The organism is Kribbella antiqua (assembly GCF_004345665.1).
GTDB lineage: Bacteria > Actinomycetota > Actinomycetes > Propionibacteriales > Kribbellaceae > Kribbella > Kribbella antiqua.
The window spans coordinates 633,461-748,803 of sequence record NZ_SLWR01000002.1; the positions used below are offsets into that span (position 1 = coordinate 633,461).

Annotated in this window: 104 protein-coding genes (2 of these 104 running past the window's edge); 32 read left to right on the forward strand and 72 right to left on the reverse strand. The window is 68.2% G+C overall.

Translation table 11 applies throughout. From position 1 onward, the window contains the following. Positions 1–216, reverse strand: partial view of an ABC transporter permease gene (locus EV646_RS08865; protein ID WP_241995592.1) — the 5' portion only. It extends 858 nt beyond the left edge of the window; 216 of the gene's 1,074 nt are visible here — the first part of the coding sequence; it begins with the start codon at positions 214–216; the stop codon falls past the left edge of the window. 17 nt (positions 217–233) lie between these two features. Next, positions 234–2,093 (reverse strand): ABC transporter substrate-binding protein, encoded by a 1,860-nt coding sequence (locus EV646_RS08870; protein ID WP_241995594.1) that lies wholly within the window; start codon positions 2,091–2,093, stop codon positions 234–236. 296 nt (positions 2,094–2,389) lie between these two features. On the opposite strand from EV646_RS08870, the gene EV646_RS08875 reads away from it, so the two are divergent. Both EV646_RS08875 and EV646_RS08880 read left to right on the forward strand, forming a co-directional pair. After that, entirely contained in the window at positions 2,390–3,205 is an 816-nt protein-coding gene (locus EV646_RS08875) for a class I SAM-dependent methyltransferase (protein WP_132145859.1), read from the forward strand. A 119-nt stretch (positions 3,206–3,324) separates the two neighbouring features. Next, complete coding sequence (locus EV646_RS08880; protein WP_132145861.1) at positions 3,325–5,115, forward strand: BTAD domain-containing putative transcriptional regulator; 1,791 nt, start codon at positions 3,325–3,327, stop codon at positions 5,113–5,115. Here EV646_RS08880 and EV646_RS08885 read toward each other — a convergent pair. Together EV646_RS08885 and EV646_RS39930 are read right to left on the reverse strand one after the other, a co-directional pair. Further along, positions 5,112–8,069, reverse strand: coding sequence for a sacsin N-terminal ATP-binding-like domain-containing protein (locus EV646_RS08885; protein ID WP_241995596.1), 2,958 nt, complete (start codon positions 8,067–8,069; stop codon positions 5,112–5,114). The genes EV646_RS08880 and EV646_RS08885 overlap by 4 nt on opposite strands. Positions 8,070–8,091: 22 nt before the next feature. Next, positions 8,092–8,997 carry a DUF4383 domain-containing protein gene (locus EV646_RS39930; RefSeq protein ID WP_241995600.1) on the reverse strand — a complete coding sequence of 302 codons (906 nt, stop codon included), beginning with the start codon at positions 8,995–8,997 and terminating at the stop codon, positions 8,092–8,094. Positions 8,998–9,025: 28 nt separating this feature from the next. Here EV646_RS39930 and EV646_RS08900 point away from each other — a divergent pair, with 28 nt between their 5' ends. Beyond that, entirely contained in the window at positions 9,026–9,805 is a 780-nt protein-coding gene (locus tag EV646_RS08900) for an SGNH/GDSL hydrolase family protein (RefSeq protein WP_199236878.1), read from the forward strand. 9 nt (positions 9,806–9,814) lie between these two features. Next, entirely contained in the window at positions 9,815–10,396 is a 582-nt protein-coding gene (locus EV646_RS08905) for a GNAT family N-acetyltransferase (RefSeq protein ID WP_132145869.1), read from the forward strand. Positions 10,397–10,474: 78 nt separating this feature from the next. Here the strand turns inward: EV646_RS08905 and EV646_RS08910 are convergent, their stop codons facing one another. From EV646_RS08910 to EV646_RS08925, 4 genes are all read right to left on the reverse strand, one after another. Beyond that, complete coding sequence (locus EV646_RS08910) at positions 10,475–12,319, reverse strand: rhamnogalacturonan lyase (RefSeq protein ID WP_132145871.1); 1,845 nt, start codon at positions 12,317–12,319, stop codon at positions 10,475–10,477. A gap of 1,050 nt (positions 12,320–13,369) precedes the next feature. Next, positions 13,370–14,158: a GNAT family N-acetyltransferase gene (locus tag EV646_RS08915; RefSeq protein WP_132145873.1), complete on the reverse strand. Its 789-nt coding sequence runs from the start codon at positions 14,156–14,158 to the stop codon at positions 13,370–13,372. A gap of 109 nt (positions 14,159–14,267) precedes the next feature. Then, positions 14,268–14,450 (reverse strand): hypothetical protein, encoded by a 183-nt coding sequence (locus EV646_RS08920; RefSeq protein WP_132145875.1) that lies wholly within the window; start codon positions 14,448–14,450, stop codon positions 14,268–14,270. A 96-nt stretch (positions 14,451–14,546) separates the two neighbouring features. After that, positions 14,547–15,041: a MarR family winged helix-turn-helix transcriptional regulator gene (locus tag EV646_RS08925; RefSeq protein ID WP_241995601.1), complete on the reverse strand. Its 495-nt coding sequence runs from the start codon at positions 15,039–15,041 to the stop codon at positions 14,547–14,549. A gap of 98 nt (positions 15,042–15,139) precedes the next feature. Between EV646_RS08925 and EV646_RS08930 the strand changes: the two genes are divergently transcribed. Further along, on the forward strand, positions 15,140–16,039 hold the full coding sequence (locus EV646_RS08930; protein ID WP_132145877.1) for a hypothetical protein: 900 nt from the start codon (positions 15,140–15,142) through the stop codon (positions 16,037–16,039). A gap of 1,539 nt (positions 16,040–17,578) precedes the next feature. Here the strand turns inward: EV646_RS08930 and EV646_RS40565 are convergent. Both EV646_RS40565 and EV646_RS08940 read right to left on the reverse strand, forming a co-directional pair. Then, entirely contained in the window at positions 17,579–19,453 is a 1,875-nt protein-coding gene (locus tag EV646_RS40565) for an HNH endonuclease signature motif containing protein (RefSeq protein WP_277875091.1), read from the reverse strand. Positions 19,454–19,629: 176 nt separating this feature from the next. Continuing rightward, positions 19,630–20,352 carry a YqjF family protein gene (locus tag EV646_RS08940; RefSeq protein WP_132145879.1) on the reverse strand — a complete coding sequence of 241 codons (723 nt, stop codon included), beginning with the start codon at positions 20,350–20,352 and terminating at the stop codon, positions 19,630–19,632. A gap of 52 nt (positions 20,353–20,404) precedes the next feature. On the opposite strand from EV646_RS08940, the gene EV646_RS08945 reads away from it, so the two are divergent. Next, the gene (locus tag EV646_RS08945) at positions 20,405–21,472 is read left to right on the forward strand and encodes an epoxide hydrolase family protein (RefSeq protein WP_132145881.1); all 1,068 of its coding nucleotides are present in this window, start codon (positions 20,405–20,407) and stop codon (positions 21,470–21,472) included. Here the strand turns inward: EV646_RS08945 and EV646_RS08950 are convergent. From EV646_RS08950 to EV646_RS08990, 9 genes are all read right to left on the reverse strand, one after another. Then, the gene (locus EV646_RS08950; RefSeq protein WP_132145883.1) at positions 21,469–22,470 is read right to left on the reverse strand and encodes a sugar phosphate isomerase/epimerase family protein; all 1,002 of its coding nucleotides are present in this window, start codon (positions 22,468–22,470) and stop codon (positions 21,469–21,471) included. The genes EV646_RS08945 and EV646_RS08950 overlap by 4 nt on opposite strands. 62 nt (positions 22,471–22,532) lie before the next feature. After that, a complete protein-coding gene (gene xylA, locus EV646_RS08955; protein ID WP_132145885.1) occupies positions 22,533–23,693 on the reverse strand; it encodes a xylose isomerase in 1,161 nt (386 codons plus the stop codon). Then, the gene (locus EV646_RS08960) at positions 23,690–24,853 is read right to left on the reverse strand and encodes a Gfo/Idh/MocA family protein (protein ID WP_132145887.1); all 1,164 of its coding nucleotides are present in this window, start codon (positions 24,851–24,853) and stop codon (positions 23,690–23,692) included. The genes xylA and EV646_RS08960 overlap by 4 nt, the downstream gene beginning before the upstream one ends. An 8-nt stretch (positions 24,854–24,861) precedes the next feature. Beyond that, positions 24,862–25,908 carry a substrate-binding domain-containing protein gene (locus EV646_RS08965; protein WP_132145889.1) on the reverse strand — a complete coding sequence of 349 codons (1,047 nt, stop codon included), beginning with the start codon at positions 25,906–25,908 and terminating at the stop codon, positions 24,862–24,864. A 13-nt stretch (positions 25,909–25,921) separates the two neighbouring features. Then, complete coding sequence (locus tag EV646_RS08970; RefSeq protein WP_132145891.1) at positions 25,922–26,953, reverse strand: ABC transporter permease; 1,032 nt, start codon at positions 26,951–26,953, stop codon at positions 25,922–25,924. Then, on the reverse strand, positions 26,950–28,452 hold the full coding sequence (locus EV646_RS08975; RefSeq protein WP_199236879.1) for a sugar ABC transporter ATP-binding protein: 1,503 nt from the start codon (positions 28,450–28,452) through the stop codon (positions 26,950–26,952). Before EV646_RS08975 ends, EV646_RS08970 begins: the two co-directional genes overlap by 4 nt. Beyond that, positions 28,449–29,720, reverse strand: a complete 1,272-nt coding sequence (locus tag EV646_RS08980; RefSeq protein ID WP_132145893.1) for an ROK family transcriptional regulator — start codon at positions 29,718–29,720, stop codon at positions 28,449–28,451. The genes EV646_RS08975 and EV646_RS08980 overlap by 4 nt, the downstream gene beginning before the upstream one ends. 107 nt (positions 29,721–29,827) lie before the next feature. After that, entirely contained in the window at positions 29,828–30,520 is a 693-nt protein-coding gene (locus EV646_RS08985) for a hypothetical protein (RefSeq protein ID WP_132145895.1), read from the reverse strand. A 239-nt stretch (positions 30,521–30,759) separates the two neighbouring features. Then, entirely contained in the window at positions 30,760–31,569 is an 810-nt protein-coding gene (locus tag EV646_RS08990; RefSeq protein ID WP_132145897.1) for a dienelactone hydrolase family protein, read from the reverse strand. 129 nt (positions 31,570–31,698) lie between these two features. Between EV646_RS08990 and EV646_RS08995 the strand changes: the two genes are divergently transcribed. After that, positions 31,699–34,563, forward strand: a complete 2,865-nt coding sequence (locus EV646_RS08995) for a S8 family serine peptidase (RefSeq protein ID WP_199236880.1) — start codon at positions 31,699–31,701, stop codon at positions 34,561–34,563. 49 nt (positions 34,564–34,612) lie between these two features. On the opposite strand, the gene EV646_RS39940 is transcribed toward EV646_RS08995, so the two are convergent. The 3 genes from EV646_RS39940 to EV646_RS09005 form a co-directional block, all read right to left on the reverse strand. Beyond that, a complete protein-coding gene (locus EV646_RS39940; protein ID WP_241995665.1) occupies positions 34,613–35,101 on the reverse strand; it encodes an amidohydrolase family protein in 489 nt (162 codons plus the stop codon). Then, positions 35,065–35,574 carry an amidohydrolase family protein gene (locus tag EV646_RS39945; protein ID WP_241995619.1) on the reverse strand — a complete coding sequence of 170 codons (510 nt, stop codon included), beginning with the start codon at positions 35,572–35,574 and terminating at the stop codon, positions 35,065–35,067. The genes EV646_RS39940 and EV646_RS39945 overlap by 37 nt, the downstream gene beginning before the upstream one ends. Before the next feature lie 152 nt (positions 35,575–35,726). Beyond that, positions 35,727–36,392 (reverse strand): hypothetical protein, encoded by a 666-nt coding sequence (locus EV646_RS09005; protein WP_132145899.1) that lies wholly within the window; start codon positions 36,390–36,392, stop codon positions 35,727–35,729. 88 nt (positions 36,393–36,480) lie between these two features. On the opposite strand from EV646_RS09005, the gene EV646_RS09010 reads away from it, so the two are divergent. Continuing rightward, positions 36,481–37,125: an alpha-ketoglutarate-dependent dioxygenase AlkB gene (locus tag EV646_RS09010; protein ID WP_132145901.1), complete on the forward strand. Its 645-nt coding sequence runs from the start codon at positions 36,481–36,483 to the stop codon at positions 37,123–37,125. A gap of 1 nt (position 37,126) precedes the next feature. On the opposite strand, the gene EV646_RS09015 is transcribed toward EV646_RS09010, so the two are convergent. Continuing rightward, positions 37,127–37,579, reverse strand: a complete 453-nt coding sequence (locus EV646_RS09015; protein WP_132145903.1) for a hypothetical protein — start codon at positions 37,577–37,579, stop codon at positions 37,127–37,129. Between the two features lie 155 nt (positions 37,580–37,734). On the opposite strand from EV646_RS09015, the gene EV646_RS09020 reads away from it, so the two are divergent. From EV646_RS09020 to EV646_RS09030, 3 genes are all read left to right on the forward strand, one after another. Continuing rightward, positions 37,735–38,979, forward strand: a complete 1,245-nt coding sequence (locus EV646_RS09020; protein ID WP_132145905.1) for an MFS transporter — start codon at positions 37,735–37,737, stop codon at positions 38,977–38,979. Positions 38,980–38,995: 16 nt separating this feature from the next. Next, on the forward strand, positions 38,996–39,634 hold the full coding sequence (locus EV646_RS09025; protein WP_132145907.1) for an MSMEG_1061 family FMN-dependent PPOX-type flavoprotein: 639 nt from the start codon (positions 38,996–38,998) through the stop codon (positions 39,632–39,634). 77 nt (positions 39,635–39,711) lie between these two features. After that, complete coding sequence (locus EV646_RS09030) at positions 39,712–40,851, forward strand: sensor histidine kinase (RefSeq protein WP_241995621.1); 1,140 nt, start codon at positions 39,712–39,714, stop codon at positions 40,849–40,851. On the opposite strand, the gene EV646_RS09035 is transcribed toward EV646_RS09030, so the two are convergent. After that, a complete protein-coding gene (locus EV646_RS09035; protein WP_132145909.1) occupies positions 40,848–42,059 on the reverse strand; it encodes an alpha-hydroxy acid oxidase in 1,212 nt (403 codons plus the stop codon). The two genes, EV646_RS09030 and EV646_RS09035, sit on opposite strands and share 4 nt — an antisense overlap. 95 nt (positions 42,060–42,154) lie before the next feature. Between EV646_RS09035 and EV646_RS09040 the strand changes: the two genes are divergently transcribed. The 6 genes from EV646_RS09040 (at position 42,155) to EV646_RS09065 (ending at position 47,841) form a co-directional block, all read left to right on the forward strand. Beyond that, positions 42,155–42,844 (forward strand): FadR/GntR family transcriptional regulator, encoded by a 690-nt coding sequence (locus EV646_RS09040; RefSeq protein ID WP_132145911.1) that lies wholly within the window; start codon positions 42,155–42,157, stop codon positions 42,842–42,844. Positions 42,845–42,927: 83 nt separating this feature from the next. Further along, positions 42,928–44,070, forward strand: a complete 1,143-nt coding sequence (locus tag EV646_RS09045; protein ID WP_199236881.1) for a sensor histidine kinase — start codon at positions 42,928–42,930, stop codon at positions 44,068–44,070. A gap of 76 nt (positions 44,071–44,146) precedes the next feature. Beyond that, entirely contained in the window at positions 44,147–44,794 is a 648-nt protein-coding gene (locus EV646_RS09050; RefSeq protein WP_132145913.1) for a response regulator, read from the forward strand. A gap of 10 nt (positions 44,795–44,804) precedes the next feature. Further along, positions 44,805–45,470, forward strand: a complete 666-nt coding sequence (locus tag EV646_RS09055) for a response regulator (RefSeq protein ID WP_132145915.1) — start codon at positions 44,805–44,807, stop codon at positions 45,468–45,470. Between the two features lie 639 nt (positions 45,471–46,109). Next, positions 46,110–47,006: an ABC transporter ATP-binding protein gene (locus EV646_RS09060; protein WP_132145917.1), complete on the forward strand. Its 897-nt coding sequence runs from the start codon at positions 46,110–46,112 to the stop codon at positions 47,004–47,006. Next, positions 46,996–47,841, forward strand: a complete 846-nt coding sequence (locus EV646_RS09065) for an ABC transporter permease (protein WP_132145919.1) — start codon at positions 46,996–46,998, stop codon at positions 47,839–47,841. Before EV646_RS09060 ends, EV646_RS09065 begins: the two co-directional genes overlap by 11 nt. Here EV646_RS09065 and EV646_RS09070 read toward each other — a convergent pair. Genes EV646_RS09070 through EV646_RS09085 form a run of 4 tightly spaced genes read right to left on the reverse strand, consistent with a single transcriptional unit; the run spans position 47,834 to position 53,147 of the window. Further along, positions 47,834–49,102, reverse strand: a complete 1,269-nt coding sequence (locus EV646_RS09070; RefSeq protein WP_132145921.1) for a glycoside hydrolase family 125 protein — start codon at positions 49,100–49,102, stop codon at positions 47,834–47,836. The two genes, EV646_RS09065 and EV646_RS09070, sit on opposite strands and share 8 nt — an antisense overlap. 7 nt (positions 49,103–49,109) lie before the next feature. Beyond that, positions 49,110–50,345 carry an ROK family transcriptional regulator gene (locus tag EV646_RS09075; RefSeq protein ID WP_132145923.1) on the reverse strand — a complete coding sequence of 412 codons (1,236 nt, stop codon included), beginning with the start codon at positions 50,343–50,345 and terminating at the stop codon, positions 49,110–49,112. A 14-nt stretch (positions 50,346–50,359) separates the two neighbouring features. Next, positions 50,360–51,907, reverse strand: a complete 1,548-nt coding sequence (locus EV646_RS09080) for an alpha-amylase family protein (RefSeq protein WP_132145925.1) — start codon at positions 51,905–51,907, stop codon at positions 50,360–50,362. 37 nt (positions 51,908–51,944) lie between these two features. Next, a complete protein-coding gene (locus EV646_RS09085; protein WP_132145927.1) occupies positions 51,945–53,147 on the reverse strand; it encodes a cysteine desulfurase-like protein in 1,203 nt (400 codons plus the stop codon). A gap of 109 nt (positions 53,148–53,256) precedes the next feature. On the opposite strand from EV646_RS09085, the gene EV646_RS09090 reads away from it, so the two are divergent. Continuing rightward, positions 53,257–54,216, forward strand: a complete 960-nt coding sequence (locus EV646_RS09090; RefSeq protein WP_199236883.1) for a DMT family transporter — start codon at positions 53,257–53,259, stop codon at positions 54,214–54,216. Here EV646_RS09090 and EV646_RS09095 read toward each other — a convergent pair. The 4 genes from EV646_RS09095 to def are packed head-to-tail and all read right to left on the reverse strand — an operon-like array spanning position 54,205 to position 58,014. Continuing rightward, a complete protein-coding gene (locus EV646_RS09095) occupies positions 54,205–55,164 on the reverse strand; it encodes a DMT family transporter (protein ID WP_241995623.1) in 960 nt (319 codons plus the stop codon). The genes EV646_RS09090 and EV646_RS09095 overlap by 12 nt on opposite strands. Further along, a complete protein-coding gene (locus EV646_RS09100) occupies positions 55,164–56,540 on the reverse strand; it encodes an RsmB/NOP family class I SAM-dependent RNA methyltransferase (RefSeq protein WP_132145931.1) in 1,377 nt (458 codons plus the stop codon). The genes EV646_RS09095 and EV646_RS09100 overlap by 1 nt, the downstream gene beginning before the upstream one ends. Continuing rightward, the gene (fmt, locus tag EV646_RS09105) at positions 56,537–57,469 is read right to left on the reverse strand and encodes a methionyl-tRNA formyltransferase (RefSeq protein WP_132145933.1); all 933 of its coding nucleotides are present in this window, start codon (positions 57,467–57,469) and stop codon (positions 56,537–56,539) included. Before fmt ends, EV646_RS09100 begins: the two co-directional genes overlap by 4 nt. Continuing rightward, positions 57,466–58,014, reverse strand: a complete 549-nt coding sequence (gene def / locus EV646_RS09110) for a peptide deformylase (RefSeq protein WP_132145935.1) — start codon at positions 58,012–58,014, stop codon at positions 57,466–57,468. The genes fmt and def overlap by 4 nt, the downstream gene beginning before the upstream one ends. Positions 58,015–58,174: 160 nt before the next feature. Between def and EV646_RS09115 the strand changes: the two genes are divergently transcribed. Both EV646_RS09115 and EV646_RS09120 read left to right on the forward strand, forming a co-directional pair. Continuing rightward, complete coding sequence (locus EV646_RS09115; RefSeq protein ID WP_132145937.1) at positions 58,175–59,440, forward strand: C39 family peptidase; 1,266 nt, start codon at positions 58,175–58,177, stop codon at positions 59,438–59,440. Positions 59,441–59,444: 4 nt separating this feature from the next. Beyond that, positions 59,445–60,569, forward strand: coding sequence for a hypothetical protein (locus EV646_RS09120; protein ID WP_241995625.1), 1,125 nt, complete (start codon positions 59,445–59,447; stop codon positions 60,567–60,569). On the opposite strand, the gene EV646_RS09125 is transcribed toward EV646_RS09120, so the two are convergent. Both EV646_RS09125 and EV646_RS09130 read right to left on the reverse strand, forming a co-directional pair. Next, on the reverse strand, positions 60,566–61,183 hold the full coding sequence (locus EV646_RS09125) for an HAD family hydrolase (RefSeq protein ID WP_132145939.1): 618 nt from the start codon (positions 61,181–61,183) through the stop codon (positions 60,566–60,568). The genes EV646_RS09120 and EV646_RS09125 overlap by 4 nt on opposite strands. 10 nt (positions 61,184–61,193) lie before the next feature. Then, positions 61,194–62,144, reverse strand: coding sequence for an Lrp/AsnC family transcriptional regulator (locus tag EV646_RS09130; protein WP_132145941.1), 951 nt, complete (start codon positions 62,142–62,144; stop codon positions 61,194–61,196). Positions 62,145–62,242: 98 nt separating this feature from the next. Here EV646_RS09130 and EV646_RS09135 point away from each other — a divergent pair, with 98 nt between their 5' ends. Next, on the forward strand, positions 62,243–63,403 hold the full coding sequence (locus tag EV646_RS09135; protein ID WP_132145943.1) for an MFS transporter: 1,161 nt from the start codon (positions 62,243–62,245) through the stop codon (positions 63,401–63,403). Here EV646_RS09135 and EV646_RS09140 read toward each other — a convergent pair. Next, positions 63,336–64,547 (reverse strand): MDR family MFS transporter, encoded by a 1,212-nt coding sequence (locus EV646_RS09140; protein WP_132145945.1) that lies wholly within the window; start codon positions 64,545–64,547, stop codon positions 63,336–63,338. The genes EV646_RS09135 and EV646_RS09140 overlap by 68 nt on opposite strands. Positions 64,548–64,619: 72 nt before the next feature. Between EV646_RS09140 and EV646_RS09145 the strand changes: the two genes are divergently transcribed. Then, complete coding sequence (locus EV646_RS09145) at positions 64,620–65,600, forward strand: ArsR/SmtB family transcription factor (protein ID WP_132145947.1); 981 nt, start codon at positions 64,620–64,622, stop codon at positions 65,598–65,600. Here the strand turns inward: EV646_RS09145 and EV646_RS09150 are convergent. The 10 genes from EV646_RS09150 to EV646_RS09195 form a co-directional block, all read right to left on the reverse strand. Beyond that, the gene (locus EV646_RS09150; RefSeq protein WP_132145949.1) at positions 65,597–67,618 is read right to left on the reverse strand and encodes a primosomal protein N'; all 2,022 of its coding nucleotides are present in this window, start codon (positions 67,616–67,618) and stop codon (positions 65,597–65,599) included. The genes EV646_RS09145 and EV646_RS09150 overlap by 4 nt on opposite strands. Positions 67,619–67,686: 68 nt before the next feature. Next, positions 67,687–68,880, reverse strand: a complete 1,194-nt coding sequence (gene metK / locus EV646_RS09155) for a methionine adenosyltransferase (RefSeq protein ID WP_132145951.1) — start codon at positions 68,878–68,880, stop codon at positions 67,687–67,689. Between the two features lie 220 nt (positions 68,881–69,100). Next, positions 69,101–70,213 (reverse strand): winged helix DNA-binding domain-containing protein, encoded by a 1,113-nt coding sequence (locus EV646_RS09160; protein WP_132145953.1) that lies wholly within the window; start codon positions 70,211–70,213, stop codon positions 69,101–69,103. 40 nt (positions 70,214–70,253) lie between these two features. After that, on the reverse strand, positions 70,254–71,546 hold the full coding sequence (gene coaBC / locus EV646_RS09165) for a bifunctional phosphopantothenoylcysteine decarboxylase/phosphopantothenate--cysteine ligase CoaBC (RefSeq protein WP_241995641.1): 1,293 nt from the start codon (positions 71,544–71,546) through the stop codon (positions 70,254–70,256). 36 nt (positions 71,547–71,582) lie between these two features. Further along, a complete protein-coding gene (rpoZ, locus tag EV646_RS09170; protein WP_132145955.1) occupies positions 71,583–71,885 on the reverse strand; it encodes a DNA-directed RNA polymerase subunit omega in 303 nt (100 codons plus the stop codon). A gap of 2 nt (positions 71,886–71,887) precedes the next feature. Continuing rightward, complete coding sequence (gene gmk / locus EV646_RS09175; protein WP_241995667.1) at positions 71,888–72,499, reverse strand: guanylate kinase; 612 nt, start codon at positions 72,497–72,499, stop codon at positions 71,888–71,890. Positions 72,500–72,581: 82 nt separating this feature from the next. Then, a complete protein-coding gene (gene mihF, locus EV646_RS09180; protein WP_132145957.1) occupies positions 72,582–72,896 on the reverse strand; it encodes an integration host factor, actinobacterial type in 315 nt (104 codons plus the stop codon). Between the two features lie 116 nt (positions 72,897–73,012). Beyond that, entirely contained in the window at positions 73,013–73,396 is a 384-nt protein-coding gene (locus EV646_RS09185; protein WP_241995642.1) for a hypothetical protein, read from the reverse strand. Positions 73,397–73,502: 106 nt separating this feature from the next. After that, entirely contained in the window at positions 73,503–73,871 is a 369-nt protein-coding gene (locus EV646_RS09190) for a hypothetical protein (protein ID WP_132145959.1), read from the reverse strand. Between the two features lie 8 nt (positions 73,872–73,879). Beyond that, positions 73,880–74,929: an EamA family transporter gene (locus EV646_RS09195; protein WP_199236884.1), complete on the reverse strand. Its 1,050-nt coding sequence runs from the start codon at positions 74,927–74,929 to the stop codon at positions 73,880–73,882. A gap of 68 nt (positions 74,930–74,997) precedes the next feature. Between EV646_RS09195 and EV646_RS09200 the strand changes: the two genes are divergently transcribed. After that, positions 74,998–75,894, forward strand: coding sequence for a LysR family transcriptional regulator (locus EV646_RS09200; protein WP_132145961.1), 897 nt, complete (start codon positions 74,998–75,000; stop codon positions 75,892–75,894). On the opposite strand, the gene EV646_RS09205 is transcribed toward EV646_RS09200, so the two are convergent. The 9 genes from EV646_RS09205 to pyrR form a co-directional block, all read right to left on the reverse strand. Continuing rightward, positions 75,827–76,642 carry a DUF4037 domain-containing protein gene (locus EV646_RS09205; RefSeq protein WP_199236885.1) on the reverse strand — a complete coding sequence of 272 codons (816 nt, stop codon included), beginning with the start codon at positions 76,640–76,642 and terminating at the stop codon, positions 75,827–75,829. The two genes, EV646_RS09200 and EV646_RS09205, sit on opposite strands and share 68 nt — an antisense overlap. A 305-nt stretch (positions 76,643–76,947) precedes the next feature. Further along, positions 76,948–77,784: an orotidine-5'-phosphate decarboxylase gene (gene pyrF, locus EV646_RS09210; protein ID WP_132145963.1), complete on the reverse strand. Its 837-nt coding sequence runs from the start codon at positions 77,782–77,784 to the stop codon at positions 76,948–76,950. Then, complete coding sequence (locus EV646_RS09215) at positions 77,781–78,821, reverse strand: quinone-dependent dihydroorotate dehydrogenase (RefSeq protein ID WP_199236886.1); 1,041 nt, start codon at positions 78,819–78,821, stop codon at positions 77,781–77,783. The genes pyrF and EV646_RS09215 overlap by 4 nt, the downstream gene beginning before the upstream one ends. Continuing rightward, positions 78,805–82,116 (reverse strand): carbamoyl-phosphate synthase large subunit, encoded by a 3,312-nt coding sequence (gene carB / locus EV646_RS09220; RefSeq protein ID WP_132145965.1) that lies wholly within the window; start codon positions 82,114–82,116, stop codon positions 78,805–78,807. The genes EV646_RS09215 and carB overlap by 17 nt, the downstream gene beginning before the upstream one ends. Beyond that, positions 82,116–83,237: a glutamine-hydrolyzing carbamoyl-phosphate synthase small subunit gene (carA, locus tag EV646_RS09225; protein WP_132145967.1), complete on the reverse strand. Its 1,122-nt coding sequence runs from the start codon at positions 83,235–83,237 to the stop codon at positions 82,116–82,118. Before carA ends, carB begins: the two co-directional genes overlap by 1 nt. After that, a complete protein-coding gene (locus tag EV646_RS09230; RefSeq protein WP_132145969.1) occupies positions 83,234–83,728 on the reverse strand; it encodes a PH-like domain-containing protein in 495 nt (164 codons plus the stop codon). Before EV646_RS09230 ends, carA begins: the two co-directional genes overlap by 4 nt. Next, on the reverse strand, positions 83,725–85,020 hold the full coding sequence (locus EV646_RS09235) for a dihydroorotase (RefSeq protein ID WP_132145971.1): 1,296 nt from the start codon (positions 85,018–85,020) through the stop codon (positions 83,725–83,727). Before EV646_RS09235 ends, EV646_RS09230 begins: the two co-directional genes overlap by 4 nt. Continuing rightward, complete coding sequence (locus tag EV646_RS09240; RefSeq protein WP_199236887.1) at positions 85,017–85,958, reverse strand: aspartate carbamoyltransferase catalytic subunit; 942 nt, start codon at positions 85,956–85,958, stop codon at positions 85,017–85,019. The genes EV646_RS09235 and EV646_RS09240 overlap by 4 nt, the downstream gene beginning before the upstream one ends. Beyond that, entirely contained in the window at positions 85,958–86,557 is a 600-nt protein-coding gene (gene pyrR / locus EV646_RS09245; RefSeq protein WP_132145975.1) for a bifunctional pyr operon transcriptional regulator/uracil phosphoribosyltransferase PyrR, read from the reverse strand. The genes EV646_RS09240 and pyrR overlap by 1 nt, the downstream gene beginning before the upstream one ends. Positions 86,558–86,762: 205 nt before the next feature. Here pyrR and bldD point away from each other — a divergent pair, with 205 nt between their 5' ends. After that, complete coding sequence (gene bldD, locus EV646_RS09250) at positions 86,763–87,275, forward strand: transcriptional regulator BldD (RefSeq protein WP_026163359.1); 513 nt, start codon at positions 86,763–86,765, stop codon at positions 87,273–87,275. Positions 87,276–87,502: 227 nt separating this feature from the next. On the opposite strand, the gene nusB is transcribed toward bldD, so the two are convergent. Both nusB and efp read right to left on the reverse strand, forming a co-directional pair. Continuing rightward, positions 87,503–87,913 carry a transcription antitermination factor NusB gene (gene nusB / locus EV646_RS09255; RefSeq protein WP_132145977.1) on the reverse strand — a complete coding sequence of 137 codons (411 nt, stop codon included), beginning with the start codon at positions 87,911–87,913 and terminating at the stop codon, positions 87,503–87,505. Between the two features lie 24 nt (positions 87,914–87,937). Further along, positions 87,938–88,501: an elongation factor P gene (gene efp / locus EV646_RS09260; RefSeq protein ID WP_132145979.1), complete on the reverse strand. Its 564-nt coding sequence runs from the start codon at positions 88,499–88,501 to the stop codon at positions 87,938–87,940. A gap of 109 nt (positions 88,502–88,610) precedes the next feature. Between efp and EV646_RS09265 the strand changes: the two genes are divergently transcribed. After that, positions 88,611–89,351, forward strand: coding sequence for a hypothetical protein (locus EV646_RS09265; protein ID WP_132145981.1), 741 nt, complete (start codon positions 88,611–88,613; stop codon positions 89,349–89,351). On the opposite strand, the gene fxlM is transcribed toward EV646_RS09265, so the two are convergent. Together fxlM and EV646_RS09275 are read right to left on the reverse strand one after the other, a co-directional pair. Further along, a complete protein-coding gene (gene fxlM, locus EV646_RS09270; protein WP_132145983.1) occupies positions 89,314–90,501 on the reverse strand; it encodes a methyltransferase, FxLD system in 1,188 nt (395 codons plus the stop codon). The genes EV646_RS09265 and fxlM overlap by 38 nt on opposite strands. A gap of 4 nt (positions 90,502–90,505) precedes the next feature. Then, entirely contained in the window at positions 90,506–91,003 is a 498-nt protein-coding gene (locus tag EV646_RS09275; RefSeq protein ID WP_132145985.1) for a MarR family winged helix-turn-helix transcriptional regulator, read from the reverse strand. A 72-nt stretch (positions 91,004–91,075) separates the two neighbouring features. On the opposite strand from EV646_RS09275, the gene EV646_RS09280 reads away from it, so the two are divergent. The 4 genes from EV646_RS09280 (at position 91,076) to EV646_RS09290 (ending at position 93,898) form a co-directional block, all read left to right on the forward strand. Next, positions 91,076–91,993, forward strand: coding sequence for an EamA family transporter (locus EV646_RS09280; protein ID WP_132145987.1), 918 nt, complete (start codon positions 91,076–91,078; stop codon positions 91,991–91,993). Position 91,994: 1 nt separating this feature from the next. Further along, entirely contained in the window at positions 91,995–92,324 is a 330-nt protein-coding gene (locus EV646_RS39700) for an NAD(P)-dependent oxidoreductase (protein ID WP_206752037.1), read from the forward strand. Then, positions 92,321–92,503, forward strand: coding sequence for an NAD(P)-dependent oxidoreductase (locus EV646_RS39705; protein ID WP_206752038.1), 183 nt, complete (start codon positions 92,321–92,323; stop codon positions 92,501–92,503). The genes EV646_RS39700 and EV646_RS39705 overlap by 4 nt, the downstream gene beginning before the upstream one ends. Positions 92,504–92,650: 147 nt before the next feature. After that, positions 92,651–93,898: a COG1470 family protein gene (locus EV646_RS09290; RefSeq protein ID WP_132145989.1), complete on the forward strand. Its 1,248-nt coding sequence runs from the start codon at positions 92,651–92,653 to the stop codon at positions 93,896–93,898. Between the two features lie 42 nt (positions 93,899–93,940). Here EV646_RS09290 and EV646_RS09295 read toward each other — a convergent pair whose 3' ends face one another. The 7 genes from EV646_RS09295 to EV646_RS38800 are packed head-to-tail and all read right to left on the reverse strand — an operon-like array spanning position 93,941 to position 100,594. After that, positions 93,941–94,957: a zinc ribbon domain-containing protein gene (locus tag EV646_RS09295; protein WP_132145991.1), complete on the reverse strand. Its 1,017-nt coding sequence runs from the start codon at positions 94,955–94,957 to the stop codon at positions 93,941–93,943. Beyond that, positions 94,941–95,486 (reverse strand): phage tail protein, encoded by a 546-nt coding sequence (locus EV646_RS09300; protein WP_132145993.1) that lies wholly within the window; start codon positions 95,484–95,486, stop codon positions 94,941–94,943. Before EV646_RS09300 ends, EV646_RS09295 begins: the two co-directional genes overlap by 17 nt. A gap of 4 nt (positions 95,487–95,490) precedes the next feature. Continuing rightward, complete coding sequence (locus EV646_RS09305; RefSeq protein ID WP_132145996.1) at positions 95,491–97,437, reverse strand: putative baseplate assembly protein; 1,947 nt, start codon at positions 97,435–97,437, stop codon at positions 95,491–95,493. After that, a complete protein-coding gene (locus EV646_RS09310; RefSeq protein ID WP_132145998.1) occupies positions 97,434–97,838 on the reverse strand; it encodes a GPW/gp25 family protein in 405 nt (134 codons plus the stop codon). Before EV646_RS09310 ends, EV646_RS09305 begins: the two co-directional genes overlap by 4 nt. Before the next feature lies 1 nt (position 97,839). Then, a complete protein-coding gene (locus tag EV646_RS09315; RefSeq protein WP_132146000.1) occupies positions 97,840–98,115 on the reverse strand; it encodes a PAAR domain-containing protein in 276 nt (91 codons plus the stop codon). Positions 98,116–98,124: 9 nt separating this feature from the next. Then, the gene (locus tag EV646_RS09320; protein WP_158290920.1) at positions 98,125–99,888 is read right to left on the reverse strand and encodes a VgrG-related protein; all 1,764 of its coding nucleotides are present in this window, start codon (positions 99,886–99,888) and stop codon (positions 98,125–98,127) included. Position 99,889: 1 nt separating this feature from the next. Continuing rightward, the gene (locus tag EV646_RS38800; RefSeq protein WP_158290921.1) at positions 99,890–100,594 is read right to left on the reverse strand and encodes a CIS tube protein; all 705 of its coding nucleotides are present in this window, start codon (positions 100,592–100,594) and stop codon (positions 99,890–99,892) included. 162 nt (positions 100,595–100,756) lie between these two features. On the opposite strand from EV646_RS38800, the gene EV646_RS09325 reads away from it, so the two are divergent. Both EV646_RS09325 and EV646_RS09330 read left to right on the forward strand, forming a co-directional pair. Then, on the forward strand, positions 100,757–103,528 hold the full coding sequence (locus EV646_RS09325; protein ID WP_132146005.1) for an ATP-binding protein: 2,772 nt from the start codon (positions 100,757–100,759) through the stop codon (positions 103,526–103,528). A gap of 122 nt (positions 103,529–103,650) precedes the next feature. After that, the gene (locus EV646_RS09330; RefSeq protein ID WP_132146007.1) at positions 103,651–105,804 is read left to right on the forward strand and encodes a DUF222 domain-containing protein; all 2,154 of its coding nucleotides are present in this window, start codon (positions 103,651–103,653) and stop codon (positions 105,802–105,804) included. 77 nt (positions 105,805–105,881) lie between these two features. On the opposite strand, the gene EV646_RS09335 is transcribed toward EV646_RS09330, so the two are convergent. The 7 genes from EV646_RS09335 to EV646_RS09365 form a co-directional block, all read right to left on the reverse strand. Then, positions 105,882–106,319 carry a phage tail protein gene (locus EV646_RS09335; RefSeq protein ID WP_132146009.1) on the reverse strand — a complete coding sequence of 146 codons (438 nt, stop codon included), beginning with the start codon at positions 106,317–106,319 and terminating at the stop codon, positions 105,882–105,884. A gap of 2,176 nt (positions 106,320–108,495) precedes the next feature. Beyond that, the gene (locus tag EV646_RS09340) at positions 108,496–108,714 is read right to left on the reverse strand and encodes a DUF6760 family protein (protein WP_132146011.1); all 219 of its coding nucleotides are present in this window, start codon (positions 108,712–108,714) and stop codon (positions 108,496–108,498) included. Beyond that, a complete protein-coding gene (locus tag EV646_RS09345) occupies positions 108,651–109,100 on the reverse strand; it encodes a hypothetical protein (protein WP_132146013.1) in 450 nt (149 codons plus the stop codon). Before EV646_RS09345 ends, EV646_RS09340 begins: the two co-directional genes overlap by 64 nt. Further along, the gene (locus EV646_RS09350; RefSeq protein WP_132146015.1) at positions 109,100–109,549 is read right to left on the reverse strand and encodes a phage tail protein; all 450 of its coding nucleotides are present in this window, start codon (positions 109,547–109,549) and stop codon (positions 109,100–109,102) included. The genes EV646_RS09345 and EV646_RS09350 overlap by 1 nt, the downstream gene beginning before the upstream one ends. 27 nt (positions 109,550–109,576) lie before the next feature. Beyond that, positions 109,577–111,115: a phage tail sheath family protein gene (locus tag EV646_RS09355; RefSeq protein ID WP_132146017.1), complete on the reverse strand. Its 1,539-nt coding sequence runs from the start codon at positions 111,113–111,115 to the stop codon at positions 109,577–109,579. A 102-nt stretch (positions 111,116–111,217) separates the two neighbouring features. Further along, the gene (locus EV646_RS09360) at positions 111,218–113,218 is read right to left on the reverse strand and encodes an AAA family ATPase (RefSeq protein ID WP_132146019.1); all 2,001 of its coding nucleotides are present in this window, start codon (positions 113,216–113,218) and stop codon (positions 111,218–111,220) included. Then, positions 113,215–113,778, reverse strand: a complete 564-nt coding sequence (locus tag EV646_RS09365; RefSeq protein ID WP_132146021.1) for a Pvc16 family protein — start codon at positions 113,776–113,778, stop codon at positions 113,215–113,217. Before EV646_RS09365 ends, EV646_RS09360 begins: the two co-directional genes overlap by 4 nt. Positions 113,779–113,903: 125 nt before the next feature. Here EV646_RS09365 and EV646_RS09370 point away from each other — a divergent pair, with 125 nt between their 5' ends. Then, positions 113,904–115,343, forward strand: partial view of a choice-of-anchor D domain-containing protein gene (locus EV646_RS09370; RefSeq protein WP_132146023.1) — the 5' end (the start) only. It continues 4,200 nt past the right edge of the window; the window shows 1,440 of its 5,640 coding nt (coding positions 1–1,440); its start codon is at positions 113,904–113,906; its stop codon lies beyond the right edge, outside the window.

Sequence of the window (115,343 nt, forward strand, 5' to 3'; positions counted from 1 at the left end):
GTAGACGTAGTTCTGCTGCAGCGTCTGCAGCAGTGTCCGGATCGGATCGCCCGGGATGAGCCGGAAGAAGAAGAACGCGATGGTGAGCGCGCCCCACAGCTCCACCAGGTAGAGACCGAACCGCCGGATCGCGTACGCCGCCAGCGGATGCCTCGACAGCCACGCCCGGACCCCAGTCACGGGCGTGGTCCGCGAGGATTCCTCGACGGTCGTCACCGGCGGAGCCTCCGCCGTCACGCCGGTCCCTTCTGTCCCGTCGCCTTCAGTCTGCCCAGTACGAAGATGAAGTGCGGCCACCAGTTCAACGGCACTTGGTACAAGTCGTCGTCGGTCGGCCACCCGGTCCAGAACGTGGTGTTGAAGAACGACGGATAGCCGGTCTGGATCACCGGGATCAGCGGGAGCTTCTGGAAGTAGATCTCCAGCGCCTGGTCCAGCAGCGGCTTGGCTTCCGCGCTGGTCGGGTCCATCTGCGCCAGCTTCGCCGACAGTTGGTCGAGCTGCGGGTCCCGGAACCGCATCTTGTTCTTGTCCACCGCGTTCGTACCGACCGGCTTGGCCTTGCTGCTCTCCCAGTCCATGTAGAGCTGCTCGGGGTCGAACGAGAACCCGGCCCAGAACGAGTCGATGTCGTACTCGCCGCGCTGGAACTTCTCGTCGTGCACCGACCCGCTCAGGCTGCGCAACGTGGCCGGTACCCCGGCCTTGATCAGCTCGGCCTTGAGCAGGTTCCCGATCGCGTACTCACCACCGTTGACGTCCGACGGGGTGATGATCTCGAGGTTGATCTCCTTGCCCTTGTACGCGCGTTTGCCGTTCGAACCCTTGGGCGCGATCTCGTCGAGCAGCTGGACGGCCTTGTCCGGGCTGAACTCGAACTTGTACTTCTCCGCGAGCTGGTCGTTCTTCCACTTGTCGTTGCTCGGGTAGTCCGCCCACGGGTAGATCGCCGGCGGCACCTTGACCTGCCAGACCGAGTCGCCGATCTTCTGCCGGTCGATCAGGTAGTTGATCGCCCAGTGCATCTTCGGCTCCGCCATCACCCCGCGGGCCGGGTCGTTGTTCAGCCACAAGACCCGCGGGTTCGGGTCGTGGAACTGGGTGGTGACAAGGTTCGGGTAGCCCTGGTTGGTCAGCTGCTTGGCGTGTTCGGCGTCGATCGAGCCGACGTCGAACTCGGCCTTCTCGAACGCCAGCGACGCCTGGTCGGCCTGCTTCGACGTGCTTTGGAAGATCGCGTACTGCGGCGCCGGGTCCAGCTTGTCCTTGGCCCAGTAGTCCGGGTTCTTCTTCCAGACGAACATCTTCAGGTTCCGGATCGGCTTGTCCAGCACGTACGGCCCGGTCCGGATCGGCGGGTTGGACTTGAACTTGGTCGGGTCCTGGCCGCGCCAGATGTGTTCGGGCAGGATCTCGTACGGCGGCGCGGCGATCGCGGCGACGAATCCGTAGTGCAGCCGTGGGGTCGGCTTGTTCATCTTGATGACCGCGGTGTTGGCGTCCGGCGTTTCGACCGTCTGGACGAAGTCGGTCAGGTCGCCGCCGCCACCGAGCAGATCCTTGCGGTCCCGCAGCAGTTCGACGGTGAACTTGAAGTCCTTCGAGGTGAACGGCTGACCGTCGCTCCACTTCGCCTTCGGGTCGAACTTGAAAGTGAGCTCGGTGTGGTTGTCGTTGTACTTGTACTCGGTCGCCAGCCACGGCTTCAGCTCGCCGGTGGCGAGGTTCAGGTAGAACAGCGCCTCCATCGCCAGCGACTCCAGGCCGGCGCTGGAGGGGGCGCCGTTCGGGATCAGCCGGTTCCAGCTGTCGAACACGGTGTAGTCGACCTGGGCGATGATGACCGTCTGATCCCGTGGGGTCGGGATGTTCGCCTTGCCGATCTGGACCGACTTGCTGGCGGCGGGCTTGTTGTTGGCGGGCTTGTCCGAGTACGAGCCTCCGTTGCCGGAGCAGGCGGCGAGGAGTCCAGTTAAGGCCGCGGCCGCACCTCCTCCGACCAGGCTCCGCCGGCTCAGTTGGTAGCGGACGACCTCCGCGACGTCTTCGAACTGCGGGCGCGGCCCTTCATTCATGTCGGACACAGCGTTCATGACGACCTCCAATGTCGTTTGCGCGGACCACGGCGTTACCGATCGGAAGGTGTCACGGACTATAAGTAGTCATGACAACGTTGGCAAGATGTCGGCTCTAACGTTGCAATCAGCGCAATAGCCGCGCTGCTCAGTGGATATACCAACCTGTGACAACGTTGGTTCGCTCTGCGTGATCGACCCCCGCGCGAGGCACCGGGTGAGCCGTCACACGCCACGTCACACGGTGACCGCCTTCCCTGGGTACGTCGGCCGCATCGGGTGGCCGCGGAACACCTCTCAGGGGGAGACGACAGATGACGACTACGGCCATTGATTTCGAGGCCATCAAGGACAAGCAGCGGGCCGGGTGGGAGACCGGGGACTACACACGAGTCGGCAACACGCTGCAGATCATGGCCGAGTTGCTGGTCGAGGCCGCCGACGTACGAGCTGGGCAACAGGTGCTGGACGTCGCTTCGGGTCAGGGCAACGCGGCGATGGCCGCGGCGCGGCGGTTCGCCGAGGCGACCGGCGTGGACTACGCGGTCAACCTGCTGGAGCAGGGTCGTGAACGTGCGGCGGCGGAACACCTTCCGGTCACCTTCATCGAGGGCGACGCGGAGAAACTGCCGGTGCCGGACCAGGCGTTCGATCTGGTCGTGAGCACAGTCGGCGTGATGTTCGCGCCCGACCACCAGAAGGCCGCGGACGAGCTGGTCCGGGTGACCAAGCCGGGCGGCAAGATCGGACTGGCGTGCTGGACGCCGACCGGCATGGTCGGCCAGCTCTTCAAGACGGTCGCGAAGTGGGCGCCACCGCCCGCGGGCGTGCGTTCGCCGACCCTGTGGGGTACGCCGGAGCACTTGACCGAGCTGTTCGGCGACCGGGTCGAGTGGACCAGCCTGACCAAGCGCGAGTACGTGTTCCGGTACTACACGCCGCAGCACTTCTCCGAGTGGTTCCGGCAGTTCTACGGGCCGATCACGCGGCTGGCCGGCACTCTGTCCGGCGAGGAGCTGCGAGAGTTCGCAGCCGATCTCGCGGAGGTCGCGCGTACCTTCAACCAGGCCGACGACGGGACGGTGGCCGCACCGTCCGAGTACCTCGAAGCAGTGGGAATCCGCCGCTGAGGGGGCGACACTGAAACTCACGGGTCAACCCACCTGCTTGTGGGTTGCGGACCCAGATTCTGGTTGCGCAACCCACCACGTGAGGGGCTGACCTATCAGATCCGGAGGGGGCGAACGGGATGGTGACGATCCGGTTGCTGGGGCCGCCGGCGATCGAGCGCGGCGTGGAGCCGGGTCGTCAGCCGCGGGGACGCAAGGCGTGGGCGCTGGTCGGCTATCTGCTGCTGGCCGAGCGGCCGCCCAGTCGCCGGCGTTTGGCCGAGCTGTTCTTCGCGGACGCAGACGATCCACTGGGTGCATTGCGTTGGACCTTGGCCGAGCTTCGGCGGACCATCGGCGTACCGGATCTGCTGAGGGGGGATCCGGTGGTGACGTCGCTTGGCGATACGACGGTGGACGCGTTGCTGCTCACCCAGCCGTCGGCCGCGCCGGAGTCGTTGCTGGCGTACGGCGGTTCGCTGCTGGAGGGGATGGAGCTGGAGTCGTGTCCTGAGTTCGAGTCGTGGTTGCTGGTGGAGCGACGCCGGCTCGCGGGGGTCATCGAGGCACGGCTTCGGCAGAACGCCATCGCCTTGGTTGCGGCTGGGCGTGCCGCGGAGGCGATTCCCTTTGCTGCAAAGGCTGTCTCATTGAATTCGCTTGAACAAGGCAACCATGAACTGCTGATCAGGAGCATGGCCGCTTCCGGCGATCGTACGAGCGCCCTGCGGCAAATCGCGCTCTGCGAGGACTTGTTCCGGCGTGAGCTCGGCATCGAAGTGACTTCCGCACTGCGCGAAGCGGCGTCGGTCGGACCGGGCCGGCCGTCGGCTCCACCGTTGAGCGGACGGGCTGCCGCGATGAGTCAACTGCAGGCCGGGCGAGCGGCGATTTTGGCCGGTGCCGTCGATGCGGGTCTGCAGTGCTTGCGACAGGCTTCCGAACTGGCCGTGCAATGCCACGACAAGTCGCTGGAGGCACGCGCCCTCGCGGCTCTCGGCAGTGCGCTCGTCCACGCGATCCGTGGGCATGACGAGGAGGGCGCGATCATCTTGCAGGAGGCATTGATGGTCGCCTCCGAGGCCGGGGAACGGGCAACGGCCGTGGTTGCCCAGCGTGAACTGGGTTTCGTCGAGGTCCAGGCCGGGCGGCGCAAGACCGGTGACGAATGGCTGGCCAAGGCTCAGGCGCTGGCCGAGACCGATGAGGAGAACGCCGCGATCCTCGGCGTACGCGGGATGAACTCCTCCGACCGGTCCGACTACGCGGCCGCGTTCGAGCAGTTGGGTGAGTCTGTCGAGCTCGCTGCACGCTGCGGTGATCATCGGCAGCAAGCCTGGTCGCTGTCACTGGTGGGCCGGGCGCATCTACTGCGGTCGGAGTACAGCCAGGCCGCGGCGTCGGTGGCCGAGTCGCTGGAGTTGGTCCGTCGGCAACGCTGGATCGCCTTCCTGCCTTGGCCGCAGGCGCTCGCCGCCGAGCTCGACCTGTACGCCGGTAAGTTCGACACGTCCGCCGAGGGATTCGAGGAGGCGTGGACGCTGGGCTGCCAGCTCCACGACCCGTGCTGGGAAGGGATGGCGGGGCGCGGGCTGGCACTGGTCAACGCCAACCGGGGCGACTATCCCGCCGCTCAGGAATGGCTCGACCAGGCGTTGGCTCGGTCGAGCCACGAGCCGGATCGCTATCAGTGGGTTCACGCGTATGTGCTGGATGCGGCGGTCGCTACGGCCATTGCGCACGATGACCATGAGCGGGCGACCGGGCTCGCGAACAGGATGTCGTCGCTCGCCGCACGTTGCGACATGCGCGAGATGCAGGTCCGCGCCCAACTGCATCTCGGCCATCTCGGCGACCGCCGCGCCGCAGCCTCCGCCCGATCCCTCAGCACCGACATCGACAACCCCGCGTTAGCCGACCTGCTCGCTTAGTCGAAGGCGGCGTCGACCAAAAGCTCAGAGCTGCGGTCCGGTTCGTTCAGTACGGCGCGGATGACGTGCCGCTGGTCCCAGCGGCCGCCGGCCCACGCGAGCGCCTTCGCCAGTCCGTCGAACGTCGCCGCGTGCGGAGCGCCGTCGTCGTCCACCCACCACGACACCTCGACCCCGTCGACGGTGAGCTCCTCGTGCTCCCACCACGTCTGCGGAACCTCCGACACCAGCTCACGAACGATCGGCGGCACGTCCGCCGCCAGCCCCTCACCATCAACCTTGCCCTGGGCAACTTCTTGCGCCATCGGTACGTCGAACAGGTCGCTCAACCCGTCGGCCGCCGCACCAGAGGCGACGACGAAACCGCCCAGATCCTCACGCTGCAACCACATCGGAGCATCCACGACCACCGCCTCGCTGATGTCGATGACCCGCGTCCTGCCGTCGTCCGTGAGTACCCGCAACTCCTCCGGCGGTTCGGCCGGGAAGAGAGCCAAGGGACCGAGTTGACTCCACAGCCGCAGGATCGCGCTCTCGTCGACCTCGCGCTCGGGATCGGCGAGCCGGCCGAGGACCAGACTGATGCCGTCGGCATCGAGATCGCCGACCTCCCGGACGAGGCCGACCGCCGTACGCACCTCGGGATCGAGTCGGGCCGTCCAGGCCGGCGCCTCGTCGAGGAATTGCGCGAGGACGGGATCGGCCTCCGGATCGGCCCGCCCGGCAAGGGGTTCGCCATCCTCGAGCAGCACGCGTTCCCGGATCCACCACGCCGCGTACGACGGCACGCCGAGCGGACGGTCGTCCGGTCCGACGACGCGTACCTGGGTGACGAGGGCGCGCCTCAGGTCGGGTGATGAGCCGAGGAGTTCGAGTACGCGCGGCCAGGCGTCGTCCGTGATCCAGTCGAGGTCGCGGATCGCGGTGAGCTCCCCGATCGTTGCGCCGTACCGCGATCCGTCCGGCGCCACGTCGTACGCCCAGTCCTCGATGCCGTCCAGGTCCTTGAGGGACTCGGGCAACTCGTCGAGTGCGACGTCGGAGGCGGTCACGGCTCCGAGGGTCGCGAGTACGCCGACGGCCTCGAGTGCGGGGAGGCCGTAGCGGTCGAGGGCGGCGCGGTCGATCGGCGCGACCTCTTCGTCGTCGAGCACTTCCTCGGCTTCGGAGCCTGGGATCACCAGCGCGTTCGCCGGGACGAGGTCGCCGTCCGCGTCGCGCAGTACGAGGTCCGACAACCACCACAGGCCTTCGGCTTGGGACGGATCGGCCGCGACCAGGCTGAGTACGGCGTGCGCGATCGCGTCCGGGTCGTCGGCCTCGGCGGAGTGCTCGACGGCCGTGCGTACGGCGCCGTCCTCCAGCAGCGTGCGCGGTGTCGCGGGCAGCGCGCCGAGACGCTCGAGGGCTGGGTCGGCGGCGTCGGGGTGGACGACGCGTACGCCGTACTCGCCGAAGGCTGCGAGGACGTCGAGGGGGAGTTCTGGCGCGGGGAGCAATAGTCCGCGTACGCCGCGCACCAGTCGGCCGTCGGCGAGTGGGACGGGAAGTGTGCCGAGCGATTCCCGGAGCAGCGGGTCGGTGACCATGCCGGAGAGGGACGAGTAGAGCGCCCGCCACCACTCGGGGTCTTCGCTGGCCCCGAGCTGATCCACGACCTCGGCAAGCTCGAGCCGGCGGACTTGGAGTGCGTCGAGCGCGGCGCGGAATTGGAGCGACGACCGGATCAGGCCGCGAACGATCGGGGCGAGCACAGTCGTGAACGCTTCATCGGCGCCTTCGACAACGACCGCGTCGCGGGGCCGCAGCAACGTTCCATCCTCAACCGACCTCACCATCGGCGTATCGGGGAGCAGGGCAACGATCTCTTCCCGCAAGGCCCGATCCAGCGCACCCGCAGCCAACCCAGTCGGAACGAACTGCAGTACGTCGTCCCCGTCTTCGGCCCGCTCACGCAGCAACTCCGCATAGGCCTTCGCGGCTTCGGTCACAAGCCGATCCGTCAACGGGCCCTGGGCAACATGCCGCCGAGTCGGATCCAACGGAAAGGACGCCAACAGCAAGGCAGGCAACGACAACGCCTCATCAGTAGGCGTCGGCGCCTGCACCACCCCAGGCAACTCGGCGTCAGTGCGGGGAATTGCCCAGAGGACCGACCAGTTGGGGCGGGAGCGTTCTTCTGTTGGGCGGTCGGCGAGGAGTTGCTCTCGCTCGTGTTCGTCGAAGACGCCGGCGGCGCGGTGGACCCACCAGCGGGACTCCGCGTCTTCCAGGACGCGGTGCTCGTCGTCGGTTTCGATCTCGACTTGGGCGAGGCCCGGAAGAGCCAGCAGCAGCGGATCGCCGGCTTCGGCGAGGAGGCGGCGGACGAGGGTGACGGCAGCTTCGTCGCGGAGCGGCAGGATGACCGCTGTGTCGTAACCCTCCGGCGGCTCCCCCTCGGCTTCGAACGGCAGACGTAGTACCGGCACGTGACCGTCGCGACGCCGTACCTCCGTATCCAGACCGGGCGACTCGAGGGCAGCGATCACGGCAGCTGTGTCAGCACGGGAGAACCGCACGCCGCCGGTGCGCGACAGGATCACCGGCTCGTCCGTCACCGCGAGTACGGCGGAGAAGCCGACGCCGAAGCGACCGACCGACGGCTCGTCCCGCTTCGCCGAAGCCCTCAGCGTGGCGAGCGACTCGACGCCCTCGGCAGACAACGGCGTACCTGTGTTGGCGACGACCAGCGTTTCCCCACGCAACGAGAAATGCACCCGCCCGGGCACACCGGCGCGCGCGGCCGCGTCCGCCGCGTTCTGCGCTAGCTCGATGACGACCCGATCGGCGTACCCCCCAAGCGCGAGATCCTCCTCGGCGTTCGCGTCCTCCCGGAACCGAACCGGCGCGGCCGCCCAACCGGCCAGGACTCGCTCGCGGACAGCCGCCGTACCGAAGAGATCGTCACTCACCCGGTGCAGTATGCCCGGTTACTCAGGTGTGGGTGACCTCAGTACCTTTCGTCGCGGCCCGGCCCAGCAGGAGACCAACCGCGATCATCCCGACTGCCAGGATCAGGTGCAGCCAGTTGTCCGCGGTGTTCACCGGCACGAAGTTCGCCGAGCTCGCCTGGTCGATCAGCAGGCCGTAGAGCCACAGCACGGCGTACACCACCCCGCCACCGATCAGGAACGCCCGCGCACCCGAGACCGTCCGCGCCAGCAGCAACCCGGCAACCCCGAACAGCAGATGTGCGACGTTGTGCAGCACCGACACCTGGAAGACGCCCAGCAGCATCGCCTCGGAGTGGTGCCCACCGAACGACATCGTGTCGTAGTCCGTGGTGATCCCCGGAACGAACCCGAGGACGCCGACGAGCAGGAACACCACGCCCACCGCCGCCGCAACCTTCTGGATCACCGTTATCCGGCCGCCGTCGACCTCAGCCATCGCGACCAGCTCCTTCCCCGTTCCCCCGCCCCACCGGAACCTCTCCGATGCCCCCTCCCGGTACCCGCTCCGGGGCGGATTGCACGCTTGGGCAACGAGGTTTGCACCTTTATTGGAACGGGCAGCCGGGGTTGGGGGCGTCTTCGGAGAGCGGGCTGCCGGCCGGGTTGACGTAGAGGACCTCGAGGACGAGGGCTTGAGGTTGCCGCCGACGTGGACGCTGGTAGGGCCGCTGGGTTCGGTGAAGGAGGCGCCGGCCTGGTAAACGCCGTCGGTCGCGCAGGTGTGCTCCGTGTGGGTGAGCGTGCCCTGCTTGACGAAGGCGTACAACGTGCCGTCGTGGTAGTGCCAACCCGTCGTACCACCGAGGGAAATGGTGATCTCGCGCAGGATGTAGTCCGTCCCGCCGATCGTGGTCTGCGCCCGGATCTTCCCGCTGACTCCGGACATGGTGGCAGGTCGCGGCTATGGTGTTCCGGTGATCCCACCCGGCAGCCGGTACGTCGCCCTCGGTAGCTCGTTCGCCGCGGGCCCAGGAATCAGCCCGATCGTGCACAAGCCGGCGGGCCGATCAGGCAGCAACTATCCGCACCTGGTCGCCGCCGAACTCGGCCTCGACCTGGTCGACGTCACCTACTCCGGCGCGACGACCGCGCACCTCCTGACCGACTCACAGGACGGCGCACCACCACAGCTCGATGCCGTCGGCCCCGAAACCGCCCTGGTCACGATCACTGCCGGAGGCAACGATCTCGAGTACGTCGGGACGTTCATCCGCGGCAGCATGCTGAACACCCTCGCCAAACCGGCCACCGTGCTCGGCCGCCGGGTCGCGAACCGGATCCGGGCGCGCGTGAGCTACCTCAAGGACGATGCTGACTATCAGACCGTGACGGACTCCCTGGTCGCGGTCGTCTCAGGAGTCCGTGAACGGGCGCCTCAGGCTCGCGTGATCCTCGTCGACTACCTGGCTCTGGTCGGCCCGAGTACGCGGCCGCGTCTCGACGTACCGCTGAACGAGGAACAGCTGCCCAGCGTCGCCATGATGGCCGACGGCCTGGCCGCTGCCTTCGCCAAGGCGGCGGCGACATCTGGCGCCGACCTGGTCGCCGCGTCTGCCGCGAGCCTGCAGCACGCCATCGGATCCGCCGAGCCGTGGACGACCGGGTTCAGCCTGCTGCGCGGTGTCTCGTACCACCCGAACGCCGCCGGCATGCGTGCCGTCGCCGATCTCGTGCTGGAAACCCTCCGGTCGTAGGCTCCCGCTATGGGGATCCGGTTGGCAACGACCGCCGACGTCGAGGCGGCGGTGCAGACGCTCGCCCGCGCGTTCGAGGACTATCCGATGACGCGGGTGGGCCTCGACCCGCACGACTACCTCGACCGATTGACGCAGTACCACCGCCTCTTCATTACCGAGATCGGACTACCGCACGGCCGGGTCTGGATCGCCGAGGACGCGAGCGCCGTCGCCGTCTGGACGACGCCGTCCACGCCCCCGGACGTGTTCAGGTCACACGCCGACGCCTTCCGCGACCTCGCCGGCTCCCGCGCGGAGCTCGCCGCGGAATACGAAGAGGCCATGGGCATCTTCCGCCCCCGCGAGCCAAGCTGGTTCCTGACCCTTGTCGGCGTCGATCCCGATCGGCAGCGCCAAGGCCTCGGCCGGGCCGTCATCACCCCCGGCCTCGCTGCCGCCGATGCCGACCACTCGCCCGCGTTCGTCGAAACCCAGGAACCTACCAACCTGCACTTCTACGAATCCCTCGGCTTCACCGTGATCGCCGAACTGGAACTCCCCCACCGAGGCCCGATCCACTACGCGATGTACCGCCCGGCTACGAACTGAATCGCTCGAGCACAGGTCACTTACAAACGAGTGCCGGCGGGGCGCCGTCTTGATGCCGCCCCACCGGGTCTGCAGGTCTTACGGGTTCAGGAAGCTTGCATGGGGTGGCTGGTTGTAGCCGGTGTTCTGCCAGGCGACCGCGAGGCGGTACTGGCGGTCCTGCATCAGCGACACATGCGAGACGCTGGTCGAGTCGGTCGTCGAATAGATCCGCAGAGCGGTGTCGTCCGACGTCGGCCAGATCACCTCCTCACGCCAGTCGCCAAGGATGTCGGCTTGCAACGCCGGCGTCGCCTTGGTCCCGTTGTTGGAATGTACGCCGCTTGCCGTCAGCAACCGGATGTCGGAACTCGTGCCGTACTTGTCGATGTGCGTACCGTCCAGCAGTTCGCGCTGCCGGTCGCCGTCCCACCAGATCACGAAGTTCGTCGACCCCGGCTTGCGGCTGGCGACCTGCGCACCATTGGTTGCCGAGCGCAACCCGGCGACTGCCGACGACCACACCTCAGCGCCCGCGTTGCCGGACCAGATGTCGTCCGCCACACCACGGCCGTTGTCACAGCCACACGACGCGGCTCGCCAAAGCGTCACGCCCGTACGAGCGTCTGCCACCCAGTCTGCGGGCGACGACGAGTTCTCGGATGGCTTGTAGACCTCCAGTCCGGAGCGGCTCGGGACGAGATCGCCGACGTGGTAGGCGTCGCCGTGGCCGGTGCCGTTCGTCCACAAACCGTTGCCATTGTCATCGATCGCCATCGATCCGTACATGATCTCGTCCCGCCCGTCGCTGTCGACATCGGCGATGGACAACTGGTGATTGCCTTGCCCTGTCCAGGCCGACCCGTTCGTGGAACTGTTGCTGTCGAAGGTCCAGCGCCGAGTGAGTGTGCGGTTGGAGTAGTCCCACGCGGAGATGACGGACCTGGTGTAGTAGCCGCGGGCTTCGATGATGCTCGGTCGCGATGTTCCTGCGACGTACGCCGTACCGGCCAGGAATCTGTCGACTCGGTTGCCGTACGAGTCGCCCCACGACGAAACGGTGCCGCGGGGCGGGACGTAGTCGGCGGTCGCCAGCACCTCACCAGTGGTGCCGCTGAACACGGTCAAGAACTCGGGGCCAGTCAGGACATAGCCCGACGAGTTTCGGTAGTCGGCTCCTACGTTGCCGATCACCTGGCCGGTGCCGGATCGGGTGCCGTCGGCGGTCTTGACCACGACCTCGGCTCGGCTGTCGCCGTCGTAGTCGAAGACCTGGAACTGCGTGTAGTGCGCGCCGGCACGGATGTTGCGACCGAGGTCGATCCGCCATTTGCGGGTGCCGTTCAGCTCGTACGCGTCCAGGTAGACGTTGCCGGTGTAGCCGGATTGGGAGTTGTCCTTGGCGTTGGTCGGGTCCCACTTGAGCACGATCTCGTAGGCACCGTCGGCGTCGAGATCGGCGACCGAGGCGTCGTTGGCCGTGTAGGTGTAGGCGACTCCGTCGGGCGTCGTACCGCCGGCCGGCTTCTGAATCGGCACGTCCTGACTGGTCGCCAGGGTGGACACTTCACCGTCCGAGTTTTCGGCTTGTGCGTTGGCTTCGGCTTCTTTGCTGACCGGGCGCACGCTGTAGCGGGCGTCCGGCGGGGCGCCGACGTCGAGGTAGTTGGTGACTTTCGTGGTCGCGATCCTGGTGGAACCGCGGTAGACGGCGTACTCGATGCCTTGCGGATCGTCGTACAACAACCGCCAGGAAAGGAAGTTCCCTTTCCCCGTCCGCAGACTGACCAGCCCACGACCAAGGTTGGCCGTGTCGGTGGGGACTGTCGAGGCAGGAACTGTGGTCGGGGCGGCCGGCGAGGCCTGAGCGTGGACCGCAGTCAAACCGGCACCAAAGCTGGTGACAGCAACAACGACAGCAAGCAACGGACTGACACGTTTCATTGAAACCGTCCAGCGTCGGGCGCGGGAGCGCAATGGGTGGGGCGGGCCCATGTTCCGCGAACTCCCGTCCAGCCGACTGGCGACACAAACGGGAGCCAAACACTTACCCGTACACGGAAAGCGTTTCCCGAAATGTACGGTCCACCGCACAACGTGTCAATAGTGCGCTACACCCAGTAATCCCACGGCCACGCCCTTATGCCGGCCCCAAACTCCATGTCGACGTCCACCCGCGACAACTTCCCGAAGCCCCTCACGCCAGAACCACCCGACGCAGCCGCCACCCCGGACAGCCCTCAATGCAGCTACCTGACCGAGGCTCGGCCGCCCGCCAGCCGAGCAGCCTGATCACCTGCCCGAGCGCCGTGGCCTGTGAACGCCGCGCCTGAGCCAGCGAGGTGAGCAGCCCCATGGGCAGACAGAGGCGCGGCAGCCACCGGCCGGTCGAGACACCGCCGGCCAACCACCCGCCCGCGCGAGCACCGTGGAACGTGGACACCGCACCCGAGCCGGCGATGTGAGCTGCCCCGCGGGGCAGCCAGAGGCGCGGCAGCCACCGGCCGGTCGAGACACCCCCGGCCCGACCTCCCAAGCACCCAAGCACCCAAGCACCCAAGCACCCAAGCACCCAAGCAGTGTGGACGCCGCGGCCCGAGCCAGCGAGGCGAGCAGCCCCACGGCGCAGATCTAGGCACGGCTGGCCGTCGGCCAGGCGAGCCGCCCGGGCCCGACCACCCGCGTGAGCACCGTGACATGTGGACGCCGCGCCGAGCCAGCGAGGTGAGCAGCTCCTCGGGCAGATAGGGCGCGACTGGCCGCCAGCCAGGCGAGACACCCCCGCCCGACTCCCCGCCCACCCGAGCACCGCGGAGGCCGCGTGTGAGCCAGCGAGGTGAGCAGCCTCCGCGGGGCAGATAGAGGCGTGGCTGACCGCCGGCCGGGACACCCTGGCCGACCACCCGCCCGGCCGCCCGGCCGCCCGGCACACCGTGGAGGTGGGACGCCGGGCCTGAGCCAGCGGTCTCGCGAGGTGGATGTGTGGCAGGAGGTTTAGGCCGGGGTGTACACGTACGGCGTCGTGGTGGTGACGGGGATGAAGCCGAGGCGCTGGAGGATGGGCGAACTGTCGTCGGAAGCGTCGACCTGCAGGTACTTGTGCCCGAGCTCGAGCGCCCGCGCGGCCCGCACGGCGACCAGCGCCTTGTAGATCCCTTTCCCCCGCCAGTCAGCCAGCGTCGACCCACCCCACAACCCGGTGAAGTCGGTCCCCTTCTTGTGAACCGCCCAAGCCGCCGACACGACCTGCCCATTCGCCTCCGCGAGGTAGATGTCGGTGTCCCCGGCCGCCTGCCGCCGTACCAGATCATCAGCCAGCCAGGACCAGTCCTCGCCCCACACGGTCGACTCCATCGCCGCGATCTTCGCAAAGTCGCCCGGCTCGCTCGTCAGCCGCAGTACGACGCCATGGACCGACTCGCGCCCACGCAGCCGCTCGACAATGTCCGCACTCTCAGCGATGAGCACCGTCTCCTGCTCCTCGGGCTCAAACCCAGCCGCCCGCAACCTGTCCGGCAGATCCGCCGGCAGGTCGTGCCCGCGCAACTTCCACTCGACCGACTGCCGCTTGGCCGCGAAGAAGTCCCGCTGCCGCGCGATCAACGCATCCAGCTCCGCACCGTCGAGCCCCTCGAGCGTCCGGTAACTCACAAACCCCCGCTGCGGGTACTCGACCCGGATCACCGGCCCGTCCGTACTCGTCGGCACATCCCCGCTCTCGCTAGCCCCCCGCAGCTGCTCGTCGTACGCCGCCAACAACTGCCCACTCAACGCATCAGTCACGACAGGACTCTGACACGGCAACGGCCCACTCCGCTTCCTCTTTTCCCGGGTTGCCCAGCCTCGCCGGCCGCGCAGCCAACAACCGGGCGCGAGACACCACTCCGACTTGCTACCGGGCGCTGACAGTCCGCAGCCAGTGCAGCGCGCGATGAGCGGTGCCAGTCCGCAGGACACGCTCGGCACTGGATGCAGTCGCGGTCCGGCGGGCACGGCGCGCACGCTTGATGTCGGCGCGATTGCGCTCGTCGCTCCCGTAGAAGCTCAGCGACACCATCAGATTCAGCGGTTCCATTGGTCGGTCCTCCAGGTCCGGCGCCTCCCGAGTGGGTGGCTTTACCGGGACGTCGGAGGCAGCCGGTGCTTCTTGTCATCCGTCGTGCAGCGAATTTCAGCCTGACTTCTCGGTTGCTGCCACCAGGCGGCGGAGGAGGGACTCCAGGCGGATGCGGTCGCTGGAGGAGAGTTCGTGGATCAGGTCCTGTTCGACGCGCAGGATCTCGCCGATTCCCCGCTCCCAGACGTCGAGCCCCGCCGGAGTCAGCGTCGCGAAGATCTTCCGCCGATCGTCGCGATCATGCGACCGCTCGACGTACCCGCGCCGCTCGAGCGCGTCCAGCCGGCTGGTCAGCGCCGCCGCCGACATCCCGAGTTGCTTGGCGAGCTCGCCCGGCGTCGCGCGGTACGGCGCACCTCCGCGCCGCAGCATGTGCAATGTCTTGAACTCCCACCATTGCAGCTCGAACTCCGCGAGTACGGCGTCCCGATGGCGGTCCAGATACTTCGTCAGCACCTGCAGCCGAACCACGATCCCCTCCACCCGCGGATCCAGCCCGGGCAGCTCTCCTGACCAGACGTCGACATGGTCATCCACCGAATCCTTCACCGAACTGATTTTTCAGCGACTGAAAGTTAGTTGTCAAATATTTCGACGTCGAAATACTCTGCGGACATCACCTACCAGTGAACCAGGAGGTCTCGCCCATGGCCGAGGTATCCGCCGCCGAACTCACCACCGCTGCCACCCAACTGATGCGCGGCGGCAATTGGACCGTCGCCATGAATCTCCTCGGCGCGGTCGCGACCCACGACCGCGCCGAACAGCGCGCGCTGAAACACACCCTCGCCGAAATCGCCGTGGACCAGGACTTCTGGCAGCGGACGGACCACGCATCCCAAGCACTGCATGAGCTGGAAACCGCGATCGAAAGGTTGCCCGATGCAACCACCAGCAACGGAGTCGATGAGGACGCCGCGGGCCGCGACGTCGACGTACCGGCACGCCCTGCGACATCACGACCGGTGACGGAGACTGACTTGGTCGCCGAGGGCGATCGCTACCGCTGGGATCTGGGGATGCTGCGTCTCCGGAAGGACTATGCGACCGAGCTGAGCGCCGACATCGGCCCGGGCGGGCGGGACGCGACGACCACTCGCACACTGGCTCAACGCGTCGCCGATCTCCGCGCGCAGGCGCCCGACGACGCGCGGCGCGGACAGGCAGCGTTCTACGCGGGCGTCATCTCCGACAACCTCTTGGACGACAGCGAAACCGCAATCAGCCACTACACCGCCGCGCTGGAACTTGGCGAACGCGCCGGCGACGAACTCCTGATCTCGTACGCCGTCCGTCACCTCGGCTACCACGCGTACGCCACCGGCGACCTCAAACTCGCCCGGGAGCAGTGGGAACGGTCAACCGAACTCCGCCAGAAGGCCGGCCACGTCCCCGGCGCCCTCGCCCAGCAGGCGCTCATCGTCACCCTCATCCGCGCCGAAGGCGACACCGCCGGCACCCAGACCCTCACCACCGAAATCAACCGCTGGTCCCGCCAACTGAACATCCCCTTCCTCATCCAGGAAACCACCACACCCGCGAACTAGCCGGGCCGATGAGCAGCCCCAACCCGACGATCCGCTCCACGCCAGCAAGCCAAACCACCTCGACAAGCTGAGCCACCGCGAACCGATCCAACTCGACCAGCTGAGCCTGGGGCGACAAGCCCGGCCGGCGAACGAACGACCCCACCGAGCTGAAGCAGCGCGGCGAGACGAGGCGGGGCGGCGGCACGAGTGTCCCGCAGCGCGAGACGAGGCGAACGGCGCAGCGGCACGAGTGTCCCGCAGCGCGAGGCGAACGGAGCGGCGCCCCGGCACCGGGTGTTGCCGGGCGCAAAGCGAAGGCGGCGGACAGGACAGGTGTCTCGGGGACGAGGTGGAGAGGATGGGGCAACGGCCCCGGCCGTGTCGGGAGTGAGCGAAGCCAGCGGGCAGCGGGGCAGCGGCGCAGGCGTCTCCGAGGCGAAGCGAATGCGGCGGCGCGGGGGGGTCTCGACGGCGAGGCGGAGGGGGTGGGGTGGCGGGGTTGGTGGTTGCGGTGGACAACGATGCTGGTGGATGGAGGGCTTCGGTACTGATGTCGGCCAGGCCGGCTGGACGATGCGGGCCGCCGACGGACGCTACGGCGCGGTTGATGACAGGTGCTTCAGCGGAGAATGGGTGAGGTCGCACGACTCCCCCGCACCCGCCGGACGCAACCCGCCTGGAGATCGGGTATGGGCTTGGCGGAGCGACGATGGCAGGAGCAGGCAGCAGGCTACGGCCCCCGGTCGATGACAGGTGCTCAGCGGAGAATGGGTGAGGTCGCACGACTCCCCCGCACCCGCCGGACGCAACCCGCCTGGGGATCAGGTATGGGCCTGGCGGAGCGACGATGGCAGGAGCAGGCAGCAGGCTACGGCCCCCGGTCGATGACAGGTGCTCAGCGGAGAATGGGTGAGGTCGCACGACTCCCCCGCACCCGCCGGACGCAACCCGCCTGGGGATCAGGTATGGGCCTGGCGGAGCGACGATGGCAGGAGCAGGCAGCAGGCTACGGCCCCCGGTCGATGACAGGTGCTCAGCGGAGAATGGGAGAGGGACCACGACTCCCCCGCGCTGGCTGGACGCTGCTCAATGCTCGGCTGCCGTGGCGTACCGGCACGTGCCGCAACCCCATACTCCCGTGCCGACGGATGCTGCCGGTCGGAGGATCGGGTTGGGCTTGGCGAGGGTCGGCGGACGCTACTACGCGCGGTTGATGCCAGGTGCTGAGGGCTGGCTGGGTGAGGTGCAAGGACTCCGCGGCACGGGTCGGATGGCGCCGACCCACGGACCGTGTTCGGCTGCTGCGGCGTATCGGCACGTCAGCGCCACCACTACACCTCCGCGCACACTCGGCCGGATCCTGCCCAGCTAGGACCGCGTCGACCACCGGCCGCATCGGCTCATTGCCGCCAGCGGATGCCGCGCGCGCCGGTCGGACGGGGACGGCGCCGACAACGTCGCGTGCCGGGATGCCGCCGCAAGCCGGCGTCGGACGGGTGATGTTCGGGTCAGGATCGGGGGTGGGCTTGGCGGGGCGACGATGGGTGCGCGCGGGGGCTACGGGGTGGTTGGTGACAGGTGGTCGGTGGTGGATGGGTGAGGTGCGACCGCGTCGTCCCAGGGATCGGGGGGATTCGTGGGACTTGAGGGGGTGGGGTGGTTGGGTGGACGCGAGGAGGTTGAGGAGTGTTTCGTTGAGCTGTCGCCCCAGACTGCGAAGCGGGCTGCGTCGGCGAGCATTGCCTCGTCGGCCGTCCACTTGGAGCGTGACGGTTGAGCCGGTTGACTCGGGCTCACGGGATCACCCCACGGATCCGGGCGATCGGTCTCGTGCGTGGCGGCTCCTTCCGTTGCGGGTCCTTCCGCGGCAGATTCCGCCAGGACGTTGGGGCGCTGGTGGGCAGGGGTGTGCTGCGGGGCGGGCGTTCTCTTGCGTGAGTGGGGTGTTCGGGTTGGTGTCGGGTCGGCCCAGGTGGGGCGGGCGACGTGGACGGTGCCGTTGGTGATCTGGATTGTCCAGTGGCCTTGGTGGAGGTCGACGTGGTGGCGACGGCAGAGGAGAACGAGGTTGTCGATGCGGGTTTCGCCGCCGTCGATCCAATGGGTCAGGTGGTGGGCGTCGCAGTAGATGGGCGGGGCGCCGCAGACGACGCAGCCTTTGTCGCGGGCGTTCAGGGCGCGGCGCATGGCCCGGTTGACCAGGCGTTCGGAGCGTCCGACGTCCAGTGGTTCGGAGTTGGAGCCTAGGACGAGGGGGAGGATGTTGGCGTCGCAGGCGAGGCGGCGGATGGCTGCGGCGGAGAGGTTGTCGCCGTACACGAGTTGTCCGGTGGCGTTGGCGGTGGCGGCTTTGAGGTCGTTGAAGTCGATGGTGATGGTGATGTTCGCCTTCGCCCCGAACCCAGGCACCCATCCAGCCGCACCGCCGCTTGCGGGCGGTGTCTCACCGGCGCTGACGTCTTGGGAGCCGGTGGAGATGTTGCTCGGGGCACTCGTCTCACCGGAGCCGACGGCGGGGGGGCGGGTGGTGGCGCTCGTTTCGCCGAGACCCGTGGATTCAGCCGTGCTGCGACCGGTGTGCCCTGTGACGCGGGAGTCGGCGGAGGCGTCGCCGGTGGATGCGGTGTCGGCGGTGGGGGTGGTGCTAGGGCGGGTGGAGAGGCCGGTGTCGGTGGCTGCGGCGGCGATCGACAACGCTGAGGTGAGTGCGTCGGCGTTGCGTTTGTCGCGGGGCCTGGGGTCGAACTCGCCGGTGACGGTTTTGCGGGGTTTGGCGGCGGCGTTGAGCCAGGTGCGGAGGAGTTCGGCGTTCTCGTTGGCCAGGTAGCCGTTGAACTTGACGCCGTTGTCGGCGGTGGACAGTTTCAGGGACTCGCGGTCGTAGGCGCTGTTTTCCTCGGGCACAGGACCGTCGGTGTCGACGAGGTTGCAGAGTTCTTTGGCGCTGGTCCGTAACTCGTCCGGGGTGAGGTGGGCGGCAAGGCCGACCAGTTGTTCTTCGATCATGTCGCGGTCCTCGACAGGGATGCGTTTGGCGTGGCGCTCGAGGGTGGACACGATCGCGTCGGCCTGGGCCGGGTGGAGTGTCCAGCCGGTGCTACTCGTCGGGTCTTCACCGGCGCCGAGGTCGGGGCCGTCATTGTTGCGGTTGGGCTCGGCGAGGGCGTGCGAGACGGAGCGGTATCGCGGCAACGCGCGAGCTACCTGGACGTCGCGGCGGGCGTCGCGGGGATTGAGGCGGTAGCGGAAGGACAGCAGTTCGATTGTGTCGCGGGCGCCGAGTTGTTCGGCGTACCCGATCTCGTCGACGCGGGCGATGAAGTGCAGGCAGCGGGTCTCGAGGCGGGCGATCTCAGCCTTCATCGTGTCGAGAGTGGACAGCAGTTCGCCGCCGCTCATCGACCACACCGGCCGCTCGTCCAAGAGTTCCATACCGTCAACGATAGACAGGCCCACCGACAGTTTCCAAGCCGGATTCGCCTTGTTTTCAAGGCAATTCGGCCAATCGCACTTATCCACAACGGCGATACCTGTGGACAACCTTCAACATAGTTGCTCTCGGCAATCGATGGGCCAGGCGACGATGACTGGCTGGGTGCGCGACTTCCTCAGGTGAGGAAGGGCAGGCCGAATGACGCAGGGACTCCTGGGCTGTACATCACATGCTCGGGAGGCCTGTCGAGCTCGCCCAGGCCCACGGACGCCAGCAGGCCTGTGTCGACGTACCTGACCAAGGACCCGGTGTCGAGCGTCCAAGGCGGATGGTGGTTGGGGAGATACCAGGTGCGGCCGGCTCGGCAAACATGAAGGCCCCAGCGGGCGGTGAGGAAGTGTTCCAGAGGGCCTGGGTCGAGCTGGTTACCCACTCGTACGGCGACCTCCAAGCCCGCTTGCACGCGGCCCCAACGCAAAGTCGAGGTGTAGGTATGGAGATCGCCGGCAACGGAATGGCTCATGCGGGCCCAGCGATACGGAAGGCCGAACACACTCCGAGCCGCCGCGACGATTGCCAGGCGGTCGGCGTCCAGACTCAAGAACACGACACCGCGGCGGCCTGTGGTGTCGATCGAGTACAACCGGATGTTCGTCTCCAGAAACGTCCCGAGATAGGGAACGCCCGGACCACGCGCAAAGCCGGTGTCGATCATTCTGAAAGGGACGAGTCCGACGTACGTGCGTCCGTGGAACACATCCGGCCGGGTGCCGCGTGGGAAGAAGCCGGAGACGACAGACGGGTCGACGGCCCAGTGCAGGAAGGTCAGGTCGCGCCAGCCCTGTCGCAGGATTCGCGGCCGTTTCAGGGGCGGCGCCGCCGGCCACCTGTCATCCATGACGAAAGCCTAGAGGACATTCGCTGTCCGCTACTCCTCCTACGGTCGAACCATGAGAGAGTTCCAGGCAGAGGTTCCACAAGCTGAGCTCGACGAGCTGCAGAGGCGGCTCGAGTCGGCCAGGTGGCCTGATCAGTTGCCCGACGTCGAGTGGTCGTACGGCCTCGAGCGCGGCCGGCTGAAGCAACTGGCGGAGTACTGGCGTACGTCGTACGACTGGAGGCGGTTCGAGAAGCGGCTCAACGCGCACCCGCAGTACGTGACCGAGATCGACGGCCAGCGAGTGCACTTCATCCACACGAAGTCAAAAGGCACCCCGCTACTGCTGTTGCACGGCTGGCCTGGAGCCGCGAGCGACTTCCTCGAGCTGATCGAGCCGCTGACAGAGAGCGGATTCAACCTGGTCATCCCGACCATGCCAGGCTTCGGCTTCTCCGGCCCGACGACCGCGACCGGCTGGGGAGTCGAGCGGATCGCCAAAGCGTGGGCGACGTTGATGGAGCAGCTCGGATACGAGCAGTACGGCGTCCACGGCTACGACTGGGGCGCACGTATCGGCCCGGCCCTCGCGCGCCACGCACCCAAGAAGGTGATCGGCCTGCACCTCGACGGCTTCCTGGCATTCCCGACCGGCGACGAGGAGTTGACGGATGCCGAACGCCAGCGGCTGAGCGGGCTGGAGAGATGGAACAGCGAACGGTCCGGGTATGCACAAATCCAGGCCACTCGCCCGCAGACGCTCGCCTACGCCCTGATCGACTCCCCCGTCGGTCAGCTGGCCTGGAACCTCGAGTGGTACGACGACTACGGTCACCGAGTAGGTGTCATCGGCAACGATCAGATCCTCGACAGCGTCACGCTCACCTGGCTGACCGGCACGGCCGGATCACAAGCACGGATCTACCGCGAGGCCCAGTCGTCCTGGACCACCCTAACAACTCGCTGCGACGTGCCAACCGGGCTTGCGGTCTTCCCGAGCGACAGCACGGTCCGCAGGCTGGCCGAACGGGAGCTGAACGTCGTCCACTACACAGAGTTCGACCGTGGCGGACACTTCGCCGCCCTGGAGGTCCCCGAGCTCGTGATCGAGGACCTCCAAGCGTTCTTCAGAAACCTCTAAGAAGAGAACGCCGCGTCGAACGACGCAGAAGGCGGGTCGAAAGCAAGCGAACGGACGAACTGGACCGCCTCGGCGGCACCGACGAGGCGGTCCATCCCGGCGTCTTCCCACTCGACCGAGATCGGCCCGTCGTACCCGATCGTGTTCAGCATCCGGAAGCAGGCTTCCCACGGTACGTCGCCATGCCCGGTCGACACGAAGTCCCAGCCGCGCCGGGGGTCGCCCCAGGCCAGGTGCGAACCCATCCGGCCGTTGCGGCCATTGCCGACCTGGCGCTTCGCGTCCTTGCAGTCGACGTGGTAGATCCGGTCCTTGAAGTCCCACAGGAAGCCGACCGGGTCGAGGTCCTGCCAGACGAAGTGCGACGGGTCCCAGTTGAGCCCGAAGGCCTCACGGTGCCCGATCGCCTCCAGAGTCGCGGTCGTCGACCAGTAGTCGTACGCGATCTCCGACGGGTGCACCTCGTGTGCGAACCGTACGCCGACCTCGTCGAACACATCGAGAATCGGATTCCACCGATCCGCGAAGTCCTGGTACCCGGCCTCGATCATCGAAGCAGGGACCGGCGGGAACATCGCGACCGTCTTCCAGATCGACGACCCGGTGAACCCGACCACCACGTCGACACCCAAAGCCCGGGCTGCCCGGGCCGTCGTCTTCATCTCCTCGGCGGCCCGCTGCCGGACACCCTCGGGGTCGCCGTCGCCCCAGATGTGCTTGGGCAGGATCGCCTGGTGGCGCTGGTCGATCGGATCGTCGCAGACCGCCTGCCCGAGCAGGTGGTTGGAGATCGTCCACAGCTTGAGGTTGTACTTCTCCAGGATGTCCAGCCGGTCGCGGACGTACGTGTCGTCCTCGGCGGCACGCCGTACGTCGAGATGGTCGCCCCAGCAGGCGATCTCCAGCCCGTCGTACCCCCACGAGGACGCCAGCCGGGCCACCTCCTCGAACGGCAGGTCGGCCCACTGGCCGGTGAACAGCGTGATCGGTCGAGCCATACGAGCTTCCCTTCAGTGAGTACGGCGCCCCCGCAGAGGACGGAGGCGCCGTCACAGCGTGATTAGCGGACGCCGAGCAGGTGCTCCATCGCCAGCTGGTCGAGGCGCTCGAAGCCGAGACCGCGCTCGGCCACCGCGTCCCGGTCGAACTTCTCGTTGCGCAGGTCCTCGAGCGTCTCGCCCTCGCCGAGCGTCGGCTCGGACAGCTCGGCGACGCGGGCGGCGGCCACGGCCTCCTGCACCTCCGGGTCGGCCCGGAACGCCTTCACCTTGTCCCGCAGGATCAGGTAGTTCCGCATCGACGCCCGAGCGGTCTCCCACACGCCGGCCTCGTCCTCGGTCCGCGGCGGCTTGTAGTCGAAGTGGACGTAGCCGTCGTACCCGGGCCGGCCCTCGGACCCCTGCAGTACGTCGACCGTCCAGAACGCACCGCGCAGGTTCCCGGCCCCGAACCGCAGGTCCTGGTCGAACCGCGGACCGTGCTGCCCGTTGAGGTCGATGTGGTACAGCTTCCCGTGCCACAGCGCCTGCGCGATGCCGTGCGCGTAGTTCAGCCCGGCCATCTCCTCGTGCCCGACCTCGGGGTTGAGCCCGACCAGCTCGGGGTCCTCGAGATCGTTGATGAAGGCAATGGCATGACCGATCGACGGCAGCAGGATGTCGCCGCGCGGCTCGTTCGGCTTCGGCTCGAGCGCGAACCGGATGTTGTAGCCCTTCTCCCGGACGTACGCCGTGAGCAGGTCCATCGACTCCTTGTAGCGATCCAGCGCGGCGCGGACGTCCTTCGAACCGCCCGACTCCGCACCTTCGCGACCGCCCCAGAGCACGTACGTCGACGCGCCCAGCTCTGCCGCGAGGTCGAGGTTGCGCAGCAGCTTCGACAGCGCGTACCGGCGTACGGAGCGATTGTTGGCGGTCAGGCCGCCGTCCTTGAAGACCGGGTGGGCGAACAGGTTCGTGGTCGCCATCTCCACCACGATGCCGGTGTCGGCCAGCGCCTTGGTGAACCGCTCGAGCACCTGCTGCCGGGTGTTGTCGTCGGGCACCAGGTCGTCGTCGTGGAACGAGATCGCGGAGGCGCCCAGCTCCGCGAGCTTCTCCACCGCGTGGATCGGGTCCATCGGCGGGCGGACGGCCGTACCGAAGACGTCGACGCCTTGCCAGCCGATCGTCCACAGACCGAAGGAGAACTTGTCGTCCTTGGTCGGGGTAAACGCGTTCATTCAGGAATCTCCTGCCATTGACGTGAAGTCGAACTGGCCTCGATCGCGGCCAGCACTCGCTGGACGCGCAGCCCGTCGGCGAACGACGGGGTCGGATCGGCGCCTTCGGCGATCGCGGTGACCAGGTCGACGGCTTGATGGGTGAACCCGTGCTCGTAACCGAGCAGGTGGCCGGGCGGCCACCACGCTCCGACGTACGGGTGGGCGGACTCGGTGGCGAGGATGCGGCGGAAGCCGGCGGTGCGTGCGTCCTCGGTCGCGTCGTAGAAGTGCAGCAGGTTCATGTCCTCGAAGTCGAACGCGAGGCTGCCCAGGCTGCCGTTGATCTCGATCCGGATCGCGTTCTTCCGGCCGGTCGCGAACCGGGTCGCCTCGAACACACCGAGCGCGCCGGAGCCGAACCTGGCCAGGAACACCGCCGCGTCGTCGACCGTCACCGGTCCGCGTTCGGTGCCCGCAGTACCAGCCAGACCCGAGTGTTCGGCGGCGACCGGGCGCTCCTTGACGAACGTCTCCAGCTGACCGCTCACTTCGGCGATGTTGTCACCGGTGATGTACTGCGTCAGATCGATGATGTGCGCGCCGATGTCGCCGAGCGCACCCGAGCCGGCCTTCTCCTTGTCCAGCCGCCAGGACAGCGGGGCCTCCGGGTCGGCGATCCAGTCCTGCAGGTACTGCGCCCGGACGTGCCGGACGGTGCCGATCTTGCCCTCGGCAACCAGCTGGCGAGCCAGCCCGATCGCCGGCACCCGGCGGTAGGTGAACCCGACCATCGACCGGACGCCCTTGGCCTTGGCCGCCTCGGCCGCCGCGGTCATCTGCTCGGCTTCCTCGACCGTGTTCGCCAGCGGCTTCTCGCACAGGACGTGCTTGCCCGCCTCGAGTGCGGCGATCGCGATCTCGGCGTGGCTGTCCCCCGGCGTACAGATGTCGATCAGCTGGATGTCGTCGCGGCCGAGCAGCTTGCGCCAGTCGGTCTCGGTCTCCTTCCAGCCGAGCTTGGTCGCGGCGGCCTCGACAGCCTCGGCGTTCCGGCCGCAGAGGACGCTCATGTCCGGCTGCAGCGGCAGGTCGAAGAAGCGCGGCGCGCTCCGCCAGGCCTGCGAGTGGGCCGCGCCCATGAACGCGTAGCCGATCAGGCCGATGCCCAGGTTCGTCATAACTCTCCTTAGCTTTCGAAGGCAGTGGGCAGGTACTGGTCCACGTTGTCCTTGCTGACGACCGGCGCGAACAGCTGGATGGTGCGCGGGACCTCGACCTCCACCAGGTCGCCGAGGGCCTTCTTCTGCACCAGCAGCCGGGCCAGCCGGACGCCGTCCGCACCCTGCGTGGACGGGTAGATGACGGTTGCTCGCAGCAAGCTGTTGCCGGACTTGATGTCCCGCATCACGTTCGCCGAACCGGCGCCGCCGACGACGAAGAACTCCTTACGGCCCGAGTTCTTGATCGCCGCCATCACGCCGACACCCTGGTCGTCGTCGTGGTTCCAGATCGCGTCGATCTTCGGCGCCGCCTGCAACAGGTTCGCCGCGGCCTCCTCACCGGACTCGACGGTGAACTTGGCCGCCACCCGGTTGCTCACCTTCAGCCCGCAGTCGGCCAGCGCCTCCTTGAAGCCCTTGCTGCGGTCCTGAGTGAGCGGCAGCGAGTCGATCCCGGCGATCTCGGCGACCACCGCGTCCGTCTTGCCCTTCAACTGCTGGCAGACATAGGTGCCGGCCGAGACGCCCATGCCGTAGTTGTCGCCGAGGATCGTCGTACGCGCGGCGAACGGGCTGTCGAACTCGCGGTCGACGTTGACCACGGTGATCCCGGCCTCCATCGCCTTCGTCGCGACCGGCGTGAGCGCGGCGCCGTCGAACGGCAGCAACACGATCGCGTCCACCTTCTGGTTGATGAAGGTCTCCACCTGGCTGATCTGCAGGTTCACGTCGTTGGTGCCCTCGGCCACGATCAGCTCGATGTCGGAGTACTTCTTCGCCTCCGCCTGGGTCGCCTTGGTGATGGCGCCCATCCAGCCGTGGTCGGCGGCCGGCGCGGAGAACCCGATCCGCACCTTCTTGCCCGGCTCGTCGTTCTTGCCTTTGGCGACGGCCTGAGTGGCGGGCGCGTTCTTCTCGGCCTCGGGTGTGTTGCTGGTACAGCCGACCAGAGCGAGCACACTCAGACCGGCAATGGCTGTGCTGAATAAGGAGCGGGCGGCACGTGCGGACATCATTGTCCCCCTTCTATGGGCGGGTGGTGCGAGCGGCCAGACGCTGCTGGAGAAGGACGGCGATCACGATGATCAGGCCCTTGGCCACTGACTGAGCGGAGATGCTCAGGTTGTTCAAGGTGAAGACGTTGTTGAGCGTCGTGAAGATCAGTACGCCGAACACGGTGCCGACGATTGTCCCTCGGCCGCCGGACAACAGCGTGCCGCCGATGACGACCGCGGCGATCGCGTCCAGCTCGTACAACTGGCCGTGCGTCGCGCTGCCGGTCGTCGTACGGGCCATCAGCATCACGGCGGCGATCCCGCAGCACAGGCCGAGCAGGATGTAGAGGGCGACGGTGTGCCGCTGGACCTTGATGCCGGCCAGCCGGGCCGCTTCGGCGTTGCCGCCGACGGCGAACGTACGGCGGCCGAACGTCGTCCGGTTGAGCAGCACCCAACCGGCCGCGGCGACCAGCAGGAAGATCCACACCAGCACCGGTACGCCGATGAGCGAACCACCGAAGAAGTCGACGAACGGGTTGACCGTGATGATCTGCGTCCGGCGGTCGGAGATGATCTCGGCCAGACCACGCGCGGCGGCCAGCATCGCCAGTGTCGCGACGAACGGCACGATCTTGCCGTAGGCAACGAGTAGCCCATTGACCAGACCGCACGCGGCGCCGACGAGAAGCGCCGTACTGACCATCATGATCCAGTGGAAGTCCGCGGCCAGCTGCTGCGTGGCGAGTGTGGTCGCCCAGACCGAGGCGAGCGCGACCATCGCGCCGACGGACAGGTCGATCCCGCCGCCGGTGATCACGAACGTCATCCCGATGCTCACCACGCCGATGACCGCGGCAAGCCGCAGGATCGTCAGCACGTTGGCACCGCTCGCGAACCTGTCCCCCGCAGTCACGATGCCGACGATGCAGAGCAGGACCAATGCCACCACCAGGCCGACATTGCGTCCCGCGCCACTCCTCAGCAGGTTGGGCGCCCGCGCCGCCGCAGGCTGCGTGACGGTCGCCTGCGTCGATGCGGTCTGCTCAGGGGCCTCACTCACGCGACACTCCCTTCCATCACCAGGTCGAGGACCTGGTGCTCGTCGATGTCTTGCGCGGGCCCCGTGTGGACGGCCCGCCCCTCCCGCAGTACGACGACTCGGTCGGCCAGACCGAGCACCTCCTCTACCTCACTGGAGACCAGCACGATCGCGACGCCATTGGCGGCCAGCTTGTGGATCAGTGCGTAGATCTCTGACCGCGCACCGACATCGACACCGCGCGTCGGCTCGTCGAGCAGCAGCACGCGGCAGTCGCGCAGCAACCAGCGCGCGAGCACGACCTTCTGCTGGTTGCCCCCGGACAGGTTGCGCACGGGATGCTCGACACCGGAAGGACGGACATCCAACGCCCTGGCCAGCTCCGCGGCCGCTTCACGCTCGGCGCGACCGTTCAGGAAGCCGGCGCTGGCGAACCGCTGCATCGTCGAAACCGTGATGTTCTTGTAGACGGCCTCATCCAGCAGGAGCGCCTGACTCTTCCGCTCCTCCGGCGCCAACCCGACTCCGGCTTTCACTGCCGACTGCACACTGCCCGAGCGCAACAGCCGGCCGTCGACCCGGACTGATCCGGTCGCTGCCCGGCGAGCGCCGTACACCGTCTCGAGTACTTCGGAACGCCCGGAGCCGACAAGCCCGGCCAGCCCGAGGATCTCGCCGGCCCGGACGGTGAAGCCGATGTCGGCGAACTCCGCCGGCCTGGTCAGGTCAGCCACCTCGAGTACGACGGGCGCCGTACCGAGGATCTCGCGTCGCGGCGGGAAGACGTACTCGATCGAACGGCCGGTCATCAGCCGGATGAGTTCCTTGGTCGGCGTCTCGCGCGCGTCGAGGCCGGTGGCGACGGTGGCGCCGTCCTTCAGCACGGTGACACGGTCGCCGATCTGGCGGATCTCCTCGAGCCGGTGCGAGATGTAGACGACCGCGACGTCGCGTTCGGTGAGGCCTCGGATCACCCGGAACAGGTTCGCGACCTCCTCGGGGTCGAGCACCGCGGACGGCTCGTCCATCACGATCAGGCGGGCGTCGCGGGACAGCGCCCGGGCCATGCTGACCACCTGCTGCCCGGCGGCCGGGAGCGATCCGACGGTCCGGTGCGGCGGGATCTCACTGTGGCCGAGGCTGCGCAGGATCTCGCGGGCGCGGCTGGTCGCCTGGTGCCTACGGCTGAAGCCGAAGCGGGCCGGCTCGTGGCCGAGAAAGATGTTCTCGGCAACGGTCAGCTCGGGCACCAGGTCGAGTTCCTGGTAGATCGCGGCGATCCCGCGCTGGATCGCGTCGGTCGGGCTGTTGAGCCGCGCCTCTTCGCCGTTGAGGTGGATCGTGCCGGCATCAGGCTGGTGTGCGCCGGTGAGCACGCGGATGAGGGTGGACTTGCCGGCGCCGTTCTGGCCGAGCAGGCAGTGCACTTCACCTCGTCGTACGTCGAGATCCACGCCGTCAAGCGCGCGTACGCCGGGGAACTCCTTGACGATGCCGGTCATCGTGAGCAGGTCGTTCATTGCGCCACCCCGGCTTCCTCGCGGCCGATCAGGGTTGGATCGACGAAGACCTGGTCGAGCGAGATCTGCGCGCCGCCGCGGACCGCCGCGGTGAAGCCGAGCTCGGAGCGGACCACCCGGCAGCCGCCGCCGTCCGGGGCGATCACCCGGTCGCGGATCGCGGCCTCGAGCGGCTCCTGCAGCCAGGGTCCGAGGACGGCGAAGTAGCCGCCGAGGACGAGGACGTCCGGGTTCAGGACGTTCACCAGGATCGCTCCGCCGATCCCCAGCCAGTTGCCGACCTCGCTGAGAGCGGTCAGCGTCCGAGGCTCGCCGGCCTCGGCCCGCGCGGTGATCTCGGCCAGTCGCTGCTCGACGTCCAGCGACGGATCGCGGACCGGGTCGTCCTCATCTGTTGCCTTGTGCAACAGTGCGGTCAGGCCGACGACCGTCTCCCAGCAACCGGTCCGGCCGCAGCCGCAGACCCTGCCGTCCGGCGCGACCGGCATGTGCCCGACCTCGCCGCTGTAGCCGTGCCCGCCGCGCAGCAGATGCCCGTTCGACACCACGCCGCCACCGACACCCACCGCACCGGTCAGCAGCACGATGTCCTGCACCGGCTCGACCTTGTGCATCTCCGAGTACGCCGCCAGTGCGGCGAGATTCGCCTCGTTGTCGACATGCAGTGGGTACGACGGATCGCCGAGCCGCCGACGCATCTCCCGGATCACCGGGACCTGGCTCCAGCCGAGGTTCGGGGCCAGCTTGAGCTCGCCGGTGTGGCCTTGGACAAGACCGGGAACGGCGAGTGTCACGCCGGCCAACTGACCATTGCGCGCATCCACTGCGGCCACTGCTTCGTGGATCAGCTCGGCCAGCCGGTCGAGCGTCGTACTCGGGTCGAGGTGGGCGACGTCGATGGGGACGCGGCGCTCGCTGACGGTGTCGCCGGCCAGGTCGAGGGCGGTGACGGCGAGGTAGTCGACGTTGATCTCGGCGCCGACGCCGCACACTCCACTGCCGTCGAGTTCGACGAGTTGTCCGGGGCGGCCGAGGGCCCGGGTGGAGTCGGCCATGCCTTCGCGGAGCAAGCCGCGCTCGACGAGTTCGGCGACGAGGCTGCTGACGGTCGCTTTGTTGAGGCCGGTGTCGGCGGCGATGCGGGCGCGCGACCGTGGCCCGAGTTCGCGGACGTGACGCAGTACGACGGAGAGATTGTTGCGGCGCAGCGACACGTGATCCGCGGCGACGACGCGGCTGCCCGGGCGACTGCCTCCGCTCAACGTCATCCGCGCCACCCCTTCGCCGCCGACGAGACTTAGTCTGTTGATCCAACAAACTAAGTACGGCGCGTGTCAGGCGTCAAGAGGTGAGGCCATGGTTCTCGGAAGAGTTCTCAGAAGAGTTCGAGGCTGTCCGAGGCGAGGGTGATGACGGCGTTCTCGAAGTAGAGCCGGCAGGCGATCGCGTGGCCGGCGCAGGTGAGCAGGGCCGGACCGGCGGCGTCGACGACGCGGTAGGCGACCGGGTGCTCGCAACGCTCGACGGCGCCTTCGTTCTCGAGGTGGCAGCCAAGGACACGGCAGCTGACGCTCTCACCGACGTTCATCAGAGTCAGGCCGTGCTCAGGGCAGACGCCCCAGCCGACGCCACAGGACTGGCCTTCGTTCGCGGCCAGGCGGACCAAGCCGCCGGCGGTCGCCTCGAGCTTCCCAGCCAGGGCCCGGAACGTGCTCGCGGCCTGGTCGAGATCCCGGCGGAAGCGGCGCAGCTCGACGGTCTCCGGCATACCGCGGGTGGCGGCCTCGAGGTTCTCCGACAGCGCCATCGCGGCGAGGGCGATCTCGTCGACGCGGACGGGCGTGTTGAACTCGCCGAACGCCGTACCGTTCACGCGGGTGTCGGACGCGACCTGAGTCGTCCAGTGCTCTTCTGGTTTCTCGGCGATAGGGTCGGCGGCCGTCTCGTCCACAGGGACCGGATCGAGGTGAGGTTCCGGCTGCGTAGCGTGACCGTTGGTTCCGTTGGCCGCCGCGGTGCCGTTCTCCTTCACCGGGAGCCGGCTTTCCTGTGCTGTCCGCCCGTTCATGCAGCCTCACTGTTCTGCGTGGCCATGGCCATGCTCCCCCTGATGTACCTCCGGTGGCCGATCGTGCCATGTCTCAGGTACCCGCGACCAGAGGAAATCACCCAGCGTCACCCACCGCTCCCCCTCACTTGCACACCGCAACGATCCGCCCCCGACTCCGGCCCAATTCCCCACTCTGCGTCCGCGTAATCACACGCTTTGCATTCCTCAACGCGGCTTTAACATTTCCGTACGCACGGTCACTGTGGCGTCGCAATGAGGTGTTCGCGAAGGAATTCGACCGTACGCGCGCGGGCCTTCAGGGCCGAGTTCGGCGGGTCCTCGCGGAGGTCCCGGGTCAGCACCGAATGAGCCGACTTGCGGTAGTGGTCCGGGTTGCCCGGACTGCTGTCGAGCTCGATCACCTCGAATGCGTCGCCGAGCTGTTCGCGCAGGGTCATGAAGCGCTCTGCCGGTGACATCCGGTCATGACTGAACCGCAGTCCCAGCACGCACAGACCGTCCGTCCGCGTCCGCTCCTTCACCACCTCGAGCTCCTGGCGCGACAACCCGGCGTCGCGCCGCAGCCGGCCACTGACCGCGAAGGGCGTCGACGGCTGGCTGAGCACCGGCGCCCTGACCACGTCCTCGACCGCCGTGGCCAACGCGAACCCGCCGGTGAAGCACATCCCGATCACGCCGACCCCGCGTCCCGGCGTACGCGCGGCCAGCTCGGTGGCGACGGCCCGCAGGTACTTCGTGATCGGCCGTTCGGCATCGGCGGCGAACGCGCGGAACTCCTTCGTGACGCACATCCGGGCGACGACGCCCATTGCATACCCGGTGGTCTCCGGGCGTCCCGGCGTACCGAACGGGGACGGGATGACGACCGTGAACCCTTCCGCGACGAGGTGATCACCGAAGCCGAGCACCTCAGGAGTCAGACCGGGGATCTCGGGGATGAGCACGACGCCCGGCCCTTCGCCCTTCTCGAAGCAGTCGTAGGTCAGCCCGGCGCCGGTGAACGGCGACCGCGTCCAGCCGGTCAGATCAGACGTCGGTGCCGTCATCGCGCCTCCAAGGGTGGTGTCCCGTGGATCGTAGTTGCAGCTATTGACATCGGGCCGGTTGGACGAAGCGATCCATACCTCTGCCATACTCCGGGCCACTGTCACTTTGAGACCCTTGGGGGGGTCCTGATGTTCCGCCCTGTTCATTTGTTGCGCCTCGCTGTGCCCGCGGCCCTCGTCGCAGGCGGGTTGGTCGTGCTGGCCAGTTCCTCCGGCTCCGCGGCTGAGCCCGGTCCGTACCGGCCGCCGGTCGCCACGAAGCGCTCCCCCGCCACACCGCAGTACGAACCGAACTCGGTAATGGTCAAGTTCAAGAAGTCCGCCTCGGCGTCCGCGCGGAAGTCTGCGGTCTCCAAGCTCCGGACCACGACCGAGGACTCGGTCTCGGCCGGTGTGGTCAAGCTGACCGGCAGCGTCTCAGCGCCGGAGCTGCTGAAGAAGGTGAAGGCCGACAAGACGGTCGAGCTTGCCTCGCTCAACTACGTCCGCCGGATCTCGGCCACGCCGAACGACGACTACTACCCCGTCTTCGACGGTGTCGGCCAGTCGCCGTACCTGAACACCGTCCGCATGCCGCAGGCCTGGGACCTGTCGAAGTCGACCGGCAGCCAGACCGTCGCCGTCCTCGACACCGGTGTCGACGCCGGTCACCCGGACCTGGCCGGCCGCCTCGTGCCCGGCTACAACGCGATCACGAATGTCGCGCAGACGCCGGTGGACGACAACGGCCACGGCACCATGACGCTCGGCATCATCGCCGCGAACACCAACAACACCATCGGTATCGCCGGCGTCGGCTGGTCCGCCAAGGCGATGCCGGTCAAGGTGCTCGACGCCGAGGGCTCCGGGTACGACGACGACATCGCCGAGGGCATCGACTGGGCCGTTGCCCACGGCGCCAAGGTGATCAACATGTCGCTCGGCGGCCCGGGTGACAACGCGGTCCTGCACGACGCGGTGAAGAACGCCGTCGCCAAGGGCGTTGTCGTGGTTGTTGCTGCAGGCAATGACGGGACCGACGTACCGCAGTTCCCGGCGTCGTACTCCGAGGTGATCGCGGTCGCGGCCGCCAACGAGGGTGGCGCGCTGACCGACTTCAGCAGCTACGGCAACTGGGTCGACGTCGCTGCTCCCGGCTGGAACATCATCAGTACCGGCGTTCGCTCGATGACCCCGGCCGGCTACGACCCCTACTGGTACTGCACCGGTACGTCGTGCTCCGCGCCGATCGTCACGGGTATCGCAGCCCTGGTGAAGAACAAGTGGCCTTCGTGGACGCCGGCGCAGATCGCGGCCCGGATCAAGACCACGGCGCGTGACGCCGGTCCGCGCGGCGCCGATCCGTACTACGGCTACGGCAACGTGGACGCGTACGCCGCTCTCGGCGGCCGCTGGACCACGGACTTCGCGGTCAACACGCCAGACGGCAACGACCAGCCGGCTCGGGCCGTGGCCCTGACGAGCGGAACCAGCTCCACCATCAACACCGAGGGCGAGGTCGACTGGTACAAGGTCAACTCGGCCGCGGCGCGGAACCTCACGGTGAAGCTGACCGGCCCGGTCTACGACTACGACGTACCGGCGAACATCGGCCCACGGGTCGACGTATACGACGCCGACCTGAAGTCCCTGGGGCATGCGGTGAACCCGTTCCCGGCCGACTACGACCCGGAGAACAAGCAGCCGCTGACCGCGACCGTGGACGTCAGCGTCCCGGCCGGTGACGCGTTCATTGCCGTACGCAACGACAATGGGTCGCGGGACAGTCGCTATTACACCTTGAGCATCACAGAGGGCGGCGCGGGCGGATCGAGCGCTGCGGTTGACTACCCGGTGCGGAACGTGGCGCCGAACGATCTCTGGCGCGGTTCTGCGGTGACGACCAAGCCGACGGTGACGTTCGCGCGTGAGGTGCTCGCTTCGTCGGTGACTGGCAGCACTGTTCGGCTGGTGAACGCCAAGGCCGGCACCGCGGTTGCGGGCAGCGTTTCCTACGACGCGGCGACCAAGCAGGCGGTGTTCACGCCGTCGGCTGCGCTGCGGGACAACACGCCGTACAAGCTCGTCGTCAGTGGTGTGCAGGACGCGGGCGGGACTGCGCTCGCGACGTTCAGCAGTGTCTTTGCGACTGCTGACAACGCTCCTCCCGCGGTGGGGTCGTTCGATGCCAGCGGTGCACCCGAGGCGGCCAACCTGTCCTGGACGGTGCCGGCGCTGAGCGACCTCGATCAGGTCATCGTCCGGCGCAACGCGAGCAACACCGTGCCGACGCTGACGACCGGAACGCAGGTGTACGCCGGCACGGGTACGTCGGTGAAGAACACCGGGCTGAAGCAGGGCGTGACGTACACCTGGGCCGCCTGGGTGAAGGACCGCAGCGGCAAGGTCAGCCCGGCCGCGGTGACCCGGCTGATCGGGATGAAGTCCAGCATCGCCACGACGTCGACCCTGATCACCAACGGCACCTCGGTCACGCTGAAGGGCAGCGTGCTGCGGATCGACAACAAGGCGTACGCCGGTCTGCCGGTCAACTTGTACGTGCGGCCGAACGGCGCGACGTCGTTCACGCGGCTGGCGACGGTCAAGGCGACGTCGACCGGCGCGCTCAGCTACGCCTACAAGCCGTCACGGTCGTCGGTGTTCACCTACGTGTTCGGCGGCAACGCGGACCTGATGAGCACCCGTACGCCGTATGTCACCGTCCAGGTGCGGCCGGCGATCACGGCGTCGTTGTCGCCGGCAACGGTCCGGCCGCATCAGCTCTCGTATTTCGCCGGGAAGGTCACCCCGTGGCACACCGGCAAGACGGTGTACCTGCAGCAGTACACGAACGGCGCCTGGAAGACGGTCACATCGACCAAGTTGACCAGCTCGGGCGGTTACACGTTCGGCCTCTTCAAGACCACGGGCAAGTACTCTTACCGGCTGCTGTGCCCGGCTGATTTCGACCACGCTCAGGCGATCTCGGCCACGAAGGTACTGACGGTCAGCTGAGGTCACGTGCGCCCCGGCCCTTGTTTCGAAGGGCTGGGGCGCACTGCTGTCAGGGGGCGTAGTGCTGGACGGCGCCGCCTTTGGACAGGTCTACGAGCGTGTGGGCCAGGTCTTTGGCGTCCGCGAGTACTTCGTCCAGGTCCATGGTGATGAGCTGGCGATCGCGTACGACGATCTCGCCGTCGACGAGGACTGTGACGACGTCCGATGCGCGGGCGGAGTAGACGAGCGCGGCTCTTGGGTCGTGGAGGGGTTGGCAGTGCGGGCCGGAGAGGTCGACCAGGGCGATGTCGGCTCGGCGGCCTACTTCGATCGCTCCGATCTCGTTGGTGAGGCCTGCTGCTGCGGCGCCGCCTCTGGTGGCGAGCCTGAGGGTGTCGGAGATCGTCATCCACTCGGCGTCTTGCTCGCGCTGCTTCTGGGTGAGGGCGACCATGCGGAGCGATTCCCAGACGTCCAGGGTGTTGTGGACGGCCGCTCCGTCGGTGCCGACGCCGATGGTTAGGCCGACGGATTGCAGTCTCTTGATCGGGGTGATCCGGTGGAGGAAAAGAAGGTGGGCGCGAGGTCCGCGCGAATGCCGGACTCGAGGGCAGCGTCGGCGATCTGGTCGGCGTGGAAGTAGTGGTCGACGAACGTGGTCACGCCGGCAAGCAACATCTCCGCACAAGCCAGCCGCGCACCGACCCGAACCCGCTCAGGCGTCAGATTCACCTCCATCGGCCAGATCCGCCGATTGAACCAGTCGTCGATCGACACATCCTCCGCCGCACCCCGCATCATCACCATCGGACTGTGCGTATGCGAATTGACCAACCCCGGCACCGCCACCAGCCCACTCCCATCAATCACCTCCACCCCCTCCCCCGCACGGCCGGCGGTGATGGTGGTTGGGGTGATGGTGGTGATGCGGCCGTTGTGGATGTGGATGTCTTGGGCTGGGTCGACTCGGCATTCGCCGGACTCGGGCACGATCAGTACGGAGACGTTGCGGATCAGCAGTCTGGTCATCCGTCCTCCTGCAGCGTGGTCGTCGTATTGCAGTCTCGTGCACAGGACGGGCCACTCCATGCCTACACAGGAGACCCACCCGTCGCCGGACCTCGCGGGGTAACCCGCCGCGACGCCGCAACCCGCGCGAGTCCCGTCCTCAGCGGGTGTGGTCAATCGGTCTCGTTGTCGGTGGGGTGTGAGGCGAGGAGGGTTAGGGCGGCGCGGTAGCCGTGGTGGGCGGGAAGGAAGACGAGGGTTGCGTATAGGAGGGCCGTTGCGGCACCTACCAGGACTGTGCCTAGACCGCCAGTTCCGGCGGTGTTTGCGAGGACTGCGCCGAGGCCGGCGGCGATGATGATGTTCACGGCGCCGGCGAAAACGAAGGCGCTGGCGAGGAAGTGGGAGAGGCCGCTGCGCTTCACGTCCATGTCGTACGTGCGCAGGATCCCGGCCGGATCATCCGTCCAGCCGGTCACCAGGTAGTCCTTGATCCCTGGGTCAATCTCGAGGTACGCGGCCCGCAGCCGGTTCATCCCGGCGACGAACATCAGGTCCTGCTGGCTCGCGTTGCGTACGCGGAGCGCCGTCAGCGTACCGGTGATCAGCACAGAGGTCCCGAGCCATACCGCGAGGATGCGGAACGAGTTGTTCACTCCGACCACCTGCAGCGTGAGCGCGAGCACGACCAGCGATGCGGACGCGAACGTGAACTGGGCGGTGATCCGGCCCATCACCTCGGACCAGGTCTGGCTGCGCGTGGCCAGCAGGCTCCAGTGCTCGGTGGCGAGGAGCTGCGCCCGGACCGCAGGGCCCGCCCCGCCCGGATCTTCGGTCATACCGCCCATCATCCGCGCGGATCCCGCCGCGCGCACGCGACCGGAAGTCGAGGGGAACAGATGTTCGAATCTCGGGTATGGTGGGGGCATGGGTGCTGATCTTCAGGGCTCGTTGCTGGATGCGTTCGAGGATCCTGCGCTGGGTTCGCTGAGCGAGGTTCGGCGGACGGAGCTCGGGCGTGGCGCATGGATCGACGTACTGCCGCGGTGGTTGACCGGGGCGGATCAGGTGTACGAGCGGCTGGCGCATGACGTGCCGTGGCAGGCGGAGCGCCGGCAGATGTACGACCGGGTGGTCGACGTGCCGCGGCTGCTCTGCTTCTACGGGGAGAACGAGGAGCTGCCGCTGCCGATCCTCGACGAGGCTCGCGACCTGCTCAGTGCGCACTACACCGAAGAGCTGGGTGAACCGTTCCGTACGGCGGGGTTGTGCTTCTACCGGGACGGACGGGACAGCGTTGCCTGGCACGGCGACCGGATCGGCCGCGGCAACCACGAGGACACCATGGTCGCGATCCTGTCCGTCGGCGAACCACGCGTGCTGGCGCTGCGACCACGGCCAGGTGGCTCCAGCGGGCCGGTGAGCTCGACGGTCCGGTATCCGCTCGGCCACGGCGACCTGATCGTGATGGGCGGCTCCTGCCAACGCACCTGGGAACACGCCATCCCCAAAGCCTCCGGCCACGTCGGCCCCCGCATCAGCATCCAATTCCGCCCCCGCGGCGTCCGCTGACTCAGGCGGCGGCATGGGTCGCCGCCAACGGCTGGTAGATGTGGTTGGCCGACGCGATGTAGAAGCCGATCAGCCGGACGCCGGCGGCATGGCAGATGTGCGTGGCGGCTTCGGCCCACTCGTTATCCAGCTCAGGCCAGAAGTCGGGGCCCGGGCGTCCGAGCGCGAGCAGGAGGGACGTGCCGGGGGCGGTGTGGACTGCGGGCATGACCGCGCCGAGGGCCGTCGAGCACAGCTCGCTCGGCCTCAGACTCGGCATCAGGTGCCTGAACTCGGAGGGCAGGTCGATGGCGACGGCGGCCTGGTAGCGGTCGTCGCTGTCGCAGATCACGACAGTGAACGTGCCGCGCTGGCGGTCGCCGAGACTCACGAGGAGGTCGACGACATCCGCGGTCAGCGCCGGGTCGGAGAGAGGTTGGTCGGACCACGTTTCGGGGAGATTTTCGAAGCTCATACCTACAAGGTGCCGTCGTTTCGACCCCGATTCCGAGTTATCCACAGACCAATTTCCGAGCTCAAAGTGGCCCATCTGAGCGGGACGAAAATGGATCTGCCCGCTGGGCCGCCACCCTCCTAGGCTCGAGTCATACCGAGCCGAGGGAGACTCCGATGAGCATCACTGCAGAGCGCGTGCAACGACCAGGCGTATTGCCTCCGAAGGGCGCGTCGCGGGACTTGGCGTTTGCGCAGCTGGCGAACTCGGTGGGTGATGGCGCGTTCATCGTCACCTCGGCGTTGTTCTTCACTCGGGTGGTCGGGCTGTCGACTGCTCAGGTCGGCCTGGGGCTGACGATCGCCTGGCTGGTCGGATTCCTGACCGGTGTCCCGCTGGGCAACCTTGCCGACCGTCGCGGCGCTCGCCAAGTCGCCGTACTGCTGGCACTCACCACAGCGGTCTCTGTCGGCTCGTTCCTGTTCGTGCGGAGCTTCCCGCTGTTTCTGCTCGCCGCGATCGCCTACGCGAGCAGCCAGACCGGTCTCACGGCCGCACGGCAGGCGCTCCTCGCCGGACTGGTAGATCCAGCCGAGCGAACCCGCATCCGCGCATTCCTGCAATCCACAGTGAACGCTGGACTCGCGGTAGGCGCCGCACTCGGCGGAATCGCGCTCCACTTCGACACAGCACCGGCGTACCTGACAGTCTTCGCTCTCGACGCCCTGAGCTTCCTGATCGCGGCCCGCCTGATCCACCGCGTCCCAGCAGTCGCGATCACCGCCAAAGCAGAGGGCGAGCCGCGTCTCGCCGTACTGCATGATCGTCCGTACGCCGTACTCGCACTGCTCAACGCCATCATGCTGCTCTTCATGCCGCTGCTGAGCCTCGTTGCTCCGCTGTGGATCGTCACCCGGACCAACGCACCGGACTGGGTCGTGGCGTCGCTGCTGATCGTCAACACCATCGGCGTCACGCTCTTTCAGGTCCGGACAGCCCGCAGCGTCAAAGACCTCCGCACCGCCACTCGCTCCATCCGGTACGCCGGAATCGCGATGCTGGCGGCCTGCGCCGTCTTCGCCTTCTCAGCAACCAACCTGAGCGCCACGGCCGCTGCCGTCGTACTGGTGCTCGCCGCCGCGCTCCTGACCCTCGGCGAGATGAAGCTGGCGTCAGGCGCGTGGGAGATCAGCTTCGGTCTCGCACCACAGAACAAGCAGGGGCAGTACCAAGGCTTCTTCGGCACCGGCCCCGCGATCGCCCGCATGATCGGCCCGGCGCTGCTCACGACCGTCGTACTCGACTGGGGTCCGATCGGCTGGATCGCTGTGGGTGCACTGTTCCTGGGTACCAGTTGCGCAACTGGTCCCGCCGTACGATGGGCAGCACGGACGAGGACCGCAACGACGCGGTCCAAGTAAAGGAGAACGCTGCCTGATGGAGATTCCTGGACTGGTCGAGATCACGACGTACGACGAGCTGCGCGAGGTGGTACCCGCACCACTGGCAGCCGCCGCGGGCAAGTCCCGCAAGGAGCTGCACGAGCTCGACAGGCAGTGGCTGGCCGCATCGCCGTTCTGCCTCATCGCCACCTCCGCCGCGGACGGCACCTGCGACGTCTCCCCCAAGGGCGACCCGGCCGGCTTCACCAAGATCTTCGACGACAGCACGATCGCCATCCCCGAACGCGCGGGCAACCGCCGCGTCGACGGCTTCACCAACATCCTCACCAACCCGCACGTCGGGCTGATCTACTTCATCCCCGGGCGCGGTGACACGCTCCGGATCAACGGCCGGGCGCGGATCGTCAAGGAAGCGCCGTTCTTCGACGACATGATCGTCAAGGGCAACCGTCCTCAACTGGCGCTGCTGGTGGAGATCGAGGAGATCTTCCACCACTGCTCGAAGTCGTTCCTGCGCTCGCAACTGTGGAAGCCTGAGACCTGGGAGCCGGAGGCGATGCCGAGCCGGGCGAAGATCTCGAAGACGCTGGAGCGGCAGAACGACGACCTGGCCGAGCTCGAGCAGTACTACGGCAAGACCTACGAAGAGGGCATCTACAAGGTCAAGTACTGAGTACCGCGTACGACGCAGGCCGAAGTACTCCCTGGCGACGATGACACCTGACCGCGTCGCCCTCTAGGTTTCGTAGTGTGACCGCGACTGAGCCGAGCGCCGTACCCACCGCCTGGGACCGGGTACGGCGGATCGCGCTGCCCGCGGTCCTCTCGGTCATCACTGTGGCCGGGTCCTTCGGGGCATCCCGAGGGGAACCGGAGCGCCGGGCCGCCGACTGGTTCATGGTGGTCCTGATCCTGACCGCGACAGTGTCGCTCTACTGGCTCCGGCAGCGGCCGGTTCCGGTGCTGTGGGCAACGGTCGTCTCGACCCTCGTCTACATGCTGATGCAGTACGCGTACGGCCCGGTCATCTTCGCCTTCGTCATCGCCGCCTTCACCGTCATCCGCGTCGGCCATCGACTCGCGGGCTGGGCAGGCATCGTCGCCCTGTACGTCGGTCACGTCGGCGGCCGGATCATCCTCGGCATCAACGAGCAAGGTGTGTACCAGATCCTCCTGGTCGGCACGTGCTTCGTCGTACTCGGAGTCATCGCCGAGCTCTTCCGCGCGCGCTATGAGCGAGTCAGCGCCGCGGCGCGGACCCGGCGCGAGGCCGAGCTGCGGAAGGCCGGCGAGGAGCGGCTGCGGATCGCGCAGGAACTCCACGACGTGGTGGCGCACCACATCTCGCTGATCAACGTCCAGGCGTCGACCGCCCTGCACCTGGTCGATCGCCAACCCGAGCAGGCCGCGCCGGCGCTCGCAGCCATCAAGGACGCGAGCAAGGAAGCGCTCGTCGAGCTGCGATCGATCGTCGGCATCCTGCGCCAAACCGATGAGTCCGCGCCCCGGCAACCCGTCGCCGGGCTCGACCGGCTGGAGCACCTCGTCAGCCGTACGTCGCGCGCCGGCCTCGAGGTCCACACGATCATCCACGGCGATCCACAACCCTTGCCGACCGGGCTGGACCGCGCCGCGTTCCGCATCATCCAGGAGTCGCTCACCAACATCGTCCGCCACGCCAAGGCAAACGAGGCGACCGTCCGGATCCAGTACGGCGAACAGGCGCTCGTACTGCAGGTGGATGACGACGGTCAGTCGCTCACCGGGCCACCGAAGGAAGGCAACGGCATCATCGGCATGCGAGAACGCGCCACCGCCCTCGGCGGCACCCTCACGGCGACCCGCACACCCACCGGAGGCATGCGGATCACCGCGCAGCTACCGCTCTAGGGGAGTCGGACGTGGGACGGGTTGAGGTCGGCGACCCGGGAGACGCCGAGGAGGGCCATGGTGCGACGTACCTCCTTGGTCAGGATCTCGGCAGCTCGGGCCACGCCACGCTGGCCGCCGGCCATCAAGCCGTAGAGGTACGCGCGGCCGACCAGGCACGCGTCGGCACCGAGAGCGATCGCGGCGACGATGTCGGCGCCCGAGAGGATGCCAGTGTCGAGGTAGATCTCGGCGTCGCTGCCCACGGCCTTTCGGACCTCCGGGAGGATGCGCAGCGGTGTAGGCGCGCGGTCCAGCTGACGGCCGCCGTGGTTGGACAGGACGATCGCATCCGCGCCGGCGTCCACCACCCGGCGCGCGTCGTCGACGGTCTGGATGCCTTTGACAATCAACGGCCCGTCCCAGATGGACCGCAGCCAGTTGAGGTCGTCGATGGTCATGGTCGGGTCGAACAGCTTGTCCAGCAGCTCGGCGACCGTGCCGTCCCAGGTCGACAGTGAGGCGAAGGTCAGCGGCCGAGTGGTGAGCAGGTTGGCCCACCAGGCGGGATGGAGCGACGCGTCCAGCACGGTCTTCGCCGTAAGCGACGGCGGGATGGTGAAGCCGTTGCGCACGTCGCGCAGCCGCGCACCGGCAACCGGTACGTCGACCGTCAGCATCAGCGCCTCGTAGCCCGCCGCAGCCGACCGCTTCACCAGGTCCTCCCCGGCGTCGCGGTCCTTCCACACGTAGAGCTGGAACCACTTGCGCGCGTCCGGAGCAGCCGCAGCAACGTCCTCGATCGACGTCGTGCCCATGGTGGACAGCGCGTACGGGATGCCGATTTCCTCGGCGACCTTGACGACCGCGCTCTCACCCTCGTGGTTCATCATCCGGGTGAAGCCGGTCGGCGCGAACGCGAACGGCAGCTCCGAGCGGCCGCCGAGAATCGACGTACCGAGATCGAGGTCGGACACGTCGCGCAGGATCGACGGCTGCAACTCCAGCTCGGCGAACAGCCGGCGGGACCGGCGCAGGCTGATCTCCGCCTCGGCCGCGCCGTCGGTGTAGTCGAACACGGACCGCGGCGTACGGCGCTTGGCGATCGCGCGCAGGTCGGGGATGGTGAGCGCCTTCTCGAGCCGGCGTTCGGTCGGATTCACCGTGATCGGCTTCGGCCGCAGCAGCGGCTTCAGCTCGGACCATTTGGGGAGCTGTCGGTCGGTCATCAGTACTCCGGGGGCCGGCTGGATCATGTGGTCGGACCACAGCCTAGCGTGTGGTCTGACCACACGGCTAGAGTTCTCCCCATGGGGAGCCGTGGGTGAAGAACTACGAGCTGGTCCTGCATCGGGTCGAGGCCGAGCTGGCGGCCGGGCGGTTGCGGATCGGTGAGCGGCTGCCCGGGGAGCGGGTGCTGGCGGAGCAGCTGGGGATCAGCCGGCCGTCGGTGCGGGAGGCGGTTCGGGTGCTCGAGGCGATGGGCGTCGTACGGACGGCAACCGGGTCCGGGCCGGAGGCGGGTGCGGTGATCGTCGCGGAGCCGGTGTCGCCGCTGACCGCCGTACTGCGGTTGCATCTGGCAACCAATCACCTGCCGATGGGCGACGTCGTCCAGACCCGCATCCTGCTGGAGTCCTGGGCCGCCCGGGAAGCCGCCGAGCAGCAGGCGAACGCCGATGAGCTCGAGATTCTGCTCGACGCCATGGATGCTCCCGGGCTCTCACCCGAGGAGTTCCATCGGCTCGATGCCGAGTTCCACGTGGCATTGTCCGGACTGGCGGGGAACGTGCTGATCGCGGCGGTGATGGCGTCGTTGCGTTCGGCGATCCACGGGTACGTGCTGGCCGCCGTACCCAACCTGCCCGACTGGGAGGCGACCACAGTCGGGCTGCGAGCCGAGCACCGCGCGATCCTGAAGGCGGTCCGCGCCGGCGAGCCCGACGACGCCGCCGACCTGATAACCGCCCACATCCGAGGCTTCTACCAGGCCGCGCGCCTCAACATGCCCTAGCAGCGACGACCTCACCCGAAGTCGGCGACTCACCGACTTTGGTCGGTGGTGGCGGACGGCGGCCGCGGCCTAGGGTCGGCGGCATGCAGGAGAGTTGCGCGCCGGTACGCCGGAATCGCTGGGCCGAGCTGATGGCGATCGCCGGGGTCGGCGGCTTGTCCGCGCTGACCATCGTCGGCCGCCACGCGGACGGTGCCGAACGGCCGTGGCTGATCCTCGACATCCTGGTCGGAATCGTTGCCACCGGCCTCATTCTCGTCCTGCCCCGCCGCCCAGTCACGGCTGCGTTCCTGCTGGCCGGACTCGCCGCCCTCTCCCCCGCCGGGACGCCGCCGTCGACGGTCGGCACCATGACCGTGGCTCGCTACCGTCCACTGCGACCCGCGACCCTCGTCGCTCTCGCGGGCATCTTGGGTCACTTGATCCAGGGACTTGTGCGGCCGATCGGCAATCTCCCTTTTCTGTGGTTCGCCGTCCTCGACGTCGCCGTTCACGCCGCGTTCCTCGGCTGGGGTCAATGGACTCAGGCCCGGCTGCAGTTGCTCGAATCGCTCCGCGAACGCGCCCGGAAGGCCGAAGCAGAACAAGGCCGCCGCGTCGCCGAGGCGCGGTCACTCGAACGGACCAAGATGGCGCGCGAGATGCACGACGTACTCGCGCATCGGTTGTCGCTGCTCGCGACATACGCCGGAGCCCTCGAATACCGGCCGGATTCGTCGCCCGAGAAGCTCGCCCAGGCGGCCGGAGTGATCCGCACCGGCGTCCATCAGGCGCTCGACGAGTTGCGCGAGGTGATCAACGTCCTCCGCGACGACGAGGTGTACGACGGCCGTCCGCAGCCGACGTTCCAGGATCTCGACGCGCTGATCGCCGAGTCCCGCGAGGCCGGTACGACGATCTCGTACGACGCCGCGGTCGCCGACTCGACGACGCTGCCTCCGGCAACCGGACGGACGGCGTACCGGGTGGTGCAGGAAGGGCTCACCAACGCCCGCAAGCACGCGGCCGGGCATCCGGTGACGCTGAAGATGACCGGGCAGCCGGGCGACGAACTGCGGATCGAGCTGACCAACGAGGGATCGAACGGCGCTTCGCTCACCCCAGGGAGCGGCACCGGGCTCGTCGGGCTGACCGAGCGCGTCGAGCTCGCCGGCGGCACGCTGGACCACGGGATCACGCCCGGTGGCGGATTCCAGTTAGTCGCCTCGCTACCGTGGCCGTCATGAGCGAGCGAAGCGAGGTCATCATCAAGCACAGCCGATTTTGTGCCTCATCCGCGCCCGGAGCGAAGCGAGGACGCGGATGAGTATCCGGGTTCTCGTGGTGGACGACGACGCTTTGGTCCGGGCGAGTCTGGAGATGATGCTCGACGGGGCGAACGGGATCGCGGTGGTCGGTCAGGCGGCCGACGGCGACGAGGTGCCGGCCGCGGTGGACGCGCACTTCCCCGACATCGTGCTGATGGATCTGCGGATGCCGCGCGTGGACGGCATCGTGGCGACTCGGCGGGTGCGGGCGCGGACCAATCCGCCCGAGGTCGTCGTGCTGACGACGTTCGACACCGATGAGAACGTGCTGCACGCGCTGCGAGCCGGAGCGAGCGGGTTCCTCTTGAAGGACACCCCGCCCGCGCAGATTGTCGAGGCAGTACGGCGAGTCGCGGCAGGCGACCCGATCCTGTCCCCGACCATCACCCGCCGGCTCATGGACCGAGCGGCGACGCAGGCCGACGCGCACACCGTGGCGCAGGAGGCGCTCAAGCGGTTGTCACCCCGCGAGTACGACGTGCTGCTCGCGGTCGCGCAGGGCAAGGCGAACGCACAGATCGCCGCCGAGCTCTACCTGAGCCTGGCGACGGTCAAGGCGCACATCTCGCACATCCTCACCAAGCTCGACCTCGGCAACCGCACTCAGATCGCCCTTCTCGCTCATGACGCGGGGCTGTCATAAGCTCCCACGCATGATTCGGGTGTTGCTGGCGGATGACCAGGCGTTGGTGCGGGCGGGGTTCCGGTCGTTGCTGAACGCCGAGGACGACATCACCGTGATCGGCGAGGTGCCCGACGGCGCGGAGGCGGTCGCGGTGGCGCGGGCCGAGAAGCCGGACGTCGTACTGATGGACATCCGGATGCCGGGCACCGACGGGCTGGAGGCGACCCGCCAGATCGGTGCCGACCCGGAGCTGGCGGACGTTCATGTGGTGATCCTGACGACGTTCGACCTGGACGAGTACGTGTTCGAGGCGCTGCGGGTGGGTGCGAGCGGGTTCCTGGTCAAGGACACCGAACCGGTCGAGCTGCTGCAGGCGGTGCGCGTGGTCGCACGCGGCGACGCGCTTCTCTCCCCCGGTGTCACCCGGCGGCTGGTTGCCGAGTTCGCGACGCGGAGCCGTCAACCGCACGCGAGCAAGGAACTCGACGTACTGACCGAACGCGAGAAGGAGATCGTCGCTCTGGTCGGCGAAGGCCTCTCCAACGACGAGATCGCCGAACGCCTCGTCCTCAGCCCGGCGACAGCGAAAACGCACGTAAGCCGCGCCATGATCAAACTAGGCGTCCGCGACCGCGCCCAGCTCGTCGTCGTCGCCTACCAAACCGGCTTGGTCCGCCCAGGCTGGCTCGGCTGACCCCAGCAGCCCGGCAGGCAGTCCGAGTGTCGGCAGCTCGATGTTCAAGGTTCTTGGGATCAGCTGGCTCGCTGCCAGGCTGGAGGGTGGCGGCAGACCACGAAAGAGCCGCAGACAAGCTGACGAGCGCTCTCGCCTCCGCTCCCGTGTCCCGAGGCAGTAAGACTGCGTCGTCGTCGCTGTGGTCGTAGGCATGCACTCGGCCGTCAGCGCCGGTGAAGGCGCTCGAGCCCGGCGTCTCCAGCCAGATCAACTGCCCGCTGGGATCCCGGACGCACACCGCATTCGAACCGACCAGCAGCCGCAGCCGCCGGGGCGCATACATCAGCGCACCACTGCTGACCACATCCCCCATGAGCGTACGCCCGGGCTCGACCACCGCCTGACCCGTGGCGGTCGAGCCCATAGCCCAGTCCGCGCTACTCACTCAGTCCCCTTCACACAGCTTCACTCCGGCAGAATAACCAGTCCTGGTCTTCGCGACGCCGAGCATGCGGCGAGCGCTTTCGTCTCCGCGTCACCACGGAGCTCGCGACCATAACCACCCCGATCCCTCAGCTGATCTACTCCGGGGGCGGTAGGTACGGTCACTCCCCCGAGACGACGCGGCAGACGACCGTTGACAGGCAGGCTCGGAATATGGATGCGCTTATTGAGGTCAGTGGGCTGACTAAACGGTATGGCGACACCTTGGCGGTTGATGGTGTTGATCTGACGGTTCTTCCTGGGGAGGTCTACGGGTTTCTGGGGCCGAACGGGGCGGGGAAGACGACGACGTTGCGGATTCTCACCGGGCTGATTGCGCCGACGAGTGGTGACGTGCGCGTGCTCGGTGGCGCGCCCGGCCGAGCCGACGTACTCGGGCGGACCGGGTCGATGATCGAGTCGCCCGCGTTGTATCCGTACCTCTCCGGCCTGGACAACCTGCGGCTGCTGGCCGAGTACGCCGAAGTGCCGCGCAAGCGGATCAACGAGGTGCTGGAGCTGGTGGATCTCACCGACCGCGCGCGGGACCGCTTCTCGACGTACTCCCTGGGGATGAAGCAACGGCTCGGGGTTGCGGCCGCGCTGCTGAAGGATCCCGAGCTGGTGATCCTGGACGAGCCGACCAACGGCCTCGACCCGGCCGGGATGCGCGACATGCGCCGGCTGATCCGCGAGCTCGGCTCCGACGGCCGGACGGTCTTGCTGTCCAGCCATCTGCTCGGCGAGGTGCAGCAGATCTGCGACCGGGTCGGGATCATCAACTCCGGCCGGATGGTTGCCGAGCACAACGTCGAGGAACTGCGCGGCGAACAGGAACTGGTCATCCGCGCCACCCCACGCAACAAGGCACACGACGTCCTCGCCGGATTCGGAACGGTCCACCAGTACGACGACACGCTGAGGGTGCAGGTGGATCCGCAGCGCGCGGCCGAGGTGAACCGGGTGCTGGTCGAAGCCGGCATCGAAGTGTCGGAGTTGCGCAGCACCGAACGAGCCCTCGAGGACGTGTTCTTCGAGCTCACGAGCGAGGAGAAGGCCGATGTTGGGTAGTTATCGCGCGGAGGTGCTGAAGCTCCGCAAGCGCTCGGCGGTCTGGGTGCTGTTCGGCGCCGGACTCGTGCTGAGCCTCATCTTCGGCTACCTGCTGCCCTATCTGGGGTACGCCACGGGCGACGAGAACCCGCAGACCGACGGGATTCCGCGCAGCGAGATCCTCCGCGGCATGCTGCCGGAACGCGTGCTGGACAACACGATCGGCGGCTACCCGATCTTCGCCGGCGCACTCGCTCTCGTGCTCGGCGCGATCGTGGTCGGCGGCGAGTACACCTGGGGCACGCTGAAGACGATCCTCACTCAGCGGCCGGGGCGCGGCGCCGTACTGGCCTCGCAGTTCCTCGCGCTGGCGACCATGATCGCGGTCTGGGTGCTGGGCATCTTCGCCGCCTGCGCGCTCTGCAGCATCGGCATCGCGGCAGCCGAGAACGGCGCGATGAACTGGCCGGCGCCCCTCGACATCCTGCAAGGTCTGGCCGGCGGCTGGCTGGTGCTGATGATGTGGTGCCTGGCCGGCACGGTCCTGGCTGTTGCCTTCCGCAACGTCGCGTTGCCGATCGGCCTCGGTGTGGTGTGGATCCTGGGGATCGAGACGTTGCTCGCCGGCGTGGTGAACAGTCTGTTGCCGGACCTGGAGTTCCTGTCCGACGTACTGCCGGGCACGAACGCAGGCTCGCTCGTCTTCAGCGTGACGGGGATGGCAACCGCCGACGCACCGCCTGGGGTTCGCGATGCGGTCGGCGGCGGGCGGGCACTCCTGACCTTGCTGGCCTACTGCGCGATCTTCGCCGTACTCGCGGCTTGGACGACGCGGCGCCGGGACGTCACCTGATCCCTGCGTGGACCAGCGCGAGCTCGCAGAACATCGCGTTGGCCCAGGAGAACCATTCGCGCGTGAACACGGTCGGGTCGTCGACATGGAAGGACTCGTGCATCTGGCCCGTGCCGCCCGTGGTGTCGCGGAGGAGCTCCAGCAACTGCTGGCGCTCCTCCGCCGACGTGCTCGTCAATCCCTGCACAGCAAGGGCAATCGGCCACACCTGGTCCGGCGGGGTGTGCGGACTGCCGATCCCGCTGGCATGCGCGCCGCTGTAGTAATAAGGATTTGTGGAGCTCAGCAGCAGCCCGCGAGTGGCGACGTACGTCGGATCGTCGGCCGACGCGTAGCCGGTCATCGGGATCGACAGCAGGCTCGGCATGTTCGCGTCATCCATCAACAGCGAGCCGCCGAAGCCGTCGACCTCATAGGCGTAGACACGACCGTGCTCCGGATGCTCGACGATTCCGTACTGCGCGATACCGTCGTCGATGTCGGCCTTCAGTTCCTTCGCCCGCGCGGCCAGCGGCTCGTCATGCAGTACCTCGGTCGCGATCTCCTGCAGGTAGCCGAGCACCACCGACGCGAACATGTTGCCGGGCACGTTGAACCCGAGCTCGGTCGCGTCGTCACTGGGCCGGAACGCACTCCACGACATCCCGGTCGGCCGGGTCAGCCGCCCGCGCCCGTCCCGGACCAGGGTGTCAGTCGGTACGTCGTCGTGTCGCTGGAACCGGTACGTCGACCGCTCCTCGTGATCCTGCTCGACAGTCCACAACTCCATGATCGCCAACGCCGCAGCCCTGAACCGCTCGTCGATCACGTCGGCCCGACCCGTGATCCGCCACAGCCGATAGGCCAGCTCGAGCGGGAAGCACAGCGAGTCGATCTCGTACTTACGCTCCCACACCCACGGCGACATCTCGGTCTCGTCGGTGACATGCCCGGCGCCGTTGGCCTCCCGGTTGAACGCGTTCGCATACGGGTCCAGTACGACGTACTCGAGCTGCCGGTGCAGTACGCCGATCAGCACGTCCTGCAGAGCTGGATCGTCAGCACACAACAGCAGGTACGGCCGGAGCTGGGCGGCCGAGTCACGCAACCACATCGCCGGGATGTCGCCGGTCAGCACGAACGTGGTCCCGTCCGGCAGTCGCTCGGCCACCGCGGGCAGGTTCTCCGCCATCGATCGCCGGAACATCTCCGCGATCACCTTGTCGCCGGTCGCCCGGCGGACCTCCTCGGTGGCGCGGGCGAGCACCTCGGCATCGATCATCAACTCATTACCTTTCCACTGCAAAAGCCGGCTCGAGTGCCGGGGAGAACGTCTGGTCGAGCACCAGGCTGGCCGCACCGATCGCGCCGACGTCCGCGCCGAGCGCCGTACCGGCGACTTCGAAGGAGTGCACCGACCGGACCAGGAAACGCTCCTCCAGCGCCGCCTGCACGGCGACGCCGAAGAACGGCGCGAGCTGCTCCCAGTGCGGACCGCCGAAGACGACGCGTTCGAGATCGAGCAGGTTCGCGATGTCCTCGACCACTTTCGCGACCCGCTCGGCCAGCTCTGTCACGATCTTCTGCGCGACCCCGGGTTCGGACGCCAGCGAACACAGCTCGGCGAAGGCAGCGTCGACAGCCCGGCGATCGTCGAGGTCGATGCCCTGGGCAAACACTCCGGCCTGCACCGCCTGCTGGACCAGGTACCGCGGCTGGCTCGTCTCGCCGACGCAACCACGCCGGCCGCAGTAACAGACCGGTCCGTCGGGGTCGACGATCACATGCCCGATCTCGCCCACGTTGCTGGACGAACCCCGGATCACCTCGTCGCCGATCACCAGCCCGGCACCGATACCGGTGCCGAGGTAGAAGAAGACAAAGCTGCCGCGGCCGTGCGGTCCCCACTTCTCCGCCAGCGCCGCCGCGGTCACGTCCTTGTCCAGCAGGACATTCAGCCCAGTCCGCTCCTTCAGTTCGTCGCGGAGCGGGACCAGGTGCCACGCGGCCAAGTTCGGTGGGTCGACGACGACGCCACGCTCGACGTCGATCGGGCCGGGCGCGGCGATCCCGACACCGACCACGCGGTCCCTCGGCGCCTCAGCATCAGCGATGACGTCCTCGATCGTCGCTGCGATTCCGTCGATCAGTACGTCGGGCTTGTCGCCGTACGGCGTCTCCGTACTCCGGCGGGCGACGACCTGACCGGTGAGGTCGAGCAGGACGACGGTGACGACGGCCGGGTCGAGGTGGACGCCGACGGCGTACTGGCCGGTGGGCTCGAGCTCCAGCAACGTGCGCGGTTTGCCGAGGCCGTTGCCTTTCTGACGGCCGGCCTCACGGACCAGTCCGGCGTCGAGCAACCGGCGCGTGATGTTCGAGATCGCCTGGCCGGACAGGCCGGTCGCATTCGCCAACTCGACTCTGCTCAGGCGATGTTCGGTACGGCGAATCGCGTCGAGCACCACGGCGTCGTTGAACCCGCCGACACGATCAAGATTCGTCCCTCGGCGTACAGTCCCCACACATCCCCCAGCTGTCACGGCGCACTCGGATCCGCACCCCACGGAAGCATCCAGTCGTAATGCACTGTCTCGGCACCGGACCGCCAACTGTTCGGCGTGGTGTTCACCAGCCAGTCCATCGGCTCGATCCCGGACGCGTCACCACCACTGAGCGCCAACCGTATACCTTCGCTCAACGCCTTATCCGTCAGGTCATTTCTCGCCGCCGGATCGATCGACACGAACAGCGCCGTACCGGAACGGGCAACCAGGTCGAGGAACCGCGCGTTCAGCTCCCACGGCGTCTGCGGCGTACACGGCACACAGTCGGCGTCGACAGTGAAGAACCTGTTGTGCTGCGGCAACCGGAACGCCAACGTGTTGACGCCCATCTTCCGCGTCCGCTCCCAGGCCCGCCCGGACGTGTCATCACCAGTCCGCTGCACATCGACCAGCCCAGCCGCGAGGTGCCCGACGGTGTTGCACCCGATCAGTACGACGTCCTCCGCAGCCGCCCGCACTTCGCGGTAGAACGCCAGGACGATCTCAGCAGTCGTACGTGTGGGGTCATGGAACTGCGATCCATTGCCGGTGAGCATCGACGATCCCCAGCGGCCGAAGACGTCGTACGTGCTGAAGTCGTGCTTGATCAGCTCGAAACCCCAGCCTTTGAACCGCTGCAGATCCGCCCGCACCAGCTCGAGGACTGGTGGGTACGTCGGGTCGAGTGCGCGGCCGCCGTCGCGACCCCAACGACTTGGCTCGCGGACCCGCAACGGGCGAAACCACAGGCCAGGGCGGGCGCCGATTTCCTTGATCGCCGCAGCCGTGCCGGCCATGTTGTCGAAGACGCCGGGAGTACCGATGTCCCACGGTCCGCCGGCCGCGATCCCACCCGGGTACCAGCCGTCGTCGACGACGCTGAATGGTTTGACCGCGTGCCCGTCGGCGAGTTCGACGATGGTCGCGGCGTCCTTGAGGACCGCCTTCTCGTCGAAGTTCTCGCCGTATGCGTAGTACCAGTTGTTCGCCCCGACCACCGGCGCGGGCTCAGGTCGCGCCGGTAGCCGGGTGCTCAGGGAGGCGACCGCTGCATGCAGGGTCAGCCATGGGGTGCCGGCGTCCTCGAACTGCCGGACGGTGGCGGCAGACAAGGTGCGCCCGTCGAGTTGCGTCGGCCCGCCGCCGTTGCGGAGGTCGAGCCACAGTGTGAACCCGTCCGCGTCGACAGTCCACGAGCAGAACGCGTTCGGCTGCACGTCCACACCGGCGCCCGTGGTACGACCGGTCCGTGGATCATGGGTGAGGAAGTACCACGGGAGCAGTCGCTCAGGTTGCTGATGCCGCCACTGCAGATCGCCGTACGAGCGTTCCCAGGCGTCACCGAGGATCAGCGCATTATCCGGGAGTCGATCGACCCAGCGGAGTGCGACGCGGGAGATTGTGTGGGCGCTGACGTCGACGGTGCCGTCGGACCAGCTCACCTCGACACCGGCGACCGACCAGACAGTGCCTTTGCGGACGGCGGTGGTCAGGGCGTCCGAGGGACCGACCTGGACGAACACCGCGATCGGCTCTCTCACCGGGCTCCCTCAGGAAGAATTACCCCACGGACTTTAGTTAGTCCTCCGGAGCGGCGTCAAGACTCTCCACCACGGCGACGAGGCGGTCCACATCCGACTGGTCGACGTACGGCGCGAGGCCGGCACGGACGGCACCCGAGGCGCCGAGCCCAAGGTGGCGCGCAGGCTCGTAGGCGTAGAAGGAACCGGCCGGAGCGTTGACTCCGGCTGCCGCGAGCCGCTCCGCGACGGCAGCCGGCGTCCATCCGTCGACGGTGAACAGCAGGGTCGGCGTACGACGCGATGCGTGGCCGTAGAGGGTGACGCCTGGGATGGCCTCGAGCCGGGTCTCGAGATCAACGCGGAGGTCGTCCTCGTACTCCTCGACCAACTGCAGCGAACTCATCAGCCGCTCGCGCCGCGTCGAGCCCGTGCCACCGAGACTCGCCAGGAAGTCGACCGCCGCCGTCGTACCGGCGAGAAGTTCATAGGGAAGCGTCCCGAGCTCGAATCGCTCCGGCACCACATCCGTTGCCGGAAGCAACTTGTCCGGCCGCAACGTCTCGAGCAGCTCCGGCGAACCCGTTAGCGCGCCGAGGTGCGGTCCGAAGAACTTGTACGGCGAGCAGACGTAGAAGTCGGCGTACGTCGCATCAATCGGCACGTGCGCGGTCAGGTGAACGCCGTCGACGTACAGCAAGGCTCCGGCTTGGTGGACGAGGTCGGCGATGCGCGTCGTGTCCGGGCGGGTGCCGATGAGGTTGGAAGCGCCGGTGACGGCCACCAGGCGGGTGCGGTCGCTGAGGAGCGGCGTGACGTCGTCGAGCTCGGACGTCTCCTTGTCGAAGCCGAGCCAGCGGACGGTCGCACCGACTGCTTCGGCGGCCTGCACCCACGGGCGGACATTCGCGTCGTGGTCGAGACGGGTGACGACGATCTCGTCGCCGGGCGCCCAGGTCTTCGCGAGCGTCCGCGAGAAGTCGTACGTCAGTTGCGTCATGCTGCGGCCGAAGACGATGCCGCGCGGGTCAGTACCGAGGAGGTCGGCCATCGCCTCGCGGGCGCCGACCACGATCTCGTCGGCCCGGCGCTCGGCGGCGGTGAGCTGGCCGCGGTTGGCCAGCGCCGAGGTCATCGTCCTCGCGACGGCATCGGCGACGACCTGCGGAGTCTGTGAACCGCCGGGACCGTCGAAGTGCGCGGCCCCTTCGTCGAGAGCGGGGAACTGCTTGCGGACGGCGATGACGTCGAAGACACCCATGCCGGCCATCCTCCCCGAAGGTCACCGTGAGTGCCATCGGCTGTCCACAGCTGCCCGGTCGCGGGCAAATATGTACGAAATGTCCCCGGCGTAGTGCAGGATGTCAGGAGTGAGCACCCTGACTACTACTGACAAGGCGCCGGTGCGGGCCTGGCTTCCGACCATGCTGGCCCTGGCGGCGATCTGGGGTTGCAGCTTCCTGTTCATCTCCGTCGGCGTCCGGGAACTGCACCCGCTGTACCTGGCGCTCGGCCGGGTGGTCGCGGGTTCGGTGGTGCTGGTGGCGATCCTGGCGGTGAAGCGCCAGTCGCTGCCGCGGGACCCTCGACTGTGGGCGCATTCCTTCGTCCTCGGTGCGGTCGGATCGGCCATCCCGTGGACCCTGTTCGGGTACGGCGAGCAGCGCATTCCGTCCCTCCTGGCGGGGATCTGGAACGGCATCACCCCGCTCATCGTGCTGCCCATCGCCGTACTGATCTTCCGGACCGAGACGTTCTCGCTGCAGCGGGTGGTCGGGCTGATCCTCGGCTTCGGCGGCATGCTCGTCGTACTCGGGGCCTGGAACGTCCACGGCGGCGCGGATCTGGTCGGTCAGCTGCTGTGCATGCTCGCCGCCGTCTTCTACGGGTTCGCGATCCCTTATCAGAAGCGGTTCATCGCCGGCACGACATTGTCCGGTACGGCGTTGTCCGCGAGCTTGCTGATCTGCGCGGCCGTCCAGCTGGCGATCGTCGCGCCGATCGTCACGCGGCAGGCGCCGCCGGTGCCGTGGTCGCTGTCGATCGAGGTGGTGCTGAGTGTCGTCGCCCTGGGTGCGCTCGGCAGTGGGCTCGCGTTCGTGCTCAGCCTGCGCAACATCCGGCTGATCGGTGCCAGCCGGTCGTCGATGGTGACCTACCTGATGCCGGTGTTCTCGATCATCGTCGGCGTGATCGTGCTGCACGAGCACATCACCTGGTACCAGCCGGTCGGCGCGTTGATCGTCCTGCTCGGCGTCGCGGTCTCGCAGGGCTTGCTGCGTACCATCCGCCGGAAGCCGACGCTCGCCGTGGAGGCGTCAGCGGCGTAAGTTCGGCACCGCTGCGACCACTACGGCGACGAGGGCCAGTAGCGTCCCGCCGACGACAGGGAAGGTGACGGCCTTGTCGGCGGCGGGGACGAACAGGTCGATGAAGAGGCTCGCGATCAGCTGACCGGCGATCGTCCCAAGTCCGAGCACGAAGACGCCGACGACTCGGACCACGGCCGCCGCCGCGCTGATGAAGATCACTCCGCACGCACCACCGAAGTACAGCCAGGGCTCACTCGGCAAATGATGCGGCGCTGTTCGCATGGTGAGGTCCGCCAGGAAGACGACCAGTAATGCGACGAAGCCGACGAGGAAGTTGACCACGCCGGCCGCGACCGCGCCGTACGCATCCCGTGACGCTGTGCGGGCGACGCGGCCGTTGATCGCCTGCTGCACCGCCGTACCAACTCCGCCCAGTGCAGGCAGTACGGCGAGCAGCAGACCGTCCGGGTGACTCAGCTGCGAGGACACCGCGAGTACGACGGCCGCCAGGGCGAGAACCGCTCCTACGACGCGCGGCGTGGTGTAGGGCTGTGGACCGGCGGGACCGAAGCCGAGGCGGTCGACGACGAGACTGCTGACCGCCTGCCCGGCTACGACGGCCACGGTGAAGACGGCGACTCCGACCACTGAGACGGTGATCGACTGGGTTGCGACCAGGAATGCACCTGCGACTCCCCCGAGGCACTGCCACCACCGCAGGCCACCGTGCCCGCGCATCGGCGTACGGATCGCACGCCATACGTTGGCGAGTGAGCGGCGGACCGGCGGCAGCAACGCCACTCCGACGAGCAGGATCGACAGACCGGTCCCGAAGGAGATCAGCGCGGCCGCGACGCCGTCGGCGAGGACGTGGCCGAGTTCGCCGTTGAGCCGGGACTGGATGGCGACCAGCATGCCGATGCCGAAGGCGGCGCTCAGCCCGACGATCTGAGACTGCCGCGTCACTATGACCGCCGGATCAATGCCAGGTACATCGCGTCGGTGCCGTGAACATGCGGCCACAGCTGGACATCCGGCCCGTCGCCGAGATCGGGCACGCCGGGGAAGAACGCGCGGGCATCCTCCAGGACTGCGTCCGAGCGGCCCTTGAGTACGGCGTCCACGACCGCGCGGGTCTCGTCGGGATGCGGCGAGCAGGTGACGTACGCCACCACGCCGCCCGGCCGGACCGAGGTGATCGCCGAGTCGAGCAGGTCCTCCTGCAAGGGCCTGAGCTCGACGACGTCTTCCGGCGTACGGCGCCAACGCGCTTCCGGGCGACGGCGGAGCGCACCGAGGCCGCTGCAGGGCACGTCCGCGAGGACCCGGTCGTACGACGCCGCCGGCCAGGTGGGCTTGGTGCCGTCGCCGACGAGCACCTTGTGGTCGCCGGGAACCGCGCGGAGGTTCGAACGGACGAGCTCGGCCCGATGCTTGAGCGGCTCGATCGCCGTGAGCCGACCTTCGCGCTGGTGGACGATGGCGGCGAGCAACGCGGACTTGCCACCTGGTCCGGCGCAGAGGTCCAGCCACTGCTTGTCGTCGCCGTCGATGGGCGCGTTGGCCAGCGCGGTCGCGACCAGTTGCGATCCCTCGTCTTGCACACCGGCGCGGCCGGTCGCGACGGCCTGGATCCGGCCGGGATCACCGCCACCTTGCAGCACAGCGGCGTACGGCGACCACCGCGCCTTGCTGGCTCCGGCTTCGATCAGCTCGTCCACATCCGCGAGCCCTGGCCGCGCGACCAAGGTCACGCGTGGCGGCTCGTTGTCCGCGTCCAGTAGTTCTTCGAGACCATCGCTGAGTGCGTTGTCGAAGGCCTCGATCACCCAGCGGGGGTGTGCTTTGGCGATCGCCAGGTGGCCGACGCGATCCTCATCGATGCTTGGGGCAACGGTGTCGATCCACTGGTTCAGCGAACGCTGGCTGATCTTGCGGAGGACGGCGTTGACCAGGCCGCTGCGTTTCTGGCCGATCTCGGCGCGGGTGAGCGTCACCATCTCGCTCACCGCAGCGTACGAGTCGACGCGCATCCTCAGCAGCTGGTGCGTGCCCAGGCGGAGCAGGTCGAGCAGCTCCGGATCCAGGTCGGCCAATGGGCGGGACACGCTCCGAGCAAGGAAGGCGTCGTACGTGCCCTGCCAGCGGAGGGTGCCGTGGACCAGCTCGGTGCAGAACGCGGCGTCGCGGCCACCTAGGCGCTGCTCGCGGAGTGCCTTGTTCAGCGCGAGGTTCGCGTAGCCGCCCTCCGCGGTGACCTGACGGATGACCTGGTACGCAACGCGGCGAACCCGGTCCGGGCGCCGCTGCGGCGCCCGGTTACGAGGCGATCGGTCACTCACGCGGATGGTCCCAGACGGTCCTCGTCGGTGAGACGGACGCCGCGGGCCCAATCGGCCGCGGCCATTGGCTTCTTGCCCTGCGGCTGGACTGTCACCAGCTCCACGGCCTTGCTGCCGGTGCCGGCCTTCACACTCGACTTGGTGGCCTGAAGCTCACCAGGCTTCAGCTCCTCGTCGGTCAGCCATACGGCGAGCACCTTCAACCGCTCACCGCGGAACATCGTCCACGCACCCGGCGCCGGGTTGCATCCACGCACCAGCCGGTCCACGCGCTGCGCCGGAGCTGTCAGATCCAGCTCAGCGTCCTCGACGTTGATCTTCGGCGCCAGCGTGATCCCGTCCGCCGGCTGCTCCCGCGCCTCGAGCACCCCGGCTTCGATCCCGTCGAGCGTGTCCACCAGCAACTTGGCCCCGGACTCGGCCAGCCGGGTCAGCAGATCACCCGCGGTGTCGTTTGGACCGATCGGCTCGGTCAGTACGCCGTAAACCGGGCCGGCGTCGAGCGCCTTCACGATCCGGAACGTGGTCGCCCCGGTCACGTCGTCGCCGGCGATGATCGCGTGCTGCACCGGCGCGGCTCCACGCCAGGCCGGCAGCACCGAGAAGTGCAGGTTGATCCAGCCGTGCGCGGGGATGTCCAACGCTGCCTGCGGCAACAATCCGCCGTACGCGACGACCGGGCAACAACCCGGGGCGATCTCGGCCAGCCGCTGCAAGAAGGCAGGTTCTGAGGGCTTGACGGGCTTGAGGATCTCGATGCCGCCGAGTTCCTCCGCGTACTGCGCGACCGGCGAGGCAACGAGTTTGCGGCCGCGGCCGGCCGGGGCATCCGGACGGGTGACGACGGCAACAAGTTCGTGGCGACTGGCAACAATCGCCTTCAGCGCGGCGACAGCGGGTTCCGGCGTACCGGCAAAGACGACTCTCACAGGCCGAATCCGTTCGTCGGGTGCGGGGAGAGCTTGACCTGTGGCGGTCCGCCGAGGCCGGACCAGTCGGCTTCGCGGATGGCCTTCATCGCCTGTTTGCGGGTCTCGGTGTCGAGGCGGTCGATGAAGAGGATGCCGTCCAGGTGGTCGGTCTCGTGCTGGATGCACCGGGCCAGCAGGTCCGAGCCCTCGATCACCACAGGGTCGCCGTACATGTTGAAGCCCTTGGCGATCACCGACTCGGCTCGGCGGCAGTCGAAGTTCAGGCCGGGGATCGACAGACAGCCTTCCGGGCCGAACTGGTCATCCTCGGACAGCGTCAGGACCGGGTTGATCAGGTGGCCGAGCTCACCCTCGATGTGCCAGGTGAACACGCGCAGCCCGACGCCGATCTGCGGCGCGGCCAGGCCGGAACCGGGCGCGGCCTGCATGGTGTCGGTGAGGTCCGCGACGAGGCGGCGCAGCTCAGCGTCGAAGTCGACCACCGGCTCTGCCTTGCTGGTCAGGACGGGGTCGCCGAACAGGCGGATGGGTTGGACCGACACAGACTCTCCACAGCGCTCCACGGACCAGGACCTGGCAAGTCTAATTGCCGCCCGTAGGCGGCTTCGGCGGGGAGGGCCCTCCACATAGTTGCCACAAGCACGTACTGTGGTCTCAGGCGTACCTACAGTCACTACCGTCACACGCCCAACGGGAGACCCAATGCCCACAGCAGCACGGGGGGCAACACTGATCCTCCTCGGGGCCCTGCTCGCGCAGGCGCCCCTCACCGCCGCCGCCTACGAGCCGCGCGACCGTACGACGTCCAGCGCACCGGCTCCCGCAGCTCAGCCGACTGCCGCTCAACCAACTGCCGATCCCAGTGCCGCGCCGGCCGAGCCTGCCGCGGAGCTTCCGGCGGCGCGGTCGTGGAGCGAGGTGGTGCAGCAGGTCACCGAGACCTCACCCAGCGACCTGGAACTCCGCGCCGCCGACACCTCGGCGCAGGCCTCGTCCGTGATGCGCTGCTTCAAGCTCGACGAGGAGAACTACTGCCTTGGCCTCGGCTTCGTGGACGAGCTACCGACCGGGGCTCAGGTGCAGCAGATGTTGCGCCCGCCGACCGCGACCGCGGCCGAGGACGGCGTGGAGCAGGACATTTCGACCGGCGACCTGACCCCTGCCGCGTTCGTCGCGGAGCGGGCGTCCATGCCGAAGAGCGCGCGGGTGAACGCCGAGCTCGACGAGATGCAGGCGGCCTGGGACGGGCGGGAGAAAGCTCGCGAGCTCCGCCTCCTCGACGCTGACCCGCGCCCGCAGTCGGCTGCGCCGACTCCCACCGCGACACCGAGGCCGACTCCTACTAGTTCGCCGACTGCTACACCTACGGTGACTGCGCCTACTCAGGGGACTCCCTCGCCGGTCACTCCGGTGAAGCCGGTGCCTAAGGCGGCGTATGTGATGAAGGGGTATCAGACGTCGCAGGAGAAGGGGTATTGGTGTGGGCCGGCGACGTTCCAGTCGATTGACTGGGCGGATGACGACCAGAAGGACACGCAGGCGTCCTGGGCCAAGGATCTGGGGTCGACCACGTCCGGTACGGCGATCTCGGCGATGGTCAAGCAGACGAACCTGAAGACGAACTGGGATCTTGCCGCCGGCACCTACATCGTCCAGAACGTCGGCCACTGGAACGCGCAGAAGTTCTTCCAGGTGCACCAGAAGCACCTCGGCGTCAACAAGGCCCCGATCATCGAGCACACCCAGCTGCTCAAGCGGTACTTCCCGTACCTCGCGTTCAACCACAGCGGGCACTACCAGGTCGGCCGCGGCTACGATCGCGCGAACGGCACGATCGCGATCTACGAGGTCTTCAACGAGCGCCGGTTCAACAGTCGCGGCAACGTCACCGACGGCCCGAAGAACATCCCGGCGAGCGCCCTCTTCAACGCGACCCTGGCCAACTCCTTCCAGAACATCGGCCTGTAGAAAAATGCCCCGCAAACCTCTGGTTGCAGCAGCCGTCGTCCTGCTCGTCGCCGGCTGCTCATCCAGTACGACGACCATGCCGTCGCCAACCGCAGCACCGTCGACTCCGTCGAAACCCAGCGAGTCGAAACCCAGCGACACCGGTACGGCGGCCCCCGCCTGGACGAAGGTGCTCCGCCAACCGGTCGACGGCCAGCACCTGGTCACGCAACAGCGGAAGTACCTCGTCACCCGCGGCAGTGACGAGGCCGGCACCACCGTGATCACCGACCGCGGCAGCCGCAAGGTCGTCGTACGGCATGTCCCGGCGGCTGGCTTCGTGGCCCAGTCGCCGGTGGTGATCGACGACCGGTGGGCGCTGATCGAGGACATCCGGTCCGACGGGCCGGACCCGGAGATCCGGGTGTACCGCTACGACCTGAGCACCGGTCGCCCGACTGACTTGGCCAAGCACCTGCCAAGGGTCTCCGAGCCCGAGATCGGTGCGAACGACGGGACGTTCGCCTACAGCTCGACCGACGCTCGCAACAGGTCGTGCCTGATCGTCGCCGAGCTAGCCACCTTGAAGTCGCGCGCCGTGACCTGCGTGGCGGATCCCGGGTACGTCGCCGACCCTGTGCTGTCCAAGGACGCAGTGACGTTCAGCGAGATCATCGCACCCGAGACCGCGAAGCGCTGCAAACGCGTCCTCACCGCGCCGCTCGAAGGCGGCCCGGCCAGCCCAGTGCCAGCGGCAACCAACTGCATCCAGTGGAGCGGCGCCTCGTTGCGAGGGGCAACCGTATGGTCCGAGGTCAGCGCGTCGGACCCGAACCAGTACCAGAGCCAGGCGTACGTACGCGAATCCGGCGACTCCCCCTCGCAAAAGCTCGGCACGATCGTCACCGACACCATCATTGCCTGCGGCAACTGGATCTTCTGGGAAACCCGAACAGTCGCCGACGGCAACGAGAGCTACCAGATCAACCGCTGGCAACCCGGCCGCCAACGCCCCCAGCCCATCTACACCGGCAAGCCCGGGACCGCCCTCACTCCCCTGACTTGCCAGGACAACACGGTGTACGTCGAAGCCGCCTTCCTCGCGACCACACCGGCGTACGCCGAAACCCTGTCCACCCCCGCCGCCTAAACAGAAAGGCCGCGGGCCCGCAGGTGCTCACGGAGCGACGCCGCGCTGGTGAAAAGCTCGGCGTCGATGCCGACCACGCGGGCACCGTCGACGTTGTGCTGCACGTCGTCGGTGTAGAAGGTGCGCTCAGCCGTCAGGCCGAAGCGCTCGAGCAGGATCCGGTAGATCTTCTCGTCCGGCTTCGTCGTCTGCTCGACCCCGGACACCACCTCACCGTCGAACTCGGTCAGGATCGGGAACGCCTCCTTGGCGACCTCCCACTTCTCCGCCGAGAAGTTGGTCAGCGCGTACGTCGGGATGCCCAGCGCCCGCATGTCGTTGAAGACGGCGACCGTGTCCTCGAAGAGGCCCTTGATGGTCTTCAGCCACTGGGTGTCGTACGCCTCGATCCACTCGGCGTGCTCGGGGTGCAGTGCGGTGAGCTCCACGACTGCCTCGGCCCAGGGCCGGCCCGCGTCCTGCTGATGGTTCCACTCGCGCGTCGTTACCTCGGTCAGGAACCAGGTCCGCTGCTGCTCGTCCGGGATCAGGTCGGCGTACAGGTAGTCCGGACTCCAGTCCATCAACACCCCACCGATGTCGAACACCACCGTGTCGATCGTCCGCTCAGTCATGCCCGCAACCCTATGCGAACGGCGCCGCGGCCTTGACGGTTCGCAGGATCGGGACGGTCTCGAGGGCGGTGACGGACTCCAGCGCACCGAGCCGCTCGGTCAGATAGGTGTGCAAGGCATCCGGGCTGGCACACAAGGCGTGGGCCACCAGGTTCGTACGCCCGGTAGTCGCCGCAACGAAGGCAAGTTCGTCGTGCTCGGCCAGGGCGCGTGCGACCCCATCGACCCGCGAGGGCGGCACCGACATCCACAGCATCGCGCTGGTGGTCACGCCGAGTGCGGCTGGGTCGACGTCGACATCGAAGAAGACCGCCTCACTCTGCTGCAACTCGTCGAGGCGGCGAGCGACTGTCGCGGCGGTCCATCCGGTGCGTACGGCGAGATCAGCGAGCGTGGCCCGCCCGTCCTGACCGAGCGCGGCCAGAAGCTTCCGGTCGCCGGCCCCGAGCGAGCGCGCTGCCTCGCGGTCGGTGGTGGACGTACGCAGGGCCGCTTCCTGCTGCGGGTTCAGGCTCTTGGCCCGTCCGCGCCAGGCTGACGGACCGCCGACGTACAGGTGCAGGAGGTAGTGCGCCGAGACCGCCGTGATGCCTGATGCGCGCGGGATGTCGTGCAGCAGCAGGGTGTTCCCGTCACTTGGCGTGGTGTGGACGATGGACACGATCTCGGTCCCGCCCGACGCCAGTTTGATCCAACTGGTGTCCGACCGGCGGGCGAGTGCCGCCGCGAGGTCCTGCGCGGCCTGCGGTGTGGCGGTCAGGCGGACCAGCCACTGCGCTCGGCGCGCGTGCTGCGGATCCGGCAGGCCGACGACCCGCAGTCCGGCCTCCGCGCGCAGCCGGTTGTAACGGCGAGCCACCGTCTGTGTCGACACCCCGAGCACGGCCCCGATCCGGCTGTACGGCGCCCGCCCGTTGGTCTGCAGCGCATGGATCAGGCCGCGGTCGATCTCGTCCAGCATGTGACGATCCTCGCTCAGAACACCATGCATTGGAAGATTCCTGCAACTAGAGCCAACTTGATGGAATCCGGCAAGCTCTCGACGCGAGAGTTCAACGCATGACAAACAAGAAGAAGCGATGGGTGGGGTTGATCGCCCTGCTGGTGGCGGAGGCGATGAACTTGCTCGACGCCACGATCGTCCAGGTCGCGGCGCCCGTGATCCACGGTGAGCTGCGTGGGCGGACGTCGGACATCCAGTGGTTCAGTGCGGCGTACACGCTCCCATTCGCACTACTGCTCATCACCGGCGGACGATTAGGCGATCTCTACGGCCGGCGGCGGGTGTTCCGGATCGGCGTGGCGGGATTCGTGGCGGCGTCTACGACGTGCGCGCTGGCGATGGATCCCGTCGTACTGATCGGAGCAAGAGCGGTTCAAGGCGTTGCGGCGGCGGTGGTCATTCCGCAGACCATCGGCCTGATCAAGACGAGCTTCGAAGGACCCGAGCTGTCCAAAGCGCTCGGCTGCATCGGGCCGGTGATGGGACTCGCGGGTCTCTCGGGCCCGTTGCTCGGCGGAGTCTTGACCGAGGCAATCTCCTGGCGAGCGGTGTTCCTCGTCAACGTGCCGTTGGGTCTCGCCGTACTGGCGCTGGCGAGGGTTCTGCCCGAATCGCGGTCGCCGCGGCGGCGGAACCTGCTGACGATCGAGGTAAGCCTGTTCCGGAACAGCGGCTTCGGGGCGGCGCTCATCACGTCGACGTTGTTCTTCGCGGTGATGAGCGGCCTGACTCTGATCGTCGTACTGCATCAGCAACTCACTCTGCACCACAGCGTGATGCACGCGAGTCTCACGCTCTTGCCGTGGTCGGTGTGCTCCGGGGTTGCTTCATGGTGCGCCGGTCAGTGGCTGGCCCCGCGGTTCGGTTCGCGGCTCATGTACGTCGGCCTCGGTCTGCTGCTGGTCGCCGTACTGGGAGCAAACCAGCCGATCGGACTTGCCGTGTGTGGAGTGGGCGCCGGTCTGTTCACGACGTCGTTCTTCACCGAGGCGCTGCATCGCGTTCAGCCGCAGGAGACGGGGTCGGCGGCTGGGTTGCTCAACGCGGTGCAGCAGTTCGGGAGCACTCTTGGTGTCGTGGTGCTGGGCACGGTGCGCGCTCTGTGGGTCGCGGCCGCGGTGATCGTGGTGACCATCGCGACCGCCCACGTCATGCGGTCGCCGCGTTCGCAGCGGCTCGGGCGTGCAGAGCCGGCGCCAGCGCGAACTGCCCGATGAAGATGATCACTCCCAGCAGCGCGCAGCCGAGCCAGGTCGTGGTCGGACCGAGGTACTCGAGGGCGTTGGTCCCGGCCAGCGGCCCGACCACCGTGCCGATGCCGAACGCCATCCCGGACATGCCCATGTATCCGCCGCGCAGGTCAACCGGGGCGAGATCGGCGAACACCGCGCCGATCACCGCCGCGAACCCGATCTCGCCGATCGTCCAGACCACCACCGACAATCCGTACCCCCACCAGTCGTGCACGACCGCGCCGAGTCCGAACCCGAGGCCGACCACCAGCATCGACGCCGCGAGCAGCTTCGGCCGATCGAACGCCGCCAGCCGCTTGCCGAGGAAGGGCTGGACCAGCACGATCACCACACCATTGAGGGCAATCACCAACCCGTACGTCGAGGACGGCAGCCCGTCGTCAGCCATCGCCAACGGCAAGGTCGAGTAGCCCTGGAAGTAGATGGTCGCGTAACCGATCTGGAGCAGGATCATCAGCAGGAACACGGTGTCCCGGAGTGCGACCGGCAGCAGTGGCCGACGTGACGTGCCCTCGTCCAGGGCCGGTCGGCTCTCCGGCACCATCGCCCAGATCACCAGGCCGGCGATCACCGACGTACCGGCGTTCAGCCAGAACAGCAGTCCATAGCCGATCGACGCGAGTACGCCGGCGCTCACGGTCGAGACAGAGAAGCCGAGGTTGATCGCCCAGAAGAGCAGCCCGTACGCGCGGACTCGCTCGCCCGGCTGGAGCATGTCGGCCACAGTCGCCTGCACGGCCGGGCGGAACAGGTCACCGAGCAAGCCGACCACGAAGGCCGCTGCCCAGATCATCACCATCGACCGGGCCGATCCCAGCAGGATGAGTGCGGCGCCCGTACCGAAGAAGCAGATCAGCATGGTGAAGCGGCGACCGACGCGGTCGGCCAGCCAGCCTCCGACGAGCTGCGACGCGACCGAGCCGGCGCCGACCGCGGCGGCTACGGCACCCGCCGTACCGGCTGAAAGGTGACGGTCCTGGGTCAGATAGAGGACGAGGAACGGCTGAACGAAGCTGCCGAGCCGGTTGACCAACTGGCAGACCCAGAGCGCCCAGAAGGCCCTCGGCAGGGCCGGGGCGGGCGCGTCGGCAGCGGCGATAGCACTCATGAGGACAACTCTCAGGGCTACGGCGATCGGCGTCGACGATTAGGCACAGAACTAATCGGTTAGGGTGGGGAGGTGATCACGATCAGGTTGAACACCGATGACGTGGGCCGGATCCGGTTCGCGCTGTCGCCGGTGTGGGAGGCCGTCACGAGCGTACGGGCGCTCAGCAACAACACCGCGCGCAGCGTGCACGGGCCTTGGCTGCAGAAGGTGCGGCCGGCCATCGACGGTCCGGACCTGACGTTGCTGAAGGCACTCATTCCGCCGGTCGGCTACATCCCGGACTTCCTGACGCCGGCGCCGCCGCGGCGCTCGACCAGCTTCGAGTCCGGTCTGGCCGCGATCGCGGCGACACCGCACCACTTGGTAGTGGACGAGATCGGCAGGCTGCACGAGGAGAATCCAAACCCGCTGCTGCCGGACCTGATCGCCCATCCGGCCAAGGCGCTCGACCTGATCACCTCGGCTTTGGAGTCGTACTGGCGGCGCGCGATCGAGCCCGACTGGCGGCGGATGCGCTCGCTGCTGCAGGAGGATCTCGCGTTTCGTCTCGACGAGCTGGCCGCGGGCGGGCTGGAGCGGTTGTTCCGCAATCTGCATCCGTCGGTGCGGTTCACCGGGGACCTGATCGAGATCAACCGGCCGTTCTGCTGCGACGGCGAGCCGATGGCGGGGCAGGGTGTGCTCTTGGTCCCGTGTGTCTTCACCTGGCCGGCCGGGCTGGCTGTGACCGCAGCACCTTACGTGCCGACGATCACGTATCCGCCGCGTGGGCTCGGGCGGCTGTGGGAGGACAGGCAGGACACCACCGACTCACCCTTGGCCGACCTCGTCGGCCGGACCCGGGCGGCGATCGTCTCCCACCTCGATCTGCCCATGTCGACAACCCACCTGGCACACCAGCTCGGCGTCTCGGCCCCAACCCTGAGCGTCCACCTCAGCATCCTCCGGAACGCCGGCGTAGTCGCCTCCCGCCGCGACGGCCGAGCAGTCCTCTACCGCCGCACCTCGCTAGGCAGCCAACTCCTCACCGCCTCCACTCCCCTGGTCTAGCCGAACGACGGTGGGTCTACCTGGACTCGAACTGAGCCGGGGCTTTTCTTTGCGCTGCGAGTGGATTGGGCGTCTTTCAGCGCGCGGGCGAGGGTGGAGCCGGCAGCTCGGGGGGTGCGAACTACGGCTCGGACGGTTTCGTCGTCGACGTCTACCGGGCCCAGGACTTCCAGGCCGGCTGAGGATGGCAGCAGGTTTCGGAGGCGGGTGATCAGGTCGGCTACGGCTTCGGAGGGGCCGGTGAGTTCGGCCAACTTCGCGGCGGGGGCGAGGCGGGCGGCGCGGCGTTCCTCGACTTCGCGGGCCGCGAAGCCCTCGGGGCTCCAGCGGACCACGGCCTGCAGCGGGAGCGCGGACGGTTCACCAACCAGGATCACCGTGCCTGTCGGCCGGACCAGCGCCGCCGCGTTGAACCATCGCCGTACGGCCTCCTCGGGAGCGCGAAGGTCTGGTCGGGCGAGCATCAGCCAGGTGTCCAGCAACAAAGCAGCGCTGTAGCCGCCTTCCGCGACCGGCTCGGCTCCCGGGGTGCTGACGATCAACGCCGGCTCGTCGCGTACGACGTCCAGCATGTTGTCGCCGCCCGACGTACGAACGACGACGCCGGGAAACGCGCGGCCCAACTCTTCCGCCGTACGACGCGCTCCCACGACCGCGGCGCGCATCCGGGTGTCACCGCACTCCGGGCACCGGTGATCGGCCGCCGGCCGCCCACAGACGCCGCAGCTCGCCGGCCCCGATCCGCCAGTACGACGCAACGAACCGCCGCAGGTCGCACAACGCGACGGAGCCCGGCACGTCTGACACACCAGGCTCGGCAGATAACCCGCCCGCGGCACCTGCACCAGGACGGGCCCGGATCGCAAACCCTCACGCGCGATCTCGAACGCCCGCTTCGGCAACCGCGCAGCCCGGGCCGCCGGATCGCGGGCAAGATCGGTATCCGACTCCCCCGCGATATGCACCGCCGGAGCAGCCGCCCGAATCACCGTCCGGTCCGCGATCAGCTCCGCCGCGAACCCGGATTCCAGCAGCGCCGCCGACTCCGCGGTCCGTGCGAACCCGCCGAGCAGCGCGGCGCACTTCTGCCGAAAAGCCCGCAGCAGAAGGACTTCCCGGGCATGCGGATACGGCGCCCGCGGTTCGGCGTACGAGTCGTCGCCGTCATCCCACAACGCGACCAGTCCAAGGTCGGCCACCGGCGCAAAGGCAGCCGCCCGCGTCCCGATCACCACCCGCGCACAACCACGCAGCGCCGCGAGGAACGCCCGATACCGAGCCGTCGGCCCAAGATCGGCCGACAGCGTGACGAACCCGCTCGCGCCGAGAACCGCCGTACAGGCTGCCGCCAACCGCTCGAGATCACGAGCGTCGGGCGCGAGCAACAGCGCCCCACGACCCGAGGCCGCACACACCGCGGCAGCCTGAGCAAAGGCGAGCGCCCAATCCGCACCCGGTACGGCGGTCCAGATCGCGCGCGGCGACTCCGACCGAGCAACCGCGTCGAGAAACCCGGTCGGGTACGGCGACCACTCGGAGCGCGAGGTGGACAGCGGCGGAGGCGGGGGCTGGTCGCAGCGCAACGGCTCGCCTTCGACCTTAGCGTGGCGCGGCGGGACCGCGAGCCGCGTGACATCCGCGAGGACTCCGGCGTACCGGTCGGCGACCGCGCGACAGAGGTCGGCGATCTCCGGCGTCAGCACCTGCTCCGCCGACACAACCTTGCGGAGCCGGGCCAGCTTGCCCTCGTGATCGGAGGACTCGAGCCGCTCGAGCACGAACCCGTCCAGGTCCTTGCCGGCGAAACGAACCTTCACCCGGGCGCCGGGCTGAGCCGCCGCGGCCAGGTCCTCGGGGACCAGATAATCGAACGGCCGGTCCAGATGTGGCAGCGAGACGTCGACCGCGACGCGGGCCACGGGCAGCGTCGAGGTGATCCCGGCCGGCTCCTTGGTCCGGGACTTGCGAACGGTCTCCCGCAGCAGCGTCAACTGCTCAGGCGAATCGTTCGTCGTCACCCGGAAACTCTAAAGCCAGCGGGCGACAGTGCGTGATCGCACTGCCGCCCGCCTGTGGACAACTGGTGTTACTTGTTGACCGCGGCCTTCAGTTCCTCGACGCGGTCGGTGCGCTCCCAGGTGAAGTCCTCGCCGGAGCGGCCGAAGTGGCCGTTGGCGGCGGTCTGGGCGTAGATCGGCCGGAGCAGGTCCAGGTCGCGGATGATCGCGGCCGGACGCAGGTCGAACACCTCGAGGACAGCGTCGGAGATCTTGTCCACCGGCACCGTCTCGGTCCCGAACGTGTCGACGTAGAAGCCGACCGGCGCGGCCTTGCCGATCGCGTACGCGACCTGCACCTCGGCCCGGTCCGCCAGCCCGGCGGCGACGATGTTCTTCGCCACCCAGCGCATCGCGTACGCCGCGGACCGGTCGACCTTCGACGGGTCCTTGCCGGAGAACGCGCCGCCACCGTGGCGCGCCATGCCGCCGTAGGTGTCGACGATGATCTTCCGGCCGGTCAGACCGGCGTCACCCATCGGGCCGCCGACCTCGAACCGCCCGGTCGGGTTGACCAGCAGCTTGTACCCGGTCGAGTCGATGTCGAACTGCTCGAGCACCGGGTCGACCACGTGCTTCTTGACGTCCGGCGTCAGCATCGAGTCCAGGCTGATGTCCGCCGCGTGCTGGCTGGACACCACGACGGTGTCGATCCGGACCGCCTTGTCACCGTCGTACTCGACCGTGACCTGGGTCTTGCCGTCGGGCCGCAGGTACGCCATCGTGCCGTCCTTGCGGACCTCGGACAGCCGGGCGGTCAGCCGGTGCGCGATCGTGATCGGCAGCGGCATCAGCTCGGGCGTCTCGTTCGACGCGTAGCCGAACATCAGGCCCTGGTCGCCGGCGCCCTGCAGGTCGAGCGCGTCGGTGGACGAGTCCGACCGGGTCTCGTACGCCGTGTCGACGCCCTGGGCGATGTCGGGCGACTGGCTGCCGATGGCGACGGTGACACCACAGGAGGCGCCGTCGAAGCCCTTCAGCGACGAGTCGTACCCGATCTCCAGGATTCGGCTCCGGACGATGCCCGGGATGTCGACATACGCTTTGGTCGTGACCTCGCCGCCCACGACGACCAGACCCGTGGTGACCAGGGTCTCGACCGCTACCCGGCTCTTCGGGTCCTCGGCCAGCAGCGCGTCGAGGATGGAGTCGCTGATCTGGTCAGCGATCTTGTCCGGGTGACCTTCCGTCACCGACTCGGACGTGAAAAGGCGCCTCGCCACAGTTCTCCCTCGGATTTCCTCTTATGGCCGCACGTCACGGCACTTTGGCCGGGCCGCGCGATCCCCCCACATGCATCGGCGAAAGCGATGCATCTGGGCAGTATGCCAGCAGTTTCGGCCAGAGTCGCCGGGACGCTCCGATTTCATCCGCTTCGTGAGATTGCCCGCCACAATATGGACAACCGCGCTCAGCGGTGCGTCCACACTACGCGGGTTCGGGTCACGCGTGTGGCCCGGCCTCGACCTTGCCGACCGTCAGGGCGGGTGTGGCATCCAGGATCTCGCCCAGCCGGGCGGCCTCGGCGTCGAGTTGCTTGAGCCGGGATCGGTTCAGTGCGGTCAGTGGCTCGACCGTGATCTGGAGCTTGCGGCCGGACTTCTTGTGGTGCCAGACGCCGCCGACGATGCCGTCGATCAGCAGTAGCGGGTAGTTGCCGGCCTGGCCGCGCGCGGTTGCCCTGGTGAACGCCTTGCCGGGGAAGAGGAGTTCACGCGGGTAGCTGCCGACGCCGTACGCATCGAAGTACGGGAGCAGTCTGATGCCGCGGGCCGGCTCGTCGCTGAACTCCTCGTCGCCTGGTGCGAGCCAGGCGGGCTGGCCGTCGAGTTCTACTTGCGGGAGGTCGGTGAAGTACGGCTTGACGAACCCGGGCGTCGTTTTGAGCCAGCGAGCGAACTGCTGCGGGGTCGCGGGGCCGTAGGCGTAGAGATAGCGGTGGAGCAGCTCGGTGAGCGCCTTCTCGCCGGGCAGCGGCTCGAAGGGCTTGAAGCGATGCGGATTCGAGTACGTCGTGTTGCGGCCGCGGTTGGGTCCGTAGCAGAGGACTCCGGCGTTGGCCGCGTCCGGGATCAGCTGCCGCCACCGCGGCCAGTAGGTCTGGAACGCCGGCATCACGAGATCACCCGCCCACGAGCCAGTACGCCGTACGACCTCCTCGGTGAGCTCGTCGACGGTGAGGTCGTCGTGCGCCAGTGCGTCACCGATCGCCTCGATGACTTGAGCCTTCTGGTCAGGGGTCATCCGCATGACCTCAGGCACCTGCTGGCCGGAGGGCAGAGCCGACAGAGCGCCGGTCCACAACGGCAGGTCGTCCAACGCCAGCAGATGAACGGTCCCGCGCGGCCCGAACGTCTTCACCAGGCCATCTGCCTGCTGAACCGTTTCCCGCGTCGCCCCATCCACCCGCAGCGCGACGGAGGTCTCCCCCGCCGACAACACCTGCGCATGCGCCCCACAGATCGCCCGTACGACGTCCACCGCCGCACCAGCCGGCTCAGTCAGCCAATGCCGCCGCATCCGCCGAGCGACCACGTCCCGCCACGAGATCTTCATAGGACTGACGGTAGGAGAAGAAGCGGACAGGTTCTGGCCGCTAGTGCCAGTGGGTGGCGACGAGGTTCCAGATGACACCCGCCAATGCGTCTTTGCTGCCTGAGGGGACGGGGAGGGCGTTGCCGGTGCGGTCGAGGATTACGGCTTCGTTGGTGTCGCTGCCGAAGACCTTGCCGCCGGAGACGTCGTTGACGACCAGGAGGTCGCAGCCCTTGCGTTCGAGCTTGGCGCGGCCCAGCTCGAGGACGCTGTGCTCGGCGTCGCCGGTTTCGGCGGCGAAGCCGACGATGACCTGGCCGGCCCGGCGGCGGTCGTGCGAGATGGTGTGCAGGATGTCAGGGTTCTGCACCAGGTTGACCGCCGGGACCGAGCCGTCGGCGGTCTTCTTGATCTTGTGTTCGGCGATGTCGGTCGGCCGGAAGTCCGCCGGGGCCGCCGCCATCACGATCGCGTCCGCGTCACCCGCGCGGCCGGTGATCTCGTCGTACAGGTCGCGGGTGCTGGTGACCGGGACGACCTGGACGCCGGCCGGGTCGGGCAGCTCGGAGTTGGCCGCGACCAAGGTGACCTTGGCGCCGCGGGCGGCGGCGATCCGGGCGAGCGCGTAGCCCTGCTTGCCGGACGAGGAGTTGCCGAGGTAGCGGACCGGGTCGAGGTGTTCACGGGTGCCGCCGGCGCTGATCAGCACGTGCTTGCCGGTCAGGTCGGCGACGGACTGTCCCGCGGCACGGGCGGCCTCGTCGGCGAGCATCAGCTGGCTGATCGCGAAGATCTCGGACGGCTCGGGCAACCGGCCGCGGCCGGTGTCGGCGCCGGTCAGACGGCCGACCGCGGGGTCGAGCACGGTGATCCCGCGCGACCTCAGCGTCGCCACATTGGCCTGGGTCGCCGGGTGCTCCCACATCTCGGTGTGCATCGCGGCCGCGAACAGGATCGGACACCGCGCGGTGAGCAGAGTGTTGGTCAGCAGGTCGTCGGCGAGACCGTGCGCGGCCTTGGCGATCAGGTTCGCCGTCGCGGGCGCGACCACGACCAGGTCGGCGGCCTTGCCGATGCGGACGTGCGGCACCTCGTGCACATCGTCGAACGGGTCGGCCGTCACCGGCTGCCCGGACAGCGCCGCCCAGGTCGCCGCGCCGACGAAGTCCAGCGCGGCCGCGGTCGGCACCACGCGCACGCTGTGCCCGGACTCGGTCAGCCGCCGCAGCAGATCACAGACCTTGTACGCCGCGATCCCGCCACCGACGCCGAGTACGACGTTCGGCCGGGCTTTGGGCACGACAACAGCCCCCGGGACGTGGTCGCCGGGGGTCTGGTCACCGGTTGCGGACATCTGCGCGAACTCCGTTCCCGGTCGTCGTACGGGTGGCTACTGAGACTTCTCCGCCGCCGCGGCTTCCGCCTCGGCCTCCGGGTCGATGTCCGTGCAGGTCAGCACGCCCTCGTTGATCTCGCGCATCGCGATCGACAGCGGCTTCTCCTGGACGTGCGTCTCGACCAGCGGGCCGACGTACTCGAGCAGGCCCTCGCCGAGCTGCGAGTAGTAGGCGTTGATCTGCCGCGCCCGCTTGGCCGAGTACAGCACCAGCTTGTACTTGGAGTCGGTGTGGGTGAGCAGGTCGTCGATCGGCGGCGAGGTGATGCCGATGGCGACGGGCTGGTTGCCAGACAAGTTCAGCTCTTTCCAGAGATGGAGGGTGATCGAATCAACTTTACCAACTGATCGGCCGCCTCCCGAACGGAGGCGTTCACGATCGTCACGTCGAATTCCTTCTCGGCGGCCAGTTCGAGCGTCGCGGTCTCCAACCGGCGCGCCCGTTCCTCCTCCGTCTCGGTGCCGCGGCCGACCAGCCGTCGTACCAGTTCGTCCCAGCTCGGCGGCGAGAGGAAGACGAACTGCGCCTCCGGCATCGTTTCGCGCACCTGGCGGGCGCCCTGCAGATCGATCTCGAGCAGGGCCGGGCGGCCCTCGGCGAGCTTGTCCAGCACCGGCTGCTTCGGCGTCCCGTACCGGGCCGCCTTGTGCACCACCGCCCACTCGAGCAGCTCACCGTCGGCGATCATCCGGTCGAACTCGGCGTCCGACACGAACAGGTAGTGCACGCCGTGCACCTCGGTCGGCCGCGGCTTCCGGGTCGTCGCCGACACCGAGATCCAGATCTCGGGGTAGCGCTCGCGGATGTCCGCCGCGACCGTCCCCTTACCGACCGCCGTGGGCCCGGCCAGCACGGTCAGCCGGGCGCCCCCGGCCGCGGTCGTGCCTGGCGGGGTCTGCCGCGGAGCCATCGTCTCGTCCGTCCCGTGCGTGGTCATCGTCACACCAGTGTCCAACGAGCCGGCCAGCGTTTCGGTCTGGCTCACCCTGCACTCACTCGGCGAATTCGCGCTCGAGGGCGGCGATCTGGTTCGAACCGAGGCCGCGCACCCGGCGCGTCTCGGAGATCCCGGCCCGTTCCATGATCTGCTGCGCGCGGACCTTGCCCACGCCGGGGATGCACTGCAGCAGCTGGCTGACCCGCATCTTGCCGATCACGTCGTTGGTCTGCCCCTCGTGGAGCACCTCCGTCGGAGACGCCCCCGAATGCCGGATCCGGTTCTTGATCTCCGCCCGTTCGCGCCGCGCCGCCGCGGCCTTATCCAGAGCCGCCGCTCGCTGCTCCGGGGTCAAAGAAGGAAGTGGCACCGTTTCACCTGTTCCCGTTGTAAGCCTTCGCAAGGGAACCTAACACGGCTTCGGCCACCGTCAGCCCTCAGCGCGGCCGTCTTCCGTGCCGCGTGCCGCCGCCCGCCCTACGACGGTCAGTTCAGCGCCGGGACGTCGACCTTGCAGGAGTCCTTCGCGTGCGTGCTGATCGTCTTGTAGGCCGCCATCACCGTGCCGGTCTGCTTGCTCAGCCGAGCCAGTTCGACACGGTCCGTGCCCGCCTTCTGCGCGCTCTCGGCGAACTTCGCCACGGTCCCCCAGTCGTCCTTCACCTCGTCCGGCGCGGACTGCTGGAGCTTCTTCGCGCTCTCCAGGATCTTCACGTAGTCGGCCGGGTTCTGCGGGTTGACGTTCACCGACTCGGCGGCGTACCCGGCGAGGTCGACGCAGTACGCCTGCTCCTCGGTGCAGGCGGTCAACGTGGCGGTGCCGGCGATCAGGGTCGCGACGGTGGCGAGTGTGCGCTTCAAAGTCATCATCCTCGGGGTCGATCCTCGGGGGTGTTGACCCCGACGCTACCGGCAGTCACCAAACGATCCGAAACCGATACTTTTCGTGCCCGTCTGGTGACTGCCCTGGCCGGCGTCAGCCGTCGATGTCGACCTTGCAGGTGTCCTTGGCATGCTTGGCGATGGCCTGGGAGGCGGCGGCGATCTTCTCGCCGTCGTTCTTGGCCAGCTCGCTGAGCTTGCCCGTGTCGCCCTTGGCCTCGCTCGCCTTCTCGGAGTAGTCGAGGACGATCTTCCAGTCGTCCTTCAGGTCGTCCGGCGCCGACTTCGACAGCTTCTTGGCCTCTTCGCGCATCTTGTCGACCGCGGCGGTGTCCTTGATGTCGAGGTTCTTGACCGCCTCGGCATAGTTCTGCAGCTCGCTGCAGTAGTCACCGCCCGAGCACGCCGTCAACGTACCGAGACTCATCGTCACTACCGCCGCGAGGGCCGCAACCTTACGCATTCCGTTCCTTACTCTTCCGCGCGGGAAGTCCATCTCTCCCCGTCGTCCCCGACACCCTTCCGAACCGCGGGGTCAAGGCCGGGCAAGGCACGCCGTGAAGAAGGTCGCACCCGCCGACTGGAACCAGCCCGTGATGTACGACGTCGCCCGGCCGACAGCGCGACCGCGTTGACGCAGACGATCACCCCGATCGCGAACCACTCCCACGGCCCGAGACGCTGATCCAGTACGACGAGACCGACGACAGCCGCCAGCACCGGGTTGATGCTCATGAACACGCCGAAGAACTGAGCCGGCACCCGCCGCAGCACGAGCATGTCGACCAGGAACGGTACGGCGGACGAGAGCACCCCGGCCGCGACGGCGTACAGGATGGCCACAGGCGTCGGACGGTGGTGCAAGAGCATCAGTACGCCGATCGGCACGTAGGCCAGCCCGGACACCGCAGCCGCGGCCCCGACGCCTTGTACGCCAGACAGCTCCCGGCCGATGCGGCGGTTGAGCAGGATGTAGCAGGCCCAGCAGAGGGCGGCCAGCAGGCCCAGACCGATGCCTGCGTAGTCCGTCGTCGCCTCCGGCCGGGTCAGCAGCACCACCGCGGGCGCCACGGCCAGTGCACACACCAGGTCGATCAATCGCCTCGAGCCGAGCAGCGCCACCGCCAACGGCCCCAGAAACTCCAAGGTCACGGCAAGGCCGAGCCCGACCCGATCGATCGCCGTGTACAACGACAAGTTCATCACCGCGAAGACCACAGCCAGCCCCAGCACCAGCCGCCACTGCCTCGCGTTGATCGCCCGCAGGTTCGGCCGCCCGACGGCGACCAGCACCACGGCGGCCACCCACTGCCGAACAGCCACCACCCCGACGGGCCCCAGCACGGGAAACCCCAGCGCTCCCACCGACGCTCCCACTTGAGTCGACAACCCACTCCCCAACATCATCAACACCCCCAGCAGCCGCCCGGAGCGCTTCGCCGAGTCGTGGATTTCTGCTTCCGGCAGCCGGTTTCCGCTGCCAAAATCCACGACTCGACATTCGCTGCTGGTGGTGGTCATGGGACGAGAGTGCGCGCGCCAGAAGCCGGGGCAAAATGCATCGCCGGACCGATCTATACGCTGGAGTTATGGATCTTGAGCTCAGGCACCTGCGGTGTCTGGTGGCGATCGCCGACGCCGGCACGTTCACCGACGCGGCGATCGAGCTGGGGGTTTCGCAGGCCGCGGTGTCACGGAGTCTGATGAGTTTGGAGCGGATCCTCGGGATACGGCTGCTGCATCGGACCAGCAGGATGATCACGCCGACGACGGCCGGTCTCCAGGTGCTGGCCAGGGCGCGGCAACTTCTCGCCGACGCCGACGAGCTGGTGCGGGAGGCAACGACCGGGCATACGCGGTTGCGGATCGGGCATGCATGGTCGGCGATGGGCCGGCACACGGCGGAGTTCCAGCGGCGATGGGCAGCGGAGCATCCAGGGGTCGAGTTGCAGTTGGTGCGGACCAACACGACCACCGGCGGCCTGGCCGAAGGTCTTTGTGATCTGGCGGTGGTACGAAGTCAGGTCGACCTGAAGCGATTCGGCCATGCGACAGTCGGCCTGGAACGCCGGTACTGCGCTCTCCCCGCCGACGACCCACTGGCGACGAAACGCACGGTCGCCCTCGAGCAGCTCCGCGACCGCACGCTCGCCATCGACCGCCGTACCGGAAGCACGACCGTCGATCTCTGGCCCGAGGGCGCGCGACCGAAGCTCGAGTACACCCAGGACGTCGACGACTGGCTGGACCTCATCGCAGCCGGCCGATGTGTCGGCCTGACTCCGCACGCGACGGTGACGCACTATCGCCGCGACGGCGTCGTCTACCGCCCGGTGCGTGACGCGCCGCCCGTCGATGTACACCTCATATGGCACCGCCAAGACCCGCATCCGGCAACTCAGGCAGCCGTCGAGCTCCTCACTCGGCTGTATCGAGAAGCTCGACCAGCCGCCGGCGGTCGCCGCCGGACCACAGCACGTCCCTGACCTGCTCGATGCCGCCGACTGGCCACCGTTCGGCGATCTGCTTCACCGCCGGGTCCTTGAGCTCGTTCGCCAGCGCGCCGGGGAAATCGCCCCACAGCACCTTGAACGGCCACTCCCACATGCGCGTCACCTCGGTCGCGACCGGCGGCGTGATCCCCAACGCGTTGTGCTTGCCCGCCACCACGTCGTACGCCGCCATCAGCGCTTCCTCGCGCGCCTGCCACGACTCGGCCGCAAGCACCCGCGACAAGATCGGCGACAGTACGGCGCCACACTCCAACCGCGAGAACGCCGTACCGAACCATTTCGAGTACGGCGCATACTGCCGCTCCAGCAGGAAACACAGCCGCATCAACCCGTGCACCACCTGCGACCCGATCAGCGCGGAACCGAGCTCGTCACCCACGAATCCGGCCCGGCCGACCAGGTTGACCTCCGGGTGGACCTTCCACCATGCCGCGATCATCAAATACAGCCAGACGTCGCGCGGGTAGTACGCGAACCTCTCCCGCACCGCCTCCAGCCCGATCTCGTCGTGGAACACCGCACCCGCGGTGACCATGCAGAGGTTCTGCTCGGAGAAGGTCAGCCAGTCCCGCGCCGCGAGCTCCTGCTCGAGATCGAAGTTCAACTGCTGCTGGAAGTACCCGCGCGGCGTGTGTACGCCGAACTCGGTGTCGCGGCCATCGAAGGTCGACGGCACCGAAGCCCGCAGGCGCTCGGTCACCGCGGCCTCATCGTCGTTCACAAACAACACGACGCGAGGTTCCCAGTTGTGGTCCCCGGACATCTCGTCGTCGAACCCGAGTACCTCAGAGCCACGCCCGAGCAGAGCCGCACTGTGCGCGGCAGATCCCCCAGCAGCGGCTGCACCGCCTCCAAGTAGAACCGCCGACTCAATTCCTGACCGGAAACGAAATCAGAAGACATGCCGACGACAGTCGCACGCCACGGCCAAGAAACTCAAGAAAAAGACACCAAATGGCGCCAGATTTCCTCGCGCCATTCAGCAATTTCTGCAAATCATATTCTATCGCTCACAAGGGGCCTTTGTCAGTAACCCCGGACCGCACGGAACGCGTCATTTGCACGATCGGCAGCGCCTTGAAGGGCGGCAGCCGACGGGCCGGCGCCGAGGATCTCCCGGGAGCTTGCTGGTATGACGTTCCGCACGGCCGGGCCGAACACCTTCGTCAGGCTCTCAGCCGTACCGCCCTGCGCACCAAGCCCCGGAGCGAGCAGCGGGCCGTTGATGTCCAGGTCCTCGTCCGTCGGAGCGATCGTCGCGCCCACCACGGCACCGAACGACCCAAGAACCTCAGCGTCCGCGTTGAGCGCACGCAGGCCGTCCAGCACCGCGCCTGCGACCGTCGGGCCGTCGACGGTCCGGGCGGATTGGAACTGCGGCCCCTCCGGGTTCGACGTCAGCGCCAGTACGAACAGACCGGCACCAGCGGCGCGCGCCTCGTCGATCGCCGGCTGCAGCGAACCGAACCCCAGGTACGGGCTGACCGTCAGCGCGTCACAGGCCAGCGGCCCCTTCTCCGCCAGATACGCCGACGCATAGCCAGCCATCGTCGACCCGATATCGCCGCGCTTCGCGTCGATGATCACCAGCGCACCCGCGTCCCGCAACCGGATCGTCGCCTGTTCCAACACCGCGATCCCGGCCGACCCGAAGCGCTCGAAGAACGCCGACTGCGGCTTGAACACCGCGACCCGATCGGCCAGCGCGTCCACCACGCCGTACGTGAAGGACGCCAGGCCCTCCGGCGAGTCCGGCAGGCCCCACGCGTCCAGCAGGTGCGCGTGCGGGTCGATGCCCACACACAGCGGACCGCGCGAGTCCATGATGCGCCGCAACCTGGCGCCGAACGGTTCGTTGCTCATGGCAAACTCCTGTTGATCTGACGGACCAGCCCGGGCCCGCGGTAGATCAGCCCGGTGAAGATCTGCACCAGACTGGCGCCGGCGTCGAAGAGCCGCGTGGCATCGCACGGATCGAGGATGCCGCCGACTCCGATGATCGGCAGCGTGCCGGCCGTCTCCGCGTGGATGTGCGCGACGGTCTTCGCCGCGATGTCCGTCAACGGCCGGCCCGACAGCCCGCCGGTCTCGCCGGCGAGCGGGTGCGAGGAGACAGCAGGTCGATCGATCGTCGTGTTGGTCGCGATGATCCCGGCGACACCGACATCGGTGCAGACCGCGAGCAGTTCCTCGATGGCTTGAGCGGACAGGTCGGGCGCGATCTTCACCAGGATCGGCTTGCCCGGGAGCCCACTCACGCTCAGCGACTCCGCCTCGGCATGCAACGCGGTCAGCAGTTCACGCAGGTGGCCGGCATCCTGCAGCGCCCGCAGCCCCGGTGTGTTCGGCGAACTCACGTTGACCGCGAAGTAGTCGCCGTACCGGTAAAGCCGCCGCAGCGAGGTCACGTAGTCCTCGACGGCCTCTTCCAAAGGCGTGACCTTCGACTTGCCGATCGAGATCCCGAGTGGGTATCCCAGCGGGCCGTAGTCAGCAAGCCGATCCGCCAAAGCCGACGAGCCAAGGTTGTTGAACCCCATCCGGTTGATGACAGCCTCGTGCTCGACCAACCGGAAAAGCCTCGGCTGAGGATTCCCCGGCTGCGGATGCGCCGTCACGGTCCCGACCTCGACGAACCCGAACCCGAGTGCCCGCCAGCCCGGCAGCGCGACCCCGTTCTTGTCCATCCCCGCGGCCAGCCCGACCGGCGAAGGGAACCGGATACCGAAGACAGTCCGGGGCGCGACCGAGCCGAACAGGCGGCCACCAGCGGCGGCCGCACCTGGGATGCGGCCGAGCAGGCGGAGGCCGTGCAGTGTCCGCTCGTGCGCGACCTCCGCGTCGCCCTTGCCCAGCCGGAACAGCACCGGCCGGACGACGTTGTTATACACCGACGTCACCACGGATCCGCGGCACCCAGTCCTGCAGCGACCGTACGCCGATGTCCCCGGCCTGCTGGGCCTCGATCCCCTGTACGGCGGCCGCCAGCCCCTGCACCGTCGTGATGCACGGGATGTTCCGCGCCACGGCCGCACTCCGGATCTCGTACCCGTCCAGTCGCGGCGAACCGCCCTGGGTGATGCCGATCGGCGTGTTGACGATCAGGTTCAGCTCGCCGTCCTGGACCATCTGCACGATCGTCGGCTCGCCGTTCGGGCCCGGTCCCTGGCTGCTCTTGCGGACCGTCACCGCCTCGACCCCGTTGCGCCGCAGTACGTCGGCCGTGCCCTCGGTCGCGTAGATCTGGAAGCCGAGGTCGGCCAGCCGCTTCACCGGGAAGATCATGTGCCGCTTGTCCCGGTTCGCCACCGACACGAACACCTTGCCGGAGCCCGGCAGTGGTTGCGACGCACCCGCCTGCGACTTCGCGAACGCCGTACCGAAGTTGTCGTCCATGCCCATGACCTCACCGGTCGAGCGCATCTCCGGGCCGAGCACGGTGTCGACCGACCGGCCGTCGATGGTCCGGAACCGGTTGAACGGCATCACGGCTTCCTTCACCGCGATGGGCGTCGAGGCCGGCAGCGTGCCACCATCACCAACGGCCGGCAGCATGCCTTCCGACCGCAGCTCAGCGATCGTTGCCCCGAGCATCACCCGGGCGGCCGCCTTGGCCAGCGGCGTAGCGGTCGCCTTCGACACGAACGGGACCGTCCGCGACGCGCGTGGGTTCGCCTCCAGCACGTAGAGCACGTCACCGGCGAGCGCGTACTGCACGTTCAGCAGACCACGTACGCCGACTCCGCGCGCGATCGCCTCGGTCGACGCCCGGATCTTCTCGATGTCGGCGTTCCCGAGCGTTATCGGCGGCAGCGCGCACGACGAGTCGCCGGAGTGCACCCCGGCCTCCTCGATGTGTTCCATCACGCCGCCGAGGAACAGTTCGTCGCCGTCGAACAGCCCGTCGACGTCGATCTCGACCGCGTCGTCCAGGAACCGGTCGATCAGCACCGGATGCTCGAAGGCCGCACCGCCACCCAGCCGCTCCAACGCGGCCGACAGCTCGGCCGAGCTGTAGACGATCTCCATCCCGCGCCCGCCGAGCACGTACGACGGCCGCACCAGCACGGGGAAGCCGATCTCCTCGGCGACCTCATGCGCTCCTTCGGCCGACAGCGCCGTACCGTGCTTCGGCGCCGGCAGCGACGCGTCCGCGAGTACCTTCCCGAACGCTCCCCGCTCCTCGGCCAGGTGGATCGCCTCAGGCGACGTACCCACGATCGGTACGCCGGCGTCCGCGAGCCGCTGGGCCAGGCCGAGCGGAGTCTGACCGCCGAGCTGCACGATCACTCCCGCGACCGGCCCGGCCTGCATCTCGGCGTACACGATCTCGAGCACGTCCTCGCAGGTGAGCGGCTCGAAGTACAGCCGATCGGAGGTGTCGTAGTCGGTCGAGACCGTCTCCGGGTTGCAGTTCACCATCACCGTGCAATAGCCGGCGTCGCGCAGCGCCATCGACGCGTGCACACAGGAGTAGTCGAACTCGATCCCCTGCCCGATCCGGTTCGGCCCCGAGCCCAGGATCAGCACCGCCGGGGTCTCCCGCGGCGCAACTTCGGTCTCCTCGTCGTACGACGAGTAGTGGTACGGCGTCTCGGCCGCGAACTCGGCCGCACACGTGTCGACCGTCTTGTAGACCGGCCGGATCCCGAGCGCCTGCCGGACACCCCGGACGACGTCCTCGGTGAGCCCGCGGATCTCGGCCAGCTGCAGGTCCGAGAACCCGTGCCGCTTGGCCAGCTTGATCACCTCAGGCGTCAGCCGCGGCGCGGCCGCGACCTGCAGTGCCGTCTCGTGGATGAGGTAGAGCTGGTCCACGAACCAAGGATCAATGCGAGTCGCCTCGAAGATCTGCTCCGGAGTAGCACCGGCGCGGATCGCGTCCATGACGGTCCGCAGCCGGCCGTCATGCGGCGTCTTGATTGCCTCCAGCAACGGCTCGAGCTCGGTCGCGGGCGAACCCTTCCAGGAGAACCGGGCCTCCGGCTTCTCCAGCGACCGGAGCGCCTTCTGCAGGGCCTCGGTGTAGTTGCGGCCGATCGCCATCGCCTCGCCGACACTCTTCATGTGCGTGGTCAGCGTGGCATCCGCGGCCGGGAACTTCTCGAACGCGAACCGCGGCACCTTCACCACCACGTAGTCCAGCGTCGGCTCGAAGCTGGCCGGGGTCTGCTTGGTGATGTCGTTCGGGATCTCGTCCAGCGTGTAGCCGATCGCGACCTTGGCGGCGATCTTGGCGATCGGGAAGCCGGTCGCCTTCGACGCCAGCGCGGACGACCGGGACACCCGCGGGTTCATCTCGATCACGATCAGCCGGCCGTCCTCCGGGTTCACCGCGAACTGGATGTTGCAGCCGCCGGTGTCGACCCCGACCTCGCGGATGATGCCGATGGCCAGGTCGCGCATCACCTGGTACTCGCGGTCGGTCAGCGTCATCGCCGGTGCGACTGTGACCGAGTCGCCGGTGTGCACGCCCATCGGATCGACGTTCTCGATCGAGCAGATGATCACGACGTTGTCCGCCTTGTCGCGCATCACCTCCAGCTCGTATTCCTTCCAGCCGAGGATCGACTCCTCGATCAGCACCTCGGTGGTCGGGCTGGCGACCAGTCCGGCGCCGGCGATCCGGCGCAGGTCGGCTTCGTCGTACGCCATGCCGGAACCGACGCCGCCCATGGTGAACGACGGCCGCACCACCAGCGGGTAGCCGAGCTCGGCGGCCGCGCCCATCACATCGTCCAGCGAGTGGCAGATCCGCGACCGGGCGACCTCCGCGCCGAGCTTCTCGACGATGTGCTTGAACGACTCCCGGTTCTCGCCGCGCTGGATCGCGTCGACGGAGGCTCCGATGAGCTCCACGCCGTACTTCTCCAGGACGCCGTTGTCGTGCAACGCGATCGCCGCGTTCAGCGCGGTCTGGCCGCCCAGGGTGGCGAGCAGCGCGTTCGGCCGCTCCTTCTCGATCACCTTCTCGACGTATTCCGGGGTGATCGGCTCGACGTAGGTCGCGTCGGCGAACTCCGGGTCGGTCATGATCGTGGCCGGGTTCGAGTTCACCAGGACGACGCGGAAGCCTTCTTCGCGCAGCACCCGGCACGCCTGCGTCCCCGAGTAGTCGAACTCGCAGGCCTGGCCGATCACGATCGGGCCGGAGCCGATGACGAGCACCGACTCGATGTCTGTACGACGTGGCATCAGGCCCGCCCCTCCATCAACTCGACGAACCGGTCGAACAGGTAGGCCGAGTCATGTGGCCCTGCCGCCGCTTCCGGGTGGTACTGGACCGAGAACGCGAGTACCCGGCCGTCTCTGCCGGTGAGCCGGAGCCCTTCGACCACGTTGTCGTTCAGCGAGACATGCGACACCTCGGCCGTCCCGTACGGCGTCTCGACCGTCTCCTCGATCGGGGCGTCGACCGCGAACCCATGGTTCTGCGCGGTGATCTCCACCTTGCCGGTGGCCCGGTCGAGCACCGGCTGGTTGATGCCGCGGTGGCCGTACTTCAGCTTGAACGTGCCCAGCCCCAGCGCCCGGCCGAACACCTGGTTGCCGAAGCAGATCCCGAAGTACGGCTTGTTCTGCTCCAGCAGCTGCTTGAGCAGCGTCGTCGGGTGCTCGGTGGTCTCCGGGTCGCCCGGCCCGTTGCTCATGAAAATGCCGTCCGGGTCGACCGCGAGTACTTCCTCCAGCGAGGCGGTCGCCGGCATGACGTGCACCTCGATGCCGCGCTCGGCCATCCGCTTCGGCGTCATCGACTTGATGCCGAGGTCGAGCGCGACCACGGTGAACCGCTTCTCGCCTTCCGCGGGTACGACGTATGGCTCAAAGGTGGTCACCTCGGAGGCCAGATCCGCGCCGGCCATCTTCGGCTGCTGCAGCACCTTCTCCAGCAGCGCGGCGGGGTCGAGGACCTCGGTCGAGATCCCGGCCCGCATCGCGCCGCGTTCGCGCAGGTGGCGGGTCAGCGCCCGGGTGTCGATGCCGGAGATCCCGACGATGCCCTGCCCCTTCAGCTGCTCGTCGAGGGACCTCTTGGCGCGCCAGTTCGACGGGACCCGAGCGGGGTCGCGGACGACGTACCCGGAGACCCAGATCTTCTGCGACTCGTCGTCCTCGTCGTTGATGCCGGTGTTGCCGATGTGCGGCGCGGTCTGGGTGACGATCTGCCGGTGGTACGACGGGTCGGTCAGCGTCTCCTGGTAGCCGGTCATCCCGGTGGTGAACACCGCCTCGCCGAAGGTCTCGCCGGTCGCCCCGTACGACGTACCGGCAAAGGCCCGGCCGTCTTCCAGGACCAGCAATGCGGGCTGGCTCATTTCTGCTCGGCTCCGATCAGGGTCGAGATGGATGCGGTCAAGGGGGCGGTGTCTGCCTTCCGGCGGGGGCGGAACCCGGTGTCGAGTGCGCGGCCGTCGTGCTGCCAGCTGACCACCACCAGGCCGGACTTCTCCGCGGTCACCTTGCCGGCGATCCCGCGGTCGGTCCGGACTCCGGTCAGATGGTCCGCGGGGATGAACACATCCGCCGCGCCCTGCCGGTGGAAGATCAGGCCGGCCTCACTGACGGCCAGGTCCGCGATACTGCGGACGCCCAGTTCGTGCACGGCGATCCGGTCCATCCAGTCGCCGGCCGTCGTGGTGGCGACGTACACGCCCTCCACGCCCTTGGTTTTGTCATCTGCAGGCGCCGCGGGCAGCGGTGCCAGGTCGGCCTGCCGGGCCTGGCGGTTCCGCCAGCCCCGGAACATGCCGTAGTAGGCCGCCGCGAGGACCAGCAGCGTGCCGAGAATGCCCAGGAAGGCCTTCACCGGGCCAGCTTTCCGTCGAGGACGGTCGCCGTACCTCTGAGGAAGGTCGCGACCACCTTGCCGGGCAACGTCATCCCGTCGAACGGCGTGTTCCTGCTGAGGGACGCGGACTCCCCCGGTACGACGGTCCGCTCGGCGGCCAGGTCGACCAGAACCAGGTTGGCCGGGGCACCGGCTTCGAGCGGACGGCCATGCTCGCCGCCGACCTGGCCGATCGCGGCCGGCCGGTAGCTCATCCGGTCCGCGACATCCGCCCAGGTCATCAGCTTGGTGTCGATCATCGCCTGCTGGACGACGCTCAGCGCCGTCTCCAGGCCGAGCATGCCGAACGCGGCCGCGCTCCACTCGCAGTCCTTGTCCTCGACCGGGTGCGGGGCGTGGTCGGTGGCGACGATGTCGATCGTGCCGTCGGCCAGGCCCTCGCGGACCGCCTCGACGTCGTCCTTGGTCCGCAGCGGCGGGTTGACTTTGTAGACCGGGTTGTAAGAGGCGGCGAGGTCCTCGGTCAGCAGCAGGTGGTGCGGGGTCACCTCGGCGGTCACTTCGAACCCGCGCTTCTTCGCCGCCCGGACGATCTCCACCGAGCCCTTGGTGGACAGGTGGCAGATGTGCAGCTTCGAGCCGACGTGGGCGTTGAGCAGGATGTCGCGGGCGATGATCGCCTCCTCGGCGACACTCGGCCAGCCGGTCAGGCCGAGTACGCCGGACAGCGCGCCCTCGTTCATCTGCGCGCCCTGGGTGAGTCGCGGCTCCTGCGCGTGCTGCGCGATCACACCGTCGAACGCCTTCACGTACTCGAGCGCGCGGCGCATCAAGGCGGCGTCCCACACGCAGTCGCCGTCGTCGGAGAACACGCGTACCCGGGCTGCCGAATCCGCCATCGCGCCGAGCTCCGCGAGCTGCGTGCCCTTCCGGCCGACCGTGACCGCGCCGATCGGGTAGACGTCGGCGTAGCCGGCGTCGCGGCCGAGACGCCAGACCTGCTCGACGACGCCGGCGGTGTCGGCGACCGGATCGGTGTTGGCCATCGCGAACACCGCGGTGAACCCGCCCAGCGCCGCGGCACGCGTGCCGGTCAGCACGGTCTCGGCGTCCTCCCGACCAGGCTCACGGAGATGGGTGTGCAGGTCGACCAAGCCGGGGAGCGCGATCAGCCCTTGCGCATCGATCGTCTCGGCATCTTTGGGCGCGTCGAGGTTGGTGCCGACGGCAACAATCTTGCCGTTCTCGATGAGCAGATCCGCCACGTCACCGCCAACGATCTTGGCTCCGGTGATCAGGTAAGCGGTCATGCGGTCTGCTCCTCAGTGGTGTCGTTGCTGCCGGACAGCAGCAGGTAAAGGACGGCCATCCGGACGGCGACGCCGTTGGTGACCTGTTCGACGATCACGGACCGGGCGGAGTCGGCGACCTCGGCGCTGATCTCCATGCCGCGGTTCATCGGGCCGGGGTGCAGCACGATCGCGTCGTCCGGCAGCTGCGCCATCCGGTGCACATCGAGCCCGTAGCGGCGGGTGTACTCGCGGGCGCTCGGGAAGTACGCGTCGTTCATCCGCTCCCGCTGCACTCGCAGCATCATCACCGCGTCACTCTTGGCCAGCGCGCCGTCCAGGTCGTACGACGTCGCGCACGGCCAGCTCGTCATGTCGACTGGCAGCAGCGTCGGCGGCGCGACCACGGTGACGTCGGCGCCAAGTGTGGACAGCAGCAGAACGTTCGACCGGGCGACCCGCGAGTGCAGGACGTCGCCGACGATCGTGATCCGGCGGCCTTCCAGCGACCCGAGATGGCGGCGCATGGTGAAGGCGTCGAGCAGCGCCTGGGTCGGGTGCTCGTGGGTGCCGTCGCCGGCGTTGACGACCGAGCCGGTCATCCAGCCCGAGGTGGCGAGCAGATGCGGCGCGCCGGATGAGCCGTGCCGGCAGACGACGCCGTCAGCGCCCATCGCCTGCAGGGTCAGCGCGGTGTCCTTCAGGCTCTCGCCCTTGCTCACGCTGGAGCCCTTGGCCGAGAAGTTGATCACGTCGGCCGACAGTCGCTTGGCGGCCGCCTCGAACGAGATCCGGGTCCGGGTGGAGTCCTCGAAGAAGAGGTTCACCACGGTCCGGCCGCGCAACGCCGGCAGCTTCTTGATCGGCCGATCGGCCAGCGACCGCATCTCCTCGGCCGTGTCGAGGATCAGGTTGGCCTCGTCGCGCGACAGATCGCCCGCACTCAGCAGATGCCTCATCACGCCTCCACCTTCGTCTTGTCGGCGATCAGCACCGCGTCGGTTCCGTCGTACTCGGTCAGGTGGACGGTGACGCGCTCGACCAGAGAGGTGGGCAGGTTCTTGCCCACGTAGTCGGCGCGGATGGGCAGTTCGCGGTGGCCGCGGTCGACCAGGACCGCCAGCTGGACCGCGCGCGGCCGGCCGATGTCGCCGATCGCGTCCAGCGCGGCGCGGATGGTGCGGCCGGAGAACAGCACGTCGTCGACCAGCACCACGACCTTGCCGTCGATCCCGCCGGCGGGGATGTCGGTGTGTTCCAGGCCGCGCGGTGGTTTGAGACCGATGTCGTCGCGGTACATCGTCACGTCGAGTGACCCTGTCGGCACACTCTGCCCCTCGACCGCGGCGATCCGGGCCGAGATCCGGGCGGCGAGGCCGACGCCACGGGTGGGGATGCCGAGCAGGACGACCGGGTCGGCACCGCGGTTGCGCTCGAGGATCTCGTGCGCGATCCGGGTCAGTGCCCGGGAAATGTCGGAAGCGTCCAGGACCGTGCGCGCCGCCGGGTTCTGCGGCTGGGCTACGCCTGGGGACTCTGCGCTCTGGGCAGGGCTCATCGCTACCGTTCCTCCTTTCCCGCCTCTCTGGACGGGTCTTTAAAGGACGTTCGGACCGCTTGACATGGTATCGGATGTGACACGCCGTCTTGACGCTGGCCTCTGACCCAGAATATTGTTACTCTGTGTAACCGAGGGGGGTTTCACCGACCGACCCGTTCCGGCGGGCCGGACACCACGAAACTAGTTGGAGGGAAGAACCAGCGTGCCTAGCGAATACGCGAAGACACTGGGTGGCAAGTTGCGCGCCATCCGCCAGCAGCAAGGACTGTCGCTGCACGGCGTGGAAGAGAAGTCCAAGGGTCGCTGGAAGGCGGTCGTCGTCGGCTCGTACGAGCGCGGCGATCGAGCCGTCACCGTCCAGAAGCTCGCCGAGCTCGCCGATTTCTACGGCGTGCCGATCCGTGAGTTGCTGCCCGGTTCCGCCAGCGCGGCCGCCGCGGCTGCCGCTCCTCCCCGGTTGATCCTCGACCTGGAGGCCCTGCAACACCTCGACGCGAGCGAGGCCGGTCCGCTGACGCGGTACGCGGCCACGATCCAGGCTCAGCGCGGGGACTACAACGGCAAGGTGCTGTCGATCCGGCAGGACGACATGCGTACCCTCGCCGTGATCTACGACGAGTCGCCGACGACTCTGACCGAGCGTTTCATCTCCTGGGGTGTACTGAACCCGGAGGCGAAGGGCGACGTCGAGGAGTCCGAAGCGGCCGGCGCCTGACGGAGGCAACAGAGACGGTCGGGGCTCGTAGCAGCTGGCCCGCGGCCGCCCGCCTTCACTGACCCAGCAAGCACGACCGAAGTACGACGCAGTACCCAGGCGACAGATACCACCTCATCTGCCGTCGCAGGCCGGGGCCGTTCCCCCGCGCCGTACCAACCACGGGGACGACGAGCCGGCCCGGGACCGTACCGAGACGGTCACCGGGCCAGAGAGTCACAGCCCGCTCAGATCCCGAGCGTCGGCTTGAGTTGCAGTAACCGCGCCAGCAGGCCGTTCACGAACGCCGGCGACTCGTCGGTGGACAGATCCCGCGCCAGCGTGACCGCCTCGCTCACCGCGACCACATCCGGCACCTGGTCGTCGAACAGCAGCTCGTAGCTTCCGATCCGCAGGATGTTGCGGTCCACCGCGGGCATCCGGTCCAGCGACCAGCCGACCGAGTGCGTCTCCAGCAGCTCGTCGATCACGTCGATGTGCTTCGCGACACCCTCGACCAGCGCCACGGTGAACTCGTTCACCGGCGGATCGTTGTCGGCCACCCGGTCGGCCAGCGTGCCGCCGACCGGCAGACCTCTGACCTCCGACTCGTACAGCACGTCCAACGCGCGCTTGCGGGCCTTGCTACGGGCAGACATGTTCTGTTGTCAGCTTTCCGGTCGTCAGGAGGTGACGCGGCCGAGGTAGTCCCCGGTGCGGGTGTCGACCTTGACCTTCTCGCCGGTGGTCAGGAACAGCGGGACCTGGATGGTGTACCCGGTCTCCAGCTTGGCCGGCTTGGTGCCACCGGTGGACCGGTCGCCCTGCAGACCCGGCTCGGTGTACTCCACCAGCAGCTCGACCGAGGCCGGCAGCTCGACGTACAGCGGGATGTCGTTGTGCACCGCGACGATGGCGTCCTGGTTCTCCAGCAGGAAGTGTGCGGAGTCGCCGACCACGTCGGGCTGGATCTGGAGCTGGTCGTAGGTCGACTTGTCCATGAACACGTACGCCGCGCCGTCGTTGTACAGGTAGGTCATGTCGCGCTTGTCGACGTTCGCCACCTCGACCTTGACGTCGGCGTTGAAGGTCTTGTCGACCACCTTGCCGGAGAGCACGTTCTTCAGCTTGGTCCGGACGACCGCGCCGCCCTTGCCTGGCTTGTGGTGCTGGAACCACACGACGGACCACAGCTGCCCATCCAGGTTGAGCACCATGCCGTTCTTGAGGTCGTTCGTCGTTGCCACGCGGGTATGCCCTTCGAAATCGATCAGCGGTAACACCGGATTGTAGCGGTCACCTGCGGTTTCCTCCGATTCCGGCCGTTCAACCCCCGCGAGCGCTTACGCTGGGGCAATGACCGGATTCATCATCTTCGTGGTGGTCATGGTCGTGGTGGCCCTGATCAACAAGGCCAAGCAGCAGTCACGGTCGGGCGACGCGCGTCAGCGCGCGATCCAGAAGCTCACCCGGGCCGCCAACCAGCCCGGCAATCCTCCAGGCAGCGGGCAGGCCGGCGCCGCCCTCCAGCAGCTCCTCCAAGCGGGCCGGCAGCCCCGGCACCTCGGTGAGCACGCATCACCAGGCCAGCCCAGCCAGGCCGCGTACCCCGCTCCCATGCCGTACATGCCGCCGGGACAGTTCCAGCCACCTCCGGCGACCTGGCTGCCGTCGTACCAGCCGCAGGGTCACCGGCCGCCTCAGAACCAACTGCCCACGCCGAGGCAGGACACCGACACCCGGGTGCGGGAGCTGATGGGCAGCGGCAACGAGGTGGCCGCCATCCGGCTGCTGTGTGACGAGCAGGACATGGGCATCCTCGAGGCGCAGGAGTACGCGCGCGGCCTGGTCGCTCCGCCCGGCAAGACAGCGCAGCCCAAGCCCGCGACACCTCAGGCACCGGTTCCCGTCGAGGACGAGGCCACGAGGTACGTCGGTTCGGCCGCGTTCGCCGAGTCGATCTTCGACCTGGACCGGGAGGAGAACACCTGGGCCAGCGGCTGGGTCGACACGCCGGAGCCCGAGGACCGCTCCGACATCGACGAGCTCTGGCAGACCGTCAGGAACCCGCCGCGCCCGGGTGCCCAGCCCAGCTGACAGTGAAGCAACTGTGCCGGCGAGCGATCCGGAACCCGGCCGGCGCCTCCTCCCCGACCAAGTGCGCCTGGAACTCAGGCCCAGGCCCGTACCGATGATGCGCGTCCCAGATCCGCAGCTGATCGACCAACCTCTCGACCAGATGACCGGCGTCCGGTCCATGACCGTGCACCCCCAGCTCGACGAAGGACTTCCGCCGTCCCGGCCGGGCGGTCACGTAGGCGAGGCTGTCGCAGGTCGCGACCGCGGCAGCGCCCCCTGACGGAGTCGCCTCCGCACCCGTCAGAACGCAGTACCCGGGAAGTGTGCTGGCGAGCCAAAGGGCGAGGTCGGACAGTGGTTCCTCGCGGTTCATCACGACCCCGGACCAGACCCGCAGGCGCGATTGCTCGAGGACGCCGTCGTACGGATGCGCCTCGGCCTCCTGGTCCTCGTCGAAGATCACGCCGACGTCGTCGCCGGCGATCGGGATCAGCCGCTCGTAGTTCGCCCCGGCGCCCTGCATGCAGACGAAACCGCACAGCGTGGCCGACCGGCTCTCCAGGTGATCGCCCACCTTGTCGAACGCGATCGACCGGGTCTGCCCCCGCAGCCGCACCGGTACGACGATCCGGCCGTCAGGCTCGAGCTGCTCGATCCAGGCGGGTGCGATGTCCCATGCCGTCACCGTCACGACGATCCGGTCGTACGGCGCACCGTCCGGCGCCCCGAACTCCCCATCCGCCTGTACGACGCGGACGTCGTCGTACCCGGCCTCCGCCAGCGCCGCGCGGGCTCGATCGGTCACCTCGGGATCGATGTCGACCGTGGTCACTGATCCCTTCGGACCGGCCAGCTCCCGCATCAGCGCCGCGTTGTATCCGCCGGACCCGATCTCCAGCACCCGGTCGCCGGACCGGATCTCGGCCTGCTCGAGCATCAGCGCGACGATGCTCGGCTGCGACACCGAGCTGATCGGCGCCCCGGCCTCGTTCCGCTTCATCAGTACGACGTCATCGGCGTACGCCACCTCGAGCGGAACCCCTGGCACGAACACATGCCGCGGCACGGCCCGGAACGCCATCGCCACCCGCTCGTCCCGAATTGAGCCCTCGGCAATCAAGTGGTGAGTGAGAGCCGCCCGCAACGACCCCGCCGGGCTCCGGTCCATGACCTCAGTCCCTCTTGTCTCCGAGGGATTCGAGCAACGTCCGCAGTGAGTCCGCGAGTTGTTCCCGCTCGGCCTTGGACAGGCCGGCCAGCAGGCTCTGCTCGGTCTCGAGATGGGTCGGCAGTACGGCGTCGATCAGGCGGAGCCCGTCGTCGGTCAGCGTCACCTGAACGCCGCGGCCGTCAGTCTCGCTGGGCGCCCGCGTGACCAGACCGCGCGCCTCCAGCCGGTCCAGCCGCTGGGTGATCGCGCCGGACGTCACCATCGACGAACGCATCAGCCCGGCCGGAGTCAGGCTGTGCTCGGCGTTGCTGCGGCGCAGGGTCGCCAGTACGTCGAACGACGCGGAGTCCAGGTCGTGCCGCGCGAAGTTGCGGCGCAGCTCGGCGTCGACGAGCTGGGCCAGCCGCTTGAGCCGGCCGAGCACCGCCATCGGCGACGCGTCCAGGTCCGGCCGCTGCTCACCCCATTGCTCGAGCACCAGGTCGACGTGATCTGCCATGCGTCCAGCGTAGTTCAGATTGCTTAGCGCTGAGGGATTGAAAGTTGCTTAGCACTGAGATACTTTGTCTTAGTGCTAAGCAATCGAGTCACCTTCCTTCTGATCACCGCGATCACGCCCATGCTCTGGGGAACCACCTACGTGGTGACCACCGAGCTGCTTCCGCCCGGCCGTCCGCTGCTGGCAGCGGTGATCCGGGCGCTGCCCGCCGGGCTGCTTCTCGTCGCGATCACCCGTCGGTGGCCGAGCGGCAGCTGGTGGTGGCGGTCACTTGTGCTCGGCACGCTGAACATCGGCGCGTTCTTCGCGCTGCTCTTCGTGGGGGCGTACCGGCTTCCCGGCGGGGTCGCCGCGACGGTTGGCGCGATCCAGCCGCTGCTCGTCGCCGTACTGTCGACCGCACTGTTGCGTGAGCGGTTGTCGACGCGAACGGTCGTGGCCGCGATCGCTGGCGTGTTCGGGGTCAGCCTGCTCGTCCTGCGTGCCGATGCACGGCTGGACACTCTCGGCGTCGCCGCTGCGCTGGGCGGCGCCGTGGTGATGGCCTTCGGCGTCGTACTGAGCAAGCGCTGGGCCTCACCGGCACCCCTGCTGGCGACAACCGGCTGGCAGCTGGTTGCCGGTGGTGTGGTCCTGCTGCCCGTCGCCTACCTCGTCGAGGGACCACCACCGCAGTCCTTCACCTTCGCCAACCTCGCCGGCTATGCCTACCTGACGATCATTGGCTCGGCGCTGGCCTACGCCCTGTGGTTCCGCGGCCTGCGGAAGCTGTCCCCGACCGACGTCACTTTCCTCGGCCTTCTGAGCCCGGTCGTAGCCACCCTCCTCGGTTGGCTGGTGCTCGACCAACGCCTGACGGCCGCGCAGGTCGTCGGCGGACTGATCGTGCTCACCGCACTACTCACCGCCCAACTCAAGAAGAAGACGCCACGCCCGCCGGCAGTCGCGTCCCGCCTCGCGCCGAGTGCGCCGGTCGCGGGGAGGTGCTGATATGCGCATCCTCGTCTCCGGAGCATCCGGTGCGGTTGGCAGCCGCGTCGTACATGAGGCGCTGTCGCGTGGTCACGAGGTGACTGCCGTCGGCCGGTCGCTAGAGCGCCTGACTGCAGCGCTTCCTCCCTCCTCCACCTTGCGGTCGGGTGACGCCTCGAGCCCGGACGACGTCGCCGCGCTGAGCCAAGGCCATGACGTCGTCATCAGCGCGACCCGGCCGAGACCCGGTCAGGAGGACGAGCTCGTCCAGGCCGCGAAGGGCTTGCTCATCGGGCTGGCGGACACCGGCGTACGGCTCATCCTGGTCGGCGGAGCGGCGAGCTTTTGAGTCCGCCCGCTCTCCTTGAACCAGGGACCCGTACCGGCAACTATCGGCGTGGCAAGGACCATCTGCTGACTGGCGCGGATGGCACGTCGTACATCTCGATGGAGGACTTCGCGGTCGCCCTGGTCGACGAAGCCGAGCGGGCGCGGCACGTGGGTGGTCGATTTACCGTCGCCTACTAGGGCAGTTGGGGTGCCCGATCGGTTGTACGGCGGCTCGGTGTGCTGGGGAGCGCGGGAACCGATTCTTGGAGGGTGTCTACTTCAGCTCGGTTGGATGTTGCAGAACTTGTCGTCGTGCCTGGTGCACCGGCGCAGTGTCGGGTCACGGTGGCGAACCGAGGCTCGGTGGTGGAGGCGTACTCGCTGACTCCCGTCGGGGACCTGGCTGCCTATGCGGTCATCGAGCCGGCGACATTGTCGCTCTACCCGGATGCCGAAGGCACCGCCAGTGTGACGATCACGGTGCCGCAGGAGGCCGTCGTACAGGCTGGTGATGTGCCGTTCGGGGTACTGGTGGAGCCGAAGGAGCATCCGGCCGACACGGCGGTGCCCGAGGCGCTTGTCCATGTGCAGCCGTTCAGCGACCTCACTGCGGAGCTCACGCCGCGTACGTCGCACGGCAGTCGCATAGGCCGTCACACGCTTGCCATCGACAACCGCGGCAACCAGCCGGTGACGGTGGAACTGACGGGCAAGGACCCGGACGCCGTGGTGGAGTTCTGCTTCTCACCCAGCACGATCGAGGTCGCTCCTGGTACGGCGTCCTTCGCCAAGGTAAAGGCACGGCCGCTGGACCGGATCTGGCGTGGTCCGTCGAAGACGCGGCAGTTCAGCATCGCGGTCACCCAGGTGAAGGGGTTCACGGTTACGACCGTCGACGGGATGATGGTGCAGGACCCGATCCTGCCGCCGTGGACTGGGAAGGCGGTCGCGGGAGTACTCGCGGCGTGTGCGCTGCTGGTCGGCCTGTGGTTCGGCGTACTGCGGCCAGCAGTCGAGTCAAGCGCGCAGAACGCCGTCGAGAAGCCGTTGCAGGCGATCGCGCAGAAGGCTGAAGAGGCGAAGACGACGGCCGGCCAGGCGCAGGAGACGGCCAAAACCGCGCAGACGCAAGCCAACAACACCGGCAAGGCGCAGAACAACCAGGCGCAAGAGCAGAACGAGCGCGAAAAGGCGGTCGCTGCCCAAGCAGCCGCTGCCATCGGCCAGCCGTTCTCGCGTCGCTGGCCGCTGACCGCGAAGCCGGGCCAGTCCGACCAGGCGTCGTACACGGTCCCCGACGGGATGATCCTGCGCATCACGGATGTGAACTTCGAGTCCCAGGGCAGCACCGGCTGGCTCGACCTCCGCCGCGACAAGGATTCGCTCGGCGGCGTCGCCCCGCAGTACTTCCGCAACATCCAGGACTACCGCTACATCTCGCCGCTTGCTGTCCTCACCGCAGGCCAGAAGGTCGTCGCCCACCTCGACTGCACCGCCCCCGCCCCCGGCGCCACCACCTGCCAAAACGCCATCATGGTCGGCGGCAACCTCGTCACAGCCCCGAAGCCCACAACCACCCCGAAGCCCAACTGACCCTCCCCAAGCGGAAGCCCGGCCGGATCATCCGGCCGGGCTTCAGTGGTGGGTGAAGAACTCGAGTTCGGCGATGGCGGTGAGGGTGCTGCGGGTGGGGTTGGTGGTTCGGGTGACGGCTATTTGGATGGAGCGGGCGTCGTCGACGGGGAGTTTGAACTTCTGGAATTTCGGGACGTCTTCGACCGGGAAACGACGTACGACGGGAGCGGCGCCGGTGAAGACGGTGATTTCGATTTCGGCGGGGCGGGGTGCAGCGACGAACTTCGGGGTTTGGTCGGAGACGCCTGGCCAGATGCCGACCTCGACCAGCTTGACCGGCTTGCCGAACGACCCGGCCACGAACGGCACCGGCTTCGCGCCGCGGCCTGTCCGGGGCGCACCCCAGAAGGTGTTCTTCGCGCCGTCGAACGCCAGCGCCGCAACCTGCTTCCCGGCCACACCACTCGCCTTCGGATCCACCAGCCGCACCTGCTCCGGGCCGGCGAGCGCGTCCTTCGCTTTGTCGATCCCACGCTCAACCAGCCCGCGCTGCGGTCCAGCCAGTACGCCGCCACCCGCAAGCAGAGCCAGTACGACGCCAACCCGGGTAGCTCCACGGAATCGTCGTCGAGCGTTCCCCGGGCGGATCCGGGTGCCGGCGGCGTAGATCCGTTCCCGGCCGAGCAGCCGACGCCACCAGGCCGTCTTCCGGATCACCTTCGCGTCGGCCAGGCTGAAGCCGCACTTCGCGCAGAACCGCCGGGTTCCCTCGTTCGGCATCCCGCAACCACCGCAGATCCGTGACCCCGTCGGCACGATCACCGGCGACTTCGACCGCCTGGGCATCCGCCGCTTGACCGTCTGCGGCTGCCGCGCTTCCAGCTGCTCAGGCGCCGGCAGCGGCGGACGGGCAGCGCTGACCGCCGCCGGGACCGCCTCGGCTGGGGGCTTCACCACAACCGTCGCCTGCTCGGCCGGCGAGACCTTCTCGCCCTCCCATTCCAGGAAGACGCCGCAGCGGGTGCAGAAGGCGGTGTTGTCCTCGTTCTGTTCTCCACAGTCATTGCACAGGATCATCGCCGACCTCCACGACCTCGATCCGGGCCGGCAGGTTGGCCGGCCGTAGCGCTTCGACGATGCGGCGTACGACCGCCTCGTCGGCCTCCTCCGGAACCCGTACGACGAGCCGCGGCACAGCCTCGCCTGGTGGCGACGACTGTGCTTCAGCGGACCACGCCGTACCGCCGGACTCGAAGATCTCCGTATCGACCCCGCACGCCAGCCGCAGCGTCTCCCGCAACGCGGACGCGGCACCCCGCGACCGATGCAGTTCCACCGCAGCGGCGACGAGCAACCGCTGACGCGAAATCGGGATCCGCGCGTCCGTGAAGGCCCCGACCCATGCCCCGAGCAACGAGACGAAGTCCGAGGGAGCCAGCGCGGGATCCAGGTATGCCGGGAAGTTGTCCAGCGTCGACACCACGGGCGCGAGCGCCTCGTCGAACACCCCAGTCAGCCGTACGGCGAGATCGTCGTCGGCGTACAGCCCCGGCAGGATCGCCAGCAGCGGATGCGGGTTGTGCAGACCATCGACCAGGCCGCGCATCGGACTACCGCCGTACCAGGACCTGGTGCTCGAACGGGAACACCAGCTCCGTCCGGGCCAGGTCGATCCGCTCGACCGGCGACTCGCTACGCGTGCCGAGGACCGGATCCGCGACGTACAGCCGCACGTCCTCGACCGCCTCGACCCCGCGAACCCGTTGCAGGCAAGCGTGAATGTCCCCCGTCTGCACCGCCCGCCCCAACGGCCAGCCGCCCTCCCGCGGCCCACCGGCCAGCGGGTGCAGCAACCGGTAGAGGGCAGCCAACGCAGCCGGCCGCACCCGCTCCGACGACGCATCGGCAGCAGCCTTCAACCGCGCGACCACAGTCACGGCGCGGTAGTACGGCGGCTCGATCAGCAACCGCGCACCGAGCATCCGCCGCGGCTCCAGGTGCTCCGCCAACCGCTGCAACACCTCGTCCGACGGGCGCAACGTAGCGAAGTCCACCTGCGCTTCCGGATCACCGGACAGCCGCGGTACGACGAGCAGCCGTACGAGGTTCGGCTCATCCTCGTTTCCAGGCACGCAGTGGACGCGACCCAACGACGGCGTCGCCTCGCGCGCGAGCAGCTCGTAGTCCTCGGCAGTCACCGCGCGGGACGCCGTACGCAGGGAAAGTGGTCCTCGCACCATCGCATCCGACACCTGCTCGCCATCGACCCCTCCGATCGCGGCGCGGCGATTGTCGACCTCGGAAACAAAGGGCAGCGAGGTCTTCAGGACCCGAAGTGCGTGCGCCGCGACGTTGCCGGCCGCGCCTCCACCGATGCGGTAGCGGTCGAGCCTCAACACCGCGCCCTTCGGCGGTACGGCGCCGTACGACCGCAACGTCCCATCGGGCTGTCGAACGGCGGGGCCGAGGAGCAGTTGGCCGTTCTGCCGGTCGATCCTGAAATGGCGGTCGTGCTCAGCAGAAGCGGCGAAGCTGTCCACCAGGGACCAAACCAACCATCCGTCATCTGTACCTACGCGCAAAACCTCAGGCTCGGCAGAGAGCGCGACCGGGCGACGCTGCAGCTCGAAGCGTTGACCCGCGCTGCCGTCACTTCGGCCGATCTCCTCGAGCAGGACAGGCTCTGCGTGTTCGGCGACCGTCGTACCGCCGATCGTCGAGGCCTCCACCGCGCGCAGCTTGGGGGACTCGCTGTAGAAGGGCTGGTCGGCGTCCGGCTCAACCAGCACGCACCGCAACCACCCAGCACGCTGCTGCGCCAGCACCGACGGCACATGACCGACGGGCACATGCAACACGATGTCGCCAGGCCGGTTGAGACCGCCCGTCCCATCGCGGTCGACCTCGCACGCGACCCAGTCCTCCCCGTTCCACGCTTCCCAGCGCAGCGGCGGATCCAGCGGATCGACACCGATGCCTTCGACCTCACAGTCGATCCGAAGCAGTACGGCGCATGACGGGACGGCCTCGGTCAGACCGACGTACAGGGCATTGCCAGGCGCAGGCGGTTCGGCGAAGCAGTCGAAGCCGACGCGGTCCTGCAGCTCCACGGTCCGGTCCCGAACATTTCCGCCGACGTTGCCCGTGGCAACGTTCTGCAGAGCGCAGGACACAATGGCCAGATCGTCGACCGTGCTGAAGCCGATCGCCTCGTCGTGCTCGGTCCGCAGCGTCGCGACCTCGGTCCCGGCGCGGACGGTGATCGTCTCGGGTTGCGCGGCGGACAGCCAGAAAGTCACATCGGCGCGCGCGGCCGCAGGTGCGAAGAGCTGTACGCCGATCAGGTCGAGGAAGCGCAGGTAGTTCCGCTCCGGCACCCGATTGAGCCGGTACATCAATTGGTCGACCATCGTCGCGAACGCCTCTACCAGCGTGACACCGGGATCGGAGACGTTGTGATCGGTCCACTCCGGGCAGCGCTGCTGGATCATCCGCTTGGCGTCGTCCACGAGCTGCTGGAAGCGGCGGTCGTCGAGGTTCGGCGCTGTCAGAGTCATGCCACGCCTTCCTCGGGGATCAGGTAGAAGGGGAAGACCAGGTTCCGTGGGTTGTTGCTGCCGCGGATCGTGTAGTGCAGGTCGATGTAGAGCGCGCCTTCGTCGGCCTGGTCGAAGTGCACCTGGACGTCGAGCAGCTCGATCCGCGGCTCCCATCGGTCCAGCGCGATCCGGACGTCGGCGATGATCTTGCCGGCCGTGGTCGCGTTCGCGGGCGCGAAGATGTGCTCCTGGATCCCGCAGCCGAACTCCGGCCGCATCGGCCGCTCCCCCGGCGACGTACCGAGGATCAGCCGGATGCTCTCCTCGATCTCCCGGTCGGTCCGGACCAGCGCGATCCGCCCGGTGGCGTCCGTACGCAACGGAAACGCCCAGCCGGCCCCGACGAACTCCGAGCTCACTTCATCCTCCGATCACCACAGTGGGTGCACCCAGCACGATCGGCGCGCCACATGCCGTCAGATCGCCGAGCCGCGCCGCCGGCAGTCCCCCGATCAGTACCGTCATCGATCCAGGCGGCACGACGGCCGACGGCGGGTGCAGCGGGATCGCACAGACATGCGGCGTATCGACCGTCGCGGCCGGCATGCCGCCGATCAGCACAGTCGGCACACCCGGCGGTCCGAGTGCGCCGCCGTGACCAGTGGGATCGCCCACCCGGGCTGCGGGTCCTGGCATGACTCCCCCTCAGTTGATCTTCACGAGTGGGGCCTGGATGGAACACGTCGCCTGTCCGTTCAGATCGACGTTCACGCCCTTGACTTGGACGTCGCCACCACCGCCGTCGAGTGAGATGCCGGTCTTCGCGGTGAGCTCGATATTCTGGCCGCCGGTGATCTTCACCCCGCCACTGCCGGCATCGATGTCGACGCCTTCCTTGGCCTCGACAACGACCTTGCCGTCGCTGTGCACGGTGATCACCGGCGCCTGGGTGCCGTCCATCGCCAGGCTGAGCTTGCCGTCCCCGGTGTGCAGCCAGATGCCGTTCTTCTGCTGGCTTTCCAGCAGTTCGAGCGAGTGGCCGGTGCGGCCGACGAACGCCCGGCGGTTGACCGCTCCGGATCCGCTGTCGACGCTTGGCGTCTGACCGCCGTACGGCTTGTTCCGGGCGCTGTAGAGACCGCCGAGGACGAACGGCGCGCTGATGTCGCCGTGCTCGAAGGCGACCAGCACCTCGTCGTTGACCTCGGGCAGCAGCATCGAACCGCGGTCCGCACCGGCGCCGGCCTGCAGGACCCGGGACCAGGTGGTGCCGAAGTCGTCCCGCATCCACGGCAGCCGGACCTTGACCCGGCCGAGCTTCTGCGGATCATTGACGTCGGTCACGATGCCGGTCGCGATCCCCTGCCTTGCTGTTGAGCCGGAGCTTGCCAGACCGAGCATCGACCGATCCTGCTGACCGGTGACCGCGATGTGCGTCGTGTAGCCGCTGTCGTTGTCGAAGACGTGACGCACCCGGCTGAGCGTGTACTTCCCGTCGAACGGCGCCCCAAGGTTGCTGAGGGCAACAGGCGTGCCCGCGTGCAGGTTCGGGTTACCACGGCAGACTCCTTCGAGTTCGGCGAAGGTCCCCGCGACCCGCTCGGCCAGGGCCTTCGCCGCCGCCTCGGCCGTCGCCTGCGTCCGGTGCGGCACGTGGGTGACCACCCAGGCCGGCGCCCCGAACTTCCCCGCCAGCTCACTTGGCCGTACGCCGATCTGCGCCGTACTGGTCTCCACTGGAACAGTCGCGACGACGGCTCGCTGGTTGCCGTCGTCCCAGCCGCGGACCTCCACGGACGGCACCTGGCCGGCGGCGGTCACGGTGGAGCGGAGTCTGAGCACGTCCGAGCCGAGCTCGAGTGCTTGGGCTTGGGTGCCGTCGGCACCGTTCGGCGCTGTCGACGCCTTGACCGGCTTGGTGAAGCCGAGCTTCCCGTTCTCCACGCCGAGGTGGTAGCCGACGGCATCCGCGAGGGAGCGGAGGAAGTCCCAGTCGGTCTGGTTCGCCTGGCTGACCAGTTGATGCACGGTGCTGGTCGAGTCGATCGTGCCGGTCGGCAGGTTATTGCGCTGGGCAACCTTCTTGACGATGTCGCTGTAGGTCACCTGCTGGTAGGTCTCACTTCGCGTACCCCGCAGCAGCCGGTGCGCGGCGTCGTACCCGCGAACGATCGTGAAGGTGCCGGCGCCGTCGACCTCGACCTCGAGCGCGGTCACCTCGCCGGTCATCAGGTCCTGCGGGGCGGTCTCCTGCAGGGCGTGGGCGATCAGCTTGAGCTTGCTGCCGATAGTGATCTGGGCCTTCGGCAACACCAGCCGGTCGGGGTCGCGGAAGCGCAGGGTGAACATGTCCGGCAGGTGCAGGTTGTCGTCCACCCAGACGCCGGCGACGAGCGCCATCAGGTCCTCGGGGAGCGTCGCACCGTCGACGGCGATGCCGAGGGTGCTGGTGATGTTCGCGTTGGCCATGTCAGCCTGCCAGCAGTTCGTCCGCCGACGGCAGCAGCACGGTCCGGCCTGGAATGAGTCGCTGTGGGTCGTCGATGTTGTTCGCCTCGGCCAGCGGGCGCCACATGGCGGGATCGCCGTACTCGGCATAGGCGACGGCCGCCAGCGTCTCGCCTTCGAGTAGGACGTGAGTACGGCGGGCGGTGAGGCTGCCGGAGGTCGGGTTCTGCTTGGCCGTGAGTGACGGCATCTCCTGCAGATCGACGGTGCAGGTCGCGCGGACCGGCGTACCTTCCGGAGTGAAGAGCGTGTACTTCGCGGTGACGGACGTGATGTAGCTCGGGAAGAAGTCGAGCGCACCCCAGTGGAACACCACCAGCGGCGGAACCGGCTTGTTCTTGCCCATGCTGTGGTCCGTCGGCGCGCAGCACTCGAACAGTGCCTTCACGGCCTTCACCACGCTGTCGTTCATGGTGTCGGTGGCGTCGAAGAACATCTCCAGGCTCAGCTTGCCGGGCTCAGGTCCCTGAAACTCAGGCGGCGCGGCCTTCTTCGACCCGCGAGCCGGTTCGCTGTTCCACTTGGCCGCCTTCTTGACGGTGAGCTCGTTCGGGTTGAACTGGAACGCGATGCTGCCCTTGGACGCCCCGAGGCTGGCACCCGCGCCCTTGTTCGGCATCGCCTCGTGGATCTCCAGATAGGCCTTGGCCAGATTCCCACGCGTCACCGCCTCGCACCGCCCCTCATCACCGGCCGGCTCTCCCGGACCTTGATGTCGAGGCTAGGTACGCCGCCCGCCCCCGGGCAGGTGCACCAGCGCCGCACCGAGGGCCCACACCTCTTCCCGAAAGGGCACTACTATGCGCTGGTACGACGTTCTCGACTGGGGGTGAGAGCGACGGATCATCCGCTCCTCGAACTGCACGTCCTCGGGCCGGCCGAGGTGCTTTTGCCTGCGCCTGGTGCGGAGCCGGCGGGCGGCGCAGTTGTGGCGGTTCGGCAACCGCTGGCTCGGGCGCTGGCGGTGCGGCTGGCGCTGGCGCGGGGTAAGGCTGTTGCCGACGACATCTTGATCCGCGACCTGTGGGGCGACGATGACGCGGCCCGCCCGACCGCCCGGCTCCGCGTGCTCGCCTCCCGGCTGCGCGGTGCCCTCGGCAACCACGCACCCGCCCTCCAGCGGACTCCCGCCGGCTTCAGCCTGCGGGCCATCCCGACCGACTTGGTCGCCGCCGAGCGCGCACTCGCTACGGTCGACGCAGTACGCCGTACTGGCGACCAGGCAAGGGTGTTCGCAACAGCCGCGGCGGGGCTGGAGCTCTGGCGCGGCGAGCCGTTGAGTGACCTCGAAGGCATCCCATTCGTCGCGTCCGAGCAGCAACGACTGCAGTCGCTCCAGCTGGAACTCCAGCTCGCCTGGGGCGAGGCAGGCCTCGTCCTCGGCCGCCAGGTCGACGCGGAGCTGGAACGACTCGCCACCGCGCATCCCCTGCACGAGCGTCTCGTCGGCCTGTCCGCACTCGCGCTGGCCCGAGCCGGCCGCCAGGCGGAAGCGCTCGACCGGCTGCGCGGCCTACGCCACCGCCTCGCCGAGGAGCTCGGCATCGACCCCGCCCCGGAGACAGTCGCGATCGAGGACGATCTACGCGGACTCCACTTGTCGACTCCTCGCGTCCCGTTGCCCACAGCAGCGTCCAACTTCGTCGGTCGCGATCACGAACAGTCGATGCTGCTGCGGGAAATCCACCGGCCCGTGCTCATCACGCTGCTCGGCGGTCCCGGTGTCGGCAAGACGCGACTGGCTCGCGAGGTCGCTGCGCAGGCCGTCGTACAAGGCAGACCGGTGGCGTGGCTGGACCTTGCGCCGTTGCATGCCTCCGACAACCTTGTCGCGGCGCTCGCTGCGGCGGTAGGTGCCGAAAGCAACGGTGACACCGTGGCGCACTCCGCCGAACTGCTCGCTGGCACCCTGCTCGTCGTCGACAACGCCGAACACCTGGTCGACGAGATCGCACCGCTGATCGACAGCCTCCGGTTCAAGGCCGTCGACCTGTCCATTCTGGTCACCTCGCAACGTCCGCTGCGCCTGTCGGACGAGCAGGTGCACCGCCTCGGCCCGCTGCCCGCCGCTGCCGCGACCGCCCTGTTCTGCGACCGCAGCGGCGCCTCGGCTGGCCCAGCGGTCGAGACAATCTGTACTGCGGTCGATCGGCTGCCGCTGGGCATCGAGCTGGCCGCGGGTATGACCCGGACGTTGTCGGTGCAGCAGCTTGCCGACCGCATCGACCATCGCCTCCAGTTGCTGATTCGCGGTCGCCGGGATCCCGGGATTCGGCATGCCAGCCTCCGGGCCGCGCTGGACTGGAGTCACGAGCTGCTCGAGCCCTCCGTGCGTACGGCGCTCCGTCGGCTCTCCGTGTTCGCAGGCGGCTGCACGCTGGAGGCGGCCGAGCAGGTCGTCGCCGGTGATGGCATCCAGGTGGACGAGGTGGCCGAACTGCTCGCCGTACTGGTCGACCGGAGTCTGGTGACGATGGATGACGACGAACGCTTCAGTCTGCTGGAGACGATCCGCGAGTACGGTCGTGGTCAACTCCGCGCGGCTGGTGAGGAGTCCGCCGTACGGGGTCGTCATGCAGCGTGGTGTGTGGGGCTGGCGAAGTTCGGTGAGCAGTACGCGCGGCTGAACCAGCGCTTCTCCCTGCGCGAGCCGGAGGTGGCGCGTCGGCTGCGGATCGAGGAGCCCAACCTCCTTGCGGCAGTCGACTGGTGTCTCGGCGAAGGCAATGATCCTGGCCGGGTCAGCGAGATCGTCGCGCCGCTGTCCTGGCACTGGTACTACCGGGGCATGATGACCCAGGCCCGCGGCTGGCTGCGCTCGTCGCTGGCCACCCTTGCTTCCGGTACGCCGGAGCGAGCCGCTGCGCTGACGGCGCTCGCGGTGCAGACGCGCTTCAGTGGCGGGTACGCCGAGGCGCGCGACATCGGCCTCGAATGCGTGGCGATCTACCGGGCGCTGGGTGACTCTCGTGGCCTTGCCGTTGGGCTGCAGGGGTTGACGCTGACGAGTCTCGCGCTGCAGGACGAGTATGCCGCACTGAACTACGCGCACGAGGCGGAGACGCTGGGTCGATCGATCAACTTCGCCGCTGTCCGCGGCGGCGCGCTCAACTGCGCCGGGCTCGCGCTGCGGCAACTCGGGTACCAACGCGAGGCGCGGCAGATGTTCGAGGAGGCGTACGACGTCTGGTCCGGGAGCCAGGACGACCAGGGCATGGTGATTGCCGGGGGCAACCTCAGCATCGCCGACTTCCAGGCCGGTCAGGTGGAGGCCGCCCGGCGGCGCCAGCTGCACGTCCTGCGGATAGCTCGCTCGATCGGTTACACCGTCGGCATCCTCGACGGCCTCGGCGTACTGGCGTCCATCGAAGCCGCCTCCGGCCGTTACGAACTGGCCGTCCGCCTCCTCACCGTCGCCGAACGCCACCGCGCCGACATCGGCGCCCCTCTCTTCATCCCCGACGAACTAGCCGCCATGGCCACCGCCTGGACGGCAGCCCGTTCGTCCTTGGGCCCAGAAGCCGACCGCATCGCCGACTCCGCCCGCCACCTCCCCCTCAACACCCTCCTCACCGAGCTCCTTCAAGACGCCGCCCACTAGCTTTGGCCCCGTATATCCGTTTCCGCTGGGTCTTTCGGTGTGATGTTTCCCCTTGTGGATAAGGGATTCCAGACACGTCGGCGGTTTGCCAGCTACGGTCCAGGTCCCGTAAGATCGAACACATGTTCGAAGGAGATCTGACCTCGCTGTCGACGGCCGACCTACTCGAGTCCGCCGCCGACCACCGCGCCGCCGCCAACCGGCTCGATGCGCGGCTCCTCGAACACGCCCAGCTCTACGCCGACCGCTTCCACCCCGACAACTGCCCGGTCCGCCCCGGACGGAAGTCGACCGGGGGCCGTGAACGCGCGATCGTGCTCGGCGGCGACGGCTGCCCCGAGATCGCCGAGTTCGCCCCCGCCGAGTTCGCCGTGGTGGTCGGGGTGTCCACCGGCGTCGCGACCCGGTTGATCGGCGAGGCCCTCGCACTGCGGCACCGGTTCCCCTTCACCTGGGCCAAGGTGCAAGCCGGCGAAGCGACCCCATGGAAAGCCCGCCAGATCGCCGCCGCCTGCCTGAAACTGTCCGCAGAGGCCGCCCGCTCCGTCGACAAACGCGTCGCCGGCATCGTCGACACCCTCACCCCGTACCGGCTGGACAAAATCGTCACTGCTGCCCGGTTCCACGCCGACGCCGCAGCCGCACGCGCCGAGGCCGAACAGAAGGCCCGCGAACGCGGCGTCTTCGTCGCCCGCGGCAACGACCACGGCACCACCACCATCTACATCCGCACCTCCACCGGCAACGCCAAACGCTACGACGCCACCATCGCCGGCATCGCCGAGGCCCTGAAGGTCTTCGGCGACACCCGCTCCCTCAACGCCCGCCGCGCGGAGGCGGTCGGCATCATCGCCGACCCCCGCTACACCGAAGAACTCCTCCTCCAAGCCCAACACCACCACCGCACCCACCCCACCCACGCCGAGGACAAGGGCCAGGCCGAGCCCGGCGCTGCCGCGAGCGGCGACGCCCCCGTCACCCTGCCGGAGAAGGGCCTGTCCGCCGCCGCATCCACTCCGACGCCCGCATCCACCAGCTCCGCGCCCCCGGCAACCAACTCCGCCACTCCGGGTGACAGCCCCGCCGAGCCTGGCGCTGCCGCGAGCGGCGACGATCCCACCACCACGCCCGAGGACGTCCCCTCCGCCACCGCATCCACCCCGGCGCCCCCGGCCACCAACCCCACCGCCCCGAACCAAAGCCCCGCCAAGCCCGGTGCTGCCGCGAGCGGCGACGACCCCATCCGCGCACCCGAAGACGGCCCGTTCGCCGCCGCATCCACCCCCGTGCCCCCGGCAACCAACACAGGTTGCGGCGTCAGCGCTGGATCGAGCGGTGAGGATCTGCTGGCCGACTGGGGGAGCCTGTGGTGCGAGCCCGGCCCGTTCGACGAGGCCGACCGCGACGCCCCTCACCCCAGCCAGACTGACCTGCCCGACCCGCTCGACGCACCCTGCCTGATCCTCGAGCCCTGGGACGACCCTGGCGGCGGCCCTACCGATGACACGGGTGAGCCGATGGACCCGGCGGCGTGGCGTGCCCTGCACGCGCGGCTCGCCCAAATCAAGCACGACGCCCACACCACCCCGCGCACACCTCGCGCTGCCGGGCACCGCCCTGGAGGCCCCGGCGCCACGGACCGCAGCCCCATGCCCGCCGACGGCACCCCCATGCCCTCCGGCGGGACACCCATGTCCTCTGATGGGACCGCCGTGTCCTCGAGCGCTCAGGGCGTCGGGGGTCGCGCGGGTGGTGGACGACTGCAGCCGGGAAAGACCGAGATCTACATCCACCTCACCGACCACACCCTCGCCACCGGCACCGGCGTGCTGCGGGTCGAGGGGCTCGGCCCGCACCTGGCCAGTCAGCTCGCCGAGTTGGTCGGGCATGGGCCGTATGTGGTGAAGCCGGTGATCGATCTCAACGAGCCTGCCAGCGTGGATGCCTACGAGATTCCGGACCGGATCCGGGAGCGGGTCAAGCTGATCCACCCCGCCGAACAGTTCCCCTACGGCACCGCGGAGACCACCAACACCACCGACCTGGACCACATCCAGCCCTACGACCCGCTCGGCCCGACCGAGCAGACCGGTACCACCAACCTCGTACCCCTCACCCGGTACCACCACCGGCTCAAAACCCACGGCCGCTGGAAGGTCCGCCGTCTCGACCCCAAGACCCTGGAATGGACGACACCCCACGGCTTCGTCTTCCACGTCGACCCCACCGGGACGCATCGCATCCCCAGGCCACAACGAACGCCCGACCCCACCTGAGTCAACGCGGTCAAAGCCGCCGTCGTCGATCAAGCCGCTCCGCGCCATCCCCCGCACTCAACCTCTGCCGCAACAAGTTAGGCGCCGGTGTCGATGAAGCCGTGGTGGGCGATCTCGATGGTTTCGGTGAGTACGTCGGCGGGGCCTTTGGCGAAGGTGGGGCCGGACCAGCGGACGGGGATGACGTCGATCAGGCCCCAGCGGGCGACGACGGTGCCGTCGCTTGTCATGGCGGTGATCTGGCCGGTGTGACGCTTGACGCCGGCAGCGAGGCTGGAGATCCAGCGGGCTACGCGTTCGGTGTCCTTCGTCAGTGGGCGAGTGAGCTTGATGTTCGGGAACTTCAGGCGGGACGGGATCTGCACGACGTACCCGTTGTTCCCGCCCTCCGACCGCTGCTCCACGACCACCTCGCAGCCGAGCCCCTCGCAGCTGATGAACATGCCGAGGTCGACCTCGTCCACATGCACCATGAACCGCACCCCGACAGCCGGCATCAGGTCAGTCCCACTCATCTCCACCTCACCAGGTCCGGTCCATCAACGTGCCAGTACGGTCGCGTTCGGCCAGCAACTCCGACCGCAACCGCCGAGCAATCGGCTCATACAACCGCCTCGCCAGCCCATCCACGTCCGCCGCCGACATTGCGCTAGCTGTTGGCGCTCCACCGCTGCTGGCTTGCGCACCCGCGCCGGTACCAGCCGCTGTGCTGCTGGCGGCGCTTGCGCTTGCTCCGCTTGAGGCGATGCTCACCACTCCCCCGCCCGTGACACCTGCCGAAGCGTCAGGTGCTGGAATTGCGACGGAGGTGGAGCCCTCGCTCGCGGAGGACGGGGCAGTCACACTCTCGACCATGGTTGTGGCAACCAGCCCGTTGGCCTGCTGTACGGCGGCTTGCGCGGCCGGCTGTCTAGCGACCGCCAACGTCCGGCCAATGTCTCCAACCGCCCCGTCCGCGCTCGTCAGACCGCCGAGCCCGGCAGTCGAGAGGTCGGATAGACCGAGGACGCTGGGGACGCCGAGGGCTGCAAGGGCGGGTGTGCCCCTGGCTGCTGCGGCGGGAAGGCCAGCAGCTGCCAGACCAGGCGCTGCTGGCAGACCGCCGACGCCCGAGAGTGCGGGGGCTGCTGGCACGGCGGAGGCGCCGGGGGTAGCCACGCCGGGTAGACCTGCAAGGGCAGGCAGACCTGCGGGCGCGGCGGATGGGCCGTGGGTGGCGAGGGCGGGCAGTCCTGCGACGGTGGGCAGGCCAGCGGTGCCCAAACCTGCGGTGGGTTGGCCGGAGGCGCCCAAACCTGCGGTGGGGTGGCCGGAGGCGCCCAAACCTGCGGTGGGTTGGCCGGGGGCGCCTAAGCCGGCGCTGGGCAAGCCGCCAGCAGGTGTGCGGGCGCTGGCGCCGGGCGGGGATGCTACGGCGATTCCTCTGTTGGTACGGGAGGTGCGAGATGCGCTGGAGTTGACGGCAGGTGTCGAGGTTGGGCCGGATGGGTCGGTTGGGTGGGGTGGGAGGTAGGTGACTGGCTGGGCCGGGAGTGCTTGGGTGCCTGCCGGTGGCGGGGGTAGGAGCTCGCTGACCTGAGGCGTCAGGGGGCGGGCGCCGAGGAGTGAGACGGTGGATCCGGTCGCGGGAGGTTGGACGATCTCGTTGAAGGCGCCGGCTACCACTGGTGCGGCGTCGAGAATCTCGTTGCTGTGGGCAACGGAATCGCGGTGGGCGTTGGCGAGGTTGAGGTTGGGCAACGCGGTGGTGTGCGAGGTCGCGACAGGCATCCCGGGCAGCGCGGTGGTGTGTTCGGGTGACGGCGTGATAGGCGTCCCGGGCAGCGCTGCCGTGATTGCATCGAGGGCCTGGGTTGGGATTGGGCCGGTGAGGGGGGCGCCGAGGCCGGCCCGGCGGCGGGAGAGACCGGCAGGCGCTCCTGCCGGGGCCGCCGGACCGGCTGATTGCGATGGCGCCTGGACTACCGGGAGGTCTGTCGCGGTCTCGACCGCACTGGCAGCTGTGGTGGCGGCCTGCGCGGTGGAACCAACTGCGGTGGTGCTCAGTGCGTCGCGCAACGTCGGTACGTTGAGTGGGCGACGGGTGTCCGCGGGAGTGGCGGCCGTGACCTGGCTTCGGCCAGGTGCAGCAGCTGTTGCTAGAGGCAACGAGGAACCCGGTGCGGAGCCAAGCACAGGTGCGTTCGTAAGTCCGGGGGATATTGGACCGCGACCCGCTGAAAGCACGTCGGCAAAGGTAGGTTCGGTGCCAAGCGCAGCGATTGCAGCCGCGGAAGCTCCTCCCGCCAGGGAAGGCTCAGTCGCCGAGGAGCTTGCTGAGGCTGAGGATGCAGGCGTGGAAGTCCTGCCGCCGAAGGCGTTGCGGACTGCTTGAAGGACACGATTCACCGGCCCTCCGCGTGGTGGGCCGGCATGTGACGACCCGCCGTCGCCGTCCCCCGAGGCGCTCCCGTCGGTCGTGCTGCCGTCGGCCGCCAAGTCGCCGTACGAGCGGACGTCCATGCGGGCGTCGTGGGACCAGCTTTGAGGGCGGCCGGGGGTGACGATGTTGCGGAGGAGGCCTGTGGGGGCGGTGGGATCGACTTGGTGGGAGAGGTTGCCGGTGAAGGTTGGGGTGCGCCAGGACGGGATCCAGTCGCCGCTGGGTGGGCGGAGAGTTGACGGGGGCGAGTCCAGAGCGAGGCCGGTCATTCAGTCCCCCTCGGTGATGCGGCGGTTGATGTTGGAGATCTCGGCCACGAAGCGCTGGCGGGCAGGGTGTTCGAGGTCGAGGATGTCGTCCAGGCGCCAGTGGAAGTGGTAGGCGACGTACGCGATCTCCTCGTGCAGGCGGCCGGTCGCGTACGTCAGGATTCCCCCAGGCGCCCACCGGCGATGTCGACCGCGAACGCCTGCTCGCAGGACGGGCAAGTGACCGAGGCGCGCGTGTGACCCTCGGAGTTGATCCGCCGGTACAGGTCCTGCAGGAAGGCGACGTCGGAGGCGAACATGTTCTCCACCACCTGTGCGTCGATCCGCGACAGGTCGCCGAGCCGGGTGATCACCCGGGCCAGCAGCACCACGGTCGTGAACGCCGGATTCTCTTGTACGCGCGCGTCGTACAGCGGCAGGAGTTCGTCCCGGGCCGTTGCCAGCCGCATCGTTCCGGCCTTGTGTACGACGCCGTCCGCGTCGACGAAGCCACGCGGCAACTCGAAGTCGAACTCGGTCCGCATGACCGGGGCAGGAGCCTGAACGGACGCCGGCTCGGACGAAGGAGCGTCCGCGACCAGCGCCGTACTGTGCGAGCGACGCATCACGCGTACTCCATCTCGTCCCAGCACACGGTGAACTTCTCGGTCAGTGCCTCGGTCGAGCCGGCCTTCAGCGTGCCGCCGAGTTCGACGTCCTTGATCCAGCAGTTGCGGAAGTTGAGCCGCTTGAGCGGCTGGCCGTCGGAGGTGTAGATGCACACCTCGGCGGTCTTCCGGGCGCCCTTGATGTCGCCCTCCATCACGGACTTCAGCCAGTCGGTCACGGTCTTGGAGTCGGTCAGGCCGCGGGTGATGGTGAACTGGCCCGGCTTGCCCTTGCCCATCACCTGGCGGGCGACGAACTTTCCTTCCCTCGACTGCTCCGAGAAGCTGATCATGTCGACCTCGGCCTTGAGGCCGGACACCTCCATCACGTACGGCACCTCGACCCCGTCGATCGAGACGCTGAACGAGTACGCGGTCGCCATGTCCATGGCGTCGGCGAGGGGCATCGGAATCTCCCTTTCCTAGAGTTACTACTACTCGGCGACCGTGCTGGTGCCGCCGGAGAACTGCGACAGCTGGAACACCACGAACTCGGCCGGCTTCACCGGTGCGATACCGATCTGGCACCTGACCTGGCCGGCGTCGATCGCCTCGGCCGGGTTGGTCTCGCGGTCGCACTTGACGAAGAACGCCTCGTCCGGGGTCAGCCCGAACAGCGCGCCCTTGCGCCACTCGTTCACCAGGAAGGCGCTGATCGTACGGCGGATCCGCGCCCACAACGCATCGTCGTTCGGCTCGAAGACCACCCACTGAGTGCCGCCCAAGATCGACTCCTCCATGTAGTTGAAGAGCCGTCGTACGTTCACGTACCGCCAGGCCGGGTCGGACGAGAGCGTACGGGCGCCCCAGATCCGGATGCCGCGACCGGGGAACGAGCGCAGGCAGTTGACGCCGATCGGGTTCAGCAGGTCGTGCTCGGCCTTGGTGATCGTGGTTTCGAGCGCGATCGCGCCGCGGACGACTTCGTTCGCCGGGGCCTTGTGGACGCCGCGGGTCTCGTCGGTGCGGGCCCAGATGCCGGCGGCGTGACCGGACGGCGGGACCAGGATGTTGCGGCCGGTGGCTGGGTCGAAGGTCTTCGCCCAGGGCCAGTACAGAGTCGCGTACTTCGAGTCGTAGCCGGCCTGGTTCTGCCGCCAGTCCTTGATCTGCTGGGCGTTCAGCCCGGGCGGCGGGTCGAGCACGGCCATCCGGTTGCCCATCAGCTCGCAGTGCGAGATGACCGCCTGCTGGACCGAGTGCACGGTCTCCAGGTCGATCGCGCCGCGCTGGTACGCGCTCATCAGGTCGGGCACCGAGACGATCGTCACGTCCTCGATCGCCTCCAGGCCGGAGAACCCGGTCCGCTCGGCGACGTCACCGACGTAGTCGGATGCGCCGACGCCCTCGACGGCAACCGGCGGTGCGACCAGCGACTTCTTGCCCTTGGCAACAGCCTCCACCGCAGCGGACGGCGCCAGCTCCTCGAGCTTCACCAGCTTGGACTTGGCGTTCACCACGGTGGCCGCGTTGCTGGCCTTGTCCGCACGCCGATCCGGTACGACGGGATCGTACTCCTCGGTCGGTCGTCCACCCGCGCGTACGGTCAGCTTGATCGCGCCCTCCGGCGGGTTCTCCGCGCCGCTGTCGGAGACCTCCACGGTGACGTCCGGAGACTTGCCGTTGGAGCTCTCGATCGCGGTCACCTTGTAGTGCCCGAGCGTGGTCTGCGGCCGGCCTGCCGGAAGCTCCTTGGGAGCATCCGTGGCGTCGCCGCCGATCCGGACGATGTACGCCGCTGAGCCGCCGTTCTGGATGTAGCCGAAAACGGCGTGCGCGAGGTACGAGCCCTCGACGAAGTCGCCGAAGGTCTGGGTGAACTGGGTCCAGTTGGTGATCAGGGTCGGGGTGTTCAGCGGGCCCTTCTCCGCGAAGCCGACGAACGCGGCGACCGCGGTGCCGACGCCTTCGATCGGCCGCTGCCCGGCCTCCACCTCCTCGACGTAGACACCGGGCGACAGGTACGTCGGCATGGTCACTCCTTCCAGCTGGTCTGCTCTCGGAACAAGCGTCGCGGTCGCGCCCCTCCCCCGGTACGTCCGCGCGGACGCGGCGAAGGGAAACAAGCGGTGCACCTAAGGGCAGCGCGGTGGCAGGCGGCCGAGCTTGGTGTACTCGTGCTCGATCGCGGTCAGCAGATCGTCCAAGCGGACCGGGCGCGAACCGGCCGCCGCGTAGTACGCCGCTGTGACCGCAGCGGACCGGATGTCGCCGCCGGACAACTCGAAGCGGGCAGCTGTCGAGAGGTCCAGGTCACCCGCCCGTGGGACAGAAGATCCGAGGCAGCGGTCCCACAGCAGCAGACGCTCGGGCTCTGATGGTTGTGGGAAGTGCACGATCAGATCCAGCCGCCGGCTGAAGGCGTCGTCGAGGTTGGCGCGCAAGTTGGTGGTGAGGATGGCGAGCCCGTCGAAACTCTCCATCCGCTGCAGCAGATACGCGACCTCGACGTTCGCGTAGCGGTCCCGCGCGTCCTGGACGTCCGAGCGCTTGCCGAACAGTGCGTCAGCTTCGTCGAAGAGCAGTACGCCGTTCACGCGCGTAGCCTCGGTGAAGACGCGTTCGAGGTTCTTCTCCGTCTCGCCGATGTACTTGTCCACCACGGTCGCGAGGTCGACGACGTACAGCTCGACTCCGAGGTCGCCCGCGATCACCTCGGCCGACAGCGTTTTGCCGGTGCCCGACTCCCCGGTGAACAAGGCGGACACACCCGCGCCGCGGCCGCCGCCCGGGCGCATCCCCCAGCCGCGGATCACTTGTTCGCGATGACGCGCCCGGATCGTGAGTTCGCGCAGTCGGGCGAGCTGCTCATCCGGCAGCACCAGGTCGTGCCACGACACCGCCGGCTGGATCCGCCGGGCGAGACGTTCGAGCCCGGCGCCATTCTGGGATCGAGCGCCGGCTCGTAGCACGTCGCCAGTCACGAGTACCCCGTCCAACGAAGCGCTGACCGTCGCTGCCTCGGCGGTCCGGGCGATCTGGTCGACCCCCAACCTAAACGCCGCGGTCTCGGCCGACGCATCCAGCTCAGGCGATGCCGTCGGCAACAAAGCCCGCCAGAGCGTCGCGCTCTGCGACGCCGTCAACCTCGGCGCGTCCAGCACCGACGGAACCACCGGAGCCCAGCCCGGATCCCACGTCGCACCACCAGTCAGTACGACGGGAACCGGCACGACCGCGAGAGCCCGCAGTACGTCAACCCCGGCCGCTTCGACCGATCCGGCGAGAATCCCGGCGGACCTTAGCCGCGCCTGGCGAGCCGCCGTACGGGCGAAGACCGCGGGATCGAGATCGCGAGGCACGCGCGCGAGGTCGAGCGACAACACACCCAGATCCAGCTTCGCGAAGGCCGCCGCCGCCAACCCGCATGCCGCGCTGCCCGCCGTCTCCCGTAGATAGACAGGCCGACCTGGTTGCAGGCCGCGAACGATCCGCTCCTCGAGTTCGCCGTACACGACAAGCGGCGGCGGTACGACGACATCCAGCAGCAGCGGCTCCGTCGCCTGCCCACCCACCAGGTACGCCGTCACCGGATCCGGCACCCGCAAAGCCCTGGTCAGGAACGGCCGAGTCGCACCCTCGACCTCGACCAGACCGCCCGCGATCAGAGGTGCGGCGTGATCGAGTCGCCCGCGAGCCACTGGATCGGCCGCTGGTACGCCGAGCAGGTCGAAGACCAGCCGCGGTGTCGCCCGGCGTTGTGACACGTCGTCGTTCAAGTACCCGTACAGCTGCTCGAACCGCGCGTCCAGATCGGGCGCGAGTACGGCTAGCAGGATCTCGGTGTCCAGCTCGGTCAGCTCGAACGAGCGCACGAGCTGCCGGAGCCGTGGCGTCGTACCGTCGACCTCGGCGATGTCGGCCTCCGCCTCGACTGCGGCGAGCCGGTCGGTCAGGTCGGGCGGTGCGGTGGGCCGCCCGGCCAGGATGCCGTCGATCGCCGCAGGGGTGAGATAGAGGCCGCGGAAGGCGTCGTTCGGCGCCGGGTCGGCGGCGCGGCGCAGGTCGACGAGCGCGCGGACCCGGTCCTCGACCAGGGCCAGGCGGCCCAGCAGGTGCCGGAGGTGCGAGCTCATTCGAGTTCGGCGAGCTCGACCTGCAACGGCTCGCTGATCGGAGGTCCGGCGGTGGTCAAGCGGCCGGCCTCGATCGGCAGCGACAACACCACGTCGATCGACGGCCGCAACTCCCCGCCGAGCGCCGACCACACATCCGCGAACGAACGGTCGTCCTCCGGTGGCAGCCCGACCGACAGCCCGACCGGTGAAGGTGCCTCAGGCAACAAATCCGCCGGTACGACGTCGTGCACCAGCAGCGTGTCGAGCAGCTGACCGAGCAACCCGTGCTCGTCCTCGACGCGCTGACCCCAAACGCTCAGCAGGTAGAACAGCCGGAAGATCCGCGGCGGCGTGTGCCGGGCGACCATCCGGCCGTTCTCGTTGAAGCGCGGCACGAGCCCACTGGCCCGGCGCCGGGTGTCCTCGCGGATGTCGTAGAGGAACAGGTTCACCGCAGGGCCGTTGCGCTTCGCCGCCCACTCCTTGGTGGGCGGGTCGAACACCACCTGGACCCGGGCGGCGTCGAGCAACTCGCGGCGCAGCAACGCGGCGAGGGCGCCATCGGCTTCGGAGATCACCCTGCCACGGTAGAGTCGCGCGGCACTCGGTTGGGGCGGTTTGCCTGGTTGGGCACGACCTGCTGCCCCGGCAGCAGCACGTCACGCTCTGCCTGCCGTGACCAGTCAAAGCTTTGCTGGACAGCGTGAGCCGTATTCCGCGCGTCCCGACCGCCATCATCGCCGCCGCCAGCCTACTGACGGCGGGCCTCGCCGTGCTCTCCACCAGCCGCGACGCTGCCGCGGCGCAGGAGGAGCCGAGTCTCGACATCGTCTCGCGGGCCGCGGGCGATCCGTCGTACCGGTCCGCCATCAGTGCGAATGGGCAGTGGGTTGTCTATGAAACCGGCACGGAGAACACCAGATCGTCGCTGTCGTTGCGGGATCTGACCAGCGGCACCGACACCACGGTTCCGGACGACGGGCACAGCGCTGCGGCGCCGTCGATCTCCGGTGATGCCGGTCTGATCGCTTTCATCGGCGACCGGGAGACGTCGCGGCTGAACCATGCCCAGGACCAGCAGATCTTCACCGTCAACCGCCGCGATCCGGAGCACCCGGTGGTGAAGCCGGTGACCAACACCCCGAACGATCTGCCGTACCAGCGGATGCCTCGCTGCACCATCGCGATCGCAGACGGCGACGATGGTGACGGGGACTGCGTACCGCAGCTGTCCCGGGACGGCCGCACGCTGGTCGCGCAGGTGGAGCAGTCGGTCGCACCGAACAGCCTCGAGCTGACCATCGCCGGACACCCCGCCGAGGTCGACTACCACTTTTACCCGGTGCTGGACTTCGGTGCGTTCAGTACGTCCGCGGAGTCGAGCGTCACGGTGAAGAACACCGGCACCCTGCCGGTCGTCTACCCCGACACCGGCCCGGTGATCGAAGGCGACTCCGCCTTCACGATTACCTCCAGCACCTGTGCGGCGACCCTTCAGCCCGGCGCGACCTGCGCGGTGCAGCTCAAGTTCATCGCGAGCTCGGCCTGCGGTGACGAAATGGACGCCGTACTGCGATTTCCGGCGACGTCGTCCGCCGCGGGACAGACCGCGGTCAAGCTGACCGGCGGTGGCGAATGCCCACGCGTCAACCTCTTCACCCCGCAGGCGCAGGCCGCGGAGGACTGCACAGGTCCCAGTCAGTACCCCTGGCAGCTGCCGACGGCGACCCAGCCCAAACCGGCCGAGGAAGGCCGGCCTCAGCCCAGGTTCGACATCGGCATCACGCGGGCGGACGAGCTGAGGATGGTCGCGCTGACCATCCAGAACACGATGTCCAGCCCGCAGACACCGCGCCTGACATCACCGGGTTGCCAGCTGAAGCTGGTTCTTCCGGAGGCAGCCCCAGCCAATGCCTGCCGCCCCGGCCAACCGATGGCGCCGCAGTCGACCTGTACGGCGTACGTCGAGTACCGGATCCCCGACGTCGCACCCTTCTCGGGCGGAATTCACCTTGGCGACACCGTCTACCGGATCGGCGGTTACTCGGCGCGCAACGTTGTCGCGGCCTGGCGGGATCCCGGTGCCGCGGGCAACTTCGGCCCGGCCCGCATCGTGAGCGTGACCGGCACCGGCAACGTCGTG

Excerpts from the sequence above, each read along its gene's own strand:
- EV646_RS09350 (WP_132146015.1), bottom strand. The coding sequence starts at position 109,549 with ATGCCCCTCGCCGACGCCATGGACATGGCGACCGCGTACTCGTTCAGC.
- EV646_RS09085 (WP_132145927.1), bottom strand. The coding sequence starts at position 53,147 with ATGGGTGTCTTCGACGTCATCGCCGTCCGCAAGCAGTTCCCCGCTCTC.
- carB (WP_132145965.1), bottom strand. The coding sequence starts at position 82,116 with ATGCCACGTCGTACAGACATCGAGTCGGTGCTCGTCATCGGCTCCGGC.
- EV646_RS09065 (WP_132145919.1), top strand. The coding sequence starts at position 46,996 with ATGTTGGGTAGTTATCGCGCGGAGGTGCTGAAGCTCCGCAAGCGCTCG.
- EV646_RS09265 (WP_132145981.1), top strand. The coding sequence starts at position 88,611 with ATGACCGGATTCATCATCTTCGTGGTGGTCATGGTCGTGGTGGCCCTG.
- EV646_RS09275 (WP_132145985.1), bottom strand. The coding sequence starts at position 91,003 with ATGGCAGATCACGTCGACCTGGTGCTCGAGCAATGGGGTGAGCAGCGG.
- EV646_RS09335 (WP_132146009.1), bottom strand. The coding sequence starts at position 106,319 with ATGAGTGGGACTGACCTGATGCCGGCTGTCGGGGTGCGGTTCATGGTG.
- EV646_RS09185 (WP_241995642.1), bottom strand. The coding sequence starts at position 73,396 with ATGATGACTTTGAAGCGCACACTCGCCACCGTCGCGACCCTGATCGCC.
- EV646_RS08880 (WP_132145861.1), top strand. The coding sequence starts at position 3,325 with ATGGTGACGATCCGGTTGCTGGGGCCGCCGGCGATCGAGCGCGGCGTG.
- EV646_RS09130 (WP_132145941.1), bottom strand. The coding sequence starts at position 62,144 with ATGCTGGACGAGATCGACCGCGGCCTGATCCATGCGCTGCAGACCAAC.
- nusB (WP_132145977.1), bottom strand. The coding sequence starts at position 87,913 with ATGTCTGCCCGTAGCAAGGCCCGCAAGCGCGCGTTGGACGTGCTGTAC.
- gmk (WP_241995667.1), bottom strand. The coding sequence starts at position 72,499 with ATGGCTCCGCGGCAGACCCCGCCAGGCACGACCGCGGCCGGGGGCGCC.
- EV646_RS08870 (WP_241995594.1), bottom strand. The coding sequence starts at position 2,093 with ATGAACGCTGTGTCCGACATGAATGAAGGGCCGCGCCCGCAGTTCGAA.
- EV646_RS09235 (WP_132145971.1), bottom strand. The coding sequence starts at position 85,020 with ATGACCGCTTACCTGATCACCGGAGCCAAGATCGTTGGCGGTGACGTG.
- EV646_RS09320 (WP_158290920.1), bottom strand. The coding sequence starts at position 99,888 with ATGGCCAACGCGAACATCACCAGCACCCTCGGCATCGCCGTCGACGGT.
- EV646_RS40565 (WP_277875091.1), bottom strand. The coding sequence starts at position 19,453 with ATGGAACTCTTGGACGAGCGGCCGGTGTGGTCGATGAGCGGCGGCGAA.
- EV646_RS08905 (WP_132145869.1), top strand. The coding sequence starts at position 9,815 with ATGGGGATCCGGTTGGCAACGACCGCCGACGTCGAGGCGGCGGTGCAG.
- EV646_RS09345 (WP_132146013.1), bottom strand. The coding sequence starts at position 109,100 with ATGCGTCGCTCGCACAGTACGGCGCTGGTCGCGGACGCTCCTTCGTCC.
- EV646_RS09070 (WP_132145921.1), bottom strand. The coding sequence starts at position 49,102 with ATGATCGATGCCGAGGTGCTCGCCCGCGCCACCGAGGAGGTCCGCCGG.
- EV646_RS09010 (WP_132145901.1), top strand. The coding sequence starts at position 36,481 with ATGGGTGCTGATCTTCAGGGCTCGTTGCTGGATGCGTTCGAGGATCCT.
- EV646_RS09305 (WP_132145996.1), bottom strand. The coding sequence starts at position 97,437 with ATGACTCTGACAGCGCCGAACCTCGACGACCGCCGCTTCCAGCAGCTC.
- EV646_RS09025 (WP_132145907.1), top strand. The coding sequence starts at position 38,996 with ATGGAGATTCCTGGACTGGTCGAGATCACGACGTACGACGAGCTGCGC.
- pyrF (WP_132145963.1), bottom strand. The coding sequence starts at position 77,784 with ATGAGCAACGAACCGTTCGGCGCCAGGTTGCGGCGCATCATGGACTCG.
- EV646_RS09355 (WP_132146017.1), bottom strand. The coding sequence starts at position 111,115 with ATGCCGACGTACCTGTCGCCCGGTGTCTACGTCGAGGAGGTGGAGGCC.
- EV646_RS08990 (WP_132145897.1), bottom strand. The coding sequence starts at position 31,569 with ATGACGGCACCGACGTCTGATCTGACCGGCTGGACGCGGTCGCCGTTC.
- EV646_RS09135 (WP_132145943.1), top strand. The coding sequence starts at position 62,243 with ATGACAAACAAGAAGAAGCGATGGGTGGGGTTGATCGCCCTGCTGGTG.
- EV646_RS08975 (WP_199236879.1), bottom strand. The coding sequence starts at position 28,452 with ATGAACGACCTGCTCACGATGACCGGCATCGTCAAGGAGTTCCCCGGC.
- EV646_RS09300 (WP_132145993.1), bottom strand. The coding sequence starts at position 95,486 with ATGCGCGGCCTGGTCGATGGTCTGCACAACCCGCATCCGCTGCTGGCG.
- EV646_RS08985 (WP_132145895.1), bottom strand. The coding sequence starts at position 30,520 with ATGAACGGGCGGACAGCACAGGAAAGCCGGCTCCCGGTGAAGGAGAAC.
- EV646_RS09200 (WP_132145961.1), top strand. The coding sequence starts at position 74,998 with ATGGATCTTGAGCTCAGGCACCTGCGGTGTCTGGTGGCGATCGCCGAC.
- carA (WP_132145967.1), bottom strand. The coding sequence starts at position 83,237 with ATGAGCCAGCCCGCATTGCTGGTCCTGGAAGACGGCCGGGCCTTTGCC.
- EV646_RS08920 (WP_132145875.1), bottom strand. The coding sequence starts at position 14,450 with ATGGAACCGCTGAATCTGATGGTGTCGCTGAGCTTCTACGGGAGCGAC.
- EV646_RS08930 (WP_132145877.1), top strand. The coding sequence starts at position 15,140 with ATGGCCGAGGTATCCGCCGCCGAACTCACCACCGCTGCCACCCAACTG.
- EV646_RS09140 (WP_132145945.1), bottom strand. The coding sequence starts at position 64,547 with ATGAGTGCTATCGCCGCTGCCGACGCGCCCGCCCCGGCCCTGCCGAGG.
- EV646_RS08980 (WP_132145893.1), bottom strand. The coding sequence starts at position 29,720 with ATGACGTTGAGCGGAGGCAGTCGCCCGGGCAGCCGCGTCGTCGCCGCG.
- EV646_RS08910 (WP_132145871.1), bottom strand. The coding sequence starts at position 12,319 with ATGAAACGTGTCAGTCCGTTGCTTGCTGTCGTTGTTGCTGTCACCAGC.
- EV646_RS08945 (WP_132145881.1), top strand. The coding sequence starts at position 20,405 with ATGAGAGAGTTCCAGGCAGAGGTTCCACAAGCTGAGCTCGACGAGCTG.
- EV646_RS09315 (WP_132146000.1), bottom strand. The coding sequence starts at position 98,115 with ATGCCAGGACCCGCAGCCCGGGTGGGCGATCCCACTGGTCACGGCGGC.
- EV646_RS09035 (WP_132145909.1), bottom strand. The coding sequence starts at position 42,059 with ATGACCGACCGACAGCTCCCCAAATGGTCCGAGCTGAAGCCGCTGCTG.
- EV646_RS09115 (WP_132145937.1), top strand. The coding sequence starts at position 58,175 with ATGCCCACAGCAGCACGGGGGGCAACACTGATCCTCCTCGGGGCCCTG.
- EV646_RS08875 (WP_132145859.1), top strand. The coding sequence starts at position 2,390 with ATGACGACTACGGCCATTGATTTCGAGGCCATCAAGGACAAGCAGCGG.
- EV646_RS09055 (WP_132145915.1), top strand. The coding sequence starts at position 44,805 with ATGATTCGGGTGTTGCTGGCGGATGACCAGGCGTTGGTGCGGGCGGGG.
- EV646_RS09195 (WP_199236884.1), bottom strand. The coding sequence starts at position 74,929 with ATGACCACCACCAGCAGCGAATGTCGAGTCGTGGATTTTGGCAGCGGA.
- EV646_RS08940 (WP_132145879.1), bottom strand. The coding sequence starts at position 20,352 with ATGGATGACAGGTGGCCGGCGGCGCCGCCCCTGAAACGGCCGCGAATC.
- EV646_RS09005 (WP_132145899.1), bottom strand. The coding sequence starts at position 36,392 with ATGACCGAAGATCCGGGCGGGGCGGGCCCTGCGGTCCGGGCGCAGCTC.
- EV646_RS09120 (WP_241995625.1), top strand. The coding sequence starts at position 59,445 with ATGCCCCGCAAACCTCTGGTTGCAGCAGCCGTCGTCCTGCTCGTCGCC.
- EV646_RS09020 (WP_132145905.1), top strand. The coding sequence starts at position 37,735 with ATGAGCATCACTGCAGAGCGCGTGCAACGACCAGGCGTATTGCCTCCG.
- EV646_RS09045 (WP_199236881.1), top strand. The coding sequence starts at position 42,928 with ATGCAGGAGAGTTGCGCGCCGGTACGCCGGAATCGCTGGGCCGAGCTG.
- EV646_RS39700 (WP_206752037.1), top strand. The coding sequence starts at position 91,995 with ATGCGCATCCTCGTCTCCGGAGCATCCGGTGCGGTTGGCAGCCGCGTC.
- EV646_RS08965 (WP_132145889.1), bottom strand. The coding sequence starts at position 25,908 with ATGTCCGCACGTGCCGCCCGCTCCTTATTCAGCACAGCCATTGCCGGT.
- pyrR (WP_132145975.1), bottom strand. The coding sequence starts at position 86,557 with ATGAGCCCTGCCCAGAGCGCAGAGTCCCCAGGCGTAGCCCAGCCGCAG.
- EV646_RS09060 (WP_132145917.1), top strand. The coding sequence starts at position 46,110 with ATGGATGCGCTTATTGAGGTCAGTGGGCTGACTAAACGGTATGGCGAC.
- EV646_RS09125 (WP_132145939.1), bottom strand. The coding sequence starts at position 61,183 with ATGACTGAGCGGACGATCGACACGGTGGTGTTCGACATCGGTGGGGTG.
- EV646_RS09190 (WP_132145959.1), bottom strand. The coding sequence starts at position 73,871 with ATGCGTAAGGTTGCGGCCCTCGCGGCGGTAGTGACGATGAGTCTCGGT.
- EV646_RS09160 (WP_132145953.1), bottom strand. The coding sequence starts at position 70,213 with ATGAAGATCTCGTGGCGGGACGTGGTCGCTCGGCGGATGCGGCGGCAT.
- xylA (WP_132145885.1), bottom strand. The coding sequence starts at position 23,693 with ATGAACGCGTTTACCCCGACCAAGGACGACAAGTTCTCCTTCGGTCTG.
- EV646_RS09050 (WP_132145913.1), top strand. The coding sequence starts at position 44,147 with ATGAGTATCCGGGTTCTCGTGGTGGACGACGACGCTTTGGTCCGGGCG.
- EV646_RS09295 (WP_132145991.1), bottom strand. The coding sequence starts at position 94,957 with ATGATCCTGTGCAATGACTGTGGAGAACAGAACGAGGACAACACCGCC.
- coaBC (WP_241995641.1), bottom strand. The coding sequence starts at position 71,546 with ATGTCCGCAACCGGTGACCAGACCCCCGGCGACCACGTCCCGGGGGCT.
- EV646_RS08960 (WP_132145887.1), bottom strand. The coding sequence starts at position 24,853 with ATGACGAACCTGGGCATCGGCCTGATCGGCTACGCGTTCATGGGCGCG.
- EV646_RS39930 (WP_241995600.1), bottom strand. The coding sequence starts at position 8,997 with ATGTCCGGAGTCAGCGGGAAGATCCGGGCGCAGACCACGATCGGCGGG.
- EV646_RS09240 (WP_199236887.1), bottom strand. The coding sequence starts at position 85,958 with ATGAGGCATCTGCTGAGTGCGGGCGATCTGTCGCGCGACGAGGCCAAC.
- EV646_RS08995 (WP_199236880.1), top strand. The coding sequence starts at position 31,699 with ATGTTCCGCCCTGTTCATTTGTTGCGCCTCGCTGTGCCCGCGGCCCTC.
- EV646_RS09360 (WP_132146019.1), bottom strand. The coding sequence starts at position 113,218 with ATGAGCTCGCACCTCCGGCACCTGCTGGGCCGCCTGGCCCTGGTCGAG.
- EV646_RS09015 (WP_132145903.1), bottom strand. The coding sequence starts at position 37,579 with ATGAGCTTCGAAAATCTCCCCGAAACGTGGTCCGACCAACCTCTCTCC.
- EV646_RS08950 (WP_132145883.1), bottom strand. The coding sequence starts at position 22,470 with ATGGCTCGACCGATCACGCTGTTCACCGGCCAGTGGGCCGACCTGCCG.
- fxlM (WP_132145983.1), bottom strand. The coding sequence starts at position 90,501 with ATGGACCGGAGCCCGGCGGGGTCGTTGCGGGCGGCTCTCACTCACCAC.
- EV646_RS39945 (WP_241995619.1), bottom strand. The coding sequence starts at position 35,574 with ATGACCAGACTGCTGATCCGCAACGTCTCCGTACTGATCGTGCCCGAG.
- EV646_RS09330 (WP_132146007.1), top strand. The coding sequence starts at position 103,651 with ATGTTCGAAGGAGATCTGACCTCGCTGTCGACGGCCGACCTACTCGAG.